General features: G+C 61.8%; 89 protein-coding genes, 2 tRNA genes and 2 pseudogenes. 29 read left to right on the forward strand and 64 right to left on the reverse strand.

Annotated features, from left to right (window positions below; genetic code table 11):
* Positions 1–76: 76 nt before the first annotated feature.
* The 4 genes from OPU96_RS22255 to OPU96_RS22270 all read right to left on the reverse strand — a co-directional run bounded on the left by OPU96_RS22255 (position 77) and on the right by OPU96_RS22270 (position 3,858).
* The gene (locus tag OPU96_RS22255; RefSeq protein WP_498559725.1) at positions 77–508 is read right to left on the reverse strand and encodes an REP-associated tyrosine transposase; all 432 of its coding nucleotides are present in this window, start codon (positions 506–508) and stop codon (positions 77–79) included.
* A 269-nt stretch (positions 509–777) separates the two neighbouring features.
* Positions 778–1,716 (reverse strand): transcriptional regulator FeaR, encoded by a 939-nt coding sequence (gene feaR / locus OPU96_RS22260; RefSeq protein ID WP_226455175.1) that lies wholly within the window; start codon positions 1,714–1,716, stop codon positions 778–780.
* 113 nt (positions 1,717–1,829) lie between these two features.
* Positions 1,830–2,393: a DUF3156 family protein gene (locus tag OPU96_RS22265; RefSeq protein ID WP_226455174.1), complete on the reverse strand. Its 564-nt coding sequence runs from the start codon at positions 2,391–2,393 to the stop codon at positions 1,830–1,832.
* Positions 2,359–3,858, reverse strand: a complete 1,500-nt coding sequence (locus OPU96_RS22270; protein ID WP_498559689.1) for an APC family permease — start codon at positions 3,856–3,858, stop codon at positions 2,359–2,361. The genes OPU96_RS22265 and OPU96_RS22270 overlap by 35 nt, the downstream gene beginning before the upstream one ends.
* Before the next feature lie 217 nt (positions 3,859–4,075).
* On the opposite strand from OPU96_RS22270, the gene OPU96_RS22275 reads away from it, so the two are divergent.
* Both OPU96_RS22275 and OPU96_RS22280 read left to right on the forward strand, forming a co-directional pair.
* Positions 4,076–5,386, forward strand: coding sequence for an alginate export family protein (locus OPU96_RS22275; RefSeq protein WP_498559690.1), 1,311 nt, complete (start codon positions 4,076–4,078; stop codon positions 5,384–5,386).
* A 107-nt stretch (positions 5,387–5,493) separates the two neighbouring features.
* Complete coding sequence (locus OPU96_RS22280) at positions 5,494–6,981, forward strand: aldehyde dehydrogenase family protein (protein ID WP_498559691.1); 1,488 nt, start codon at positions 5,494–5,496, stop codon at positions 6,979–6,981.
* Positions 6,982–7,165: 184 nt separating this feature from the next.
* Here OPU96_RS22280 and OPU96_RS22285 read toward each other — a convergent pair whose 3' ends face one another.
* From OPU96_RS22285 to OPU96_RS22305, 5 genes are all read right to left on the reverse strand, one after another.
* Positions 7,166–8,098 (reverse strand): flavin-nucleotide-binding protein, encoded by a 933-nt coding sequence (locus OPU96_RS22285; protein WP_498559692.1) that lies wholly within the window; start codon positions 8,096–8,098, stop codon positions 7,166–7,168.
* 79 nt (positions 8,099–8,177) lie between these two features.
* Positions 8,178–9,062 (reverse strand): LysR family transcriptional regulator, encoded by an 885-nt coding sequence (locus tag OPU96_RS22290; protein ID WP_498559693.1) that lies wholly within the window; start codon positions 9,060–9,062, stop codon positions 8,178–8,180.
* Positions 9,062–9,970, reverse strand: coding sequence for a LysR family transcriptional regulator (locus OPU96_RS22295; RefSeq protein WP_226455169.1), 909 nt, complete (start codon positions 9,968–9,970; stop codon positions 9,062–9,064). Before OPU96_RS22295 ends, OPU96_RS22290 begins: the two co-directional genes overlap by 1 nt.
* 52 nt (positions 9,971–10,022) lie before the next feature.
* Positions 10,023–10,655, reverse strand: coding sequence for a glutathione S-transferase family protein (locus OPU96_RS22300; RefSeq protein WP_192296757.1), 633 nt, complete (start codon positions 10,653–10,655; stop codon positions 10,023–10,025).
* A 104-nt stretch (positions 10,656–10,759) separates the two neighbouring features.
* Complete coding sequence (locus OPU96_RS22305) at positions 10,760–11,632, reverse strand: LysR family transcriptional regulator (protein WP_305391192.1); 873 nt, start codon at positions 11,630–11,632, stop codon at positions 10,760–10,762.
* A 142-nt stretch (positions 11,633–11,774) separates the two neighbouring features.
* Here OPU96_RS22305 and OPU96_RS22310 point away from each other — a divergent pair, with 142 nt between their 5' ends.
* From OPU96_RS22310 to OPU96_RS22320, 3 genes are read left to right on the forward strand one after another with little or no spacing between them, the layout of a single operon-like run.
* Positions 11,775–13,127: a GntP family permease gene (locus OPU96_RS22310; protein ID WP_192296759.1), complete on the forward strand. Its 1,353-nt coding sequence runs from the start codon at positions 11,775–11,777 to the stop codon at positions 13,125–13,127.
* Positions 13,128–13,147: 20 nt separating this feature from the next.
* Entirely contained in the window at positions 13,148–13,921 is a 774-nt protein-coding gene (locus OPU96_RS22315; protein ID WP_305391193.1) for a glucose 1-dehydrogenase, read from the forward strand.
* Positions 13,922–13,935: 14 nt separating this feature from the next.
* Positions 13,936–14,994 (forward strand): L-idonate 5-dehydrogenase, encoded by a 1,059-nt coding sequence (locus tag OPU96_RS22320; protein ID WP_498559694.1) that lies wholly within the window; start codon positions 13,936–13,938, stop codon positions 14,992–14,994.
* Between the two features lie 24 nt (positions 14,995–15,018).
* Here the strand turns inward: OPU96_RS22320 and OPU96_RS22325 are convergent, their stop codons facing one another.
* Together OPU96_RS22325 and OPU96_RS22330 are read right to left on the reverse strand one after the other, a co-directional pair.
* Positions 15,019–15,810 carry an ABC transporter permease gene (locus tag OPU96_RS22325; RefSeq protein WP_192296764.1) on the reverse strand — a complete coding sequence of 264 codons (792 nt, stop codon included), beginning with the start codon at positions 15,808–15,810 and terminating at the stop codon, positions 15,019–15,021.
* The gene (locus tag OPU96_RS22330; protein ID WP_226455163.1) at positions 15,807–16,484 is read right to left on the reverse strand and encodes an ABC transporter ATP-binding protein; all 678 of its coding nucleotides are present in this window, start codon (positions 16,482–16,484) and stop codon (positions 15,807–15,809) included. The genes OPU96_RS22325 and OPU96_RS22330 overlap by 4 nt, the downstream gene beginning before the upstream one ends.
* A 328-nt stretch (positions 16,485–16,812) precedes the next feature.
* Here OPU96_RS22330 and OPU96_RS22335 point away from each other — a divergent pair, with 328 nt between their 5' ends.
* The 3 genes from OPU96_RS22335 to OPU96_RS22345 all read left to right on the forward strand — a co-directional run bounded on the left by OPU96_RS22335 (position 16,813) and on the right by OPU96_RS22345 (position 19,133).
* On the forward strand, positions 16,813–17,991 hold the full coding sequence (locus OPU96_RS22335; protein ID WP_498559695.1) for a DUF1835 domain-containing protein: 1,179 nt from the start codon (positions 16,813–16,815) through the stop codon (positions 17,989–17,991).
* 4 nt (positions 17,992–17,995) lie between these two features.
* The gene (locus tag OPU96_RS22340; protein WP_226455161.1) at positions 17,996–18,097 is read left to right on the forward strand and encodes an OprD family outer membrane porin; all 102 of its coding nucleotides are present in this window, start codon (positions 17,996–17,998) and stop codon (positions 18,095–18,097) included.
* A 199-nt stretch (positions 18,098–18,296) separates the two neighbouring features.
* The gene (locus OPU96_RS22345; protein WP_305391198.1) at positions 18,297–19,133 is read left to right on the forward strand and encodes an HAD family acid phosphatase; all 837 of its coding nucleotides are present in this window, start codon (positions 18,297–18,299) and stop codon (positions 19,131–19,133) included.
* Positions 19,134–19,204: 71 nt separating this feature from the next.
* Here OPU96_RS22345 and OPU96_RS22350 read toward each other — a convergent pair whose 3' ends face one another.
* On the reverse strand, positions 19,205–19,693 hold the full coding sequence (locus OPU96_RS22350) for an Hcp family type VI secretion system effector (RefSeq protein WP_192296768.1): 489 nt from the start codon (positions 19,691–19,693) through the stop codon (positions 19,205–19,207).
* Between the two features lie 188 nt (positions 19,694–19,881).
* On the opposite strand from OPU96_RS22350, the gene ssp4 reads away from it, so the two are divergent.
* Together ssp4 and OPU96_RS22360 are read left to right on the forward strand one after the other, a co-directional pair.
* Positions 19,882–20,796: an Ssp4 family T6SS effector gene (gene ssp4 / locus OPU96_RS22355; protein ID WP_498559696.1), complete on the forward strand. Its 915-nt coding sequence runs from the start codon at positions 19,882–19,884 to the stop codon at positions 20,794–20,796.
* A complete protein-coding gene (locus OPU96_RS22360; protein WP_498559697.1) occupies positions 20,793–21,362 on the forward strand; it encodes a hypothetical protein in 570 nt (189 codons plus the stop codon). The genes ssp4 and OPU96_RS22360 overlap by 4 nt, the downstream gene beginning before the upstream one ends.
* 27 nt (positions 21,363–21,389) lie before the next feature.
* Here OPU96_RS22360 and OPU96_RS22365 read toward each other — a convergent pair whose 3' ends face one another.
* From OPU96_RS22365 to OPU96_RS22455, 19 genes are all read right to left on the reverse strand, one after another.
* Entirely contained in the window at positions 21,390–22,742 is a 1,353-nt protein-coding gene (locus OPU96_RS22365) for an LLM class flavin-dependent oxidoreductase (protein ID WP_498559698.1), read from the reverse strand.
* Between the two features lie 156 nt (positions 22,743–22,898).
* A complete protein-coding gene (locus tag OPU96_RS22370) occupies positions 22,899–23,333 on the reverse strand; it encodes a RidA family protein (RefSeq protein ID WP_498559699.1) in 435 nt (144 codons plus the stop codon).
* Between the two features lie 11 nt (positions 23,334–23,344).
* Positions 23,345–24,928, reverse strand: a complete 1,584-nt coding sequence (locus OPU96_RS22375; RefSeq protein WP_498559700.1) for a flavin monoamine oxidase family protein — start codon at positions 24,926–24,928, stop codon at positions 23,345–23,347.
* A 12-nt stretch (positions 24,929–24,940) separates the two neighbouring features.
* A complete protein-coding gene (locus tag OPU96_RS22380) occupies positions 24,941–25,864 on the reverse strand; it encodes an ABC transporter substrate-binding protein (protein WP_226455154.1) in 924 nt (307 codons plus the stop codon).
* An 18-nt stretch (positions 25,865–25,882) separates the two neighbouring features.
* Positions 25,883–26,656 (reverse strand): amino acid ABC transporter ATP-binding protein, encoded by a 774-nt coding sequence (locus OPU96_RS22385; RefSeq protein ID WP_192296775.1) that lies wholly within the window; start codon positions 26,654–26,656, stop codon positions 25,883–25,885.
* On the reverse strand, positions 26,649–27,614 hold the full coding sequence (locus OPU96_RS22390) for an amino acid ABC transporter permease (RefSeq protein WP_305391203.1): 966 nt from the start codon (positions 27,612–27,614) through the stop codon (positions 26,649–26,651). Before OPU96_RS22390 ends, OPU96_RS22385 begins: the two co-directional genes overlap by 8 nt.
* A gap of 25 nt (positions 27,615–27,639) precedes the next feature.
* Positions 27,640–30,033: a TonB-dependent receptor plug domain-containing protein gene (locus OPU96_RS22395; protein ID WP_498559701.1), complete on the reverse strand. Its 2,394-nt coding sequence runs from the start codon at positions 30,031–30,033 to the stop codon at positions 27,640–27,642.
* Positions 30,034–30,796: 763 nt separating this feature from the next.
* Complete coding sequence (gene gspD / locus OPU96_RS22400; protein ID WP_498559702.1) at positions 30,797–32,995, reverse strand: type II secretion system secretin GspD; 2,199 nt, start codon at positions 32,993–32,995, stop codon at positions 30,797–30,799.
* Positions 32,992–33,516, reverse strand: coding sequence for a type II secretion system protein, XpsN-like (locus tag OPU96_RS22405; RefSeq protein ID WP_498559703.1), 525 nt, complete (start codon positions 33,514–33,516; stop codon positions 32,992–32,994). Before OPU96_RS22405 ends, gspD begins: the two co-directional genes overlap by 4 nt.
* On the reverse strand, positions 33,513–34,124 hold the full coding sequence (gene gspM / locus OPU96_RS22410) for a type II secretion system protein GspM (protein WP_226455150.1): 612 nt from the start codon (positions 34,122–34,124) through the stop codon (positions 33,513–33,515). The genes OPU96_RS22405 and gspM overlap by 4 nt, the downstream gene beginning before the upstream one ends.
* Positions 34,099–35,136: a type II secretion system protein GspL gene (locus OPU96_RS22415; protein WP_498559704.1), complete on the reverse strand. Its 1,038-nt coding sequence runs from the start codon at positions 35,134–35,136 to the stop codon at positions 34,099–34,101. Before OPU96_RS22415 ends, gspM begins: the two co-directional genes overlap by 26 nt.
* Positions 35,133–35,855 carry a general secretion pathway protein GspK gene (locus OPU96_RS22420; protein ID WP_226455148.1) on the reverse strand — a complete coding sequence of 241 codons (723 nt, stop codon included), beginning with the start codon at positions 35,853–35,855 and terminating at the stop codon, positions 35,133–35,135. The genes OPU96_RS22415 and OPU96_RS22420 overlap by 4 nt, the downstream gene beginning before the upstream one ends.
* Positions 35,852–36,472: a prepilin-type N-terminal cleavage/methylation domain-containing protein gene (locus OPU96_RS22425; protein ID WP_305391209.1), complete on the reverse strand. Its 621-nt coding sequence runs from the start codon at positions 36,470–36,472 to the stop codon at positions 35,852–35,854. The genes OPU96_RS22420 and OPU96_RS22425 overlap by 4 nt, the downstream gene beginning before the upstream one ends.
* Positions 36,469–36,837 (reverse strand): prepilin-type N-terminal cleavage/methylation domain-containing protein, encoded by a 369-nt coding sequence (locus OPU96_RS22430; protein WP_305391210.1) that lies wholly within the window; start codon positions 36,835–36,837, stop codon positions 36,469–36,471. The genes OPU96_RS22425 and OPU96_RS22430 overlap by 4 nt, the downstream gene beginning before the upstream one ends.
* Positions 36,834–37,265 carry a type II secretion system protein gene (locus tag OPU96_RS22435; protein ID WP_192296787.1) on the reverse strand — a complete coding sequence of 144 codons (432 nt, stop codon included), beginning with the start codon at positions 37,263–37,265 and terminating at the stop codon, positions 36,834–36,836. Before OPU96_RS22435 ends, OPU96_RS22430 begins: the two co-directional genes overlap by 4 nt.
* Positions 37,266–37,274: 9 nt before the next feature.
* Positions 37,275–37,691, reverse strand: a complete 417-nt coding sequence (gene gspG / locus OPU96_RS22440) for a type II secretion system major pseudopilin GspG (RefSeq protein WP_192296788.1) — start codon at positions 37,689–37,691, stop codon at positions 37,275–37,277.
* Positions 37,692–37,711: 20 nt separating this feature from the next.
* Positions 37,712–38,914 (reverse strand): type II secretion system inner membrane protein GspF, encoded by a 1,203-nt coding sequence (gspF, locus tag OPU96_RS22445; protein WP_498559705.1) that lies wholly within the window; start codon positions 38,912–38,914, stop codon positions 37,712–37,714.
* The gene (gene gspE, locus OPU96_RS22450; protein ID WP_305391212.1) at positions 38,911–40,641 is read right to left on the reverse strand and encodes a type II secretion system ATPase GspE; all 1,731 of its coding nucleotides are present in this window, start codon (positions 40,639–40,641) and stop codon (positions 38,911–38,913) included. Before gspE ends, gspF begins: the two co-directional genes overlap by 4 nt.
* An 84-nt stretch (positions 40,642–40,725) precedes the next feature.
* Positions 40,726–40,950 carry a hypothetical protein gene (locus tag OPU96_RS22455; RefSeq protein ID WP_498559706.1) on the reverse strand — a complete coding sequence of 75 codons (225 nt, stop codon included), beginning with the start codon at positions 40,948–40,950 and terminating at the stop codon, positions 40,726–40,728.
* Between the two features lie 512 nt (positions 40,951–41,462).
* Here OPU96_RS22455 and OPU96_RS22460 point away from each other — a divergent pair.
* Positions 41,463–44,219: a beta-glucosidase gene (locus OPU96_RS22460; RefSeq protein WP_498559707.1), complete on the forward strand. Its 2,757-nt coding sequence runs from the start codon at positions 41,463–41,465 to the stop codon at positions 44,217–44,219.
* A 138-nt stretch (positions 44,220–44,357) separates the two neighbouring features.
* Here the strand turns inward: OPU96_RS22460 and OPU96_RS22465 are convergent, their stop codons facing one another.
* Together OPU96_RS22465 and OPU96_RS22470 are read right to left on the reverse strand one after the other, a co-directional pair.
* Positions 44,358–44,972, reverse strand: coding sequence for a TetR/AcrR family transcriptional regulator (locus OPU96_RS22465; protein WP_498559708.1), 615 nt, complete (start codon positions 44,970–44,972; stop codon positions 44,358–44,360).
* Entirely contained in the window at positions 44,969–46,021 is a 1,053-nt protein-coding gene (locus OPU96_RS22470; RefSeq protein WP_498559709.1) for a LacI family DNA-binding transcriptional regulator, read from the reverse strand. Before OPU96_RS22470 ends, OPU96_RS22465 begins: the two co-directional genes overlap by 4 nt.
* Before the next feature lie 208 nt (positions 46,022–46,229).
* Here OPU96_RS22470 and OPU96_RS22475 point away from each other — a divergent pair, with 208 nt between their 5' ends.
* From OPU96_RS22475 to OPU96_RS22485, 3 genes are read left to right on the forward strand one after another with little or no spacing between them, the layout of a single operon-like run.
* Entirely contained in the window at positions 46,230–48,422 is a 2,193-nt protein-coding gene (locus OPU96_RS22475; protein WP_498559710.1) for a TonB-dependent receptor, read from the forward strand.
* A gap of 1 nt (position 48,423) precedes the next feature.
* Positions 48,424–49,755 (forward strand): LLM class flavin-dependent oxidoreductase, encoded by a 1,332-nt coding sequence (locus OPU96_RS22480; RefSeq protein WP_498559711.1) that lies wholly within the window; start codon positions 48,424–48,426, stop codon positions 49,753–49,755.
* The gene (locus OPU96_RS22485) at positions 49,752–50,675 is read left to right on the forward strand and encodes a sulfonate ABC transporter substrate-binding protein (protein WP_498559712.1); all 924 of its coding nucleotides are present in this window, start codon (positions 49,752–49,754) and stop codon (positions 50,673–50,675) included. The genes OPU96_RS22480 and OPU96_RS22485 overlap by 4 nt, the downstream gene beginning before the upstream one ends.
* Positions 50,676–50,793: 118 nt before the next feature.
* Here OPU96_RS22485 and OPU96_RS22490 read toward each other — a convergent pair whose 3' ends face one another.
* The 6 genes from OPU96_RS22490 to OPU96_RS22515 form a co-directional block, all read right to left on the reverse strand.
* A complete protein-coding gene (locus tag OPU96_RS22490; protein WP_498559713.1) occupies positions 50,794–53,178 on the reverse strand; it encodes a TonB-dependent siderophore receptor in 2,385 nt (794 codons plus the stop codon).
* A 343-nt stretch (positions 53,179–53,521) separates the two neighbouring features.
* Positions 53,522–55,132 carry a gamma-glutamyltransferase family protein gene (locus OPU96_RS22495; RefSeq protein WP_498559714.1) on the reverse strand — a complete coding sequence of 537 codons (1,611 nt, stop codon included), beginning with the start codon at positions 55,130–55,132 and terminating at the stop codon, positions 53,522–53,524.
* Between the two features lie 30 nt (positions 55,133–55,162).
* Positions 55,163–55,942: an amino acid ABC transporter ATP-binding protein gene (locus OPU96_RS22500; protein WP_192296800.1), complete on the reverse strand. Its 780-nt coding sequence runs from the start codon at positions 55,940–55,942 to the stop codon at positions 55,163–55,165.
* A gap of 2 nt (positions 55,943–55,944) precedes the next feature.
* On the reverse strand, positions 55,945–56,721 hold the full coding sequence (locus OPU96_RS22505; protein WP_192296801.1) for an amino acid ABC transporter permease: 777 nt from the start codon (positions 56,719–56,721) through the stop codon (positions 55,945–55,947).
* Positions 56,722–56,732: 11 nt separating this feature from the next.
* Complete coding sequence (locus OPU96_RS22510) at positions 56,733–57,539, reverse strand: ABC transporter substrate-binding protein (RefSeq protein WP_226455133.1); 807 nt, start codon at positions 57,537–57,539, stop codon at positions 56,733–56,735.
* A gap of 77 nt (positions 57,540–57,616) precedes the next feature.
* The gene (locus OPU96_RS22515; protein ID WP_226455132.1) at positions 57,617–58,285 is read right to left on the reverse strand and encodes a GntR family transcriptional regulator; all 669 of its coding nucleotides are present in this window, start codon (positions 58,283–58,285) and stop codon (positions 57,617–57,619) included.
* A 376-nt stretch (positions 58,286–58,661) separates the two neighbouring features.
* On the opposite strand from OPU96_RS22515, the gene OPU96_RS22520 reads away from it, so the two are divergent.
* From OPU96_RS22520 to OPU96_RS22535, 4 genes and pseudogenes are all read left to right on the forward strand, one after another.
* Complete coding sequence (locus tag OPU96_RS22520) at positions 58,662–59,504, forward strand: WaaZ-like lipopolysaccharide core biosynthesis protein (protein WP_498559715.1); 843 nt, start codon at positions 58,662–58,664, stop codon at positions 59,502–59,504.
* A 151-nt stretch (positions 59,505–59,655) separates the two neighbouring features.
* A complete protein-coding gene (locus tag OPU96_RS22525; RefSeq protein ID WP_498559716.1) occupies positions 59,656–59,898 on the forward strand; it encodes a hypothetical protein in 243 nt (80 codons plus the stop codon).
* 118 nt (positions 59,899–60,016) lie between these two features.
* Positions 60,017–60,343 (forward strand): DUF2388 domain-containing protein, encoded by a 327-nt coding sequence (locus tag OPU96_RS22530; RefSeq protein WP_226455129.1) that lies wholly within the window; start codon positions 60,017–60,019, stop codon positions 60,341–60,343.
* Between the two features lie 191 nt (positions 60,344–60,534).
* Positions 60,535–60,819 (forward strand): annotated as a pseudogene (locus OPU96_RS22535) (site-specific integrase); the annotation flags it as partial.
* A gap of 78 nt (positions 60,820–60,897) precedes the next feature.
* On the opposite strand, the gene OPU96_RS22540 reads toward OPU96_RS22535, so the two are convergent.
* From OPU96_RS22540 to thrS, 9 genes are all read right to left on the reverse strand, one after another.
* Positions 60,898–60,974, reverse strand: a tRNA-Pro gene (locus OPU96_RS22540).
* Positions 60,975–61,064: 90 nt separating this feature from the next.
* Positions 61,065–61,421, reverse strand: a complete 357-nt coding sequence (locus OPU96_RS22545) for a MerR family transcriptional regulator (RefSeq protein WP_010209127.1) — start codon at positions 61,419–61,421, stop codon at positions 61,065–61,067.
* A complete protein-coding gene (gene ihfA, locus OPU96_RS22550) occupies positions 61,402–61,704 on the reverse strand; it encodes an integration host factor subunit alpha (RefSeq protein ID WP_002553164.1) in 303 nt (100 codons plus the stop codon). Before ihfA ends, OPU96_RS22545 begins: the two co-directional genes overlap by 20 nt.
* A 3-nt stretch (positions 61,705–61,707) precedes the next feature.
* The gene (gene pheT, locus OPU96_RS22555; protein ID WP_498559717.1) at positions 61,708–64,086 is read right to left on the reverse strand and encodes a phenylalanine--tRNA ligase subunit beta; all 2,379 of its coding nucleotides are present in this window, start codon (positions 64,084–64,086) and stop codon (positions 61,708–61,710) included.
* Between the two features lie 26 nt (positions 64,087–64,112).
* Complete coding sequence (gene pheS, locus OPU96_RS22560) at positions 64,113–65,129, reverse strand: phenylalanine--tRNA ligase subunit alpha (protein ID WP_017737822.1); 1,017 nt, start codon at positions 65,127–65,129, stop codon at positions 64,113–64,115.
* Positions 65,130–65,238: 109 nt separating this feature from the next.
* Positions 65,239–65,595: a 50S ribosomal protein L20 gene (gene rplT / locus OPU96_RS22565; RefSeq protein ID WP_003174975.1), complete on the reverse strand. Its 357-nt coding sequence runs from the start codon at positions 65,593–65,595 to the stop codon at positions 65,239–65,241.
* 30 nt (positions 65,596–65,625) lie between these two features.
* Complete coding sequence (gene rpmI / locus OPU96_RS22570) at positions 65,626–65,820, reverse strand: 50S ribosomal protein L35 (protein WP_002553160.1); 195 nt, start codon at positions 65,818–65,820, stop codon at positions 65,626–65,628.
* Positions 65,821–65,880: 60 nt separating this feature from the next.
* Positions 65,881–66,432: a translation initiation factor IF-3 gene (gene infC, locus OPU96_RS22575; protein ID WP_169850653.1), complete on the reverse strand. Its 552-nt coding sequence runs from the start codon at positions 66,430–66,432 to the stop codon at positions 65,881–65,883.
* Positions 66,432–68,354 (reverse strand): threonine--tRNA ligase, encoded by a 1,923-nt coding sequence (gene thrS / locus OPU96_RS22580; protein WP_192296810.1) that lies wholly within the window; start codon positions 68,352–68,354, stop codon positions 66,432–66,434. Before thrS ends, infC begins: the two co-directional genes overlap by 1 nt.
* A gap of 366 nt (positions 68,355–68,720) precedes the next feature.
* On the opposite strand from thrS, the gene OPU96_RS22585 reads away from it, so the two are divergent.
* On the forward strand, positions 68,721–69,035 hold the full coding sequence (locus tag OPU96_RS22585) for a hypothetical protein (RefSeq protein ID WP_192296811.1): 315 nt from the start codon (positions 68,721–68,723) through the stop codon (positions 69,033–69,035).
* Positions 69,036–69,324: 289 nt separating this feature from the next.
* On the forward strand, positions 69,325–69,537 hold the full coding sequence (locus OPU96_RS22590; RefSeq protein ID WP_003234260.1) for a cold-shock protein: 213 nt from the start codon (positions 69,325–69,327) through the stop codon (positions 69,535–69,537).
* A gap of 73 nt (positions 69,538–69,610) precedes the next feature.
* Here the strand turns inward: OPU96_RS22590 and OPU96_RS22595 are convergent, their stop codons facing one another.
* Together OPU96_RS22595 and OPU96_RS22600 are read right to left on the reverse strand one after the other, a co-directional pair.
* Positions 69,611–69,931 (reverse strand): I78 family peptidase inhibitor, encoded by a 321-nt coding sequence (locus OPU96_RS22595; protein WP_192296812.1) that lies wholly within the window; start codon positions 69,929–69,931, stop codon positions 69,611–69,613.
* Between the two features lie 144 nt (positions 69,932–70,075).
* Entirely contained in the window at positions 70,076–70,384 is a 309-nt protein-coding gene (locus OPU96_RS22600; RefSeq protein WP_192296813.1) for a hypothetical protein, read from the reverse strand.
* A gap of 155 nt (positions 70,385–70,539) precedes the next feature.
* On the opposite strand from OPU96_RS22600, the gene OPU96_RS22605 reads away from it, so the two are divergent.
* The gene (locus tag OPU96_RS22605; RefSeq protein WP_192296814.1) at positions 70,540–70,752 is read left to right on the forward strand and encodes a hypothetical protein; all 213 of its coding nucleotides are present in this window, start codon (positions 70,540–70,542) and stop codon (positions 70,750–70,752) included.
* A gap of 18 nt (positions 70,753–70,770) precedes the next feature.
* Here OPU96_RS22605 and OPU96_RS22610 read toward each other — a convergent pair whose 3' ends face one another.
* From OPU96_RS22610 to OPU96_RS22640, 7 genes are read right to left on the reverse strand one after another with little or no spacing between them, the layout of a single operon-like run.
* Complete coding sequence (locus tag OPU96_RS22610) at positions 70,771–71,799, reverse strand: nucleoside hydrolase (protein ID WP_498559718.1); 1,029 nt, start codon at positions 71,797–71,799, stop codon at positions 70,771–70,773.
* Positions 71,800–71,825: 26 nt separating this feature from the next.
* The gene (rbsD, locus tag OPU96_RS22615; protein WP_192296816.1) at positions 71,826–72,230 is read right to left on the reverse strand and encodes a D-ribose pyranase; all 405 of its coding nucleotides are present in this window, start codon (positions 72,228–72,230) and stop codon (positions 71,826–71,828) included.
* Positions 72,227–73,144 carry a ribokinase gene (gene rbsK, locus OPU96_RS22620; RefSeq protein WP_498559719.1) on the reverse strand — a complete coding sequence of 306 codons (918 nt, stop codon included), beginning with the start codon at positions 73,142–73,144 and terminating at the stop codon, positions 72,227–72,229. Before rbsK ends, rbsD begins: the two co-directional genes overlap by 4 nt.
* Before the next feature lie 23 nt (positions 73,145–73,167).
* Positions 73,168–74,190, reverse strand: coding sequence for a LacI family DNA-binding transcriptional regulator (locus OPU96_RS22625; protein ID WP_498559720.1), 1,023 nt, complete (start codon positions 74,188–74,190; stop codon positions 73,168–73,170).
* A 3-nt stretch (positions 74,191–74,193) separates the two neighbouring features.
* The gene (locus OPU96_RS22630; RefSeq protein WP_226455123.1) at positions 74,194–75,171 is read right to left on the reverse strand and encodes an ABC transporter permease; all 978 of its coding nucleotides are present in this window, start codon (positions 75,169–75,171) and stop codon (positions 74,194–74,196) included.
* Entirely contained in the window at positions 75,168–76,721 is a 1,554-nt protein-coding gene (locus OPU96_RS22635) for a sugar ABC transporter ATP-binding protein (RefSeq protein ID WP_226455122.1), read from the reverse strand. The genes OPU96_RS22630 and OPU96_RS22635 overlap by 4 nt, the downstream gene beginning before the upstream one ends.
* Positions 76,722–76,778: 57 nt before the next feature.
* Positions 76,779–77,738, reverse strand: coding sequence for a sugar ABC transporter substrate-binding protein (locus OPU96_RS22640; RefSeq protein ID WP_226455121.1), 960 nt, complete (start codon positions 77,736–77,738; stop codon positions 76,779–76,781).
* A 484-nt stretch (positions 77,739–78,222) separates the two neighbouring features.
* On the opposite strand from OPU96_RS22640, the gene OPU96_RS22645 reads away from it, so the two are divergent.
* The 3 genes from OPU96_RS22645 (at position 78,223) to OPU96_RS22655 (ending at position 80,428) form a co-directional block, all read left to right on the forward strand.
* Positions 78,223–79,311 carry an asparaginase gene (locus tag OPU96_RS22645; RefSeq protein ID WP_498559721.1) on the forward strand — a complete coding sequence of 363 codons (1,089 nt, stop codon included), beginning with the start codon at positions 78,223–78,225 and terminating at the stop codon, positions 79,309–79,311.
* Between the two features lie 171 nt (positions 79,312–79,482).
* On the forward strand, positions 79,483–79,734 hold the full coding sequence (locus OPU96_RS22650; RefSeq protein WP_498559722.1) for a DUF1654 domain-containing protein: 252 nt from the start codon (positions 79,483–79,485) through the stop codon (positions 79,732–79,734).
* Positions 79,735–79,738: 4 nt separating this feature from the next.
* The gene (locus OPU96_RS22655; protein WP_192296824.1) at positions 79,739–80,428 is read left to right on the forward strand and encodes an endonuclease; all 690 of its coding nucleotides are present in this window, start codon (positions 79,739–79,741) and stop codon (positions 80,426–80,428) included.
* A gap of 31 nt (positions 80,429–80,459) precedes the next feature.
* Here the strand turns inward: OPU96_RS22655 and OPU96_RS22660 are convergent, their stop codons facing one another.
* Positions 80,460–80,825, reverse strand: a complete 366-nt coding sequence (locus tag OPU96_RS22660) for an SPOR domain-containing protein (RefSeq protein ID WP_226455223.1) — start codon at positions 80,823–80,825, stop codon at positions 80,460–80,462.
* 262 nt (positions 80,826–81,087) lie between these two features.
* On the opposite strand from OPU96_RS22660, the gene csrA reads away from it, so the two are divergent.
* Together csrA and OPU96_RS22670 are read left to right on the forward strand one after the other, a co-directional pair.
* Entirely contained in the window at positions 81,088–81,282 is a 195-nt protein-coding gene (gene csrA, locus OPU96_RS22665; protein ID WP_003192511.1) for a carbon storage regulator CsrA, read from the forward strand.
* Positions 81,283–81,491: 209 nt separating this feature from the next.
* A complete protein-coding gene (locus OPU96_RS22670) occupies positions 81,492–81,755 on the forward strand; it encodes a hypothetical protein (protein ID WP_192296825.1) in 264 nt (87 codons plus the stop codon).
* 28 nt (positions 81,756–81,783) lie between these two features.
* Here OPU96_RS22670 and OPU96_RS22675 read toward each other — a convergent pair whose 3' ends face one another.
* The 5 genes from OPU96_RS22675 to OPU96_RS22695 form a co-directional block, all read right to left on the reverse strand.
* A complete protein-coding gene (locus tag OPU96_RS22675; protein WP_226455119.1) occupies positions 81,784–82,449 on the reverse strand; it encodes an HAD-IA family hydrolase in 666 nt (221 codons plus the stop codon).
* A gap of 108 nt (positions 82,450–82,557) precedes the next feature.
* Positions 82,558–83,010 (reverse strand): anti-virulence regulator CigR family protein, encoded by a 453-nt coding sequence (locus OPU96_RS22680; RefSeq protein ID WP_498559723.1) that lies wholly within the window; start codon positions 83,008–83,010, stop codon positions 82,558–82,560.
* 78 nt (positions 83,011–83,088) lie between these two features.
* Positions 83,089–83,718, reverse strand: a complete 630-nt coding sequence (pcp, locus tag OPU96_RS22685; protein WP_498559724.1) for a pyroglutamyl-peptidase I — start codon at positions 83,716–83,718, stop codon at positions 83,089–83,091.
* A 7-nt stretch (positions 83,719–83,725) separates the two neighbouring features.
* Positions 83,726–84,676 carry a DUF979 domain-containing protein gene (locus OPU96_RS22690; protein ID WP_192296829.1) on the reverse strand — a complete coding sequence of 317 codons (951 nt, stop codon included), beginning with the start codon at positions 84,674–84,676 and terminating at the stop codon, positions 83,726–83,728.
* A complete protein-coding gene (locus OPU96_RS22695; protein WP_192296830.1) occupies positions 84,673–85,389 on the reverse strand; it encodes a DUF969 domain-containing protein in 717 nt (238 codons plus the stop codon). The genes OPU96_RS22690 and OPU96_RS22695 overlap by 4 nt, the downstream gene beginning before the upstream one ends.
* Between OPU96_RS22695 and OPU96_RS22700 the strand changes: the two genes are divergently transcribed.
* Positions 85,388–85,765, forward strand: a complete 378-nt coding sequence (locus OPU96_RS22700; protein ID WP_192297247.1) for a hypothetical protein — start codon at positions 85,388–85,390, stop codon at positions 85,763–85,765. The genes OPU96_RS22695 and OPU96_RS22700 overlap by 2 nt on opposite strands.
* 112 nt (positions 85,766–85,877) lie before the next feature.
* Positions 85,878–86,117 (forward strand): annotated as a pseudogene (locus tag OPU96_RS22705) (helix-hairpin-helix domain-containing protein).
* An 83-nt stretch (positions 86,118–86,200) separates the two neighbouring features.
* Here OPU96_RS22705 and OPU96_RS22710 read toward each other — a convergent pair.
* Positions 86,201–86,277 (reverse strand) — tRNA-Val (locus OPU96_RS22710).
* A gap of 184 nt (positions 86,278–86,461) precedes the next feature.
* On the opposite strand from OPU96_RS22710, the gene OPU96_RS22715 reads away from it, so the two are divergent.
* A complete protein-coding gene (locus tag OPU96_RS22715) occupies positions 86,462–87,745 on the forward strand; it encodes an NAD(P)/FAD-dependent oxidoreductase (protein ID WP_192296831.1) in 1,284 nt (427 codons plus the stop codon).
* The last annotated feature ends 311 nt before the right edge of the window (positions 87,746–88,056 follow it).

An 88,056-nucleotide genomic window follows, 5' to 3' on the forward strand; every position in this document is an offset into this window, starting at 1 on the left:
ACCTGTAAACCATGTCCCCGGTTAGATATGTAAACGATGTCCCCGGTTTGTACCGGGGCAAGCCCGCTCACTACAATCAGAGCCAGGTGGCGTCCCAGAGTGAATAGTCGCCTAGGTGTTCAACCAAATCAGCCCGCAACGGGTTGGCCACGATATAACGCGCCATAGTGCGAATATCATCCTCCACACGCACAGCCCTATCGTAATAACCGGGTTGCCATACACGCGCTTGGCTTTGTCGACACCTGTTGATCGTCAGCGTACTGCGCGACTTGATACGACGTACCACGTCGCCCAGCGTCTGCTGCTTTAACTCAAACAGCCAATGAAGATGATCAGGCATGATGACCCACGCCAGCGAGTCGACCAGACCAAGCTCGCGCACCTGGCGGAACTCGGCCACCAGTAGGCGACCGAGGAACAGGTCGGTGAACAAGCGCTGGCGGTGGTGAGTGACAATAGTGATGAGGTAGCTGCGTCCGTGCTCCGAGCAGCGGCCGTGACGCAGACGATGGGTTTGAGGTGTTCAGCGCAATCCGTTGCTCCTGGGCAAAGTCCCTAAGAGCATTAACACTAGCCAGCGATTTACAGCCAACCAGCCCCACATAGTGACCAAATAAGTCTGTAGTGAGCGGGCTTGCCCCGCGCTGGGGGGCGCAGCCGCCCCAAACCCAGGCGCCGCGGTCCTCCTGAAACCCCGCAGCGGTCTTGTTGGGGCGGCTGCGCCACCCAGCGCGGGCAAGCCCGCTCACTACGGCGCCTTACAAATGCCCCGGTCTAGCCCGCCGCCTGCATCCGGCTCGAACGGAAATCCTTCGGCGACACTTCAAACTGCTTCTTGAACGAACGACTGAAATGCGCCGAGTCGGTAAAGCCCCATTTGTAGGCGATCGAGGTGATCGACTCGCTGCGCAAGAACGGGTTGGTCAAATCATCCGCGCTGCGTTTGAGCCGTGCGCGCTGGATGTAGCGGCAGACGCTGTCGTCCTGCTCCTCAAACAACCGGTACAAGTGGCGCACCGAGATGTTCAAGCGGTTGGCCAGGCCGATCGGGCTCAGGCCCGGTTGGCTGAGTGACTCGTCAATGACCTTCTGTACATAACTGCGCAGGTTGTTGCCCTGCAACGACGCCACGCCCTCGCGGCCGTCATCGCCCTGCTCCAACGCCGAGCCCAGCAGCGAGACAAAAGCCGATTGCAGCGCCTCGACTTCACCGCCGCCATCCTCTGAGTTGTCCTTGCACAGTTGATCCATCAACACATGCAACATGCGCCCGCAGGCTTTGGTCGAGGAGATCTTGCCGAACGCACGCCCATCGCCACCCAGGTGTTTGCACACATCGGCACGCGACAGGGACAGCGAGGCGTGTTCGATCAGGCCGAAGGGGATGATCTCAATGGAGCCCACCGAGTCCATCAGCAGCATCTCGCCAGGCGCCAGTTGCAGGGTCTGGCCGTTCTGTACGATCTGCGAGTAACCGCTGCGCTGGCTGACCAGGAAACAGTCCTGGTCGTTGTCGTGGTCGGCGTGGTGCGCCGGGCGCTTGATCAGCCCGGCATTGGTGCGCAGCATGGCAAGGCCGCGCGGCAAGTTGCTGATCTCGCCGATGAACAGCGAGCGGTTGAACGCCAGTTCCGTATCGAAATAGCCGCACGCGGCGCGCAGCTCCCGATTCCAAGTGTCCAGCCCGTCGTGCGCACGCTGAGGGATGCTCATGGGGTGTCTCCGCAATGGCTTCTTTTTGTTGTTCTCGGGCAATAGTTAACATGTTAGCTATATGCGCGCAACAACAACCTGTCTGCCCATTACGGTTGCACTAATGATGCCAATCAGCGGCTCGACAACAGCCGTTGCAGGCCCGCCAGGCTGGCGAGCAGATGCTCGCGCTGCACAGCGCTCAACGCGATGTACCGCCGGAACGCCGGCAGGCGATTGACCACCTCACTGCCGCCCATATGCTCCAGGCGCACGCACCATTGCCCGCCTTGCAGGCCGATGCGCAGGCGCTTGAAGTCCAGGGGCATCAGCGCCGCGAACAACGCCGCATCCGCCTCGATGCACGCCTGCAGTTCACGCCCCAGCGTCGGGTCACCGCCACGCTGACGCACGCGCATCCCGCTGCGCCGAATCGCGCCGCCATGGTGCACCTCCAGGCATGCCATGCCCTGTGTCGCAGCAGGCACGCGCAGTACAAATTCGGTCAGCACCAGGTGCATCAACAACTGTGATTCGGTGCGCTCGACAATCTCGAACGCCACGCCATCCACCTCAAGCTGCGCCAGCCCGAGGTTGCGCCGCAAACGCTCAAGGGTCAGCCCCGGGCGATAGCCCGACGGCGCTCGATCAGCGCGAAACAGCTCAAACAGCTTTTGCCGCAAAGTCGCTATAACCATGGCCAGCCTGCTCCGCGTGATAACTGAATTCCTTGGCCAACACCTCTTCTACCGAGGCGGGCTTGAACGGGTTGACCCTCTGCACCACCAGGGTCCAGAACAACGCATACAGCGCCGTACCGCCGAGCATCACGCCGAACGGCACGTAGATGTCGGCCGGGTTCATCCCCGGTGGCGTGATGAACCACATGCCCAGCAGGATGCCCGCGCTCGACACGATCTGCGGCAGCGGGAACCACGGCGAGCGGTACGCCCGTGGCAGATCCGGGCGACGAATGCGCAGGATCACCACCGACAGCGTCACCAGCAGGTAGGCAAAGCTCCAGGCACACACCGCCGCCAGCACCAAGTGCATGATGGTGTCGGTGTTGCCGCCCAGATACAGCGCGTGCAGGCACGGGATCAGCATCGCTGCCAGGATGCACAGCAGCGGCGTCTTGAAGCGCGGGTGCAAATAGGTAAAGACCTTGGGCAGCGCGCCGTCCACCGCCATGCCGTAGAGAATCCGCGGCACGCCCGCCATCAGGGTGTTGATGGTCGCCGCACCGGCAAACAGAAACCCGATGCCCAGCCACAGCGGGCCGACCTGCCCCATCACCTGCTCGGCGAACCTGGGGATGGCCATCGGGGTGTCCAGCAGGTGCACGCCCGAGGCGGCGTCGAGCACTACGTTTTCCACCTGGCGCTTCATCGCCGCGCCATAGATGAACATGCACGACGCCACGCCCATCAGCCCGAGCATCATCGCGCGCGGCATCACCTTGGCCGACTGGCGCAAGTCCGGCGCCAACGGCGTGACAAATTCGCAGCCGACAAACATGAACATCGCCATGCCCACCAGCGACAGCACGGTGATCACGTCGGTGCCCACCAGCGACACACCGAACCAGCCGTCCAACTGCACCGCCGGCGCGGCAATCAGGCCAAGGACGCCGAAGACCATCAGGGTGGTCCACATGCCAAAGGTGAGGATGATTTCCGCACGGCCAAACGCGCTGACACCAAACGCGTTCAGCACGCCGAACACCAGCACGAACCCCACCCCCAGCAGCCACGAGCCACCGGCCGACTCGGCCAGGGTATTGAGGTGTTCGAAGTTCACCAGCGCCATCACCCCGGCGAGGATGGTCTCGGCCGTGCCGGCAAACACATGCACGATCAGGTAGGCGGACAAGGTGCCGGTGATCGCGAAAAAACGCCCCATGCCGCAGTTGATGTAGTCGTACACCGAGCCGGTGGTGGGCAGGATGGCGGCGGCTTCGGCAAAGGTCGTGGCCTGGGCCAGCATCATTATCACGGCGATCAGCATCGCCAGGGCAAACGCGCTGCCGCCGATGCCGAAGCCCATGGTGGCGGTGAGAATCACCGGGCTGGCCATGATCAGGCCGATGGTACTGGCCAGCGCGGTGGGGAAACCTACCGTGCCCCGGTTGAGGTGCGCGGTGAGTCGGTCATTGCTCGACATGGTGGGGTCCTCGAAAGCGGTTTTCTGGAATGTGTCGGCACTCTGCGCCCCACCCGTGTCGAGCGTCTTGCCCCTGTCTGCCGCCGCTTTTGTTGCTGCCTGCCACCGCGGGCGGCGTGGCGGCCAGGGTCAATTGCCTGGCACGCAGAGGAAAGACTTACGCCTGCGCGCTGGCCCTAATGCGCCCTCACTCTTAACCAAGATGGGGACAATAACAATGGTGCACACCCTGAAAAATCGCGGCCTTGGCCTGGCGTTCGCGCTGCTGGCGAGCCATGCGCAGGCGGTCGAGCTGTATGCCGATGCCGACAGCAAAGTCACCGGCAACTTCCTCGCCGTGTACGGCCTGTTCAACAGCCCGAAAAACTATGATGGCCGCAGCGGTGGTTCCACCTGGCGTGAAGCGTTCATCAAGTACGGCCTGAGTGTCGAGCAGAACCTGGGCAGCTTTGGTGGCGCCTACGGCACGGCGAATCTGGTGAGTTCCGGCACCTGGGGCGATGGCGACGCGTCCGGCGTCACCACCGGCCGCGAGCGCACCACCAAGTTTGACGAAGCCTTCGCCGGCTGGCGCTCCGGTGAGCTGTTCCCGGTACTGGGCAAGGACGGCGTGGACCTGTCGTTCGGCCGCCAAGTGCTGATGCTGGGTGACGGTTTCATCCTCAACGACGACGGCCCCAACCTCGGCAAAGGCGTCGGCGATGGCCAGTTCAATCGCGGCGGCGCCTACTACATCGCCGCGCGGCACGCCTTCGACAAGACCGCCGTGCTCCGCCTCGGCGGCAAGGACGGCGTGCACGGCAGCCTGCTGTGGTTCAAGTCCGACAACCCGGCCCAGGCCATGACCGAAATGGCCGCCGGCACTCTGGAGTACAGCGCTGCACCCGGTACCCTGGGGCTCACCTATATGCATGGCATCGATGTGGACGAGCGCTACGCCACCGATGTACAGCGCCAGCGCAAGGGCATGAACCTCTACAGCCTGCGCGGCGCGGGCAATGCGGGCATCGACAACGCGCACCTGGCGTTTGAACTGGCGCGCCAGGACCGTCGCGACAGCCAGCAAAACGCCGGTTACGCCGAAGCGGGCTATACCTTCGCCGACCTGCCGTGGTCACCCGACCTGACCTACCGCTACGCACGCTATTCGAAGAACTGGGACGCGATGTTCAGCGGTTTCAATCGCGGCCTGGGCACCTGGGTCCAGGGCGAAGTGGCGGGCAACTATTCCGGGCCGTTCAACACCAATACGACGGTGCAGCACGTGGGGCTCAAGCTCAAGCCGCGGGAAAACCTCACCCTCGGTGCGCTGTTTTTCGACTACAGCACCGTCAGCACCCGTGGCCAGTTGAACCTGGATGGCCGCGAGCTGGACCTGTACGCCGAATGGGCGGTGAACGAGCACCTGGTCATCACGCCGTTGCTGGGCCTGTATAAGCCCAACAAGGATGCCGAGACCGGCGGCAACCAGGTCGGTGGCAACGGCACCAACGTCTACAGCCAGTTGGTGGTCGCCGTGCCGTTCTGAACGGCGCAGGCAGGCACAGGCAGGAAACCTGGCAGGCACAGTCAAGCCACCAAGGGGGGCCGTTGGTTAACCTCGGCCTTTCCTTTGTGAACTGCCAGGAACCTGCCATGAGCGATACTCCGCTGCTGTCTCAAGTCGAAGCATTTTTGCGTCGCGACCACGGGCTGTTCATCGACGGCGCCAGCGTGCGCAGCCATTCCAGCCAGACCCTGGCCGTGGTCAACCCGGCCAACGGCGAGGTCATTGCCCACGTGGCCGATGCCGACCTCAGCGACATCGACGCCGCCGTGGCTTCGGCCAATCGCGGCTTCGCGCAATGGTCCCAGGCCGCCCCGGCAACACGCGGCCAGGTACTGCTCAAGCTCGCCGACCTGCTGGAGCGCAACCGCGAAGAACTGGCGCAGATCGAGACCTGCCAGTCAGGCAAGATCATCCAGATCGCCCGTGCGTTCGAGGTCGACCAGGCCGCGCACTTCCTGCGCTATTACGCGGGTTGGGCCACCAAGATCAGCGGCCAGACCATCACCCCGTCACTGCCCTCGTTCAACGGCGAGCGCTACACCGCCTTCACCCTGCGCGAGCCGGTGGGCGTGGTGGTGGGCATCGTGCCGTGGAATTTCTCGACCATGATCGCCATCTGGAAACTCGCCTCGGCGCTGGTCACCGGTTGCAGCATCATCATCAAGCCCAGCGAATTCACCCCGCTGACCATCCTGCGCATCGCCGAGCTGGCGATTGACGCCGGGCTGCCGGCTGGCGTGCTCAACGTGCTGACCGGCGGCGGCCACGTCGGCAAGGGCCTGGTGGAACACCCAGACACCCACAAAGTTTCCTTCACCGGCTCGGTGCCCACCGGCATCGCCGTGGGCCGCAGTGCCATGGGTGCCGGCCTGACCCGTGCCACCCTGGAACTGGGCGGCAAGAATGCCGCCGGGTTCCTGCGCGATGTGGACGTGGACAAGGCCGTGGACGGCATCTTCGAAGCCGGTTTCCTGCACGCCGGGCAAATCTGCGCAGCGGCCGAGCGTTTCTACGTGCATCGCTCGCAGCTCGATGCCGTATTGGAAAAACTCAAGCAGCGTCTCAGCCGCCTGACCATCGGCTCGCCCCTGGACGAACGCACCGAATTCGGCCCGGTCACGCACCATCAACACCAACTCAAACTACTCGGCTACATCGCCCAGGCCCGCGCCGAACACAACACCATCATCCATGGCGGCACCCTGCTCGACCGTCCCGGCTGCTACATCGAACCTACCGTGATCCTCGCCAACCATGCCCACGACACCCTGCTCAACGAAGAAACCTTCGGCCCCATCGCGACCTTTTTGCCTTATGACGACGAAGACGAACTGCTCGCACTGATGAACAGAGGCCCCTACGGCCTCAGCGCCAGCCTGTGGACCAACGACCTGGGCAAGGCCCTGCGCATGGTCCCGGCGATCAACGCAGGGACGTTGTGGGTGAACATGCACACCCTGCTCGACCCGGCGGTGCCGTTTGGCGGCAACCGGTCCTCGGGGGTTGGGCGGGAGTTTGGCGCAGCATTCATTGAGGATTACACCGAGCTCAAATCGGTGATGATCCGCTACTGACCCCCATCTTTGGTAGTGAGCGGGCTTGCCACGCGCTGGGGGGCGAAGCCGCCCCAAACGGTACGCCGCGATCTATCTGGGAAGACCGAGGTGCCTGGATTTGGGGCGGCTTCGCCACCCAGCGCGGGCAAGCCCGCTCACTACATGGCATTGGGGTGGGGGCTGGGTTGTGGCGACGTCCAGGCTACCAACGCCCCGTTCCCAGACTGAACGGCGAAAACTCTGCAAACTGCCAGCGCAACGCCAACGCCGCCGGGCGCTTGACCACATGTTCCACGGTCAGCGTCCACAAGCGTTGCGCGCCCTCGAACTCTGCCACCTGCGGCCCGTCGAGAATCAGCGCGGTGCGCCCGGCCACCTGCAGCACGTCCCCGGATTCAAAGTCGATAAACAACAACCCCGCCACCGGGTTCAGCTGCAAGTTGCCCAGCGTGTTGAAGAACAGGTTGCCGGCAAAGTCGGGGATGGTCAGCACGTCTCCCTCGACCCGCACGAAGCCGGTGTTGCCGCCACGGTGAGAGACGTCCACCGAGCGTTCGCCATCGGTGTCCACGTAGCTGGCGACGAAGAAGGTGTCGGCGTTGCGGATCAGCGTTTGTGCGCGCTCATCCAGGCTGTCGGAGCGCTCGCTCTGTACGCCGGGTTTGCGCGCAACCCCATCGACCGGGCGCACCTGGATGTACTTGGGACAGTTACCGAACGAGTGCGCCACCGCCACCGAGAAACCCTCGTGATCAAGGCTGCCAATCCGTCCGTTCATGCGGTTGCGGCGCCGGGTGTTGAGATCGATCCCCAGCACCCCCACCGCCGCCCCTGGATAAAACCCCGCGCGGGCCGGGTCGTTCAGGGGCGGCAGGCTGTCGACCTGCAAGGTCTGCGGGTCCGGCGAGTGGGCGAACCCCGGCGCGCCTTCCACCATCGTCGCCCACGGGATGCCCTGCGCATCCACCACGCCCAGCAGCAGGTAGGGCAACAACGGATAAAAATCTCGGTGTTGCTCCGGCAAGTGGTCACGGATCACCTTGGGCCCGACCACCGCCATGCGGTCGGCCACGCCAACGGCGGCTTGCATCTGCCGTTCACCGGCATGCCAGGGGGAATGTTCGATCGGGTTCATGGCGAGCACCTCAGGTTGTATGTGCCGATGCTGCGCCCCTCTCGCCTGCGAGGGAATCACCACCCCAGGCAATCCACTATTACGCCAGCTGAAATGCCGGATGCTCGCGCAATGCCGCAACACAGTGATCGACAAAACTGCGCACGCGCATCGATGCGTTGCGGCCTTCGCGGTACACCACGTGCACTGGCAACGGTGCCTGCTCATACGCCTGCAACACCCGGCGCAATTGGCCGTTATGCAGGTGCTCGTGCAACGGATAGCTCAGGCAGCGCACCAGGCCTGCACCCTGCAGCGCCGCATTGATCGCGCCTTGCACGGTGGCGCAACTCAAGCGTGCGCGAGTCTTGAGCGGGTAGCCGGGAAACCCCCAATCCACCTGCTCGGCATTGGCGATCAGCCGATGCTGCTTGAGGTCTCGCGGATGCCGGGGTTCGCCGTGGGCGTTGAGGTAGTCGGGGCTGGCACAGAGGATCTGCCGCACCTGCCCCAGCGGCCGGGCGATCAGTGACGAGCTGGGCAGTTCACCAACAAGGATCGCCACGTCCAGCCCCTCTTCGTGCAGGTTGGGGTAATAGTCGTGGTAGCGGGCATTGAGGCGCACCTCGGGATAGCGCTGCAGATAGTCGGCCAACACCGGCGCCATCACATACCGGCTGAACAGCAACGGCAGGAACACCCGCAGATTGCCCTGGGCCTGCACATGCAAGCCCTTGGCCGATGCCTCGGCGGCGTCCACGGCGGCGAGCAGGCGCAAGCAGTCAGCCAGGTAGGCGCGGCCGGCGTCGGTGAGGCTCACTCCCTGGGTGCTGCGCTCAAGCAATGCCACGCGCAGGCGCGCTTCCAAACGTGCAACCGCGCGTACCAGGGTCGGGCCCGAGACCTGAGCCCTGCGCGCCGCCGACGCCAGGCTCGGCTGCCCGGCCAGCGCAGCGAACAGCTGCATGTCGCGATAGCGCTCCATCAATTGCGCCGGTTCAGGGCGGCGTCCTGGCCCAGGCGCTCGCCAAGAAAATCCACAAAGCTGAGGACCTTGGCCGGCACCCGGGCGCTCTTCTGGAACACCACCTGGATCGGCAGCGGCGCCGGTTCAAAGGCTTGCAGCACGATCTCCAGTTCCCCCGCTTCCACCAGCGCCGCGACTTGATACGACAACACCCGCGTCACGCCCCAGCCGAGCCGCGCCAGGTTGATCGCGGCGTTATTGGCCGAAACCACCAGGCGCGGCTCGATGGGCACGCTGAGCGGCTGGCCGGCGTCGACAAACGTCCACTCACTGACCAATTGGCTGGACGACGACGTGGCGATCTGAGCGTCACGCAACTGCGCCGGATGCGACGGCCGCCCATGCCTGTCCAGGTACCCCGGCGCCGCACACACCACGCGCCGCACTTCACCGACCTGGATCGCCTGCTGCCCCGGTTCGTGCAGATGACCGATGCGCACGGCCACGTCGACACCTTCGTCGGTCATGTTGACCACGCGGTCGACCAGCAGCGCGTTGATCGTGACCAAGGGAAAACGGTCCAGATACGCCCCCAGCACCGGCGCCACATAAAGTTCGCCAAACAGCACCGGCGCGGTCACCGTGAGGTGGCCACAGGGGATCGAATAACTGCCCGCCGCAGCCTCTTCGGCTTCATCCAGTTCGGCCAGGATGCGCCGACAGTCTTCCAGATAACGCTGGCCCGCCTCGGTCAGGTGAAGGCTGCGTGTGGTACGCGCCAGCAATTGCGTGCCAATGCGCGCCTCCATGGCGGCGATGGCCCGCGTCACGCTCGGTGGCGAGGTGTTCAAGCGGCGTGCGGCGGCGGCGAAGCCCTGCTCCTCGGCCACCGCGAGGAACACCTGCATTTCGTGGAATCGATCCATTGTTGATCCTTCTGTAGCTTACACACTTGCTGCCTCGCCAAAGGTGTCGACTTCAAGCCTGTTGTAGGCCGGCCGCCGTGCGCGGCATGCCGACAAAACCTGGCAACGCCTCGATGCTGGCCAGCCAGGCGCGCACCTGAGGGTAGTCGGCCAGCGACACATTGCCTTCCGGCGCATGGGCGATATAGGTGTAGAAGGCAATATCGGCGATGCTCGGCTGGTCGCTGGCGAGGAAGCGGCTTTGGCTCAGTTGCTGCTCCACCAGCTGCAGCAAGGCATGGGCGCGGCTGATAGCGTCAACCGTATCGATCTGGGCGCCAAACACCACCGCCAAACGCGCAGAAGCCGGACCGACATGCAGTTGACCGGCAGCCGCCGACAACCAACGCTGCACACGGGCCTGGCCCACCGGATCGCTGGGCAGCCATTGGCCTTTGCCATATCGACTGGCGAGGTACACCAGGATCGCATTGGAGTCGGCCAGTACCGTGCCGTTGTCATCGATGGCCGGTACCTGGCCAAAACTGTTGATCGTGGCGAGGAAGTCCGGCGCCTTGTGTGCGCCGTGCTTGAGGTCCACCAGGATGAATTCGGTGGGCAAGCCCAGCAGGGACAGCATCAGCTCGACTCGATGGGAGTGGCCGGACAACGGGAAACCATACAGTTTGATCGCAGGCTGGGACATGAAAGGCTCCAAAAAGGGGTAATCGACGCCACACATGTTCCACCGCGCCCCGGATCGTTGGAATCACCAGGATTCACAATCCAGCATTTCACCCGGCGAAACAATCATTCGCCAAACAATTCCACAATCAGGTTGAACAAGGTGGTCTTGACCGCGCTGTCCAACTCGGTCCAGGCCAGGCCGGTGGTGGCCTGGAACGTCCCCAACTGCAACTGGCGCGCCACGCAATTGGCCGGCAGCGCCCGCGCCGCCTGCTGCGGCAACACCCCCACGCCCAGCCCGGCGGAGACCAGTGCGAGCATGGTGGTGAACTCCCCCAGCTCGGAGGCGATCTGCAAGGGCATGCCCACGGCCTGGATAAACTCGTCGTAGAAGCCCGGCGCATAACGTCGCGCCAGGATGTACACCGGCACCTGGAGCAGGTCGCCGGGGTGGATCGACGCTTGTGCCGCCAAGGGATGATCCACCGGCAAGGCCACGCAGAAATGCTCGTGCAGCACCGCTCGGGTCTGCACCCCGGGGTGGGCGGCGGGCAGGCGCATCAGGCCGAAATCCAGCAGGCCCTGCTTCAGCGCCGCAGCCTGATCGGGGCCGGGCATGTCCTTGAGTTCCAGTTCGATGCGCGGGTAGCGCTGATGCACCGCGCGGATCAACTGGGGCAACAGGTGCGGCAGCACCGACGACACAAAACCCAGGCGCACCCGGCCGATTTCACCGCGATTGGACGCCCGCGCCGCATCCGCCGCCCGCGCCGCCTGGTGCAGGGTGGCCTGGGCTTCCGGCAGAAACGCGCGGCCGGCGTCGGTCAAGGTCACCGAGTGGCGATTGCGGTCCAGCAAGCGCACGCCCAGGCCACTTTCCAGCACTTTGATCTGCATGCTCAGCGCGGGCTGCACGATCGCCAACTGCGCCGCCGCACGGCCGAAATGCAGCTCCTGGGCAAGCACCACAAAGGCGCGCAAGTGCTTCAGCTCCATAAATTTTCCATGGTTATCACGAATATTGATCAGCCCATCACAAATGAAAATTGGACGCTGCCGCGCCCCTGCGTTGAAGTAACACCCGGTCATACACGATATGACAGGGCTTGGCCTATAACAATGAGAACAAGGAGGCACCATGCTCGGCATGGCTAACGACACTTATCTGCTACTCGATGCACTGGTCACGATTATCGGATTGATATTGTTGATCACCCACCTCAAGGTCCACCCCTTTGTTGCCCTGACCGTGGCCGCAGGCTTCTTGGGCCTCACCTCCGGCATGCCCGTGGACAAGGTGATGAAAGCCTTCCAGGACGGTTTTGGCGGCGTACTGGGGTTTGTCGGCATCATCCTTGGCCTGGGCACCATGCTCGGCAAGTTGATGGCCGATTCCGGCGGCGCCGACCAGATCGCTCGCACCCTGATCCGTGCCTTCGGCAAGCGGCGGGTGCACTGGGCGATGATGTTTTCGGCGTTCCTGGTGGGCATTCCACTGTTTTTTGAAATCGGCTTTGTGCTGCTGATCCCACTGGTGTTCATCGTGGCGCGGCGCACCGGGCTGTCGCTGATCAAGGTCGGCATGCCGCTGCTGGCCGGGTTGTCGGTGGTGCACGGGCTGGTGCCGCCCCATCCAGGCCCGTTGTTGGCCATCGGCATCTTCGGCGCAGACATCGGCAAGACGATTTTCTACGGGCTGATCGTCGGCCTGCCCACCGCGGTGATCGCCGGGCCGCTGTTTGGCAACCTGATCTCGCGCTATGTGCCCGGCACGCCGTCGCCGGAATTGATGGAACAGTTGGCCAAGGAATCCTCCGGTGAAAACCTGCCGGGCTTTGGTATCACCGTCACCACCATCCTGTTGCCTGTGGTGCTGATGCTGCTCAAAACCTTCGCCGACGTGGCCTTTGCCGCCGACAGCAGCTTGCGGGTGTGGATGGACTTTATCGGCCACCCCATCACCGCCCTGCTCGCGGCCTTGCTGCTGGCGTTCTACACCTTTGGCGCGGCGCGGGGTTTCTCGCGCGAACACCTGAGCAAACTGCTGGATGCCAGCCTCGCGCCCACTGCTGCGATTGTGCTGATCGTCGGCGCCGGTGGTGGTTTCAAACAGATGCTGGTAGCCAGCGGCGTAGGTGATGTGATCGGGCACATGGCGGTGCGTGCCGAGATTTCGCCGATTCTGCTGGCGTGGCTGGTGGCGGCGGTGATTCGCGTTGCGACCGGCTCTGCCACTGTCGCCACCATCACCGGCGCGGGCATCGTCGCCCCGGTGATCGGCTTGCTGCCTGGCGTCAACCGCGAGTTGCTGGTGCTCGCCACCGGCGCCGGTTCGCTGGTGCTGTCCCATGTCAACGACGCCGGTTTCTGGCTGGTGAAGCAGTACTTCAACATGACCGTCGTCGAAACCTTCAAGACCTGGACGCTGATGGAGACCGTGCTCTCCTTCGCCGCCCTGGGGTTCATCATGCTGCTGTCGTTGGTGGTGTGAAGCGTTAGGAGAGTGATCCCATGCAAAACGTTCTAGACAACTTCCGCCTCGATGGCCGCCTCGCGCTGGTCACCGGCTCCAGCGCCGGTATCGGCCTGGCGATTGCCCGTGGCCTGGCCCAGGCGGGTGCGCGGGTGGTGCTCAACGGGCGCAACCGCGGCACCCTGTGCGATGCGGCGGCCATGCTCACCTTGGAAGGCCTGGAGGTGCACACCCAGGCGTTTGATGTGACTGACAGCGCGGCGATCCAGGCCGCCGTGACCGATATTGAAGCGCGTCTCGGCCCGCTGGACATCCTGGTCAACAACGCCGGCATGCAACGGCGCGGGCCGCTGGAAGACTACAGCGAACAGCACTGGCGCGAACTGCTCAGCACCAACCTCGACAGTGCGTTTCTGGTCGGCCAGGCGGTGGCGCGGGTGATGATTGCGCGCAAGCAGGGGCGCATCATCAATATCTGCTCGGTGCAGAGTGAGCTGGGCCGCCCCGGGATCGCGCCGTATGCGGCGAGCAAGGGCGCACTGAAGATGCTGACCAAGGGCATGGCCATCGATTGGGGCCCCCATGGGCTGACGGTCAACGGCATCGGCCCCGGCTATTTCAAGACCGAGTTGAACGCCAACCTGGTGGCCAACCCCGAGTTCAGCGACTGGCTGGTGCAACGCACGCCGAGCCGACGCTGGGGTGACGTGGCCGAACTGGCCGGAGCGGCGGTGTTCCTGGCCAGCGATGCGGCCAGTTTCGTCAACGGTCATATCCTGTATGTCGACGGTGGCATCACCGCGCAGCTGTAATTTTGGAGAATCTCATGCACGCCATTGTCTGCCACGCTTCGAAAGACCTGCGGGTCGAGCCCCAGGACGAACCCCAGGCCCTCGCCCCCGACCAGTTGCGCGTGCGCATCGCCCGGGGCGGTATCTGCGGCTCGGACCTGCATTACTACCAGCACGGCGGCTTCGGCACCGTGCGCCTGCGCGAGCCGATGGTGCTCGGGCATGAAGTCTCGGCGGTGATCGATGCCGTGGGCAGCGACGCCGGCACGTTCAAGGTTGGCCAGCGGATCGCGGTATCACCCTCGCGCCCGTGCGGCGCTTGCCGCTATTGTCACCAGGGCCTGCCCAACCATTGCCTGGGCATGCGCTTCTACGGCAGCGCGATGCCCTTCCCGCATATCCAGGGCGCGTTTCGCCAGAGCCTGGTGATCGAGACCCATCAGGCCCACCTGCTCGCCGACGGCGTCAGCCTGGCCGAAGGCGCCTTGGCCGAGCCATTGTCCGTGGGGTTGCACGCGATCCAGCGCGCCGGTGCCGTGTTCGGCAAACGCGTGCTGGTGACCGGCTGCGGGCCCATCGGCAACTTGCTGATCGCCAGCCTGCGCGCCGCCGGTGCCGCTGAAATCGTCGCGGTGGACTTGTCCACCAGCGCCCTCGCCTGCGCCGAAAAAATGGGCGCCACGCGCACCCACAACATCGCCGACGGTGCCGATGCGCTCAAACGCTACACCGCGCAAAAGGGCTATTTCGACGTGATGTTCGAAGTCTCCGGCAGCGCCCAGGCCCTGCGCAACGGCCTGGAATGCATCGCGCCACGGGGTGTGCTGGTCACCGTCGGCCTGGGCGGCGACGTCACCCTGCCACTCAACCTGCTGGTCAGCCGCGAAATCGACCTGCGCGGCACCTTCCGCTTCCATCCTGAGTTCGCCCAGGCCGTGGACCTGCTCAACCGCCGGATCATCGACGTCACCCCGGTGATCTCCCACACCGTGCCATTTGGCCAGGCGGTGCAAGCGTTTGAGCTGGCGGCGGACAAGAGTCAGGCGATGAAAGTGGTGTTGGATTTTGGGGTGTCGGATGCTCGGCAATCCTGATCCGCTGTGGGAGCGGCCTTGCCCTCACCGCTCTTCGAGCCGCTCCCGCAAAAACCGATGCCCCACCGAAAACAACCGTCGATACGTCAACAGCACCGCCCCCACCGTGCCCAGCGCCGATGATGCGGCAATCAGGAACATGATCACGATCTGATACCGCACCGCATCCGCCGGGCTTTCTCCTGCCAGGACCTGGCCGGTCATCATGCCGGGCAGGCTGACGATGCCGACGACGGTCATCTGGTTCAGCGTCGGGATCATGCCCGCGCGCACGGCTTGGCGGATGGCGTCCTGGGCGGCTTCCCAGCGTGAGCCGCCGAGGGCCAGGATCATTTCGATGGTGTTGCGCCCCGAGGTCAGTTCCTGGGTCATGCGCTCGATGCCCAAGGACACGCCGGTCAGGGTGTTGCCAAGGATCATCCCGAGGATCGGGATCGCGTACTGCGGTTCGTACCACGGGTGGATACGGATCACCGCGAACAGCCCCACCGCCGTGACCAGCCACGAGCTGCCCCACACCGACAATATGCTGTCGACCCGCTGCCCCTTGTACGTGCGCCGCCCGCGCCCGGCGGCAGAGATGCCGGCGATCAAGGTCATGGCGCACATCAACGGCAGCACCACGTACCAGTAGGCGAACTCGAACACCCAGCCCAACAGATAACCGATGGCCAGCAGTTGCACCACGGTGCGCACTGCCGCCCATAGCAGTTGGCGGCCCAGGCCCAGGCGCAGCAGCAGCGACAGCGCGCCGTTGATCAGGATCAGCGAGGCCGCGATGCCCAGGTCGAGGGCCGTGAGGTTCTGGTAGTTCATGGCTGGGTGGCTCCGCTCAGAACGCCCGCGTTCATGTGCAGGTGGATGTTGCTCATGCGCTGCGCCTGCTCGAGATCATGGGAAACCCAGATGCAGGCACGGGACTTGTCGGCGCAGAACCAGGCGTCAATCAGCGCTTCCACTTCGCGGGACGAGGTGGGATCGAGGGCGGCGGTAGGCTCATCCAGCAGCAGCACCTCGGGATTGAGTTGCAGGGTGCGGATCAGCGAGACGACCTGGGATTCGCCACCCGATAGGTCAGCGGCGTTCTTCGACAGAAAATCCGCTGCCTTGCCAGCGTGGCCCAACAGGGTGGTAACCGCGCCCAGGTCGAAGCTGCGATTGCGCGAGGTCTTGAGGCTGAACGGGAAGCGCAGGTTGTCTTCCACCGTGCCTTCGAGCAACGCCGGGCGCTGGGACAGGTAGCTGACATGGCAACGGTAATGGGGAATCTCGGCGTTGCTGATCGGTTGGCCGTTCCACAGGATTTGCCCGGAACTGGGCGCGTCCAGCAGGGCCAAGGCGCGCAGGAAGACACTTTTGCCAGAGCCGGAGGAACCGGTGATGGAGACACGATCGGCTGCGTTCAAGATAAAATCGGTGGGCTGGAGCAACGGCACCTGGCGGCGCTCGTCCATGCGCGTGAGGGCGCGGGTTTCGATCAGTGCGCTCATGGACGCGGGGTTCCTTTCGATTCGGTTAAGCGCAATGGTGCCCCACGGGCTATACGGGGTCAAAATGTGGGAGCGGGCTTGCCCGCGAAAGCGCTGGCTCAGCCACTGAGCCTGTATCTGACACGCCGCACTCGCGAGCAAGCCCGCTCCCACCCCTGAATCTTGATCGATCAGCGTGTTGCACACCCCGACGATCCTGCCTATATTCCTCGCCTGGCGCCTTCTACGCCACCTTCCGCGGAAAGGGCTGCGCCCAGGACACTGCAACACCCTTATTTTTCTACGACTCCCGACCTTAAAGCGGACAAGGTTCAGACAAGGAGCTCGTATGTCCCAGCACTTCAACACCGACGGTCGTCTCAACCTTGAGCAACAGCGCAAGCGCGCCAAGGAACTGCTGGCGCGCCTCAAAGCCCAAGACTCCAGCGCCACCCTGTCCCAGGCGCAATGGGCGATCGCCAAGAGACTGGGCTTCAGCAGTTGGCCCAAGCTCAAGGCCCATATCGACGCCATCGACTTCGCCGCCCGCCACCCCGACTTTGCCGCCAGCGATGAAGCCCGCACCACCCACTGGCGCTGCGGCAATGACATCGCCCACAGCCTGCAGCTGGCCGGGTTCAAGGGCCGGTTCCAGATGCTCAGCGACCCATTGTGCATGGGCCCGGTGCGCGACCTGCCCACTGACGATTACCAGGCCCTGCGCGCGGCCTTTATCAGCCAGGCGTTTGCCCTGGACCAGAACGAGGCCACGCGCCGGCTGGCCGACGAATACCTGCAACTGGAAGCCTTGGCCCACGCCGAACACAGCGTGCTGTGGTGCGAAGCCGACGCTTACGACCAACTGTTCCTGATTCGTGCATTGGCAGGCCTGGAGCGGGTGCCAAAGAAACTGGAGCTGATCGAGGTTGACCGCATACCCGGTGTGCAGCGCTTTATCGGTATCGGCCAATTGGCGCCCGACCTGCTTGCATGGCTGTGGCCGCAACGGCGCTTGATCGATGAGCAGGCCGTGCAACTGGCCAAACAAACGTGGGCCGCGTATTGCGACAGCGCGCCGATCAAATGGGCGCAGCTGGCTCACGGCACTCACCCGGCCCTGCCGTTTTTGGCGCCCGCATTGCTGCGGCAGTTGCAGGAGTTGCCCGGCGCCCGCGATGGCTTGTCGCTGACCGAGCGCCTGACCCTGAGCTACCTTGCCGAAGCCGGGCCAAAACCTGCGGGCCGGGTGTTTGCCGAGTTGATGGCCAAGCGCGAACCGCTGCCGTTCCTGGGGGACATGATGTTTTATGCGCTGTTGCGGCCGTTGATCGATGGGGCCGAACCCTTGCTGACGGAAACTCCAGCAGGATTGGCGCTGACCGAATTGGGCCGGGCGGTGCTCGATGGGCAAGCGTATTGGCTGGAGCATGCCAGCCATGAGCGGTGGGTAGGTGGTACACGGGTCACACCCGGCCAACCGCATTGGGTGATTGACGCAAACCTGCACCCCCTCTGGCGGCACCCCTAAGTGCTTGCCCGCGCTGGGGGGGCGCGAGACCACCTGGCAGGTGAAATACGCTTACGACTTTGCCTCGGTCGGCGTACCGGGCCTGAGCTTCATGGGCATGTTTTAGCTACACGTGGTGATCGGCTGGCAAACGCCATCGTGCACGCGATCCGCCAGCAACTGCGCCAGTTCGATCAGTTGCGCGACACCACCTGGGTCGGCGATTACGCTACTGTACTGGCGCGACGAGGGTGAATCCGCAAACGACGGCCACCTGTTGCACGGCGCGGTTGTCCGCCACCTTAAAATTTCGAGGCTGATTGTTCATGCGTAATCTGATGTTTTCCGGCGTGTGCCTGCTTTCCACCGCCCTGATCGGCTGCCAGCAGCAACCACCCGCGAACGACCAGCTGGACGCAGTGCTGTGGACGCAAACGTCGATCGAGCACGAGCTGATTTACCGCCAGGTCTTCGCCAGCGCCACGCGCCAGCTGGATACTGCCCTGGCCGACCCGACCTGGGACGCCCTGGCCCTGCCGCCGCGAGACCTCGCCGGTTTGCCGCCGGCCGTGGTGGTCGACATCGACGAAACCGTGCTCGACAACGTGCCGCTCAATGCGCGGGACATCCTCACCAACCAGGTCTACTCCTACGACCGCTGGAACACCTGGGTCGACCAGGCCAAGGCCCAGGCCCTGCCGGGTGCCGTTGAGTTCTTGCAGGCGGCGGACAAGAAAGGCATCACCGTCTACTACATCACCAACCGCGAACACAGCCAGGTCCAGGCCACGGTCAACAACCTGCGCCTGCGCGGTTTTCCGGTGGCGCACAACGAACAGGTGCTGGCCGCCAGCACCCCGACCGGCGGCTGCGAACAGGCTGGCTACGGTAAGAACTGCCGACGCCAATGGGTCGCCAGCCATGCCCGCGTGCTGATGCTGGCCGGGGATTCCTTCGGCGACTTCGTGCAGGCCGAACACAACACCCTGGCCGACCAACGCAAGGCCGCCGCACCGTACGTGGCCTGGCTCGGCCAGCGCTGGTTCCTGCTGCCCAACCCGACCTACGGCAACTGGTACAGCGCGCCCTATGGCGACCAGGAAAAACTGCCCTTCGAACGCAAGCGCCAGCTCAAGCAACAGGCGTTGCACCTGGAAAATTAGTTGTCAATTCTGGCGCCCGGATGCGTTGTCGATAGTGATGCAGACGCGGTATCCGGGCACGCGGTGAGGTGTCAGGCCTTTACGTTCTGCCGGATATTCCACCCAAACTTCACCGGCCCACCGTCCTTGGCACCGTCGGCCTTCTGCGGCTGGTAGCTGACATCCACGGTGGCGAAATTCAAGGCGATGCGGTCGTAGAGCAGATCATCCTTGCTTTCTGCGCTGGTGCTGTAAGACACCACCATGACTTCCTTCAACGTAATCACCAAGTACTCCACCGGGCTGGAGCCGCCCGCCTTGCGCACCACCAACCGCGCCTCGGGGTAATGTTTGCCGCTGGCGCAGGCCATCATCAGGTTGGGGCTGGATTTATCCAGCGGTTTGCTCAGGTTCAGGTTGTTGATATCGACCTTGCCCGCACCGCCCCCCGTACCCGAATGCATCGAACCCGTCTGCGACAACCCCCACGCCCATTCAGTGATGTCGATCTCGTCGCGGTGCGCCTGGTCCCGTGACTCGCCCTTGATATCGCCCAGTTTCAAAAACATATCGACGGCCATGTTGGCTCCCTCTCCTTAGTCAGCGCCGGAAATGGCGCGGGGCGAACTTTTCCTGATCCGACACGAGGGCCACAAGCCGCCACAGCAGGATCGGGAAGCGCCTGTCGGCAAACACCGAAACTTCCGACATTCATTTGCGCCACCGCGTCTTTAACCTCTCAACTCCCGAAAAACCCAGGAGTTAAGGAATGACGACCGCCCTGTTCAAAGATGGATTTCCCTCGGCCCACCGCACCACGCGCCAGCGAATTGAAAGCAGCATTGACCTGCGTCGACTGTTCTGCGCCATCGACGCCGACCCTGCGCTGATTGGTGCGGGGGTGGTGTATATCGATGAAGATTTCAATGTGCTGACACTGCGCGAGTTTCAAGCGTTGTGCAGTGTGCAGGTGAAAAAGGTGGTGTTGCGTGAAGCGCCGAGGGCGGTGGGGCCGGTGGAGTTCAAGCGGATGTTGGAGCATGAGCCGCGGGAGTCGGAATGGGTGGCGGAAGGGCTTATCGCTGCGGTGACATGCGCAGGAGCGGTACTGAGCTGGTTCGTCGTTACGACTGGAATTACGCTCATGCCGTTTACGGCGGGGACCAGTGTGGTGCTTACGTTTGTCGGCAAAGCCGCCATGGCCGCGAGCGTCACCCAATGCTTGATCGGCGTTGGTAGAACAACCGCTGCATGGATTGACCCGCAAGCACTGGAGCGTCTCGACGATGAAGCCTGGTACCAGGCGGTAGTCGCAGTATTGGATGGCATCGCCCTGGCTGGAATAGGGACATCCACCGTGACGACAGTCAAAGCAATCAATGTCAGTACCCAAGTAACCGGCAAACCAATTCGCCAGGTACTGAAAGGGCTGACACGACAAGAACGAGCAAAACTCAATAATGAATTGCTCAGCATCAATGACCCACGATTGACCACAAAACTACTCAAACTGAAGCAAGCCGCCGGCACTGCGACCAAACGTATCAGTGCAACACAGATGAAACGTATCACCGCTACTCACATAAGCGATTCAGTGGCAGGAATATTTGGCGTCACCAGTAGCGCCGTGTCCGGGAACATCAAGCCACTCGCTATCGGTCTCTATGAGGAAATCCGCCAATGAAAAAACGGCGAGCACAAAAGATCCTGGAAAAAATGGGCTACGACGAGCCCCCGGCGCCAGACTGGAAAACCATGAGCGCAACAGATTTCTACTATTCAGCCTTCTACATCACAGACCCTCGACTGCTACGCAAACGCTACATGCATGTCATTGGTGGCTGGATACTTGCGGGCTGTTTTTCAATTGCGATGACCGGCGTTCTGGTTTTGGTCACCTACCTCTGCGGGGCACTCGAAGGAGAAACCTTGCGCAACTGGTTTTTTTCCGGACTGACGATCGGTGTGGTGTTCGCTATTGCTCAAATACAAGTGTTGTATGGTCACGCTCATTGGGTCTGGATAAATGTCGGGATCTACTGCCTGTGCTTTCTGAGCTCACTCCCCGCAATCACGTACACCCCCAACATTTACCTGTACTCCATGGCTCTTCTCAGCCCCCTGATCGGCCTACTCATCCTCAACAGCAACCGCTGCCGCGAACTGCGCCACAAGATGGTTGAACTCCGACACAAGCGCGAGCACATCATCGCCACCCTGAAAAAACAGGGCAAATGGAAAGGGTGGTAAATGCCGCGCTCACGCCGTTGGAAATAGTTATGCACCAACCGCCTGCAAAGGCTTCACCACCCGCGCCGCCGTATGCCGATTGACCGGCACCGGTAACCCCAAGTGCCCGCGCAAGGTGCTGTGACTGTACTCACTGCGGAACAAACCGCGCGCGCGCAATAGCGGCAGCACTTGATCGGTAAAGCGCGCAAAGTCATCCGGCGCACCGACGTGGATGTTAAAACCGTCCACCGCACCCTCCACAAACCAACGCTCGATCTCATCGGCCACGGTTTGCGGCGAGCCGACAAAACTGGAGAACGGCTTGGCAAAACGCAACGCCGCCTGGCGCAAGGTCAGGCCCTGGTCGCGGGCGACTTGTTTGATATTTTCCGCGTGGCCACGATAGCCGTTGCTGCCCAGGTCGCCCAGTTCCGGGAAAGGTTCGTCCAGCGGGTACTGGCTGAAATCGTGGTAGTTGAACGGCCGCCCCAGTTGCACCAGGGCCTTGTCCAGGTCCAGCGCGCCGTTGCGTTCCCGGTCGATAGCCCGGGCCTGCTCGTCGGTGTCGGCAATGATCGGCGAGATGCCCGGCAGGATGGTCACGTGATCCGGATTGCGCCCCGCAGCGGCGGTGCGTTGTTTGATGTCGCGGTAGTAGGCCTGGGCGTCCTCGAAATTGCCCACGCCAGCAAAGATCCCCTCGGCGTAATGGGCCGCCAGGCTGCGCCCGGATTCGGAAATGCCAGCCTGGAAGATCACCGGCTGGCCCTGGGCCGAACGCGCAATATTCAACGGCCCGGTCACTGAAAAAAACTCACCGTGGTGATCAAGGCGATGCTGGCGCTGCGGGTCGAGGAACACCTTGCTGCGCTTGTCACGCACAAACGCGTCGTCTTCATAGGAGTCCCACAGGCCCTGCACCACCTGCAGATGCTCGGCAGCCCGGCGATAACGCTCGGTGTGATCGATATGCTGCTCACGGCCGAAGTTGCCGGCGGCGCCTTCCAGGCCGGTGGTGACCACATTCCAACCGGCACGGCCGCCGCTGATATGGTCCAGGGACGCGAACTGGCGCGCCACGTTGAAGGGTTCGGTATAGGACGTGGTCAAGGTCGCCACCAGGCCGATGTTCGAGGTGGCGCCGGCGATGGCCGACAGCAGGGTCAACGGTTCCAGGCGATTGAGGAAATGTGGCGCCGAATCCGCGGTGATGTAGGGGCTGTCGACGATGAACACCAGGTCGAACTTGGCCGCTTCCGCCTGCTGCGCCTGGGCGCGATACCAGTCGATGTCGACGCTGGCATCGCCGGGAATTTGTGGGTGCAGCCATTCGTTCTGCGCAGTGCCGACACCGGTGAGAATGGCGCCGAACTTGAGTTGCCGGGGTGTTGTAGACATGAAAATGCTCCTGAAATAGATGGATATCACTGGAGAAACCGGATCAGAAATGTGGGAGCGGGCTTGCTCGCGAATGCGGTGGTTCAGCTGGAACAGCTTTGACTGATACACCGCTTTCGCGAGCAAGCCCGCTCCCACAGTTTTTTACCGAGTGAGTCAGTGGGTTCTCGCGGCGATGGCTTCGACTTCAACCAAGGCGCCGGGCAGTGGCAGTGCCACCACCTGCAAGGCCGTGCGCGCCGGTTTGTTCGGTTGCTCCGGTGTACCGAAGAACTGCGTGTAACCCGCCTGCAAACCGGCGAAGTCAAGCTTGCCGCCGGTCTCTTCGGCGCCGACCAGAAACACGCGCAACTGCACAATGTCACCGAGGTCGAGGTCTTGCTGGCGCAGGATCGAGCGAATCTTGTTGAACACTGAAACGGTCTGCACCTCAATGTTGCCGTAAGCCGCTGGGGTGCCCGCCGGGGCGTTGGCATCGTGCAGGTCGGGCAAGGTGCCGCTGACGAAGATCAAGCTGGCCGACGCCGGTACGGTGACGGTCTGCGAGATCGGGAAGTGGCCGACGCTGGTCCGTTGAATGCTGTCGCTCATGGTGATGTTCCTCAAGAAGCGGCAAGCGCCGCGCGGTGTTGTTGCTCAGTGATCCGTTCGGCCAGTTGCGCGACCACATGCCGCGCCGAATTCGCCGCCGATTCCTGCCAGATACCCACGCCGCTCTGCACCAGGCCGTCACCGGCGACGTACACGCGACCGAAACCCGCTTCGAGCAAGGCGCTGGCCTCGGCCGCAAAGTGTTCGCGTTGCAGCCACGGGCCTTCGCTGTAGGGGATCTGTTCCCAGGACACCGCCAGCGGGTGGCGCAGGTATCTGGAATAGCCCGGGTGCAGCAACTCCACGGCTTCTTGCGAGGTGGCGTACTGTTCTTCCAGGGCTGTGGCGCCAAACCGGTCGGCGCCCTCGCCGGTCACATAACCCGCCACCAATAAACCGTCGCGGGTGTTGAGGTCGTTGCTCGGGTACCACAGCAGCCGCGCCGGGTGCTCGATCCACGACAGGCCGCCATAGGTGCGGTAGTCGGTCTCCCAGAAACGCGGCGACTGCCACGCGACTTTGGTCGCCTGGTCGCTGCGGGTGCTGAGCAAGGCCGCCTTGATCGGGTCGCTGAAGTCGGTATCCAGCTTGGCCAACAGCGGCAATGGCAGGGTCGAGATCAAGTAGTCGGCGCGTACCACCTGCTCGCGGCCGCTGTGTTGGTCGTGATACGTCACTGCCACGCCGTCTTCCAACTGGCGGATCTGGCGCACCTGGGCGCCGAGTTGCACGTGGTCGCGAACCCGGGCGTAGAACGCATCGGTGATGCGGTCCATGCCGCCGACCGGCTGGAACATGGTCGCCGAAAATTCCGGGAATTCGGTGTGCAGCAACGCGCCCCACAACTCCGGGTGCAGCAGTTGATCCAGCGCCAACGGGCTGCGCGCAGCCGGCAACGCGCCGGGGTGCGCCGGGGAGTCCAGGTGCCCCGAACGAATCGTGCCTTCGAATGCCAGCGCTTGCGAAAGGTCGCCATACACCTGCAAAAACGCCAGCAGGCGCGTGCGTTCCTCGCGACTCAACACATCATCGAGGGCATCGCGCTGCACGGCCTTTGCCAGCAGGCCGGACAAGTGCCCGCGCGTATCGTTGAGCGCCTGGCCGACGCTGAACGCCGGTTTCTCCAGATCCGGCCGCACCTGGGCACCATGGCTGCTGTTGACCAGCACTTCCAGGGGCACCCCCAACTCACTGCAATAGTCGAGGATCGTGCGGTGCTGGCTGGGAATCCGCGCAGGCCCGGCGTTGAAGTAGTGGCCCTGATCAAACCCGGCGGTTTGCGTGCGGCCGTCCTTGTAGTCCACACGGTCGCCATGGCGAATGGTCCAGGTGCGGCCGCCGACCCGGTCGCGGGCCTCCAGCACTTGCACAGTGAACCCGGCGCGGCTCAGTTCCAGCGCTGTGACCAGCCCGGCGATCCCGGCGCCCAGCACCAGCACGCGGGTGCCCTGCCCCAGGCCGTCCTTGAGTTTCAGCGGTTGCGGGCGGCGGTGCGACGAAGGCCCCAGGCCCAGCGCCGCCAGCGCATCCTTGACCGCCTGCTCACCGCCCACCGCAGCAATACTCGACAGTGCTTCACGTCGTGTCAGTCCCATTCTCGCTGCTCCTTAATCCGGCAGGCCGGGTGGGTTGATCAGCGACTTGTCGACACGCTCCACGTCCAGGCCCCAGCGTTGCAGCACCTGTTCGTATTGGCCGCCGGCAATCGCGCTTTCCAGGGCGGTGTGGATCGGCTTGACCAGGCCGTTGTCCTTGCGCGTGGTCACGGCGATGTCGGCCTGCAACGGCCAGCCGCCGTTGACGGTGCCGACGCGCTTGATGCCACCAGTGATCGCGGCCGAATAGGCGTACACCGAGTTCGGCCCGAACAGCGCGTCACTGCGCCCGGACTGCACCGCCAGTTGCGCGGCGGCCTGGTCGTCGAAGTACTGCAACAGCGCGGGCTTGATCCCGGCCTTTTCATTCGCTTCGTTCCAGGCCAACAGGACTTTCTCCTGGTTGGTGCCCGAACCAACGATGATCTTCAACCCGGCGATGTCCGAGGCCTGCTTGATCGCGTTGATCTTGCTGGTGCTCTTCACATAAAAGCCGAGCACGTCCTGGCGATAGGTGGCGAAGTCGAAACGTTTCTTGCGCGCCTCGGTCACGGTGACGTTGCTGATCACTGCATCGTATTTGCCCGAGCTGACGCCCAGCGGCCAATCTTCCCAGCTGGTCTGCACCACGTTGAGTTGCAGGCCAAGGCTGTCAGCGACCAACTGCGCGGTGTCGGCTTCGCTGCCGATGGTGGTCTTGTCATCGCTGGCCAGCAAAGCCAGGGGCGGCCCGGCCACGCCGGACACGGCCACGGTGAACTTGCCGGGCTGGGCGAACTTGAAGCCCGGCGGGATTTGCGCGATGGCCGCCTCGTTACGCGGCGCATGGATACGCACGCGGTCGGGGCTGAGGTCGACCTGTTGCACGGCGAACGCGCTTTGCGCAGCACTGACGGCCAGCGCCAGCAGGGCCACACGGGCAGTAGAGATAAACATGGGCAGTCACTCCTTGAGCTAAAGCACCTTGCCGAGAAAGGCCGCGGTGCGAGGATGTCGGGGTTGGCGGAAAATCTGTTCGGGCGGGCCCTCTTCGATGAGTTGACCGTCGCAGAGGAACACCACGTGGTCGGCGACTTCGCGGGCAAAACCGATTTCGTGGGTGACGATCACCAGGGTCACGCCGAGTTGGGTCAGGCCCTTGATCACGTCGAGGACCTCGCCCACCAGCTCCGGGTCGAGGGCCGAAGTGGGTTCGTCGAACAGCAGCACTTTCGGGTCCAGGGCCAGGGCGCGGGCGATAGCCACACGTTGTTGCTGGCCGCCGGACAGCTGGCGCGGGTAGGCGTCGGCCTTGTCCGCCAGGCCGACCTTGGCCAGCAGCGCCGACGCCCTGGCCTGGGCCTCGGCCTTGCTCCAGCGCTGGTGGGCCAGGGGCGCTTCGGCGATGTTTTCCCAGGCGGTGAGGTGCGGGAACAGGTTGAAGTTCTGGAACACGAAGCCGACGTCGATGCGGCGTTTGAGAATTTCGCGTTCTTTCAACTCGTAGAGCAGGTCGCCCTTGCGCCGGTAGCCGACGTATTCACCGTCGATGGTGATGTGGCCGCTGTCGATCTTTTCCAGGTGATTGATGGTGCGCAGCAAGGTGGACTTGCCCGAGCCCGATGGCCCGAGAATCACCGTGACCTTGCCGGGGTCGATGGTCAGGTCGATGTCTTTCAACACCTGTTGATTGCCAAAGCGCTTGCCCACGCCCTGGATTTGAATACGACCGGCGCGGGCTTCACTCATGGGATTTCTCCTTGAGCCAGCGCGTGATGCGCTGCAACGGCGTGGGCGGCAGCACCCGCGCAGTGCCACGGGCGAAGTAGCGCTCGACGTAGTACTGCGCACTCGTCAGCACGGTGGTGATGATCAAGTACCAGACCGTCGCCACGATCAGCAGCGGGATCACCGCCTGGGTGCGGTTGTAAATGACCTGCACGGTGTAGAACAGCTCGGGCAAGGCCAGCACGTAGACGATGGAAGTGCCCTTGACCAGGCCGATGATCTCGTTGAAACCCGACGGCAGGATCGAGCGCAGCGCCTGGGGCAGGATGATCCGGAACACCCGCCGCGACGCCGGTAACCCGAGGGCGGCCGCCGCTTCGTGCTGGCCGGCGTCCACACCGATCAGGCCGCCACGAATGATCTCCGCCGCGTAGGCCGCCTGCATCAGGCTCAAGCCCAGCACCGCCACGGTGAATTGGCTGAGCACGTCCACGGTGGACCACTCGGCGATCACCAGGTCGGTGAACGGCACGCCCAGCACGATGTGGTCATACAGGTAGGCGAAGTTGTACAGGATGATCAGCACCAACAGCGCCGGCATCGAGCGAAAAAACCAGATGTAGCCCCAGGCCAACGCGGCCAGCAGCGGCGAGCCCGACAGCCGCGCCAGCGCCAGGCCGGTGCCGAGGAGCATGCTGAACAGCGTACTCAGCAGCGTCAGCAACAACGTCTGGCCGAGGCCACGCAGCACCGACGGCGAAAAGAACCACTGGCCGAACACGCCCCACTCCCAACGCGGATTGGTGGCCAGGGAGTGCACGATGCCGAGCAGTACCAACGCGGCAAAGATCGACCCGGCCCAGCGCCAGGGATGCCGCGCGGGAACGACTTGCAGGGTCTTGATCGGAGTGGCGACACGCGCCGTGCGGACCGGGCTGGCGTGCTCGATCAGATCATAGGGTTTGGCGACGATGGGCATGTTCTCTTCCTCGCGGGTTGTGGCCTTAGAAGGCGTAAGTCAGCCGGGTGTAGTAGTAACCGCCGGTAAAACCGAAGGGTGAATAGGTGCCGTAGCTGCTGACCATGGTGCTGCTCGGCACGCCTTGTTTTTTCGGGTAGACGTCAAACAGGTTCTTGGCGCCGATGGCGACGTTGAGGTCTTTGGTGAGGTTGTAGCCAAGGTCGAGGTCGGTGATCCACTTGGCGCTGTAGACCCGGTCGAGGCTGCGGTCGGCGGAGACGTTGACCTCCTTGTAGGAGCCGTAGCGGGTCAGGGCCAGGTTGAGGTTGAAGCGCTCGATGCTCCAATCGCCGCCAAGGATCAGCTTGGTGCTCGGCTGTACGCCGGTGATCAGGTTGCGCGCCTGGCGATCCATCAGGTCGTAGGAGGTGCCGAGGATCGTGGTGGACTCCTTGTAGTTGAGGATCCTGGTCTGGTTCCAGTTGAACGCGGCGGTCCACTTCAGCGAACCGTATGCACCGAGGTCCTGGTTGTAGTTGCTGACCAGGTCGAGGCCCTTGGTACGGGTGTCGGCACCGTTGATGAAGTACTGGCCGCCGGAGGTGGAAGTGATGCCATTGCCTTGCAGGACTTGGGTGATTTGCGGGCCGAGCAAGGTGCCGGTGAGGGTGATGCGGTCGCGCAGGTTGATCACGTAGGCGTCGGCGGTGAAGCTCAGGCGGTCGGTGGGTGTGAGGGTGAAACCGAGGCTGAAGTTGGTCGAGCGCTCGGGTTTCAACGCTTGTGCACCGAGGGCCTGGGCGGCGGCCGAACCGACCGGCAGCACACCGTAGTTGATCGACTGATACACCCCGTCCACCACGCCATAGGTGGTGGAACGCGCACTGAACAGGCTGTTGGCCAGGGACGGCGCGCGGAAGCCATTGCTCACCGTGGCGCGCACGGCGAATTGTGGGGTGAAGTCATAACGGGTGGTCAGCTTGCCGCTGCGCGTGGCGCCGACGCCCTGGTTGTAGTGTTCGTAACGCAACGCGGTGCCCACGTACCAGTCCGGCACCGGGTTGAAGCCCACGTCTACATAGCTGGCCAGGCTGTTGCGCGAGGCGGTGGCTTCTTCATCCGGCGAAATGCCGTTGGTGACCTGCGCCCCGGACGAGGCGCAATTGCCCGGTGCCACGCAGTAGCCGCCGTTGGCGTAGGACGCATAGTCACCGGCCTGCACCTCATAGGTGTCGCGCCGGTGTTCGAAGCCGTAGCTCAGGTCCAGCGGCTTTTGCAGGCCAATGTCGAAGCCGCGCTTGAAGTCGAGGTTGGTGGTCAGCTCGGTGGAAATCCACGTGCCCGAGGTGAAGTGATTCGGCGTGGCCTCGCCCAGGGATGGGTTCTGGTTGTGGGTGGTGCCCTGCTCCGCGTCGTTGCGCCCGTAGGTGGTGGACAAATCCCAGTCCCACTCGCCGACGGTGCCTTTGCCACCGAAGGCGGCCTGGAAGTCGTCTTCGTCGATAAACCAGGTCGGCGTGTAGCCGCCGGGGTAGCCGTTGGGGCCGGTGGTGATGGTGTTGGTGATGGTCGGCAGACGGAAGTTCTGGCCCTGCTCGGCCTTGCGCCGCGAGTAGGTGGTAAAGGAATACAGGCTGAAGCTGTCATCGAGCGGCAGCTCGGCGTTGTAGCCCAGGGTCAGCAGATTGGTCTTGGGTGTGCCGTAGCCGCCGTAGGTGGAACGCCCCGCCTGCTCATGGGCCTGGGCGTAGGTGTAGCCGTTGGCGCTGGCCTTGTTGTCATCGTTCTGGCTGCGCGCATCAAGGGCCAACTGCACAATGCCGCCGTTGCCGATTTCAAAACCCTTGTTGAGGCTCTGTTGCACGGTCTGTTTCTTGCCGTCGTAACCCAGGCCTGCGTTGGTCACCGAGGTGCCGCTGGTGTCGGCCTTGAGGATCACGTTGATCACCCCGGCGATGGCGTCCGAGCCATATTGGGCGGCGGCGCCGTCACGCAGGACTTCCACATGGTCGATGGCGCTGATGGGGATCAGGTCCAGGTCAGCCGGGGCCGCGCCAGTGTTGATGCCGTTGATGTTCAAGGTGGCGCTGGTGTGGCGGCGCTTGCCATTGACCAGCACCAGCACTTCAGCGGCGCTCAGGCCACGCAGGTTGGGGGCGCGGGCGATACCGCTGGCGTCCCAGCCGGTTTTTTCCGGCAGGGTCAGCGACGGGATCACCGCACTCAGGGCCTCCATCAAACCGGGCTTGCCGGTGTTCTGCAATTGCTTGGCGCTGACCACATCGATCGGCACCGCGCTGCTGGTGACAGTGCGCTGCTCGGCGCCACGGTTGCCGGTGACCACTACGGTCGAAAGGGTGCTGTCATCCTGGGCCTGGGCGGCGTTGGCCAGCATTGCCAGGGCCAGTACGGCGGTGGGTGTTAGCGCTTGCTTCATAGCCATTCCTGCTTATCCAAATCGCGAAGTCGGGCAGCCACGCGGTCGTGCGCGGTGCTCGTTTTTTGGGGGGTGTGGCGGCGATTGGGGGCTAAGGCGCGTGCGGGGTGTGAATCGGCAACATACGTTGAATTCCCTTCCAACGATTCTGCTACGGGCATGGTTACCCGGTTATGGCAGCAGAATCTGAATCACGATGAGTACCATCCGAGGTCAGGGGTAGGCTGTTGCGATCAAACATAACGGAATGGGTTTTGAAAATATAATGCTGTTTTGGTCTAAGCTAATATTCTTGTATTTCATTATTTATGGATTTGTTTATACATATAAATGATGTTTTTGAGTGCATATCCATTGCTGCGGTAACGGCGGCTCACTTTTGAAAAGCGCAAACCACAGTTCCATCTGAATACTTGGAAATCCAAATGTGGGAGCGGGCTTGCTCGCGAATGCGGTGTGTCAGTCAACTCATTCATTGGCTGATCCACCGCATTCGCGAGCAAGCCCGCTCCCACAGTTTTGACGCCGTTCAACCCGCACATACCGGTCGGTTCTAAGGTCGCCGCGCTCTGGTTTTTGATCTGGGGTCGCCCCGTAAAACACGCTGGCCGAACGCAGGCGAGGTGCCGAGTGTAAGGGCGTAGGCCTTTTGCTTACTTTTAGGTCTTTCCAAAAGTGAGCCGCTGTAAGAGCGCAACCCTAAGCCGCCCTTACCTAACCAACGGATATACCCACCGAACCAAAGCTACCGCCTGGTGCATCTTCAATTGGACGGCCGCAGCAACTGCATCTGCTGACGATAATCATCCGTCACCTGCCGCGCCTGGCTGCCGCTGGTTATCACCCTTGGTGTGATCAACACAATCAGCTCGGTACGGTCCTTGGACTTGCTGGTGTTGCCGAACAACCAGCGCAAGCCGGGGATTTTGCCGAGGTAGGGCACCGCACTCACGGATTCGGCGTTGTCCTGCTTGATCAAGCCGCCGAGCAGCACGGTCTGGCCACTCTGTACCGCCACCTGGGTGGAGACCGAGCGCGTGGAGATGCGCGGGTTGCTCTGCGTGTCGCCGGCCGCTTGGGTCTCGGCATCGCTGACCTGCTGCTGAATGTCCATGTACACCAGGCCACCCGGGTTGATCCGTGGCACCACGTCGAGGATCACCCCGGTCTGGACGTATTCAACGCTGCTCAGGGTGGTGTCCGAGGTGCCGGTGTTCACCGTGGTCTGGCTGATGGGAATGTTGTCGCCCACCTGGATCTGCGCCGGCTGGTTGTTCATCACCACCAGCGAGGGCGCTGACAGCACCTGGGTACGGCCGTTGGTTTCCAACGCATGCAAGGCCACTTGCAGGTTGGAGCTGACAAACGAGTAGAACAACGAATCCGTCGCCCCCAGCCCTGCCCCGCCGCCGCCCAGGGCGCCTTGGCTGCCGGCGGTGTTGGCCACGGTGGTGCTGGCGGAATTGCCCGCCAGGCGCCCCAGGTACCACTGCACCCCAAGGTCCAGTTCACCGCTGAGCTTGACCTCGAGAATGCGCGTCTCGATCTGCACTTGCAGCGGTGGGTTGTCGAGGCGCTTGATCGCCGATTCGATTTCTTTCCATTGCACCGGACGCGTGCGTACCAGCAATTGGTTGCTGCTCTTCTGCGCGGTGATGCGGGTGCCGGCGTCGAGGCTTTTGGCCGGGGCGTCCTCAGTGGCGCCCTGCTCGGGATTGTCCTGGTCGGACTCGGGTGCCTGCTCCTCATCATCGGCAACAGACGGGTTGTTGTTCAGATTGTTGCTCAGGCCGCCGGGCGTGCTGCCCGACGTGCTGTTGGTGCCTGGCGACGACAGGGTCGCCGTGCGCAAGCCCGGCGCGACCTTGGCCGGGGCGTCATCCTTGATCGCGCCGGTACCGTAGATCTGCCGCAGGTATTTGGCGAGGTCGGTGGCCTTCATGTTGCGCACGTCGTACACGTACATCTGCGGCTCGTTGCCGCCGCCTTCGTCGATGGTATGAATCCAGTCACCGACCTCACTGAGGTACTGCGGCTGCGACGAGATCGCCACCACCGAGTTGGTCCGTTCGATTGGCAGGAAGCGCACCATGCCGGCCAACGGCATGCCACTGTCGGGGCCGAACATCTTTTGCAGCTCGGGCATCAACTCGGCCACCGACGCGCGCTGCAAGCCGAACACGCCCACCGACATGCCTTTGAGCCAATCCACATCAAAGGTGTCGATGGTGTCCTGGTAGTTGGCCAACTCCTCCGGCGTACCCGCCAGGCTCAGCACGTTGCGCGCCGGGTCCACCAGCAGGAAGGCATTTTCCCGGGCGAAGGGCTTGAGCAGTTTCTGCATCTCGGTGGCGGAAATGTAGCGCAGCGGGAACAGCCGCGCCGACAAACCATTGGACGGCTGCGCAACACGCATCTGCGGCACCAGCTTGCCCGCCACGGCCTGGTTGGCGGGCAGGATCACATAGCGGTTGCCCTGTTTGATCATCGCGTTGTCGGTCCAGGACAACAGGGTCTCGAGGATCGACAGCGCTTGCTGCTTGTTCACTGGTTTGGAGGTGGAAAAACTGACGTTGCCTTTCACACCCTGGGCGATGCTGTAGTTCTCGTGCAGCAGGTCGCCCATCACGCTGTTGATCACCGCTTCGATGGGCTGGTCGGCGAAGTTGAACACGATGTCGCCGCCGCCCTGCTGCGCTGCTGCCGCGGCCGTGGGTGGGCGCACGAATTGCTGGTTGCCACGGATCAACTGGCGCTGCGGCGCAGCCTTGGCCTGTTGGGTGTCGGCCGCTACCGCCGGCTCACTGGCCGGGTCCAGCGGCGGACGTTGTGAGCCGGTGCCCTGCATCGCCTCGTGCATGAGCGCGTCATCGGCGTCGAGGCGGTCGGGCAGTGAGCCGCAGCCACCAAGGGAAACGGCAGTGGCCAGGCAAAACGCGGTGGTACGCAATGTATCGATCAAGGGGTGGGCTCGTGAGGAAGAGTAATCGGGGGGGTGGTCGATGGCGGTGGCAGACGCAGGGCCTTGAGGCTCAAGGTTTGCGTGCGGCCATCGAGGGCGAAGTGCGCTTCGCGGGGTGTCAGGTGTTCCAGGCGCCAGCCGTTGGGCAGGGCCTGGCCTTGGTGGATTTTCAGCGCGGGGCCGTCGACCGGCTTGAGCAGCGCCACGCGCAGCTCGCCGTCGAGAACAATGCCGGTCAACACCAGGCTCGACAGGCTCGACGCCTGCGCCTGGCCAACCGCGCGATCAGGGCTGCGATCGGAGCTGAACAACGGCGCCTGCCAGGTGCCGGCCAGGCTTTCCAGGCTCGCCTGCGGGGCGGCCAGCACCTTGGCCGCCGCGGTGCTGCGCGCGCTCGGCGCGGGTGCCGGCAGCCACTGCGGCGCGTCGCCGATGCTGCTCAAAATGCCGAGCATCAACAGGCCCAATGCCGCCGACAACCCCAGCAAGCCCCACTCGATGGGGCGCAATACCGGAATCATCGGGCCACCTGCCCGGCGCCAGCCGGTTGCAGATAACCGCGCACCAGCAGGTGCACCACCAGCTTCCCGGCGCCACCGCTGGCCGGCGCATCGGCGCGGCGGCGGATGCTCATTTCATCCACGAACAGGAACGGCCGCTGGTATTCCAGTGCATGCAAGATGGCGGTCAGCGGTTCGATGGCGCAGTCCAGGGTCAGGCTGACCTTGACCTGGCGGTACGGCTCGCTGTCGTCCTGCTCCGGGGTGATCGGCATGCGCTGGGTCAACTTGCAGCCGCCGCCGAGGCTGGCCTGGCTGCTGATCAGGTCGGCGACGCGTTGCATCAAGTCGGCGGCCACGGCACTGGGGTCGTCACCGGGCAACAGGCTGGTGCTGCTCGCCGGGTCCTGGCGCGCCTGCTCCAATTGCTCACGCAACGACGCGCCCTGCTGCAACAGCCCGGCGTAACGTTGCTGCTGTTCGCGCAGTTGCTCGGCGCGCTCGCCCATGTCGCGCAGCGGGCCGGCGAACCAGCTGTCGATCAACAGCCAATACGTCGCGCCCAGCACCAGGGCCAGCACCAACAGCGCGGCGCCGCGACGTTCACGGGGTGTCAGGGGTCGGCGCATCGTTGGCCTCCTGGTGCAAGTGGGCGCGCAGGGCAAACTGATCCTTGCCGGTTTGCGCATCGGGCTGGATCACCCCTTCGAACCTGGCGTTTTCCAGGCTGCGGCACGCCTTGATCCGGGTGATCAAGGCGCTGGCCTTGGCGCTTTGCCCAGAGAGCGACACCTCGGCGCCATCGGTGATTTCCAATTGCTCGATCCAGGTGTCGGCGGGCAGGCAGGTGGTCAACTCGTTAAGCAGTGCCGCCAAGGGTGGCTGGGCGGCTTTGCGGCGGGTCAGGTAGTTCGCTGCACCGCGGGTATTGAGCAGTTGCTGGCGCAGCTGCTGGACCTGGGCCACCTGGTGTTTTTGCTGCTGGACGCTGGCGTGCATCACATCCAGCACGCGCTGGCGGTCGTTGAGCCACAACAGCATCGCCGCAATCACCAACGCCGCGCACAGCCACGGCAGGCTGCGTTGCAGGCCTTTGCCGCGGGCGCGCTGGCGTGGCCGCAACGGCGCGGGCAGCAGGTCGATGCCCAGGCCCGGCACATCGACCTGATGGGGATGCAAACCCAGGGCTGCGCAGTCGAGCAGGATCTGGTCGAGGCGTGTGCGCTGGATCGCCACCAGCGTCACTTTGAGGTGCGTGCTAGTGCGCCGCTCCTGGCGTGCGACAAAGTACAGTTGCTCGGCGTCGAACGGGGTGAAACGGTCAAGTTCATAACCGACCACCGCCGTCAGGTTGCGGGCCGCCGCCAGCGGCAGTTGCAGGCTCTGCACCAGCACCATCGACGGCGCAAGCAGCAACACCTGGCGCACATGCTCGGGCACCGGCCCTACCGGCGCCGTCAACGGCCAGGGGTAGCTGCGCTCAGGTGGCTCGTGCGCCAGCAACCACGCCGGCAGGCAGCCGCGCAGCTCCTTGAGCCACAGGCGCCAGCCCTGCTGCAACAGGCTGCCGCGCCAGCGCTGGGCAATGGGTTGAGCCCACTGCTCAAGCTGCGCCAGGGGTTTGGATAACGATCGATTCATTCTTGCCAACGCAACACCCGATACGGTTGTGCGCTTCCCTCCGATGGGCTCAATAAAACGGTGACTTGCAACCGCGCGTGGTAACCGCCAGGGCGTTCTGCCCGGCTGCTGATCACCAGCACTTCGCCGGGATCAGCCCCCACCGCGCTTTGTTGCGGCAGGTTCAGGGCCTTGCGCAGCAGTGTGCTGGCGAAGGCGGGATCGGGCCGGTCCAGGCCGCTCCATAAAGTGATCTGCGGCACCAACCGGCTGTACAGCGCCTGGGTCATGCCCGGCAACTGACGCAACTCTTCAACCACCCGGAACGGCGCCACACCTTGATTGCGGCGGGTTTCCAGGTCCTTGGCCAGGCGCGCCGCCTGGGCCGCGGAAGCGCCGCAGGCCAAGGCCACGCGGGCGAAATCAGCCGGCTCGGCACTGTTCAGATACAACTTGCCGCGCTCACTGCGCAGGCTTACGCGCAACTGCGCGTCGTCAAATACCAACGGCATTTGCCGCCCATCGGCGACCCACTGTTTGCGCTGCAGCGGGTCAGCCAGCGCCTGCATCACCAGCGCGACGCCCGCCTCCGCCGCCAGCACGGCCTGGGTGTGCTGGCGATGCCACGTCGCCTGGCGCGTCTGCAGTTGCACCCACCCGGCCAGGCCACCGAGCAACAGGCTGAGCAACGCCAGCACCCACAGCACCAGCAACAAGGCCACGCCGCGTTGCTGCTTCATTGATCCGACGCTCCGCCGGACAGGTTCAGACGCAACGCCACCACCTGGCTGACCCACGGCACCGGCCCGCCGACGGTGGCGTCGATACGCACCGCGTAAGGCAGGCGCTTGGTCCACGGCCATGCGCTGATCCAACCAGTGGCTTGGCCTTTGGGGGACACGCCGCGATAACTGAATTGCAAGGCCTCGACATCGCGCAACAGCACCTGCGGCTCACTGCGCGCGGCCGGCACGCTGACCTGGGCGGTGGATTCGAAGCGCGCGAACGCCACCTGCAAGTCATCGCCGTGCAGTTGCAGGGTGAAACGCTGAATTCCACCGCCAAGCACCCCAGGCAAGGTCGCGACAAACTGCAGGCGCTGCGCCGCACCGACAAAAAACCCGGGGGTCTGGCTGTCGTCTTCGGTCACGTCCAGCGGCAGCGCTTCGCTGATCGCCGTGCGCAAAAACTGCTGCGCGGCGCGCATTTCATCCAGGCTCACCGCGTAGCGCTGGGCCTTGAGCACCGCACGGTTGGCCCCCAGCAACGCGCCGCCGACCAGGGTCAGCAGCACGCCGAGCAAGCTGAGCACGATCATGATTTCGAGCAAGGTAAACCCCTGCTGGCGCCGGTTCATAACGGCGCCTTGTCGCTGGCGGCGCGCAATTTCAGCGTGCTGAACTGCGCCTGGCGCGGCCCTTCGCGCACCGTCAGATCGAGGCGAAACAAACGCGGCTGGCCCAGACGCGTGGGTTGCTGGGCGATGTGCAAGTGCCAGGCGATGCCCGCCAGGTTGCCCTGGCGGATGCCACTGGTCAGCGGCCCCGCCGCTTCCTGATCGAACACGCTGAGTGCCGCGTGGGTCAGGCGATCACTGTGCTGGACCTGCAACAACGACCGCGCGCTCTGGCCAAACGCGACCAGCAGCACCGTGCTGCAGATCGCCATGAGCATCAGGGCGGCGAGCATCTCCAGCAGGGTGAACCCCGCCTGGCGCTTCATGGCAACGCCTTGGATTGCACGCTGCCGGTCAGCCAGCCGATGTCGATGCGCCAACGCCGACTGCCACTGGCCAGCAACAGGTTGCCGCCGGTGGAGCTGCCATCCGGGTAGAACGCCACCGCAGCGCCCACTTGCTCGGCGGTGTGCAGGGTCACTTGCAGGTCGGCCGGCCAGTGCCTGGGTGGCCGATCGGGGGCCTGCACGCTCAACCCACGCAGATCAAACACAGTCGTGGCGGTGTGCCCGCTGACAATCGCCCGCGCCCGCGTGCTGCGCAGGGCATCGACAATCTGCCCGACCGCCTGGCGCTCGCGGGCGGTCTTGAGCCCTTGTTGCAGGCCAAACCCGAGCAACCCGGCGGCGATGCTGATCAACACGATCACCACCAGCATCTCCAGCAAGGTAAAGCCGCGTTGAGGGTTGGGCATGGTCGCGGGTTATTCCCAGTTGCCCAGGTCGGCGCTGTAGCCTTCGCCGCCGGGCTGGCCGTCCTGGCCGAAGAAGATCAGGTCGAACGCACCGTGCTCACCGGGAAAGCGATAGCCGAAGGCATGCCCGAACGGGTCCTTGAGGTCCGACGGCTTGGCGTACGGGCCGGCCCAGCCTGCGGCGTTGGCGGGCTTGTCGACCAGCTGTTGCAGGGTCTTGGGCGGTGAGCCGACGTCCAGCCCATAGCTTTCGATCTTCATGCCCAGGCTCGCCAATTGCGCCTTGCCCGCGCCGTATTTGCCCTTGTCGACATTGCCGCCAACCTGGCGGACCACAATGGTCGCGACGATGCCCAGCAGCACGATTACGGCGAGCATTTCCAACAGGGTAAAGCCGCTTTGGCGGCGTGCAGGTTTCAAGCGCATGGGGGTGGGTCCTCGGGGGTTCATATATTGCTGGTCAGGCTCATCAGCGGCAGCATGATCGCGAGCATGATCACCGCGACCAGCACCGCCATGACCACGGTCAGGGACGGCACCAGTGCGGCGAGCAGACGGTCGATGCCGCGTTTGGCTTCAACGTCGAACACATCGGCGACCTTGAGCAGCATGCTGTCCAGTTCACCGGCCTGTTCGCCGACTTCAATCATTTGCAGGGCCAGGTCCGGCAGTAGCGGCTCGGCGCCGAACGCGCTGGCCAGGGTGCCGCCGCCTTTGACCGACTCGGCCGCCTGGGCGACCTGGGCTTGCAGCGCGCGGTTGGTGCAGACCTGGCGCGCGATCACCAGCGCTTGCAGCAAGGCCACGCCATTGCTCAACAAGGTGCCGAGGGTGCGGGCCAAGCGTGCGGCTTCTACGCGCTGCAACAGCGGGCCGATGACGCGGATGCCAAGTACGCGGCGGTCGTAGCGTTCACGCCGTTGCGGGTTGCGCAGGCGCGCGGCCAGGGTCCAGATGGTCACGATAGCCCCGGCCAGGACCGCCAGGCCCCAGGCGCCGAGGAACTGGCCGAGGCCAAGGATCACTTCGGTAATCAACGGGATGGGTACACCGAGGTCTTTGAAGATCGGTACGAACTGCGGCACCACATAGGCCAGCAGCAGCGCCAGCGAACCGAGCACGCCCACCACCAGGAACGCCGGATAGATCAACGCGTTGATCACCTCGCCCCTCAGGAGCTGGCTGCGCTCCAGGTAGTCGCTGAGCTGACGCAGGGTGTTTTCCAATGCACCACCGGCCTCACCGGCGCGGACCATGCTCAGGTACAGCGGCGAGAACTGGCTGCCCTCTTCTTCCAGGGCCTTGGATAACGGTTTGCCGGCCTTGACGTGTTCGCGGATACGCTCGATCAAGGCGCGCATCTGGGGCTGGCCGGGTTGCTTGAGCAGGATGCCCAGCGAGCGTTCCAACGGTTGCCCGGCGCCCAGCAGCGTGGCCAGTTGCTGGGTGAAACTGACCAACGCCGCCGCCTTCAACTGGCCGCGCCCCAAGGCCTGCCGCAGGCCCTGGCTGCCCGCCGGCGCAATCTGCAACAACAGCAGGCCGCGCTTGTGCAGGGCGGCGACGGCAGCGGCCTGGTCCTTGGCGTCGAGGGTGCCGTTTTGCGCAGCGCCCTGGCTGTCGAGGGCGCGGTATTTGAACAGGCTCATGTGCCGTCGCCCCGCGTGACGCGCAGCACTTCTTCCAGCGAGGTCACGCCCGCCACGGCTTGGCGCAGACCCTCTTCATGCAGGGTGCGCAGGCCGCTGCGGCGCGCGGCGTGTTCAAGGGTGGCGGCGTCGGCCTGGCGCATCAGCAGGCTGCGCAGTTCGTCGTTCATCACCAGCAATTCGGTGATTGCACTGCGCCCGTGGTAACCGCCGCCGGGCGCATCGGCACGCGGGCGGTAAAGCCGGATCGGACGCGCATCGGTAAAGCGATCCAGGCCGTGTTCGGCGATCAATTCGGGCGGTGCGTCAAAGGCTTCGCGGGTGGCCGGGTCGAGACGGCGGACCAGGCGCTGGGCGAGGATGCCGTTGACCGTCGAGGCTATCAGGTAGCTTTCCACGCCCATGTCGAGCAGCCGCGTGATACTCGCCGCCGCGCTGTTGGTGTGCAGCGTCGACAGCACCAGGTGGCCGGTCAGCGACGACTGGATCGCGATGCGGCAGGTCTCCAGGTCACGGATCTCGCCGATCATGATCACGTCCGGGTCCTGGCGCACGATGGAGCGCAGGGCTGCGGCGAAATCCAGGCCGATGGCGGGCTTGACCTGGATCTGGTTGATGCCTTCGAGCTGGTATTCCACCGGGTCTTCGACGGTGATGATCTTGCGTTCGGCGGTGTTGAGCCGCGACAACGCGGTGTACAGCGTGGTGGTCTTGCCCGAGCCGGTCGGCCCGGTGACCAGCAGGATGCCGTGGGGTCGTTCCAGCACCTGCAAAAACGCGTCGAGACGCTGGCCGTCGAAACCCAGGCTCTGGAAATCGAACTGCACGGTCTGGCGGTCGAGCAGGCGCATCACCACCGATTCGCCAAAACTGGTGGGCACCGTGGACACCCGCAAATCCAGCTCCTTGCCCTGGATGCGCAGCATGATGCGCCCGTCCTGGGGCAGGCGGCGCTCGGCAATGTCCAGGCGCGCCATGATCTTCACCCGTGAAATCACCGCCGCCGAGGAGCTGGACGGCGGCGCTTCGGCCTCGTGCAACACGCCGTCGATGCGGTAGCGCACCTGCAACTGGTTTTCGAAGGGTTCGATATGAATGTCCGACGCCCGATGTTCCACGGCGCGTTGCAGGATCAGGTTGACCAGGCGGATTACCGGCGCTTCGGAGGCCATGTCCTTGAGGTGTTCGATGTCTTCCAGCGCGCCACCCTGCTCGTCGAGGTTCTCGATCAGGGTGCCCATGGCCGAACGGCCCTGGCCGTAGTAGCGCTCGATCAGGGTGTCGACTTCATTGCGCGGGCCGATGGCCAGCCAGATCGGCACCCCACAGGCATAGGCCAGCGCCTGGAACGGGTACGCCTGCGCCGGGTTGGCGGCCAGCACGCGCAAGCCGTCATCGCGCCACCCCACCGGCACCACCTGGTAGTGGCGCATGAAGCGTTCGGTCACGCTGGGCAACGGGTCCAGCAACGGTGGCGCGGCATCGGCGAGCAACAGCGGCGCGCCGATCAAGTCGGCCCAGGCCTTGGCCAACTCGACTTCGGAGACCAGCCCCAGGCGGGTCAACAGGCTGAGCAACCCGGCCTCGTCAGACTCCTGGGACAAACGCCGGGCACGCTCCAGGTCGACGGTTTTCAAACCGGCGTGCTGCATCAGCCAGGCGCACACCTGTTCGGTGGTCGGGATGGGCATCTGGCAGGCATCGATGGGCGTTGCGGGACTTGGCATGAGCAGCTATCTGAGGGACTAGGTAAAAACCCTTGTGGGGGGGGGGGAGCGGGCCCGCTCCCACAAAGAGAGGGGCGCAAGCCGTTAGTTAGAGGCCTTCGGCGCGACCTGCTGGCCATTCAGCGGGCGACCGCCGCGAGTGGTTTCGGCCTTCTGCTTTTTGACCGCCTTGGCGTCATGGGCCTGGGTGATCACCGTGGAATCGGTGGCGCCGGACTTGGCATCGGCATCGGTGGATTCAGCCGCCATGGCCGCGCCACTCAGTACAACACCCAGGACTACACCGGCACTCAACAGGGATACTTTCATCGATTTTCTCCAGATCAAAAAACAGCGATTTGCTCGAATGGCGTCTTGAATCGGCTCAAGACCCTACACCAAAGCGTTGTATATGACAGCACGTATAAAACATGGCCTTTTAGAACTACCGCGCAAAGCCACTAGTTCGCCATTGCCGCATCTATTTTCTTAAACCAATCGACTGGTAGGTTTAGCCTTAGTTCAAAATCGTAATGAAATATTTCTTATTTCACGCAAAAAATAGCTTTTGTTTGACATATAACCGCAAGAATTGCCTTAATTATGGCGTTTCTGCGATTCAAAATGCCATCCCGCAATATCACCAAGACATCACCCACAACAATAATTAATACAATTATTAAACTTATAAAACTGCGAAATCCGCCAAGTAATTGCAATTAGCCATCGGTTAAACATTGCGATCAAGGCGAACTATTGCCCGTAAAAAAGTGACGAGCGTGCTGTATGCGACGCACGTCTCCACGCCCTATTTTCAACACACCGCTGTTCGGAGAAACCCCATGAATAAACGCAAGATGATCGGTGCGCAGTCGGCGTTCGCCCTGCTGGCGCTGGCCGTGTCCCACGCGCACGCGGCGACCAGCCCGGCGCTGAATGAAGGCATGGTCAGCCGTGCCGAAAAGGCGGCAGACAAGACCCTGGCGAAGATGACCACGGAAGAAAAACTCGCCTACATCGGCGGCATCGGTGGCTGGGATGTGAAGCCGCTGAGCCAGTACGGCGTGCCGCAGATTCACGGTGCCGATGGCGGCGTCGGCGTGCGTTACACCAGCGAAGGCAATGCCCAAGGCGTGGTGTACCCGTCCGGGCCGAACCTGGCGGCCAGCTGGAACCCGCGTCGCGCCATCGACCTGGGCCGCGCCCTGGGCTACGACACGGCCAGCGGCGGTTACCAGTTCGTCACCGGGCCTGGCGTGAACCTGTACCGCATGCCCTACAGCGGGCGGGCGTTCGAGTACCTGTCCGGTGAAGATCCGTTCCTTGGTGCCAGCCTCGGTCCGGCGTTGATCAACGGCATTCAATCGCGCGGGGTGTGGGCCAACGCCAAGCACTACGCGGCCAACGACCAGGAAAGCAACCGCTTCCACCTCGATGAAATCATCAGCGAGCGCGTGTTGCGCGAGATGACCTTGCCACCGTTCGAGTCCGCCTCGAAGAACAGCAAGGTGGCGATGATGATGTGCGCGTTCCAGAAGGTGAACGGCGAGTTCGCCTGCGAGAACTCACACCTGATCCACGACATCCTCAAGACCGAATGGGGCTACCCGGGCTTTGTGCAGAGTGACTACAACGCCGTGGTCAACGGCCTGCCCGCCGCCCAGGCCGGCACCGACCTGGACATGATGGGCTACCAGATGAACAGCACCGTGCTCAAGCCGTTCCTGGACAGCGGCGAGCTGAGCGGCGCGACCCTGGATGACAAGGTGCGGCGCATCCTCAAGCAGGTCTACCTGTACAAGTTCGACAGCAAGGCACCGCTGACCAACCACAACATGAACAGCGCCACCAGCAACCGCGTGGCCCTGAATGCCGCACGCGAAGGCATCGTGCTGCTGAAAAACCAGGCCAATCTGCTGCCACTGGATGCCAAGAAAGCCAAGCGCATCGCCGTGGTCGGCAACCTCGCCAAGTATGCGCCGCCGACCGGTTTCGGCAGTGCCAACGTGATGGCGGCCAACTACATCAGCGAGCTGAGCGGCTTGCAGCAATTGGCTCAGGGCGCCAAGGTCGAGTTTATCGACGGCCTGTCCCTGGACCCGAGCGCCTCGGTCTGGACCCACACCGACAGCGCCGGCAACCGCGTCAAGGGCTTGCAGACCGAGTTCTTCAGCAACACCAACTGGTCCGGCGACGCGGCTGCCAGCCGCACCGACACCCACGTCGATCTGGACTGGTCCACCGACAGCCTACCGGTCAACGGCGACACCGCCGCCACCTCGATCCGCTACAGCGGCCAGGTCACGCCAACGGTCAGTGGCGAACAGGTGTTCAAGATCCGCGCCGACGGGGCCGTGCGCCTGTATGTGGACGGCAAGAAGATCCTCGACAACGGTGACGGCAAACCCCTGCCGAACAACAGCATCCCGCCGACCATTCCGGTGTTCGCCAAGGTCAACCTGCAAGCGGGCAAAGCGGTGGACATCAAGCTCGAATACTCGCGCCGCAACGGCTACCTCTCGACCATGGGCGGCCTGGTGGGCGTGCAGATGAGTTGGGCCTCGCTGGTGGCACCAAAGGATCTGGCGCAGTACGACGCGGTCCTGGTGGCGGCCGGCAACAGCAATGAATACGAGGGTGAAGGTTTCGACCACAGCTTCGATTTGCCGGAGTTCCAGAGCCAGTTGATCCAGAGCATCGCCAAGGTCAACCCGCACACCGTGGTGACCCTGCACGGCGGCACTGGCTTGAAGATGAGCGACTGGATCGACCAGGTGCCGGCGGCGCTGCATGCGTTCTACCCTGGGCAGAACGGCGGCCAGGCGTTGGCGGAGATCCTGCTGGGCAAGGTCAACCCGTCGGCCAAGCTGCCGATCAGCATCGAGCGCAACATCGAAGACAACCCGATCTACGCGACCTTCCCGAGATTCGACAACCAGGAAACCCTGGCCGAGATGAGCTACAAGGACGACCTGTTCCTCGGCTACCGCGGTTATGAGAAGAAAGGCATCAAGCCGCTGTACCCATTCGGCTATGGCTTGTCGTACACCACCTTCGGCTACAGCAACATCAGCGTGACCCCTGGCGTCGCGGTGGCGGGTGCGCCGATCAAGGTGTCGTTCGACCTGTCCAACACCGGCAAGGTCGCGGGGGCGGAAGTCGCCGAGCTGTATGTGGGCCAGAACCATCCGAAAGTCGAGCGCGCGCTCAAGGAGCTCAAGGGCTACAAGAAGGTGTTCTTGAAGCCGGGCGAGAGCAAGCGCGTGACCATCGAACTCAACGACCGCTCGCTGGCCTACTACGACGTCAAGAGCAAGCAATGGGTAGTGGATGCCGACAGCTTCAACCTGTCGGTGGGCGCGTCCTCCCAGGACATCCGCCTGAACGCCAAGCTGGTCAACCCGTTCCGCCAGGAACTGTCGACCACCACCAGTAACCCGCTGCCGCGCTCGGCGCTGAACTCGACACTGCGTGAATTGCCCCAGGTGAAGACCGGCGGGGTGCTGCATCAGAATGAAAATGATGACAGCGACACCAGTGCAGGCGACGGCTATGACATGAGCGACGACAGCGCACAAGGCAGCGCTGCCGGTAACTGATCCCTAAGCACGGTTGCTTTTTTGTGGGAGCGGGCTTGCTCGCGAATACGGAGTGTCCTTCACCGCATAAGGGGACTGACCCACCGCTTTCGCGAGCAAGCCCACTCCCACATTTTGATCTCCATACATCAGCTGATATCAGGGTCTGATCGCGGCCTCGACACGGGCGATGTAGCTGTCAAAGCGCGCCACCAGGTCCACCTGCTCGGGAAACCGCAGCCACTGGATCTGCAAGCCATCCATCATGGCCAGGATCTCTTCCACCAGCCCGGCCAGATCCACGTCCCCGCGCACCTCCCCCATCGCCACCAGTTCGGCGAACTGCCCCTGCATGCGTTGGTGAATCGCCGTGTAGCGCGCCTGGAACCAGCCCCACGCCGGGTGGGAATCCAACAGGCTCTCGGCATTCAAGATGGTAAACGCACGCACCACCCCCGGTGCCGTGGCATTCGAACGGTTGATCGCCCGCAAGCTGCCGAGCAAGCCGGACAACGATTTCTCCGCACGCACTTGATCGGCAATCCGCTGATTGACCTCGTCGCGCCGTTGCAGCACGCCCATCAACAACGAGATCTTGCTGGGAAAGTGATGCAGCAAGCCGGCCACGGAGATACCGACGATCGCCGCCACCTGGGCCATCGAGGCACCGCTGTAGCCTTCCAGGGAAAACACCTGCAAGGCCGCGTCCAGCAGTTCTTCGCGACGTTTTTCGCCCTTGGGCGCGCGACGGGTCTTGGGCGTGGGTTCGGTCATGGCAGCGTCCTTGAGCTTTCCCGTTCGATCAGGCGGCAGTCCAACAGGTTCAACCGTTGTACCTCATCCTCCAGCGGCAGCACACCCAGGCTTTCCAGCACGCGGGTGGCGGCGAGTACACCGATCTCCAGCGCGGGTGGCTTGATGGTGCTGAGGCTCGGCAGCAGCATTTCGGCGAAAGGGTAGTCGCCAAACCCCAGCACGGCGCAGTCCTCGGGGATTCTCAGCCCGGCGCGTTGCCCCGCCAGCAAGCCTCCGGCGGCGAGGTTGTCATTGGCGAAGAAAATCCCATCGGGCGGCGTGGCGTGACTCATCAGCACTTGCATCGCCTGCTTGCCCGCTTCGAACGGTGCAAGGCCGGCGTCGGGGGCGAAGGTCCAGGGCTGCACGCCCAGTTCGCTCAGCGTCGCGGCAAACCCCTCGCCCCGTTCCATCGCGCTGAAATCCCCCGCCACACTGTTGTGCACGAAGGCGATGCGCCGGTAGCCCTGGGCATGCAGGTAGCGCGCGGCCGTGACGCCCACCGCGTAGTGGGAAAAGCCGATCTGCAACGGCTCACGCTTGGGCACGTAGTCCCAGGTTTCCACCACCGGGATGTCGGCGTCGGCGATCATCTTTTCGGTGGCCGCGCTGTGGAAACGGCTGGTCAACACCAGCGCTGCCGGCGACCAGCCGAGAAACGCGCGCACCGCGCTTTCTTCCTGTTCGGCGCTGAAGTAACTCGACGCCAGCAACAGCTGATACCCGTGGCGACTGAGGGTGTCGCTGAAGCCCTGGATCGTATTGGCAAAAATCGGCCCGGAGATGTTCGGGATCACCATCGCCACGATCCGCCCCCGCGCCGACGCCAGCCCGCCAGCGACCAGGTTGGGCACGTAACCCAACTCGGCCACCACCGCGGCAATGCGCTCGCGGCGCTCTGGCGAAACCTGCTCCGGCTGGTTGAAGTAACGCGACACGGTAATCGCCGACACCCCGGCCTGGCGCGCCACGGTGTTGAGGGTGACGCGTCCGGCGCCACGGCGTTTGCGCGGTTTGTCTTCGCTCACGGGGAAATCCTGCTAGAAACCAAAAGGCATATAGGACTAATTTTTCAGTATTTGACGTTCTAAATCAGCCCCACCAATAATGCCGATGTTAGCGCTAACAAAGCGCGTTGTCTGCTACTCGCTCGAGCGAATGCCAAAGACGAATTCACAGGCGCTGCAGGTTGCGCAACAGCAGCGGTTCAGGGCATTTTTTTCGAGCGGGCACAGCATGTATCACTTCCCACGGCATACCCATCTACTGTTTCTCGCTGGTCTTACGGCACTCCCGGTGCCCGGCGCCTTTGCGGCCGATGAGCAGGAACCGACGCTCAAATCCGTGACCGTCACCGCCACCCGCCGCGAAGAATCGCTGCAAAAAGTCCCGGTGGCGGTCTCGGTGCTGGACGGCGAGCAACTGGAGCGCGACAACCGCAACGGCGTGGCGAGCATCGCGCAACAGGTGCCGTCGCTGAACTTCCGCACCGGCGCGTCGAACAAGGACACTTCGCTGTTCGTGCGCGGCGTGGGCACCATCTCCACCTCCCCCGGCGTCGAGCCGACGGTGGCCACGGTGATCGACGGCGTGGTCTACGCCCGTCCCGGCCAGGCCACCCTCGACCTGCTCGACCTGGAACGCATCGAAGTACTGCGCGGGCCCCAAGGCACGCTGTTCGGCAAGAATGCCTCGGCCGGGGTACTCAACATCACCAGCAAGGCGCCGACCGCCGAGACCCACGGCTATATCGACCAGTCCTACTACAGCGGCAACGAAAGCCGCAGCCGTTTCGGCATCGGCGGCAGCCTTGTCCCAGATGTGCTCAAGGGCTCGGTCAGCACCTTGTTCGGCAGCTATGACGGCAACGTCGACAACCAGCACAACGGCCAGGAAGTCAACGGCTACAACCACAAGGGCATTCGCGGCAAGTTGGAGTTCACCCCCAACGACGCCGTGAAACTGACCCTGATCGCCGACTACATGCAGTCCCACGACGATGCACCGAACGGCGTGGTCAGCAAGTCCCTGACCCCGGCGTTCGCCAACGCCCTGGGCCCGGTGCGCGCCTCCAGCGACAACCGCGACATCAACACCGACACCCGCAGCCATGTCGAAGACACCAACAAAGGCCTGTCGGCCCAACTGGACTGGAACCTCGGCGACTACACCCTGACCTCGATCACCGCCTGGCGCGGCTGGGACAACACCCAGTACCAGGATGGCGACCGTCTCGGCACGGTGACCGCCGCGTTCCCCGGCACCGCCGACAAGGGCCAACTGGAGTTCAACCAGTACTCCCAGGAGCTGCGCCTGGCCTCGCCCAAAGGTGAATGGCTGGAGTACGTCGGCGGCCTGTTCTACATGCACGGCAAGGATGAAGAAACCTACCAGCGCACGTTGACCACCACCACGCGCACCGACCGTGGCATTGCCGACTACAGCACCACCAACGACAGCTACGCGGTGTTCGGCGAGACCACGCTGAACTTCACCTCACGCTTTCGCGGCATCGCCGGCCTGCGCTACACCCACGACGAGCTGAAATACGATCACCGCCGCGTCTCCACCTCGGCCACCACGGTCAGCGGGATTCAACCGGCCACCTCCAGCTCCGGCTCGGTGGATGAAGACGGTTGGTCAGGGCGCCTGGGCGTGCAGTACGACATCAGCGATACCGTCACCAGCTACCTGACCTACTCGCGCGGCTACAAAGGCCCGGCCTACAACGTGTTCTTCAACATGCAACCGCGTGACACCGACGCGCTCAAGCCCGAGACCTCCAACACCTGGGAAGCCGGGATCAAGGCCAGCGCCTGGAACAACCGCCTGACCACCAACCTCGCGGTGTTCCACAGCGACTACGACAACTACCAGGCGAACTTCTTCGACACCGTCGCCGGCCAAGTGGTGACCCGTTTGATCAACGCCGGCAGCGTCAGCACCGAAGGCGTCGAGCTGGATTACGCCTTGCAGGCCACCCAGCAACTCAAGCTCTCCGGCGCCCTGGCCTATACCCGCGCGCGCATCGACGAGTTCGCCTGCCCGGCGGGTGCAGCGGCAACCTGCAACGTGAATGGCAAGCCACTGCCGTACAGCCCGGACTGGAGAAGCTACGTGCGCGCCGACTACAGCATCCCGCTGGATAACGGCCTCGACATCGAGCTGGGCACCGACTACAGCTGGCAGAGCGAAGTGCAGTACGACATCAGCCAGAACGTCGACACCAAACAAGGCGCCTACGGCATCTGGAACGCCAGCGTCGCCCTGGCCGACTACAGCAACGGCTGGCGCGTCGCCCTGCTGGCCAAGAACCTCGCCGACAAGTCCTATTCGCCGATGCTCGCCAGCGGCGGCAACTACATTTACCGCGCCGTGCCCCGTGACGATGAACGTTACTTCGGCGTGCAACTGCGCAAGGATTTCTAGCATGAGCCGTCAACTCAAACTCGGCGCTTTCCTCATGGCCACCGGGCACCACGTCACCGCCTGGCGTCACCCGGATGTTCCGGCGAATGCCGGGCTGGATTTCGCCCAGTACAAACACCTGGCGCGGGTCGCCGAAGCGGCGAAGTTCGATGCGCTGTTCGTCGCCGACAGCGTGGCGGCGGCCACCGGCGCGATTGCCAGCCACATGGCGCGCTCGGATCATTTCGAACCACTGACCTTGCTCTCGGCGCTGAGCGCGGTGACCGAGCATATCGGCCTGATCGCCACGGCGACCACCACCTACAACGAGCCGTACCATGTGGCGCGCAAATTCGCCTCACTGGATCACCTGTCCGGCGGGCGTGCGGGCTGGAACCTGGTGACCTCGGACGCCGCCGCCGAGGCGCAGAATTTCGGCCGCGACGAACACCTCGGCCACGCCGAGCGCTACAGCCGCGCCCGCGAGTTTCATCAGGTGGTGACCGGATTGTGGGACAGCTGGGAAGACGACGCCTTCGGGCGCGACAAGGCCAGCGGCAACTACTACGACCCGGCCAAACTGCATGTGCTGGAGCATGTGGGCGAACACTTCAGCGTCAAGGGCCCGCTGAACGTGGCCCGCTCGCCTCAAGGCCAGCCGGTGATCGTACAGGCCGGCTCTTCCGAGGCCGGTCGTGACCTGGCGGCGCAAACCGCCGAGGTGGTATTTACCGCACAGACCTCGCTGGAAAATGCCCAGGGGTTTTATGCCGATCTCAAGGGGCGCCTGGCGCAATACGCACGTGAGGCCGACTCGCTGAAGATCATGCCCGGCGTGTTTGTGGTGGTTGGGCAGACCGAGGCGGAGGCGCAGGCCAAGTTCGAGACGTTCCAGGATTTGGTCGAGCCCGAAGTCGGCGTCGCGTTGCTTGGGCGCATGCTCGGTAACTTCGACCTGTCCGGCTACCCGCTGGATGGCCCGCTGCCGGAGCTGCCACTGACCGACAGCGGGCAGCGCAGCCGCCAGCAGTTGCTCAGTGACCTGGCGTTGCGCGAAAACCTCACGCTGGCCCAGTTGGGCCGACGGATCGCCGGTGGTCGCGGGCACTACAGCCTGATCGGCACCCCCACGCAGATCGCTGATGAGCTGCAACGCTGGTTCGAAAACGGCGCCGCCGATGGCTTCAATATCCTGGTGCCACACCTGCCCGGCGGGCTGGAGGATTTCGCCCAATGGGTGGTGCCCGAGCTGCAACGACGCGGCCTGTTCCGCAGCGAATACAGCGGCACGACCTTGCGGGAAAACCTCGGTTTGGCACGCCCTGAAAACCGTTTCAAAAAGGACCACGCATGAAAATTCCCGCCCTGCTGCTGGCCTTGCTGGCCGTGACCCAGACCGCCCTGGCCGCCGACCCTGCCACCCTGCGCATCGGCTATCAGAAAGGCTCCATCGCCCTGGTGCTGGCCAAGGAACACGGCCTGCTGGAAAAACGCTTCCCACAGACCGCCGTGAAGTGGATCGAATTCCCCGCTGGCCCGCAGATGCTCGAAGCGCTCAACGTTGGCGCGCTGGATGTGGGCTCCACCGGCGACATCCCGCCGTTGTTCGCCCAGGCGGCGGGCGCCGATCTGGTCTATATCGGCGCCGAACCGCCCAAGCCCAGTGCGGAAACCATCCTGGTGCGAGACGACAGCCCGCTGCATTCGGTGGCGGACCTCAAGGGCAAGAAAGTCGCGTTCCAGAAAGGCTCCAGCTCCCACAACCTGATCCTGCGTGCACTGAACAAGGCCGGGCTGAGCTACAAGGACATCCAGCCGGTGTACCTGCCGCCGGCCGACGCGCGTGCCGCGTTCGAACAAGGCAGCGTGGATGCCTGGGCGATCTGGGAACCCTACTCGTCCCTGGCGCTGAGCCAGAGCCCGAGCCATGTGCTGGCCAACGGCGAGGGGTTGGGGTTGTCGGGGCCGGTGTATACCGCACGGCGCGAGTATGCCAAGGCGAATGGCGCGTTCGTGCATGATTTATTGAATGAGCTCAGCGCCGCCGAAGCGCTGACACGCAGCCATCGCAAAGACAGTCTGAAAGTGCTGACCGGCTTTATGGGCCTGCCTGAGAACGTGATCGCGCGGTACATGGACAATCGCCCGCCTTCGCCGATCCTGCCGATTGACGAGAAGATCCTCCAGGCGCAGCAGGCGACGGCGGATCTGTTCTACCAGAACCACCTGTTGCCCAAATCCATCGACGTGAAAAAAGCCATAGAGAACAACTGAAATCAACCTGTGGGAGCGGGCTTGCTCGCGAATGCGGTGGATCAGCCAATACATGTTGTGACTGACACTCCGCTTTCGCGAGCAAGCCCGCTCCCACATGTCGATGGGTGTGCACCCGTTAGAAATCGACAGTGGCCGAGAACAGGTAGGTGCGCGGTGTCGCCAATGTCAGGCCTGGCTCGCTGTCGTCCGATGCACCGGCCGAGCTCCAGTAGCGTTTATCCGCGACGTTTTCCACGTTTGCGCGCAGGGTCACGTGTTTGTCGTCCACTTTGAAGGCATACCGCGCGCCCACGTCGATGCGGTTCCAGGCGTCGATTTCCTTGACGTTGGATTGGTCCAGGTACTGCGAGCTGGAGTGGATGCCGCGGCTGGTCAGGGTCAAGCCTTCCAGGCCCGGCACATCCCACTCGGCGCCAAGGTTGACGTTGTATTTGGGGGTGGCCGGGGCGCGGTTGCCGTCCCAGGCGCCGTTGGTGGTGTCTTTGAGTTTGCTGTCGATGTACATCACGCCGCCAAGCAAACGCACACCCTTGAGCGGTTCGCCGAACACACTCAGTTCTGCACCGGTGTTCTCGCGCTTGCCGTTGGGCCCGAACAGCCGCGTGGTGGCGTTGGTTTCATAGGCCGGTTGCTTGATGCGGAACACCGCTGCCGTCACGGCGACGGCACCGGCGTCGTATTTGGCCCCGACTTCGACCTGGCGGCTGATGAACGGCGGGAAGATCTCGTCGCTGTTGCGCGATGTGGTCGGCGCGATCTTGCCCTGGCTCAGGCCTTCCATGTAGTTGGCGTACAGCGACAACCGGTCGGTGGCCTTGAACAGCAGGCCGCCGGAGGGCGAGACCTTTTCTTCGTCGTAGCCGGTCTTGCCTTTGACGCCGTTGCTCCAGTCAGTCACCTTGACCCGCTGCCAGCGTGCGCCGAGGGTCAGCAGCAGGCGGTCGTCAAAGAAGCCCAGGGTGTCGGACAAGGCCACGCCGCTGAATTTGTTCTCGGTATAGACCTTGGCGTCCTGGCGCGTGGCCGTGGACGGTGTCGGGGTCTGCACCGGGTTGTAGAGGTTGCTGGAGGCCGTCGCGTACCGCGCGCCGCCGTTGGTGAAATCCATGTCGAAGTAGCTGGCGGCCAGGTTGACCTCATGGCTCACCGGCCCGGTATGGAACCAGTTGCGCACGCCCGCCGTGTAGGTGCGCACATTTTCATCGCGGGTGAAGTCACGGGGCAGCACACTGAAATCACCGGCGGCGTTAGTGACGGAGACCGCGTGACGCAGGAAGTCATGGTTGCTTTTACGCGCACCGAAGCCGCCGTAGAGCATCACGTTGTCGCTGAGGTCGTACTCGCCGTTGACCGTGCCAAAGGTGTCGTTGGTGCGCGCCTTGCTCCAGGATTGCGCATAGTTGCGGCGCACATCGTTGGCGCTGGGCACCGGCGCGGCGGCAGCGACTTGCACGCGTTCCTGGGGGGCGTCGGTGTCGCGCTCGGTGTGGCCGATGTCGGTGGAAAGGCGCAGGCGCTCGCCACGGAAATCCAGGCCGAGCACGGCCATTTCACGGTCGACGCTCTGGTGATCCCATTCGGTGTCGCCGGACTGCTTCACGCCGTTGAAGCGGATGCCGAATTTGTTGTCCTCGCCAAACCGCCGGCCCACATCCACTGCACCGCCCGCCTGGCTTTCGGAAGCCCAGGTGCCGGTGAACGAGGTGATGTCCTTGTCGGTGGCGCGCTTGGGCACTACGTTGATCCCACCGCCCACGCTGCCACGGGGCGAGATGCCGTTGATCAACTGGGTCGGGCCTTTGAAGATGTCGACGCGGTCGGCCATTTCCATATCAATGCTGTAGGTCGGCAGCACGCCGTACAGGCCGTTATAGGACACATCACTGTTGAACAGGCTGAAGCCGCGGATGGTGAATTGCTCGTAGCGCCCACCGGCCGGGTTGGTGGCGCGTACCGATGGGTCGCTGGCGATCAGTTCGCCCAGGGTGCGTGCTTGCTGGTTCTTCACCGCGTCGGCGGTGTAGGTGGTGATGCTGAACGGGGTTTCCATGAAGTCCCGCGTACCGAGAATGCCCTGGGCGCCACGCCGCGCCACTTGGCCACCGGCGTAGGTGTCGCCGTCGTACAGGCCGGTGGTGCCGAGGATCGAGGTCGGGGCCAGTTCCAGGCTGCTGCCATCCGGTGCCGGGATGAGCATGTAGGCTGAATCGCCGACGGGTTGCAGTTGCAGGCCGGAACCTTGCAGCAGGCGTGCGAAGCCCTCCTCCACGGCAAACTCGCCGGACAAGCCACTGCTGCTGCGCCCGCTGACAAGTGCCGGGTCCACCGACAGGTTGACCCCCGCCAGCCCGGCAAACCGGGTAAGCGCCGCGCTCAGGCTACCGGCGGGCACCTGGTAACTGCGGCGGGCGTCGTCGGCGTAGCTGACAGTGGCGAATAGCGGGCCGGCGCTGAGGCTCAGCAGCAGGCTCAGGTTGAGCAAGGGGCGGACTACGGGCATTGAAGGAAGCTCTCGATGATGTGCACTTACCTCAAATGACCGGTGACGCGAAAAAAAGGGACAGACTATTTGAATTATTTTTCAGCCCGCGCCAAATACCTCGCTGTGTTAGCGCGCGCCCTATGTAGTGAGCGGGCTTGCCCCGCGCTGGGGGGCGAAGCCGCCCCAAATCCACGCGCCTCGGTCTTTCTGATACACCGCGGCGCCTGGGTTTAGGGCGGCTTCGCCCCCCAGCGCGGGGCAAGCCCGCTCACTACAAGGTCGTCGGGGGGCACCAGAGACCGATTTGGGGCGGCTTCGCCACCCAGCGCGGGCAAGCCCGCTCACTACAGGTCGTCGGGGGTCACCAGAGGGCGATATGGGAGTCGGCCCTCGGCTCGGTGCCACCGCATAGCACGCCGCTGACCGGATCACGCAGGATGATCTGCCCGCGCCCGTAATCGGTGAGGTCGCTGGCGATTTGCACCTGATGCCCCCGCCGCGCCAGGGCATTGGCCAGGTCGCGGGAAGCGCCTTGTTCGATACCGACCTTCATCTCGCCCAGCCATTGCCAGCGCGGCGCGTCCAGGGCGGCTTGCGGGTTGAGGCCGAAATCCACGAGGTTCATCACCATCTGCACATGCCCCTGGGGCTGCATGTAGCCGCCCATCACGCCAAACGGCCCGAGAGCCTCGCCGTCTTTGGTGAGGAAGCCGGGGATGATGGTGTGGAAGGTTTTTTTGCCCGGTGCCAGGCAGTTGGCGTGGGCCGGGTCGAGGCTGAATTCCTGCCCACGGTTCTGCAATGCGATGCCGCTGTCGGGCAGCACCACGCCGGAGCCGAAGCCGTGGTAGTTGCTTTGGATGAACGAGACCATGTTGCCTTCGGCATCCGCCGTGGCCAGGTACACCGTGCCACTGGCATGAGGATCGCCCGGTTTGGGCGGCTGGGCGTGTTCACTGATCTGGGCGCGGCGGCGGCGGCTGTAGTCGTCGCTGAGCAGATCCGCAACGGCCACGCGCATGTGCAGCGGGTCGGTGATGTAGTGCAGGCCGTCGCTGTAGGCGAGTTTCATCGCCTCCAACTGGCGGTGCCAGGTCTGTTGGCTGTCGCGGTGATCGAAGCTGAAGCCTTCGAGGATTTTCAGCGCCATCAAGGCCACCAGGCCCTGGCCGCTGGGGGGGATTTCCCAGACGTCGACGCCGCGGTAGTTGATGTGGATCGGTTCGACCCACTGGGCGCGGTAGTCTTGCAGATCGGTGGCGCGCAGGTAGCCGCCCGTGGCCCTGGAATGTGCATCGAGACGCGCAGCCAAGGCGCCGCGATACAGGCTTTCGCAACGGCTGGCAGCAAGTTCCTCGAGGGTGCGCGCCTGGGCCGGGTTGCGGAAAATCTCCCCCGCCCGGGGTGCGCGGCCATCGATCAGGAAGGTGTCGAACCAGGCGTCCAGCACGGCGTCGCGATGGGGGCTGAATTCGTCCAGCGCGCTCTGCCATTGCTGGGCGACCACCGGCGACAGCGGGAAACCGTCACGCGCCAGGCGAATGGCCGGTTGCAGCAACGCGGCAAACGCCAGCTTGCCGAAGCGTTGTGACAGCTCGGCCCAGGCCGACGGGCAACCGGGTACGGTGACCGGGGTCCAGCCGTACAACGGCATCTGCTCATGCCCTGCCGCCTTGACCGCCTCGACGCTCAAGGCCGCCGGCGCATGGCCGTTGCCGTTCAGGCCGTGCAACTGGCCCTTGCACCACACCAATGCAAACGCATCGCCGCCCAGGCCGCAGCCGGTGGGCTCAACCACGGTCAACGCCGCCGCCGTGGCAATCGCCGCGTCGATGGCATTGCCGCCCTGTTGCATGATTTCGATACCGGCCTGGGCCGCCAGCGGCTGGGAGGCAGCGACCATGCCGCGCCTGGCGAACACACTCTGGCGTTGCGACGGATAGGGGTACTCGTGAGCAGAAAAATTCAACATGGCAAAGGCTCTTCCACACAAGGTTTGAAGTCATAACACGCGGCTGAGAAACGCTTGGGTCCGCGGGTGGCTGGGGTGGCTGAAAATCTGTTCCGGCGGCCCCTGTTCGATCAGTTCGCCCTGGTCGAGCACCACCACGCGGTCGGCCACTTCACGGGCAAATCCCATTTCGTGGGTGACCACCACCATGGTCATGCCCTCCTCGGCCAACTCCTTCATCACTTGCAGCACTTCGCCGACGGTTTCCGGGTCGAGGGCGCTGGTGGGCTCGTCGAACAGCATGGCCTGGGGTTTCATCGCCAGCGCACGGGCAATCGCCACGCGTTGTTGCTGGCCGCCGGAAAGCATCGACGGGTAGTGACTGGCCTTGTCCGCCAGGCCGACCCGCGCCAGCAAGCCACGGGCCTGCTCGAGGGCTTCGGCACGCGGGGTGCCGAGCACGTGGATCGGCGCTTCGATGATGTTTTCCAGCGCGGTCATGTGCGGGAACAGATTGAAGCGCTGGAACACCATGCCGATGTCGCGGCGCTGGCGGGCGATGTTGCGTTCTGAGTCGCGCACCAGGCTGCCGTCGCTGCGTTCGCGATAGCCCATGGCGCGGCCGTTGACGCGGATGCGTCCGCCCTGGATGTCTTCGAGCAGGTTGATGCAGCGGATAAAGGTGGTCTTGCCCGAGCCCGAGGCGCCGATCAACACCACCACTTCACCGCGCCGCACGTTCAAGGAGATGCCCTTGAGGATCTGCAGGTCGCCGAACGACTTGTGCAGGTCCTGGGCTTCGATGATCAGTTCTTCACTTTTATGCGCCATGGTCAGCGTCCCCTCAGCAGTTTCAAGGTGCTGCGCCCGAACATGCGGCTGGACGCGGGCGGTGGCCCGGATGGCCGGTCGGACTGGCCGAAGCGCGCCTCCAGCCAGCGCTGGAAGAAGCCCCACAGGGTGGTGAGCATCAGGAAGTAGATAGCAACCACCAGGTACAACTCGAACACACGGAACGTCGCCGAGGTGACCATCTGCGTGCTGAGCAGCAACTCTTGCACGCCGATCACGCTGACCAGGGTGGTGTTCTTGAGCATCACATTGAACTCGTTGCCCAGCGGCGGCACGATCACGCGGAACGCCTGGGGCAGCACGATGCGCCGCATCAGCTTGGCAAAACCCATGCCCAGAGAACGCCCGGCTTCGTACTGGCCCTTGTCCACCGCACCGATGCCGGCACGGATGATCTCGGCCATGTACGCACCTTCGTTGAGGCCCAGGGCGATGATGGCCGCCTGGATATTGCCGGGCACGATCAGGCCGAACAGCTCGATGTCTTCGAAGCGGAACAGCCCGCCCGCCGCCAGCGCCGTGTACAGAAACACGATCTGCACCAGCAGCGGCGTGCCGCGCATCAGCCACACATAAAAGCGTACCGGCAGGTGCAACAGCGGGTTCCTCGACAGCCGCAACAGTGCCGCCGCCAACCCCAGCACGCAGCCCAGCAGCATAGCCAACACGCTGATCAGGCAGGTCAGCCAGAGCCCGGTGAGGTAAACCCCGCTGGGCTGCAACAGGTACTGCCAGAACACATCCCAATTGAAGTTCATTGCGGGAAACCTCAGTCGAGTGTGTCGCTGCTGACATGCCATTTGTTCAGCAATTGCGTGTAGCTGCCGTCGCTGCGCATGTCGCTGATCACCTGCTGCACGGCGGCGGTGAGCTGTGGATCGTCCTTGCGCATGCCCAGGCCGGTGAGGATACGACTGAACGCCGGCACGCCTTCCTGGAACAGGTCGGGGGCCATCGCCGCGTAGTAGCCGGCGGTTTCCACAGTGGTGCCGTAGGCGTCGACCTGGTTGATGCGCAAGGCCTGGAACGCATCGGTGTCGGTGTTGTACACCACCAGTTTCATCGGCGGCTTGCCGGCTTTGGTCAGGCTGTCGTTCTGTGTGTCGAGCAGGGTCTTGATGGTGGAACCGTTGAGCACCGCGACCTTGTGCGCGGACAAGTCATCCAGGGTCTTGATGCCCTTGGGGTTGCCCTTGGGCACCACCACCGACTGGCTGGAATACATGTAGTTGACGATGTCGATCACTTGGCGCCGCTCGGGCTTGTCGAACAGTTGGTCGACGATCATGTCGCACTGCTGGGCGAGCAACGCCGGCACCAGGCCGGAGAACGGGATCACGCGCCACTGCACCTGTTTGTCGCCCAGGCGCCTGGCGATTTCCAGGCCCAGGTCGACGGTCAACCCGCGCGGTTTCTGCGTTTCATCGAAGGACACCAGGGGTGGTGAATCCATCCCCGAGCAGTAGGTGAGTTTGTCGACTTTCTGCAAGCGCTCCGGCACCTGGGGCGCGGCAACGGCCCATGGTGTGCAGAGCCCGAGGGAGAGAGCCACCAGCAAGGCGCGGCGTTTATGCATGACCAGACACTCCAGTTCGTTGAATAACGGGGCAGGACTCAAAGTCAAAACACGGGCGGGCTTGGGCCCGCCTCTGATTATTGTTCCGTTTGCAAAAACTGGATCAGCGCCGGCACGGTGCCTTCGATGTGCTCGCGCACCACGGCTTCGGCGCGGGCGGCGTCACCGGCGCGGATGGCCGCGAGGATCACCGCGTGTTCCTGGCGGGCGCTGAGGGGTTTGTCGCCGTGTTGCAACCACAGGCGCATGGGGGCTTCCACCAGCGAATAGAGCGCCGAAATCTGCTTCATCAAGCGCGGGCGACCGCTGAGGCTGCACAGGTATTCGTGGAAGGCACGGTGGCGACTGACCCAGGCGGCGCTTTCGTCGCGGTAGTCGTCCATCTCGTCGAGCATGCGCTCCAGGGCGGCCAGTTGGCGTTCGCCGATACGGCCGACCGCGACACGCACTGCCAGGCCTTCGAGGGCGCTGCGCATTTCGAAGACTTCGTGCAATTCATCGATGTCCAGGCCGCTGACGATCGCGCCACGGTTGGGGCGCAGGGTCACCAGGCCCTGGGCATCCAGGCGGCGGAACGCTTCACGCACCGGCATGCGGCTCATGCCGATTTCACTGGCGATGTCCTCGGCGATCAGCCGGTCGCCCTTGCGGTAGCGGCCACCGCAAATGGCATCGAGCAGAAAGTTGTAGGCCTCCTCCTCGGCGGTGAGGGGCTGGCGGTCTACGTAAGCGGGGGCAAATTGCATCGGCAGCACCTTTTGAATTTTTGTATCCAATTATCCACGGATGCAAAAAAGCAGGATGTGTGCCAACTGCTGTGTAGCCGGATTAAGTCACTGATTTAAAGAAAGTAACCGGCACGCTCTGCTTACGGACATGCAGGCAAGGAAGGCGGGTTGTGCTACCGAATAGCCCAGCGGCTGCCCCAATACTGTGCCGAACGGTAGCGTTGTCGGGGCGGGTACACACCCAATGTGGGAGCGGACAAGCAGATTTTCCAGTTCTCTATGGGGCAGTAGTTTTGAGCGGGGGTTTATGTAGTTTTCTTCATTAATTGAATTATCCGGGCCCCCTAAGATCCGACCCTATACACATTTTTACTTTATTGCATGGTTGGGTCCGATGAAACCGATGTCCCTCGTCGACACCACGCCTGCCCGCGACAGTCAGCAGGCTTTGTATGCAGCAGCGTCGGGATCACGGCGATCCCAGCTGACTCTGCACGATTTTGACGCCTGTCGAAACACCCGCACCGGGCCTGTGTTCATCATCGCGTCCGGCATGTCGGCCAAGTCGTTTCCACTCGAACAGTTTGCCCACGTGCCGATGATCACGATGAATGGCGCTATTTCGATGTTTATGGATACCGGCGTTAAACCGTGTTTTTACGCTTGCACCGACAAGAGCTTTTCCGAGCAACAGTCGGAGTTGTTCAAGTACGCGATGGCTGTCAGCCAGAACGTGGCACTTTGGGAAGATCACGCACGTTCGTCGGGCATTCGTCCTACCGGACGGGTGTATCCGCTATCCAAGGCAAAACGCCCGTCCTGGCTCGACGCTGTTCTGGGCAAACATGAGGCGCTGGTCGCCAATCATGCGTTGCCGGGATTTCGCCAGCGGCCTGTTGGGTTCAGCAAGGACATGAGCGAGGGCTTCTTTGACGCACGCACCGTGGCTTACCTGGCCTTGCAGCTGGCCTATCATCTGGGGTTTTCCAAGGTGTTTTTGGTGGGGGTGGATCTGAACGAGAAATCGGGAAGGTTTTACGAAAAGCGGGAGGGCATCAACTCCCCTTGCGGGCTGGACCAGCACTATCACACGCGGATATTGCCGTCGTTTGAGTTGATGTCCGAGAAGGTCATCGGGGATGGGTTCAGGGTTTATAACCTTTCGGATTGTTCGAGGATTCCGGAGGCAGTGGTGCCGCGAGTGACGTTGGCGCAAGCACAGGCGTTGCTTGGATAACTGATGCCGGTTGGGCAGGCCGGCGATGCCTGGCAGCATTCGACCAACAACTGCGCCTTTACGTATCGCCCGAGCAAGGTCGGCGCCACTCATCACGGACATGTGGCAGTCGGTAATTCGCAAAGTAGCGATGTGACTTTAAGTAAGCCTAATGGCGCTCACCAAGCCAAACCAGCAACTGCGCCGCGACCTGAAGGCCATCGCCTTCAAGCTTGAGCAGTCCTGTGTCGACCTGGGTAGGTTGGCCAGCCTACTCAGCGATGCCAATGCCATAGCCCTGATGGGTTGGGTGGGCACGTTCTATGAGGAAGCCGACAGGCTGGTGGGTTATGCGGATGAGGTGAAGGCGGGAAGGATTGTGAGGATCAAAGATGCGCCATCTGCCAAAGCATGAGATTCGCGACCGCTACAAGCCTGGGTGTACAGCCCGGCCCTGCCCCGGGCTTCTTGTATCTGGCGATCCCCTACCCTGCTAAGGTGGTGCCCTCAGATCGCAATGGAAGCATCGAAGAATGGATTCATGGAAGACTCTGGCAATTGCCCTCTTGGTGTCTATCAGCACACCGGCCGTATCAGGTGATGGCGCCAACCCTATCGCTGCCGCGGTATTTCTCACAATCTCCGCGCCGACCATTTTAATTGGCGCGACCACATCTCTCACAACCGAGCCGCCGAAGATCTTCAAGTCAGCCAAGACCGACGCCCTGGCATTCATTGGTTCAGACGGCGAGATTCGTGGCGCAGAGTTTGAGCAGGCATCCAGATACTACCATTCGACCTATCCTTCTCCGCTCATGTCAGACATGCAGCTGGCCCAATCAATAGCTACATCATTCTGAAAACGGCCTTCAAGCAGGCCGCGATGCGAGACCTTTCGTTTCGGCGACATCCTTTTCACCTGGCATTTACAGGACAGGACGTACTTGGCAGCCCTGGAACTGCAGGCAGACGGAAGCTGGATTGCCTACTTCGGTGTTGAGATTGAGCTATCACCAGATGCTCGCAAAAAGCTTAAAACGGCGAAGACGCGACAAAGGACCACTGGACGAAGGTTGAGGAGAGGTATTTGACGCGAGCATTCAAGGAGGCTAGGGAGGCTGCGAACTGCTACGCGGGATGGAAGGAAGAAGAGATGCCGGGCTTCCATGAAGTGCGCGCGCTGTCGCTGCACCTGTACAAAAAAGCCGGTAAGGATGGGCAGAAGATCGCAGGCCATGCCAGCGAGGGCATGACCAAGAACTACCAGCGTGACCACGATGAAATCATCTGGTCCGAGGCAATTGCGGACCTGAATATCAGCGAAATCACAGGGTAGTTTTGCGCGGGTTTTGCGCAGGCACAAAAAAGCCGATCTATCTGATCGGCTTAAGTGTCTGATTTTATTCAGTAAATATGGTCGGGACGGAGTGATTCGAACACTCGACCCCTAGCACCCCATGCTAGTGCGCTACCGGACTGCGCTACGCCCCGACTAGGCGTGTTACTGGGTTCGCTTCTTGACGAAGCGATCCGGAATATACCGCAAGCTTTTGAAATGTGGAAGTATTTTAAAAGCCGGTATCACTTCTTCAAAACCACCAGCACATCTTCGAGCTCGGCGATCATCTGGCGGATCATTTGCTTGTATTGGGTGGTGTCGTCTTTGGCTTCATCACCGGACATACGCTGGCGCGCACCGCTGATGGTGAACCCCTGGTCATACAGCAACGCGCGGATCTGTCGGATCATCAGCACATCCTGGCGCTGATAATACCGACGGTTCCCGGTGCGTTTGACGGGGTTGAGTTGAGGAAACTCCTGCTCCCAATAGCGCAGCACGTGCGGTTTTACCGCACAGAGCTCGCTGACTTCACCAATGGTGAAGTAGCGTTTGCCTGGGATGACGGGTAGCTCGTCGTTATGACTTGGTTCCAGCATAAGCCTCAACTCGGGCCTTCAACTTCTGCCCTGGACGAAAGGTGACCACACGGCGAGCCGTGATCGGGATTTCTTCTCCCGTTTTTGGATTGCGGCCAGGCCGCTGGCGTTTGTCCCGCAGGTCGAAATTGCCGAAACCGGACAACTTGACCTGCTCGTTGTCTTCCAGAGCGTGTCTGATTTCCTCAAAAAACAGCTCGACCAATTCCTTGGCCTCGCGTTTGTTCAGACCCAGCTCTTCGTACAGACGTTCCGCCATCTCAGCTTTCGTCAAAGCCCCCATACGTCACTTCCTTAACGTGGCGTTCAACCTTTGTTCGAGCGAGGTGAGGATATTTTGTGTCGTGGTATTCACCTCATCGTCATTAAGAGTGCGCGATGGATGCTGCCAGGTCAAGCCAACTGCAAGGCTTTTTCTATGCGGATCAATACCTTTACCCTGATAGACGTCAAATAGCCTGAGGTCTGTCAGCCATTCCCCTGCATTTTCACGGATTACATCCAGGACAGCAGTGGCGGCCACTTCACGGTCGGCGATCAGCGCCAGGTCGCGGCGCACTTCAGGGAAGCGCGACAGCTCGCTGAACTTCGGCATCTTGCCCGCGGCAACTTCCGCCAGGACCAGTTCGAAGACGAAGACCGGGCGATCAAGACCGAGGGTTTTCGATAATTCAGGGTGAATGGCACCGATGAAACCAACCAAACGACCTTCACGCTCGATGCGCGCAGTCTGGCCCGGGTGCAACGCCGGGTGGCTGCCGGGTACAAAGCTGAATGCATCCAGCGCACCAGCAAAGCCCAGTACCGCTTCGACATCAGCCTTGACGTCGAAGAAGTCCACGGCATCGCGGCCCTGCGCCCAGCCTTCCGGCAGGCGGCTACCGCACACCACGCCAGCCAGCATCGGCTCTTGCTTCAAACCATCCAGTTGGCCGACGAAACGCAGGCCGCTTTCGAACATGCGCACGCGATCTTGCTGACGGTTCAGGTTGTGGGAAAGCGCTTTCACCAGGCCTGGCCACAGGGACGAACGCATGGCAGCCATGTCGTTGGAAATCGGGTTGGCCAGCAACAGCGGCTCGACGCCTGGGTTGAACAGTTCGAACTGCTTCGGATCGATGAAGCTGTAGGTCACCGCTTCCTGATAACCTCGGGCAACCAGCAGACGACGCAACTCAGGCAGGTGCGCGCGCGCCTCGGCCTTGGGTTGTGGTGCCAGGCGCGCTTGTGGGTAACGAACCGGCAGGCGGTTGTAGCCGTACAGGCGGGCCAACTCTTCGATCAGGTCGACCTCGAGGCTGATGTCGAAACGATGACTTGGCACTTCAACGTGCCACTGCCCTTCCCCACTCACGGAGATCGCCAGGCCCAGGGCCGACAGCAGTTGCTCGATTTCAGCCGGCTCGATCACCAGGCCAAGCATTTGCTCAACGCTTTTGGCCCGCAGGGTGATCGGCGCAACGGACGGCAGGTACTGTTCGTTGACGGTTTCGGTGATCGGGCCGGCTTCGCCGCCAGTGATTTCCAGTAGCAGGCCAGTGGCGCGCTCCATGGCTTCACGGGCCAGCTTCCAGTCCACACCACGCTCGTAACGGTGCGAGGCATCGGTGTGAAGGCCGTAGGAACGCGCCTTGCCCGCGATGGCGATCTGGTCGAAGAACGCACTTTCAAGAAAGACGTCACGTGTGGTCGCGGACACACCGCTGTGCTCGCCACCCATCACGCCGGCAATCGCCAGAGCGCGGGAGTGGTCGGCGATGACCAGGGTGTCGGCACGCAGGCTGACTTCCTGGCCGTCAAGCAGTACCAGCTTCTCGCCTTCTTCCGCCATACGTACGCGGATGCCACCGTTGATCTCGGCGAGATCGAAGGCGTGCAGCGGCTGGCCCAGCTCGAGCATCACGTAGTTGGTGATGTCGACGGCAGCGTCGATGCTGCGCACATCGGCGCGACGCAAACGCTCAACCATCCACAGTGGGGTCGGCTTGGACAGGTCGACGTTACGGATCACACGACCCAGGTAACGCGGGCAGGCGTTTGGCGCCAGCACTTCAATCGCGCGCACTTCATCGTGTACCGCTGGCACAGCGGCGACGGTTGGACGCGTGACTGGGACGTTGTACAACGCGCCCACTTCACGGGCCAGACCGGCCAGGGACAGGCAGTCGCCACGGTTCGGGGTCAGGTCGACCTCGATGCTTGCGTCTTCCAGTTCCAGGTAAACGCGAATGTCCTGACCCACTGGCGCGTCGGCCGGCAGTTCCATCAGGCCATCGTTGCCCTCGCCTACTTGCAGTTCGGCCTGGGAGCACAGCATGCCGTTGGACTCGACGCCACGCAGCTTGGCCTTCTTGATCTTGAAATCGCCCGGCAGTTCGGCACCGATCATGGCGAACGGGATCTTCAGGCCCGGGCGCACGTTGGGCGCTCCGCACACGACCTGGAAGGTTTCCGCGCCATTGCTGACCTGGCACACACGCAATTTGTCGGCATCCGGATGCTGCTCGGTGCTCAGCACCTCGCCCACCACCACACCACTGAAAACACCGGCGGCCGGGGTAACGCTATCGACCTCAAGACCGGCCATCGACAGACGGGCAACCAGCTCGTCGCGACCTACCTGCGGGTTTACCCAGCCACGCAGCCATTGTTCACTGAATTTCATCCTGCTCTCCTAAAGATTCGTTACGACTAGCGAAATTGCGCGAGGAACCGCAAGTCGTTGTCGAAGAACAGACGCAAGTCGTTCACGCCGTAACGCAGCATGGCCAGACGCTCAACGCCCATGCCGAAGGCAAAGCCCGAGAACTCTTCCGGGTCGATCCCGGACATGCGCAGCACGTTGGGGTGAACCATGCCGCAGCCCATCACTTCCAGCCAGCCGGTCTGTTTGCAGACGCGGCAGCCTTTACCGCTGCACATCACGCACTCCATGTCGACTTCGGCGGATGGCTCGGTGAAGGGGAAGAACGATGGACGGAAACGTACCGCCAGCTCCTTCTCGAAGAACACACGAAGGAACTCTTCGATGGTGCCTTTGAGGTCGGCGAAATTGATGTCGCGATCAACCAGCAGGCCTTCGACCTGGTGGAACATCGGCGAGTGGGTAATATCGGAGTCGCTACGGTACACACGGCCTGGGCAGACGATGCGGATCGGCGGCTTGTTCGCTTCCATGGTGCGGACCTGTACCGGCGAGGTATGGGTGCGCAACAGCATGTTCGCGTTGAAATAGAAGGTGTCGTGCATCGACCGGGCCGGGTGATGGCCTGGGATGTTGAGCGCCTCGAAGTTGTGATAGTCGTCTTCGACCTCAGGGCCTTCGGCAATGCCGTAGCCAATGTGGGTGAAGAACTGCTCGATACGTTCCAGAGTCCGGGTGATCGGATGCAGGCCGCCCGAGGCCTGGCCACGGCCAGGCAAGGTTACGTCAATGGACTCGGCGGCGAGTTTGGCCGCAAGATCAGCCTCCTCCATCGTCGCTTTGCGCGCATTGAGCACCTCTGTGACACGCTCCTTGGCGACGTTGATCAGCGCACCGACTTGCGGACGCTCTTCAGCCGGCAAATTCCCCAGGGTCTTCATCACCTGAGTCAATTCACCCTTTTTGCCAAGGTAGTGAACCCGGATTTGCTCCAGGGCATTGATATCTTCAGCGCTTTGCACAGCCTCAAGAGCTTGAGCGACGAGCGCGTCCAGGTTTTCCATGTACAGACTCCAGATACAAAATAGGGGAAGAGCTTGAAGGCTCTTCCCCTATTTAAGACGTTTACCACCTTGGGCTACAGGAGCAGCCCAGGGTGATTGTCGGGGGTACTTAAGCCAGAGTGGCTTTAGCTTTCTCGACAATCGCAGCAAACACCGCTTTTTCGTTCACTGCCAGTTCGGCCAGAACCTTACGGTCGATCTCGATGGAAGCTTTTTTCAGGCCAGCGATGAAACGGCTGTAGGACAGACCGTTAACACGTGCACCAGCGTTGATACGAGCGATCCACAGAGCGCGGAACTGACGTTTTTTCTGACGACGGTCACGGTAAGCGTATTGGCCTGCCTTGATTACCGCTTGCTTGGCAACACGGAATACGCGTGAACGCGCGCCGTAGTAGCCTTTAGCAAGTTTCAGAATTTTTTTGTGACGTTTACGGGCAATGACGCCACGCTTTACACGAGCCATGAGTTACTTCCTCTATTCTTGATCCAAAAATTAACGAAGGCGCAGCATGCGCTCGACTTTTGCCACGTCAGACGGATGCAGCAAGCTGCTACCGCGCAGTTGACGCTTACGCTTGGTCGACATTTTGGTCAGGATGTGGCTCTTGAAAGCGTGCTTGTGCTTGATACCGTTAGCAGTTTTCAGAAACCGCTTAGCAGCACCACTTTTAGTCTTCATCTTTGGCATGTTCGGATACTCCGCATTCAGTTGATAAACATAATCAGAAGGCCTGCCGTGCCCTGTTGATTACTTCTTCTTTTTCGGGGCGATGACCATGATCAGCTGGCGTCCTTCCATCTTAGGATGCTGTTCGACGGAACCGTACTCGAGCAGGTCAGCTTCAACCCGCTTGAGGAGTTCCATACCCAGCTCCTGGTGGGCCATCTCACGGCCGCGGAATCGCAAGGATACCTTGGCCCTGTCCCCATCACTCAGGAAACGTACCAGGTTGCGCAGTTTTACCTGGTAATCCCCTTCCTCCGTCCCTGGACGAAACTTGATTTCTTTTACTTGAATCTGCTTCTGGTTCTTCTTCGCCGCAGCAATCTGCTTCTTCTTTTCGAAGATCGATTTGCCGTAGTCCATCACCCGGCAAACAGGCGGGACTGCGTCGGCGGAGATTTCCACCAGGTCCAATTTGGACTCTTCAGCGATACGAAGCGCTTCATCAATCGAGACGATGCCAATCTGCTCGCCGTCAGCGCCAATTAACCGAACCTCGCGTGCCGAGATATTCTCGTTGATCGGGGCTTTCGGTGCAGCTCGTTTATCTTGTCTCATTTCACGCTTAATAATAATTACTCCGAATCTGGGCGACCACGCCGGGAAACCGCTTGCGCGAGGAACTCAGCGAACTGGGCGACGGGCATCGAGCCCAGGTCAGCACCTTCACGAGTACGCACAGCGACAGTCTGCATCTCGACTTCCCGATCTCCGATAACCAAAAGATAGGGAACCTTGAGCAAAGTATGCTCGCGGATTTTAAAGCCGATCTTTTCATTTCTCAAGTCGGACTTGGCACGAAATCCGCTTTCGTTGAGAGTTTTTTCAACTTCAGCGGCAAAATCTGCCTGTTTATCAGTGATATTCATGATCACTGCCTGGGTCGGCGCCAGCCACGCAGGGAATGCACCCTCGTAGTGCTCGATCAGGATCCCGACGAACCGCTCGAACGAGCCGAGGATCGCCCGGTGCAACATAACCGGGTGTTTACGGCTGTTGTCTTCGGAGACGTATTCGGCTCCCAGACGGATCGGCAGGTTAAAATCGAGCTGCAAAGTACCACATTGCCAGACACGACCAAGACAATCTTTCAGCGAGAACTCGATCTTAGGACCGTAGAAGGCCCCCTCGCCAGGCTGCAGATCGTACGCAAGGCCCGCACTGTCTAGCGCTGCGGCCAGTGCGGATTCGGCGCGATCCCACAACTCGTCTGAACCGACGCGTTTTTCCGGACGAGTGGACAGCTTCATCTCGACTTCGGTAAAGCCGAAATCGCGGTAAACGTCCATGGTCAGCTTGATGAACGCAGCGGATTCAGCCTGCATCTGCTCTTCGGTGCAGAAAATGTGGGCGTCGTCCTGAGTAAAACCACGCACGCGCATGATGCCGTGCAGCGCACCCGATGGCTCATTACGGTGGCAGGCACCGAACTCGGCCAGGCGCATCGGCAACTCGCGGTAGCTCTTCAGGCCCTGGTTGAACACCTGCACGTGGCAAGGGCAGTTCATTGGCTTGATGGCGTAATCGCGGTTTTCCGACTGAGTGGTGAACATATTGTCGGCGTAGTTGGCCCAGTGCCCGGATTTCTCCCAGAGGCTGCGGTCAACGACCTGGGGAGTCTTGATCTCCAGGTAGCCATTGTCGCGCTGCACCTTGCGCATGTACTGCTCGAGCACCTGATACAGGGTCCAGCCGTTCGGGTGCCAGAACACCATGCCCGGCGCCTCTTCCTGGAGGTGGAACAGGTTCAGGCGCTTGCCGATCTTGCGATGGTCACGCTTTTCGGCTTCTTCGATGCGCTGGATGTAAGCGGCCAGCTGCTTCTTGTCAGCCCAGGCGGTGCCGTAGATCCGCTGCAGCTGCTCGTTCTTCGCGTCGCCACGCCAGTAGGCGCCGGACAGCTTGGTCAGCTTGAACGACTTGAGGAAACGCGTGTTCGGCACGTGCGGGCCACGGCACATGTCGACGTATTCTTCGTGGTAGTACAGGCCCATGGCCTGCTCGTCCGGCATGTCTTCCACCAGACGCAGCTTGTAGTCTTCGCCACGGGCGGTGAACACGTCGATCACTTCGGCGCGCGGCGTGACTTTCTTGATCACGTCGTAATCTTTTTCGATCAGCTGATGCATGCGCTGTTCGATAGCGGCCAGGTCGTCCGGAGTGAAAGGACGCTCATAGGCGATGTCGTAATAGAAGCCTTCGTCGATGACCGGGCCGATTACCATTTTCGCCGTCGGGTACAGCTGCTTGACCGCGTGGCCAATCAGGTGCGCGCAAGAGTGGCGAATGATCTCCAGCCCCTCTTGGTCCTTGGGCGTGATGATTTGCAGGCTGGCGTCGCTGGTGATCAGGTCGCTGGCATCAACCAGCTTGCCGTCGACTTTGCCGGCGACGGTGGCCTTGGCCAGGCCGGCACCGATGGATGCGGCGACCTCGGCTACGGAAACCGCATGATCGAATGAACGTTGACTGCCGTCGGGAAGAGTAATAGTTGGCATGGCGCCTCCTCTCCTAGTGGTGACCCCTACCAAAGGTCACGTGGGTTGGGATGAGCCAGTACAAGATCCAATACCAGGCCGTTCAGTGATGAACGCCTGCCTTACAGCGGCAGGAGCCTTTCGGCCAACCGATAATCGAACCAGAGTGACTGGAGTGAGCTAAAAAGAACATGGCAAGGCGGCAAATGGCACACCTGGAAATAGCCAGGGCACCGATGCTAGCACAGATGAACGGTCATCGCGCCGACGCCATGCCTGGTAAAGACAAATTCCAGGCTTTATAGCTGCAAAACGGAACTTGAGCTGTACGCACCACCTCCAATCCCCTGAGAATTGCCGTTTGTCCCCGACCCAAAGGAGCATCCCATGATGCGTTTTACCTCGACCCTCGCTCTCGCCGCCTCCCTGAGTCTCCTGTCACTTGGCGCACAGGCAGCCGCCCCGTCGAACTGGCCGGCCGGCGCCCGCGACAGCTTCGTCAAAGACTGCAGCGCTGCAGCCAGCCAGAACGTAGACGCTAAAACTGCCAAAGACCATTGCGAATGCGGCGCCGACAAGATCAATGCCGAATTGACCACGGCAGAAATCAAAGAGTTGATGAGCAACCCGGATGCCAAGCCCGAGCTCAAAAACAAAGCGGTCTCGGCGATTTCGTCCTGCAAAGTCGTGAAGAAAAAGTAAGAACGACCACTGATCAGACGGTCGTCTTGCCGAAAAAACAGCCCAAAAACAGCCATTTCATACAAATTACGCAGCTTTTACGGCTTTTTTTACCAGCTGACATTTCGGCTGAAAGCCCCGTAGATCGGGGCTTTCAGTCGAAAAAAGCACTAAACGCAACGCTATTGATTAGCAAACAATGCCTTGGGGGGGCTCCCAAGCCGAACATTTCGACTATGATAGCCCAGTGTGCCCAGTTGGCCTGAGCAGCACAGTACTACTGAAAATATATGTTTCTTGGAGATACACCATGTCTAATCGCCAAACCGGCACCGTTAAATGGTTCAACGATGAAAAAGGCTTCGGCTTCATCACTCCTCAAGGTGGCGGTGACGACCTGTTCGTACACTTCAAAGCTATCGAAAGCGACGGTTTCAAAAGCCTGAAAGAAGGCCAAACCGTTTCCTTCGTGGCTGAGAAAGGCCAAAAGGGTATGCAAGCTGCACAGGTTCGCGGCGAGTAATTCTCCGCTGAGCTAAAAAAACCCCGTCCATGTGACGGGGTTTTTTATGAGCGCTGCAAAAAGCTGGAAGCAATCAGCCACAATTGACGCGCGTGATCACCAGGTTGTCATCGGTGTTCAGGTTCAGGCGGTCGGAGCGGTATTCCAGGGTGATCATGTCATTGGGCTTGAGAATCCGGGCGTTCTGCGCACCAGCGCGGGCACGGGCCTGCTCCAGCAACTGGGGAGACGCTTTCTGGCCGATCGCGAACTCGGCGGCCTTCGACTCACAGCGGCTATGACCTGCATCGGTCACGGCGGCGTCTTTGGCTGGCTCAGAGGCACCCGGGGTGCTGCAACCCGCCAATGCGAGTGCTGCCAACAAAGTACCGAATGATGCGAGCTTCCAAGGCATGAAGCCTCCTATGTAAAAAAATGGACAGAGATCGTGCGACAGCTGTGAGGCGGATTGGTTTCAAGACGTAAACCGCCGGTGGGCAAGTCTGCCTGACTCTCAAGCGGTATTCGCCAGGTCAATCGTCACCAAATATGAACGCAGTCAGTATATGTCGATGTAGTCAAACGGCGGCTTCGGCCAATTCTGCTTGAGGGCGTTGAAAATCTGCGTGACCCAGACCTCGTCGCTGGCCGCCACGTTGCCGACATATCCGGACCCCTTGGCCCAGGTCTCCAGGCGAAACAACAGACCATCAATCTCCACACCACCTACGGCTCTGCCGGAGGAGATGTAGGCAATACCGGCCTTGGTCACCCGCAACTGCGTGTGCTCGTCGTCACTGGCACTCGCAATCAACTGGCGCACAGCGGCCAGTGTCAGGTTCTCGGGGTTGTTCAAATCGATCTGCACGCGGTGTTCCCCGGCAATTAAACAGGAGAGCAGTGTCGCACAGCGCTTGCCTCATGCCTAAGTAGCAGTGCCAAACGCGGCGCAAAATGCTTAACTGCCCGCGTAAAAGCCGCGTTCCAGCGCGCCGCCCCGCACTTCAGCCCCGTGAGATTTCCATGACCACCGTAACGCTCCAAGCCGACATCAAAGCCAAGTGGCCCCTGGGACAGAGCTCCTATAGCCCCGGAAGCCCGGAAGAATTGGCAATCATCGGCATCGACCTTTTGGTCAAGGAGCTGGGCACCCAGGCGGCGCAGGCGTTCATCGGCCAGGTATTCGAAAAATACCCAGCCGATCACAAGGGGGCACACGACCCCGAGCGCGAGTAAGCAACACCGCCGAAAGCGTTATTTCAGGCGCGCCAGGCGCTCGGTCAGCAGATCAAAGAAGCCCTGGGCATCACCGTTTTCAACCCAGAACACATTCTTTTCCTGCTTCAGGCCATCGTACCAATCGACGATGGTCTGGCCGAAAGTCGGACCTTCGCGGCTGTCCACCACCATGTTGGCCTGACGACCACTGAACAACGAAGGCTTGAGCAGATAGGCAATGACCGTGGCGTCATGCACTGGGCCACCCGGGATGCCGTAATGCTCCATGTCACCTTTGACGTACTCGTTGAGAATATTGCTGACGATCTTGCTCGCATTGCTGTTCAGGTCGGCAATCTTCTTCAGGCGCGCTTCACTGGTAAGCACCTTGTGGGTCACGTCCAGCGGCAGGTAGGTCAACTTCACGCCACTTTTGAGCACAATCTCCGCTGCTGCCGGGTCGGCAAACAGGTTGAATTCGGCCACCGGCGTGATATTGCCGCCGTTGAAGTGCGCGCCGCCCATCACCACCACTTCCTTGATGCCCTGGGTGATTTCCGGGGCCTGGGTCAGTGCCAGTGCCAGGTTGGTCTGCGGGCCGAGCATGGCGATGGTGATGCTGTGGGGCTTGGCGGTGCTCAGGGTCTTGATCAGGTAATCAACGGCGTTGCCTTCAGCCAGGCCTTTTTTCGGCTCGTGCACGGTGACCCCGGAGATACCTTCCTTGCCATGGATGTTCTCGGCATAGATCGGCGTGCGCAGCAGCGGCTTCGGCGCACCGGCATAGACCGGAACGTCCTCGCGCCCTGCCCACTCGCGGGCCAGGCGCGCATTGCGTGAGGTCTTGTCCAGGCGCACGTTGCCGGCGACGGTGGTCAGCGCACGGATCTGCAATTCCTCCGGGGAAGCCAATGCGAACAGCAAGGCCACCACATCGTCGGCGCCGGGATCGGTATCAATGATCAGGTCGATCTTTTCCGCCGCTTGGGCGCTTGCTGCAGTGAGTGCGGACAAGAGCAGAACACTCCGAAACAGATTTCTCAGGGTTGGAAGACCACGTTGCATAAAACACTCCTTGTTGTTGGGACACGCTAGAACGTTACGCCGGACACCAGCGCGATATTGCAATACGGCTGGCACTCGCCGGTACGCACCACGGCACGCGCCTGACGGCTGAGCTGCTTGAACGCTTCATGGCTGAGCAGACGCCGCTCACCGAGCGCCGCCTGCCCATTGAGCGTATTGAGATCCGCCAGCGCCGGCGGTTGCTTGAGCAGGATTTCTTGCGCCAACACATGACTTTCCACCTGCATTTCACTGAGCACCACACGCAACGTGCTGATGAAATCAGGAATGCCCTGGGTCAACGCGAGGTCGATCAACTCGACACCCGGCGGCACGGGCAACCCCGCATCACCGATGACCAGAATGTCGCCATGGCCCAGGGAGGCGATCACGCGCGACAAGGCGATATTAAGCAGTGGCGTCTTTTTCATAAGGGTACAAAACCTTGTACGTCGCGCAGCGTGGGAATGGAGGGTTGCGCACCGGCACGGGTCACCGACAGCGCGGCGGCAACCTGGCCGAAACGGATGGCTTGGGCTTCGCTTTTGCCGTTGGCCAGCGCGGCGGCAAAACCACCGACAAAGGTATCGCCGGCCGCCGTGGTATCCACCGCCCTGACCTTAGGCGCGAGCAAATGCTCAAACCCCTGGCCGTCGGCGAACAACGCACCTTGGGCACCCAGAGTGATGATGACTTTACCGGCACCCGCCTTGATCAAATGCGTAGCGGCCAGCTTGGCACTGTCGAGGGAGTCGACCGTCACGCCGCTCAACGCCGTGGCTTCGCTTTCATTCGGGATCAGGTAATCGATCGAGGCGTACCATTCGGCAGGCAGCGGGCCGCTGGCCGGCGCCGGGTTGAGGATCACGGTCTTGCCCAGCTCACGGCCACGCTGCAGGGCACGCCCGACCGTGTCCATCGGCACCTCCAGCTGGCAGACGATCACGTCGGCCGCCTGCAGCACAGCGTCAAACGCCTGCAATGAGTCGGGTGTCAGCGCGCCGTTGCTGCCGGCGACGATCACGATGGCGTTCTGGCTGCTGTCATCCACCACGATCAACGCCACGCCGCTGGAGCCGTCCACGGTACTGACGGCCTGGCAATCGATGCCTTCGACCAGCAACGCATCACGCAACTCGCTGCCGTAGGCATCGCTGCCGACACAACCAACCATCGCCACCTGCGCGCCCAGCCGCGCCGACGCCACCGCCTGGTTGGCGCCCTTGCCGCCGGGCACTGTGGAGAATGTCTGGCCGATCAAGGTTTCACCGGCACGGGGCAGCCGGCTGGCCCGGGTGACCAAGTCCATGTTCAAGCTGCCTATTACCACTACGTTTGCGGACATACATCAGTACTCATCAATTCGGTTCAGCGGTATTGGGCAAACACACCGGCGACGGACGCCGTGGACTCGCGCAACACAATGCTCGGCGTCACGATGCGTTGATCGATCGGCAGTTGGGGTGTTGCAATTCGTCGCAATAAAAGCTCGGCCGCCGTCTCGCCCAGTTGCACGATCGACTGCCCGACCGTGGTCAGCGCCGGGTACACGTAGCGGCCCATTTGAATGTCATCGAAACCGATCACCGACAGCTCGCCCGGCACACGGATATTACGCTCGGCAGCTGCACGCAACACGCCGAAACCGATCATATCGTTGCTGGCGAAAATCGCGCTGGGCGGGTTTTGCGCCAGCAATTGCACGGCAGCGGCATAACCACCGGTGCTGGTGAAATCACTTTCCTGGGTACGGTCGGGCGCCACGTCCACGCCTGCCTCACGCAACGCGCGGTGGTAGCCTGCCAGGCGCATCTGCGCGACGCGGGTGTGCGCAGGGCCGCCGATGCAGGCGATGTCCCGATGACCCAACTCAAGCAGGTGCCGAGTCGCCAGGTAAGCGCCCTGTTCGTGATCGATGCGCACCAGATCGACATCAATGCCGTCCAGCGCCCGGTCGACAATCACCATAGGCGTGCGTACTGCGCTCAAGCCAGCGGCCAGGCCGCTGTCGTCGCCGCCCACCGACGTCACGATCAGGCCGTCGATGCGCTTTTCCAGCAACACCCGTAAATAGTTACGCTGTTTTTCCGCGTTGTCGTCGGAATTGCACAGGATCACGCAATAGCCGTTACGCTCGCAGTAATCCTCGATGCCCCTGGCCAACTCCGCGAAATACGGGTTGAGACTGTTGGGCACCAGCAGGCCGATGGTGGCAGTGGTCTTGGCCTTGAGCGAACGCGCAACGGCGCTAGGCACGTAGTCGAGTTGCTTGATCGCCGCTTCCACCTTGATGCGCACCGGCTCACTGACCGGGCGCGTCTTGTTCACCACATGGGACACCGTGGTGTAGGAAATACCTGCAAGCGCGGCCACATCCTTGATCGTTGCCATGGGTCAGCCCCGCCGACTGGCGCGCTGGCTGCGGTAGGTATCCAGGACCACCGCAATCACGATCACGGCACCGGTGATGATGCGCTTGGTCGGCTCCGTAGCACCGATCTGCGCCAAACCGGCGGCCAGTACCGAAATAATCAACACACCAAAAAAGGTACTGATTACCGAACCGCGACCGCCCATCAGGCTGGTGCCACCGATAACCACCGCCGCAATCACTTGCAGTTCAAGGCCAGAACCAGCATTCGGGTCCGCCGCTTCCAGACGCGATATCTGGAACAGCGCCGCCACACCGGCCAACAGGCCCATGAGGCTGAACACCAGGATTTTGTAGGGCTTGGGATTGATCCCGGCCAGGCGCACCGCTTCTTCGTTGGTGCCGATACCGATCAGGTAACGACCAAACACCGTACGGGTCAACACCAGTTGGGCGACGATAATTACCAGCAGCGCAATGATGAACGACGGTGAAATGCCAAAGGCCACTGGGTTGGACAGCCAGGCAAACGAGTCGCCGATGTAGGCGGTACGCGAACCGGTCATTTGGTACGCCACGCCACGGGCCATTTCCAGCACGCCAAGGGACACGATAAACGACGGAATACGCCAGGCCACGGTGATCGAACCGGTGATGGTGCCCGCCAGTGCGGCGCAGCCCATACCGAGTATGGCGGCGGGGAAGACGCTCCAGCCCCAGCCAAGGATCGCCACGCTGACCGCCGACGCCGCCAATGCCAACACCGAGCCCACCGACAAATCGATGCCGCCGATGATCAGGATGAAAGTCATGCCGACTGCCAGCACCATGAGGTCCGGGATCTGGTTGGCCAGGGTACTGAAGGTGTCGTAGGACAGGAAGTGATCGCTGAGTACCGAGAACAGCGCAATCATTGCCAGCAACGCGCCAGCCAGCCCCAGGTAAGTACCCAGGCCGTAGAAGTTGCCGCCGGTTTTGCCCGGGGAAATTGTGGTTTTCATGGGGTATCCCTAAGCGCTGCGTCGTTCAGCAGCGCGTCACGTTTCTGATAGCCGGCAAAGGCGGCGGCAAGCAATTCGTCCTGGGTCCAGCTGTCGCGCTCGAAGGTCTCGATCAAGCGCCCGGCGGACAACACCCCGATGCGATCGCAGATCAGCATGAGTTCGCGCAGGTCGCTGGACACCACCACCAGCGCTTTGCCTTGGCGCGTCAGTTCACCAAGCAAGGCATAAATGTCGAATTTGGCACCTACGTCGATGCCACGGGTCGGCTCATCGAACAGCATCACCGAGCAGTCGCGCTCCAGCCAGCGGCCAATCACCACCTTCTGCTGGTTTCCGCCGGACAGTTCAGAGACCAACTGCGCCGGACTGGAACTGCGGATGCGCATGGCATCGATCTGGCGCTTGGCCAAGGCCGTTTCGTTGCGGCTGTTGACTACCCCACCGCCGGAAATTTCCGGCATGTTGCCCAAGGCTATGTTGGCGCTGATGGACTGGGTCAGCAGCAGGCCTTCACCCTTACGGTCCTCGGTGATCAGCGCAATGCCATGGTCCACTGCGTCCACCGGCGAACGAATGCTCACTACCCGGGCTGGCGAGCCGAGCGCCACGGTGCCGCTGTCGGCCAGGTCGGCACCGAAGATCAGGCGCAACAGCTCGGTACGACCGGCGCCGATCAGGCCGGAGATGCCGTAGATCTCGCCTGCGCGCACTTCAAAGGACACGTCGCGAACCTTGTCCGAGCGAGTCAGGCCTTTTACCGTCAGGGCCGGATCGCCGATGGTGCGCGGGCCCAGGTCGATGTGCTCGCCCAGCTCGCGACCGACCATCAAGGTCACCAATTGCTCGCTGTTGTAGTTGGCCATTGGCTCGACGCACACCAGCTTGCCGTCACGCAGCACCGCAATGCGCTGGGCGACACGGGCGAGCTCTTCCAGCCGATGCGAAATATAAATGATCGCCACGCCCCGAGCCTGCAGGCGGGTGATTTGCTCGAACAGCATCTCGACTTCACGGGCGGTCAGCATGGCCGTCGGTTCATCGAGGATCAGCACGTGGCAGTCGCCGATGAGGTTGCGCGCGATCTCGACCATTTGTTGATGGCCGATACCCAGGCTGCCGACCAGGGTGTCCGGGTCGATCGCGTCCAGGCCGACCTGGGCCATGGCCTCAATCGCGGCCTTGCGCAGTTGCTTGCGGCTGATCCAGCCACAGTGGCTGGGCAGGTTATCCAGAAACAGGTTTTCGGCGACGGTCAGCGTCGGCAGCAGATTGAGTTCCTGCATGACCATGCGCACCCCCAGCCCTTCAGCCTGGGTACGACTGCCCGGACGGTAGTCCTGACCATTGAATTGCATATGCCCGGTGGTCGGCGTGACCAACCCGCCGATAATCTTCGACAAGGTGCTTTTGCCTGCGCCGTTTTCTCCGGTCAGCGCCAGTACTTCTCCGCGATTGAGCGTCAGGGTGATGTCGGACAGAACCGGCTGGGCATAGGTCTTACCGATACCGCTGACCGAGAGGACAGCGTTCGGGGCGGAAGATGACATAGGAAAATCTCCAGGCGCCCGTCCAGGACGAACGGGCGCTGTTGGGTGCTGCCAGGATTACTGCTTGATGACGAGTTCGACCGGGGTTTCGATCACGCCGTCTTTGGCATCGACCTTTTCACCCTTGACCAGCTTGAGTGCGTTCTGGATGCCGAACACGGCTTGCTGGGCAGCAGCCTGGTCGGCGGTCGCCAGGACGCGGCCGTCTTGCAGCATCGGCTTGATGGCTTCGATGTTGTCGTAGCCTACGACCAGTACTTTGCCAGCCTTGCCGGCTGCGCGAACAGCGGAGACCGCGCCCAGGGCCATGTTGTCGTTACCGGCCAACAAGGCCTTGAGGTCTGGCGTTTCGCTGAGCATCGCGGCGGCGATCTTGTTGCCCTGATCGATTTCCCAGTTACCGGATTGGGTAGAAACGATCTTCATGCCGGCCGCGTCCATAGCATCCTTGAAGCCCGCGGTGCGCTGCTGGGCGTTGGTGGTGGTCGGCACACCTTCAATGATGCCGACCTTGTCACCCGCTGCCAGATGCTTGGCCAGGTAGTCCCCCACCAGCTTGGAGCCTTTGCGGTTGTCGGGGCCTACAAACGGGATGTCGAGGTGCTTGCTTTTGAGCACGTCCGGATCAAGGCGGTTATCGATATTGACGACCTTGATACCGGCATCCGAGGCTTTCTTCAGCACAGTGACCAGTGCCTTGGAGTCGGCAGGGGCGATCACGATCGCATTCACCTTGGCGAGGATCATCTGGTTGACGATATCGATCTGCGCGCTGGTATCGGTTTCGTTCTTGATCCCGTTGGTGATCATGTCGAAATCGGCGGCGTGTTCTTTCTGATATGTCTTGGCACCGTCTTGCATGGTGACAAAGAATTCGTTGGCGAGTGATTTCATGACCAGGCCGACCTTGGGTTTGGCGGCGGCGTCATCGGCAAATGCAGAGGAAAGAGGTAAGGCGGCGGATGCGGCAGCCAGCACAGCGACAGCAAGAAGACGTCCAGCGAATGGCAGCTTCATGGGTTCACTCCGATCTTATGATTATTGTGAGCAACGCCTGCATGGAAACATCTCGCAAACGTTTGCGTTATTGAAACTATGAGAACCTTGTCGAGATTTGTCAACGGTATCCCGCAGCCTTTCATCCTGGCCCTCTGACCCCCCCACCTTCACGCCACGTCCTTAAACATCGCCAGCGCTCGGTCGTTCTCTAAAACGACAGGCCTTTGGGCTTAAGTCATACACGCCCAGGGAAGATCCGATCATTTTTTCGGACAACCGAACGCGATAACGTCCAGCTGTTCGGAAAGCCGGACAGCAGATCGTCCGAGTCGCTTAAAAATTCAAACCAAACCCTTAAAAATCAACGCTTTATTTTATGAACACAAACTTGTCCAGGCTGGTACAGATCCTGCTGTTCCCCTGAACCTCGCGGCGTTCAGAACCGCCCGAGCGCTCTAGATGAACCTGCACCAGCACTCATCACAAACCAGAGAGAAAAATAATGAAATCTGCATTGAAGAACATTGTTCCGGGCGCGTTGGCCCTACTGCTGCTGTTCCCCGTTGCCGCCCAGGCAAAGGAAGCTGAAACCAAGACCAAACTGTCCAACGTGGTGATCCTCGCCACCGGCGGCACCATCGCCGGCGCTGGCGCCAGCGCGGCCAACAGTGCCACGTACCAGGCAGCCAAGGTCGGTATCGAACAACTGATCGCCGGTGTTCCTGAGCTTAGCCAAGTCGCCAATGTGCGTGGCGAACAAGTGATGCAGATTGCGTCCGAGAGCATCAACAACGACAACCTGCTGCAACTGGGCCGCCGTGTTGCCGAATTGGCCGATAGCAAGGATGTGGACGGTATCGTGATCACCCACGGTACCGACACCCTCGAAGAGACCGCCTACTTTCTGAACCTTGTGGAAAAAACCGACAAGCCGATCATTGTGGTCGGCTCGATGCGCCCAGGCACCGCCATGTCGGCGGACGGCATGCTCAACCTGTACAACGCCGTGGCCGTTGCCGGCAGCAAAGAAGCACGCGGCAAAGGCGTGCTGGTGACCATGAACGACGAGATCCAGTCGGGTCGCGACGTGAGCAAGATGATCAATATCAAGACCGAAGCCTTCAAGAGCCCATGGGGCCCGCTGGGCATGGTGGTTGAAGGCAAATCCTACTGGTTCCGCCTGCCAGCCAAGCGCCACACCATGGATTCGGAATTTGACATCAAGAACATCAAGAGCCTGCCCGACGTTGAAATCGCCTATGGCTACGGCAACGTGAGCGACACCGCCTACAAGGCGCTGGCCCAGGCTGGCGCCAAAGCCATCATCCACGCCGGCACCGGCAATGGCTCGGTGTCATCCAAGGTTGTCCCTGCCCTGCAGGAACTGCGCAAACAAGGCGTACAGATCATTCGTTCTTCCCACGTGAATGCCGGCGGTTTCGTTCTGCGCAATGCCGAACAACCTGACGACAAATACGACTGGGTAGTCGCCCATGACCTGAACCCGCAAAAAGCCCGCATCCTCGCGATGATCGCCCTGACCAAGACCCAGGACAGCAAAGAGCTGCAACGGATGTTCTGGGAATATTGATTCCTGGTGATTGACCGGCAGGGGTGGTTTACCGCCCCTGCCTCCCCCCGCAATGACCCCTGCGCCAAACCACCTTTATCGACGTCAATCAGGCTTCCTGAGTTTTAAGCAGTTGCGAAATTGCGCACAGTTAAATACTGTACGCACGTACAGCTTATCAAGGAATCTTCCGTGGCAAAGTCTTCTTCCGCAGCGTCAACTCCACCTAATGCCTACACACGCCTGGCGACGCGTGTGCAAAAGATCATCAATTCGACCAATGCCCAGAAAGCGAAGGCAGCCTTGATCTTCCGCCTACCGGATGAGCCGGAAGACGAGTGGCAGCGCCTGCTCGAGGAAATCGCAGAGAACGATAACGTCACCCTCGCCTACCGGGATGATGGTGGTGTGCAGATTTTCTGGGTTGTGCCGAAGGAAGATTGATTCAATGAGTGCCCGTTTTATTGCTGTGTGTTGCCTGTTTTTTGCCATTAGCGCCCAGGCGCAAGCACCGCGAACGTTCAGCGAAGCCAAGAAAGTCGCCTGGAAACTCTACGCCCCGCAATCCACCGAGTTCTATTGCGGCTGCAAATACACCGGCAACCGTGTGGACCTGAAAGCCTGCGGTTACATCCCCCGCAAGAGCGCCAGCCGTGCCGCACGTATCGAATGGGAGCACATCGTTCCGGCCTGGCAGATCGGGCATCAGCGTCAGTGCTGGCAGAACGGCGGGCGCAAGAACTGTACGCGTCATGATGACGTGTTCAAGCGCGCCGAAGCCGACCTGCACAACCTGGTGCCAAGCATTGGCGAGGTGAATGGCGACCGCAACAACTTCAGTTTTGGCTGGCTGCCAGTACAACGCGGGCAGTACGGCTCATGCCTGACCCAAGTGGACTTCAAGGCCAAGAAGGTCATGCCACGTCCGTCGGTTCGCGGGATGATTGCGCGGACTTACTTCTATATGAGCAAACAATACGGTTTGCGCCTGTCGAAACAGGATCGCCAACTGTATGAAGCCTGGAACAAGACCTACCCAGTGCAACCCTGGGAGCGTCAACGCAACCAGACCGTAGCGTGCGTGATGGGACGCGGCAATGAATTCGTCGGCCCGGTAAACCTGAAAGCCTGCGGTTGAACGTGGGCGGGATTGCCGCCCAAGCCGTCTGTTACTGCGCCGCCTTGTGCTCGATGACCTGCGACTCGGTGTCGGTTTTCTTGGCGCGGGCCATCTTCTCGTTGAGCAGCGCTTGCTTGGCCTCGGCTTCGGCCTTGGTTGCAAATGGCCCCAGCAGTACTTCGTCCTTGCCGTCGACCTTCACGATATAAAAATTGAAACCATGTTCCAGCAACCACGCGGTCAGGTCTGTAATGGCCTGCAACTTGTGGTCGGGCGGGCCTACGCGCACATCCCATTCCTGGGCGGCAATCGTACCGGTCTGTGGCTGGCTTTCAGTCACGGCAGGCTTGGCCTTGGGGGCATCGACGCTTTTGCCTTCACCGCAACCGGCCAACGCCAACACCGCAATTGCCATCGCTACTTTACGCACTGCCCTGCTCCTTTAAGGATAAAGAGGCAACTTTATCATTCACTGTCTATTCTGGCCGTCATAAACGTTGGCTTAAACAATGCGAATCATGTATCGCAGACCTGTATGATGCCGCCATGGGAATTAATGTCGCCTCTATGCGTCCTAAAAGAGGCAGTCACAGGGAAGCGCTTAGCAGTAAGCTACACACATCCGACACCTGCCCTGTCTGAAACATGTGTCCTTAAAAGTAATCAAGGAGAAGTCCATGCTTATACTCACCCGCAAAGTCGGTGAAAGCATAAACATCGGTGATGACATCACGATCACCATCCTGGGCGTTAGCGGCCAGCAAGTACGAATCGGCATCAACGCTCCGAAGGATGTTGCCGTGCATCGCGAAGAGATTTACCAGCGCATCCAGGCCGGCCTGACTGCTCCGGACAAAAACCAGACGCCTTGACGCGCCCTCAGTAGCCAGCCCTTTCGTTTACTGTAACGGCTGGCGAAAACCCCTTGGGCCTGCTCGCACTTTTCGCGAGTCGCGAATGCCCTGCCGGTTTATTGCCTGCGAAAGATGAAACTGTATCGAAGTTTGGAACTTGTCCGCCGATTCATAGCCGAACCTCCTGAGTTTCCCCCGGCCATCAGAGTGCACTCAGGAGCACGTCGATGAGGCTTACCTCTACGCAACACATTTCCACCCGCGCCTGGACAATAACCTTGCTGATTGCGCTTGCCTTCCTCGGGATGGAATATGCCCTCAAATTGGAAGCGGAACGCACTTTCGGTAACGAAGTGAGCTCATGGCTCGACCTCGGGCTATTCCTGTGCACCTACCTGTTCGTGTTTTGCCTCAAGCCGATCCAGGTGATCGTCCAGCGAAAGCTGTGCAGGCGCGCAGCTCATCGCGCGCACCGGAAAACGGCGAGCTGATGAACCACGCCTACCTGAGCGTCGGCGGCTACAAAACCCTGCCGTGCACGTAGAGCAAACCTTCAGCGTTGCGCCTAGCCTGCAATTGTTCATATCCATCTATCGAAGGGTGCTTGGTCACCATCGGCTCGAGATGCGTCGACGTCACGACCATCACATCCGCACCCGCCGCTTCCCCGGCTCGAATACCTACGGCCGCATCCTCGAATACCAGGCAGTCCTCAACCGACACCCCAAGCCGCTGCGCACCGAGCACATAACAGGCTGGGTCCGGCTTGCCGCTGGCCACATCTTCGGCCGTCACCAACACGGCGGGCGGCGTAATACCCGCAGCCTGCAGGCGACGCAACGCCAGTGCCCGCGGGGCAGACGTCACCAGCGCCCATTGATCGCCCGGTAAATCACTCAGGAATGCAACGGCCCCAGGAATCGCGACAACGCCTTCGACATCGTTGATTTCGGCTTCGGTAATCCACTGCGCCTCAACCTCAGGATCGACCCCGGGCAGCGCCTGACGCGTGATGGTGTCAATGGCGCGGGCGCCATGAATGGTGGCCAGGAACGCCGCCACGTCCAGGCCATGACGCTGCGCCCAAGTGCTCCACACCCGCTCGGCGGCAGCGATGGAGTTGAGCAGGGTGCCATCCATATCGAACAGAAAGGCGCGGTAATGCTGGGCAACGGGGATGGACACTGCGTAATTTCCTCATGGGCGGTAATAAACAATCAGCCCGCTGCAATCTACGGATCACCTGGGTGCTTGTAAACGCTGTCGGTGCCTGGACGCCCAATCGGCTAGCCATCAGCGTCCGTCAAACGCGCCATTGAGGATTTCATAGATGACGCCCGTAGCAATTGCTACCAATATCAGATCGGTGCCCGCTTGCCGCCACTCATACCCATCGTAATGGGGGAGCTGGCCGGCTAAACGACCATCGAGTTTTTTTGCGATCCCTGGTGGCAAGGGCTTGCCGCGCGCCAGGTTTTTCTGGATGCCGGGGGGCAATGCAGGGCCTGGACTCCAGTAGTCCCGATGCCCCACCAGCACATTGAGTACTCCGCCGCGGTCGATGCTGGGGCCGCGAGCATCCGGAGCACCTTTGCCCTTGGATTTATCATGCCCCTGCCCGCCCTGGTCATGCCCCTTGTTATTACCGCCGCCCTTGCCATTGCCCGGATCAGCCAAGGCAATAGCGCTACCCGCAGACAAGGCCAGTGACAACACCACAGACATGAACTTGGGATACTTGATCATGGCGAATCGTCCAGAACAGGAATGTTCCTGAACTGTAGTCGAGCCTAGGGTTTCTCACGCAGAATCAGCAAGACCTCATCAACTCACCCGACCGCCGACCTCAACGACATCCACCGAGGTTTTCCAAGCAGCCAGCACGGCGACCCGCAACCCCTCGACCAGGGTCGACAGCGCCATCGTCGGCTCGCCCGAACCAGGCAGGTTGGGCACATGAACAAACCCGCTACGTATCCCTGTCCCCACCAGTGCATGCTGCAACAGATAAAACACCTGGTTGCACACAAACGTCCCCGCCGTCTGCGAAACCGACGCCGCAATCCCCGCCTCGCGCACAGCCTTGACCATCGCTTTGATCGGCAACGTACTGAAGTACGCCGCCGGACCGCCCACCACGACAGCAGTGTCGATAGGCTGCGCGCCCAGGTTATCGGGGATGCGCGCATCGTTGACGTTGATCGCCACCCGCTCGATGGAAATATCACTGCGCCCAGGCCCCAGCCCAGTCGCAATGACCATCACAGGTTGCAGCTCGGCAATCAATTGGGCCAGGCAGTCACCCGCCGTGGCAAATGCGCAAGGCAAGCGGCGCGCAACAATCTGCACACCGTCGTCCAGCAGCACCCCGTCCAGCTGGCGCGCAGCCTCCCAGGACGGGTTCACCGGGGCTTGATCAAAGGGCTCAAACCCCGTCAGCAGTAGCGTTCGCATCTTCGCCTCACATCAACAGATAAAGCAGGACGATATTGACCACCAGCATCATCAACGCAGTCGGCAACTGCGCCTTGATCACCGCGTTCTTGTCCGGCAGCTCCAACAGCGCGGCGGGCACAATATTGAAGTTGGCCGCCATGGGCGTCATCAGCGTGCCGCAGTAACCGGAGAACATGCCGATGGCCGCCATCACCGCAGGGTTGCCGCCGTAGATGCCAACCAGTACCGGCACGCCGACACCACCGGTCATCACCGGAAACGCGGCGAAGCCGTTCCCCATGATCACCGTGAACAACGCCATGCCAAGCACATAGACCATCACCGCCACCAACTTGAAATCCAGGTTGATGTAGGTGGTGGTGACGTGAGCCACAGCAGTGCCGACCCCCGCTTCATTGAACAACAGCCCAAGCATCGCCAGCATCTGCGGCAGCACCATGGCCCAGCCCAGGGCTTCGGTCAGGCGCCGGGATTCACGCAAGGCTTGCACCGGGGTATCACGGGTCAGCCAGCACGCCAGGCCAAGGGCGATCAGGCAGCCGATGCCGAGAGACACGAAGGTGGTGTTTTTCGGGTCCAGCAACGGCACACCACCGATCTCGGTATGCTTGAGCAATACCGAGCCAATTACCGTGGTCAACGGAATGGCCAGTGCCGGGATAAACAGCTTGTGCCCCAGGCGACCGGCGCTGGCACGGGAAGCCTTGTCATGCAGTTCGGCATGGGCTCCTCGCCCGACACCGCCCAAGCCTGCGATCAACGCCATCACCACCACACCGACGCCGATAACCACCGACGGCAAGCGCTCGCCGACCAGGAACGGAATGGCGAACAGCAGCCAGAACAACGCGCTGGACCAACGCTTGGGATGGGTGCGATCCAACACGATCATGCCCGCCGTGATCAGCAACAGCACACCGGCCAGCCAGTACAGGTATTGAATGGAGATAATCATTGCGCGGCCTCCACGGCGGTAGCGACCGGCGTCAGCTCACGGGTGAGCCGGCGGTCGAATCGGTGCAGGCGGATCGCGTGAATGATGAAGGCACAGATCGCCGTAGGGATGCCCCACACGGCAATATGCAGCGGCTCCACATCGATTCCGGAGCCGAGCAGGAAGGTGTGCATCAGCGCGATGGCACCAAAAGCGACAAAGATGTCTTCACCGAAAAACAGCCCAACGTTGTCGGTCGCCGCGCACATGGCCAACACCTTGTGGCGCACCTTGTCTGGCAGTTTGCCGTAGCGTTTTTCCGCCGCACCTTCCGCCATCGGCGCCAGCAGCGGCCGCACCATCTGTGGATGCCCGCCCAGACTGGTCAGCCCCATGGCTGCAGTGGATTCGCGCACAAACAAATAGATGATCAACAGGCGCCCGACGGTCGCACGTTCGAACCGTGCGATCCAGTTCTGCGCATGCAGGCGCAAACCGTGGCGTTCCAGCAGCCCAATCACGGCCAGGGGTAATAAAAGAATCAGTTGCAGGGCGCGGGTCTGAAGGAAACCTTCACCCATGCTGGCGAGGATTTTCTCCAAGGGAAAATGGGCAGCAAGCCCGGTCGCGATGGCGGCAGCGGTGACCACCAACAGCGGATTGAAGCGCAAGACAAAGCCAACCACGATGACAAGTACGCCGATCAACGGCCATAGGTTCACAACAGTTTGCATGACGATGAAGTCCTTATGTGCGCGCTGCGGCGCCATTACAGCAGGATGCGAACAAAGGGTTCGCAGCAAGAATGTGGCGGGCAGTCGGCTCGGTTTTTTATTGTTGACCCGGAAGGTCGAGCGTCAGTGGCGGCAACTTTGCTGTCTGGGATGGGGAGGTGTCCAACAAGAAAAATTGTTGCTGCACACCAATAAATTTTGTCGGCAATTCAAGACCGATCCAGGGCCGCCCCCCGTGATCGCGACAACAGTGACGAATCCGGCGCAGGACCTATACTCATTGGAGCGACAGCGTATTTCGCTGCTTCGCTTTGCTGACGAAGAGGTAATTCACTATGTACGCCGGACAAATGGGTATGGCGACAACGAATGGTGAGATCCGCTGCCAGATGGTTGTACAGATCATCTGCCTGCTATCGGTGGCTCAGCTTTTTTGCTGACTGATCAGTAAGCCCAAATACCCGACACCCGAAAAAAGGATTTTGCGGATGCCGTTTTCACCGGAAGAAAGATGCCTATTGCTTGCGCTCAAGGGCGTAGGTCCCACTGTGGCTGCCCGATTGGAGCAAATGGGCATCCAATCCCTGGCCGAACCAGGGGCGTCAGATGTCGGTGACATCCTCGCGCAAGCCTAAGCAGCGTTAGGTTCGACGTGCCGGAAAAACAGCCCGCAAGCTCGGGCGGCTATCACTGCGGCGGTGGATCTTGCGAGACGTGCCAAGGCGTAACGCCGCGCAAAAAATCAAGACAACAAAAAAGGGCCCACCTTTCGGTGAGCCCTTCTAGACCGCCCAGCAGAGCGGATTTTGTTTGGTAGGCGCGATTGGACTCGAACCAACGACCCCCACCATGTCAAGGTGGTGCTCTAACCAACTGAGCTACGTGCCTGCTGTGAGGCGGCATTCTACGGAATTCCGGAGGGGTGTCAACATCTTTTTTGCAGCTAACCCTATGAATATGCGAATTTTTTATTTGCGCCGGGTAGACCCGTGGTTTTCGGGTGGCTGGCAGGCAATTTTCAACTCAGGTAGGATCGGCGCACTCGTAAAAAATATAAAACAGAGGTTCCAGGATGGCGAACACCCCCTACCCCCAGTCGTATTACGCCGCGTCCGCAAACGCGGTTCCGCCGCGCCCGGTGCTGCAAGGTGACGTCGAAACCGATGTATGCGTGATTGGCGCCGGTTACACCGGCCTGTCCAGCGCGTTGTTTCTCCTGGAGAACGGCTTTCGCGTGACGGTGCTGGAAGCCGCCAAGGTCGGGTTTGGCGCGTCTGGGCGCAACGGCGGGCAGATCGTCAACAGCTATAGCCGCGACATCGACGTGATCGAACGCAGTGTCGGCCCCAAGCAGGCGCAGTTGCTCGGGCAGATGGCGTTTGAGGGCGGCAAGATCATTCGCGAGCGGGTCGCCAAATACCAGATCCAGTGCGACCTGAAAGACGGCGGCGTGTTCGCCGCGCTCAACAGCAAGCACATGGGCCACCTGGAGTCGCAGAAGCGCCTGTGGGAGCGCTATGGCCACACCCAGCTGGAACTGCTGGACGAGCGCCGCATCCGCGAGGTGGTGGCCTGTGACAACTATGTTGGCGGCCTGCTCGACATGAGCGGCGGGCACATCCACCCGCTCAACCTGGCATTGGGTGAAGCCGCGGCCGTGGAGTCACTGGGCGGTACGATCTATGAGCAATCCGCTGCACTGCGCATTGAGCGCGGCGCCAATCCGGTGGTACACACCGCCGAGGGCAAGGTCAGGGCCAAGTTCATCATTGTCGCGGGCAACGCCTACCTGGGCAATCTGGTGCCCGAGCTGGCGGCCAAGTCGATGCCGTGCGGCACCCAAGTCATCACCACAGCCCCACTGGGGGACGAACTGGCAAAAACGTTGCTGCCACAGGATTACTGCGTCGAAGACTGCAACTACCTGCTCGACTACTACCGCCTCACCAGCGACAAGCGCCTGATATTCGGCGGCGGCGTGGTGTATGGCGCGCGCGACCCGGCAAATATCGAAGCGATCATCCGTCCGAAGATGCTCAAGGCGTTCCCGCAGCTCAAGGATGTAAAGATCGACTACGCCTGGACCGGCAATTTCCTACTAACCCTGTCGCGCTTACCGCAAGTAGGTCGCCTGGGCGACAACATCTATTACTCCCAGGGCTGTAGTGGTCATGGTGTGACGTACACGCACCTGGCGGGCAAGGTATTGGCGGAGGCACTGAGAGGCCAGGCAGAGCGCTTTGACGCGTTTGCCGACCTGCCGCACTACCCATTCCCGGGTGGACAGCTGTTACGCACACCATTCGCAGCACTGGGAGCCTGGTATTACGGGCTGCGGGATAAGCTGGGATTCTGACCGAATCCAACTGTGGGAACGGGCTTGTGTGGGAGCGGGCTTGCTCGCGAATGCAGTGTGTCAGTCACCAGATTTATTGACTGATCCACCGCTTTCGCGAGCAAGCCCGCTCCCACATAAAATAAAATCGCAGACACAAAAAACCCCGGTCTTTCGACCAGGGTCTTTGCTATCGGATCAAAGTAGCCAGAGGCTTTCTTTGTGCTTCAAGGCGTTCAGTGGGCCTTGATGCAGATATGGCGCAGCGGACGGGACTCGAACCCGCGACCCCCGGCGTGACAGGCCGGTATTCTAACCGACTGAACTACCGC

The organism is Pseudomonas sp. RP-B7 (assembly GCF_059803535.1).

Excerpts from the sequence above, each read along its gene's own strand:
- OPU96_RS22610 (WP_498559718.1), bottom strand. The coding sequence starts at position 71,799 with ATGCAACGTGGTCTTCCAACCCTGAGAAATCTGTTTCGGAGTGTTCTG.
- OPU96_RS22405 (WP_498559703.1), bottom strand. The coding sequence starts at position 33,516 with ATGATTCCGGTATTGCGCCCCATCGAGTGGGGCTTGCTGGGGTTGTCG.
- OPU96_RS22375 (WP_498559700.1), bottom strand. The coding sequence starts at position 24,928 with ATGGGACTGACACGACGTGAAGCACTGTCGAGTATTGCTGCGGTGGGC.
- OPU96_RS22530 (WP_226455129.1), top strand. The coding sequence starts at position 60,017 with ATGGATTCATGGAAGACTCTGGCAATTGCCCTCTTGGTGTCTATCAGC.
- OPU96_RS22465 (WP_498559708.1), bottom strand. The coding sequence starts at position 44,972 with ATGACCGAACCCACGCCCAAGACCCGTCGCGCGCCCAAGGGCGAAAAA.
- OPU96_RS22370 (WP_498559699.1), bottom strand. The coding sequence starts at position 23,333 with ATGAGCGACAGCATTCAACGGACCAGCGTCGGCCACTTCCCGATCTCG.
- OPU96_RS22415 (WP_498559704.1), bottom strand. The coding sequence starts at position 35,136 with ATGAATCGATCGTTATCCAAACCCCTGGCGCAGCTTGAGCAGTGGGCT.
- OPU96_RS22330 (WP_226455163.1), bottom strand. The coding sequence starts at position 16,484 with ATGAGCGCACTGATCGAAACCCGCGCCCTCACGCGCATGGACGAGCGC.
- OPU96_RS22430 (WP_305391210.1), bottom strand. The coding sequence starts at position 36,837 with ATGAAGCGCCAGGCGGGGTTCACCCTGCTGGAGATGCTCGCCGCCCTG.
- ssp4 (WP_498559696.1), top strand. The coding sequence starts at position 19,882 with ATGACGACCGCCCTGTTCAAAGATGGATTTCCCTCGGCCCACCGCACC.
- rplT (WP_003174975.1), bottom strand. The coding sequence starts at position 65,595 with ATGGCTCGTGTAAAGCGTGGCGTCATTGCCCGTAAACGTCACAAAAAA.
- OPU96_RS22275 (WP_498559690.1), top strand. The coding sequence starts at position 4,076 with ATGGTGCACACCCTGAAAAATCGCGGCCTTGGCCTGGCGTTCGCGCTG.
- gspG (WP_192296788.1), bottom strand. The coding sequence starts at position 37,691 with ATGCGCTTGAAACCTGCACGCCGCCAAAGCGGCTTTACCCTGTTGGAA.
- OPU96_RS22670 (WP_192296825.1), top strand. The coding sequence starts at position 81,492 with ATGAGGCTTACCTCTACGCAACACATTTCCACCCGCGCCTGGACAATA.
- rpmI (WP_002553160.1), bottom strand. The coding sequence starts at position 65,820 with ATGCCAAAGATGAAGACTAAAAGTGGTGCTGCTAAGCGGTTTCTGAAA.
- OPU96_RS22595 (WP_192296812.1), bottom strand. The coding sequence starts at position 69,931 with ATGCCTTGGAAGCTCGCATCATTCGGTACTTTGTTGGCAGCACTCGCA.
- OPU96_RS22655 (WP_192296824.1), top strand. The coding sequence starts at position 79,739 with ATGAGTGCCCGTTTTATTGCTGTGTGTTGCCTGTTTTTTGCCATTAGC.
- OPU96_RS22640 (WP_226455121.1), bottom strand. The coding sequence starts at position 77,738 with ATGAAGCTGCCATTCGCTGGACGTCTTCTTGCTGTCGCTGTGCTGGCT.
- gspE (WP_305391212.1), bottom strand. The coding sequence starts at position 40,641 with ATGCCAAGTCCCGCAACGCCCATCGATGCCTGCCAGATGCCCATCCCG.
- OPU96_RS22510 (WP_226455133.1), bottom strand. The coding sequence starts at position 57,539 with ATGCATAAACGCCGCGCCTTGCTGGTGGCTCTCTCCCTCGGGCTCTGC.
- OPU96_RS22495 (WP_498559714.1), bottom strand. The coding sequence starts at position 55,132 with ATGTTGAATTTTTCTGCTCACGAGTACCCCTATCCGTCGCAACGCCAG.
- OPU96_RS22715 (WP_192296831.1), top strand. The coding sequence starts at position 86,462 with ATGGCGAACACCCCCTACCCCCAGTCGTATTACGCCGCGTCCGCAAAC.
- OPU96_RS22475 (WP_498559710.1), top strand. The coding sequence starts at position 46,230 with ATGTATCACTTCCCACGGCATACCCATCTACTGTTTCTCGCTGGTCTT.
- OPU96_RS22290 (WP_498559693.1), bottom strand. The coding sequence starts at position 9,062 with ATGGAGCGCTATCGCGACATGCAGCTGTTCGCTGCGCTGGCCGGGCAG.
- OPU96_RS22500 (WP_192296800.1), bottom strand. The coding sequence starts at position 55,942 with ATGGCGCATAAAAGTGAAGAACTGATCATCGAAGCCCAGGACCTGCAC.
- OPU96_RS22635 (WP_226455122.1), bottom strand. The coding sequence starts at position 76,721 with ATGTCATCTTCCGCCCCGAACGCTGTCCTCTCGGTCAGCGGTATCGGT.
- OPU96_RS22700 (WP_192297247.1), top strand. The coding sequence starts at position 85,388 with ATGACGATGAAGTCCTTATGTGCGCGCTGCGGCGCCATTACAGCAGGA.
- OPU96_RS22680 (WP_498559723.1), bottom strand. The coding sequence starts at position 83,010 with ATGATCAAGTATCCCAAGTTCATGTCTGTGGTGTTGTCACTGGCCTTG.
- OPU96_RS22295 (WP_226455169.1), bottom strand. The coding sequence starts at position 9,970 with ATGGATCGATTCCACGAAATGCAGGTGTTCCTCGCGGTGGCCGAGGAG.
- OPU96_RS22605 (WP_192296814.1), top strand. The coding sequence starts at position 70,540 with ATGACCACCGTAACGCTCCAAGCCGACATCAAAGCCAAGTGGCCCCTG.
- OPU96_RS22335 (WP_498559695.1), top strand. The coding sequence starts at position 16,813 with ATGTCCCAGCACTTCAACACCGACGGTCGTCTCAACCTTGAGCAACAG.
- OPU96_RS22695 (WP_192296830.1), bottom strand. The coding sequence starts at position 85,389 with ATGCAAACTGTTGTGAACCTATGGCCGTTGATCGGCGTACTTGTCATC.
- OPU96_RS22690 (WP_192296829.1), bottom strand. The coding sequence starts at position 84,676 with ATGATTATCTCCATTCAATACCTGTACTGGCTGGCCGGTGTGCTGTTG.
- OPU96_RS22520 (WP_498559715.1), top strand. The coding sequence starts at position 58,662 with ATGAAACCGATGTCCCTCGTCGACACCACGCCTGCCCGCGACAGTCAG.
- OPU96_RS22305 (WP_305391192.1), bottom strand. The coding sequence starts at position 11,632 with ATGGAGCTGAAGCACTTGCGCGCCTTTGTGGTGCTTGCCCAGGAGCTG.
- OPU96_RS22660 (WP_226455223.1), bottom strand. The coding sequence starts at position 80,825 with ATGGCAATTGCGGTGTTGGCGTTGGCCGGTTGCGGTGAAGGCAAAAGC.
- feaR (WP_226455175.1), bottom strand. The coding sequence starts at position 1,716 with ATGAGCATCCCTCAGCGTGCGCACGACGGGCTGGACACTTGGAATCGG.
- OPU96_RS22525 (WP_498559716.1), top strand. The coding sequence starts at position 59,656 with ATGGCGCTCACCAAGCCAAACCAGCAACTGCGCCGCGACCTGAAGGCC.
- OPU96_RS22265 (WP_226455174.1), bottom strand. The coding sequence starts at position 2,393 with ATGGTTATAGCGACTTTGCGGCAAAAGCTGTTTGAGCTGTTTCGCGCT.
- OPU96_RS22300 (WP_192296757.1), bottom strand. The coding sequence starts at position 10,655 with ATGTCCCAGCCTGCGATCAAACTGTATGGTTTCCCGTTGTCCGGCCAC.
- OPU96_RS22365 (WP_498559698.1), bottom strand. The coding sequence starts at position 22,742 with ATGTCTACAACACCCCGGCAACTCAAGTTCGGCGCCATTCTCACCGGT.
- pcp (WP_498559724.1), bottom strand. The coding sequence starts at position 83,718 with ATGCGAACGCTACTGCTGACGGGGTTTGAGCCCTTTGATCAAGCCCCG.
- OPU96_RS22645 (WP_498559721.1), top strand. The coding sequence starts at position 78,223 with ATGAAATCTGCATTGAAGAACATTGTTCCGGGCGCGTTGGCCCTACTG.
- OPU96_RS22380 (WP_226455154.1), bottom strand. The coding sequence starts at position 25,864 with ATGTTTATCTCTACTGCCCGTGTGGCCCTGCTGGCGCTGGCCGTCAGT.
- OPU96_RS22310 (WP_192296759.1), top strand. The coding sequence starts at position 11,775 with ATGCTCGGCATGGCTAACGACACTTATCTGCTACTCGATGCACTGGTC.
- OPU96_RS22270 (WP_498559689.1), bottom strand. The coding sequence starts at position 3,858 with ATGTCGAGCAATGACCGACTCACCGCGCACCTCAACCGGGGCACGGTA.
- pheS (WP_017737822.1), bottom strand. The coding sequence starts at position 65,129 with ATGGAAAACCTGGACGCGCTCGTCGCTCAAGCTCTTGAGGCTGTGCAA.
- pheT (WP_498559717.1), bottom strand. The coding sequence starts at position 64,086 with ATGAAATTCAGTGAACAATGGCTGCGTGGCTGGGTAAACCCGCAGGTA.
- OPU96_RS22350 (WP_192296768.1), bottom strand. The coding sequence starts at position 19,693 with ATGGCCGTCGATATGTTTTTGAAACTGGGCGATATCAAGGGCGAGTCA.
- OPU96_RS22435 (WP_192296787.1), bottom strand. The coding sequence starts at position 37,265 with ATGCCCAACCCTCAACGCGGCTTTACCTTGCTGGAGATGCTGGTGGTG.
- OPU96_RS22320 (WP_498559694.1), top strand. The coding sequence starts at position 13,936 with ATGCACGCCATTGTCTGCCACGCTTCGAAAGACCTGCGGGTCGAGCCC.
- OPU96_RS22590 (WP_003234260.1), top strand. The coding sequence starts at position 69,325 with ATGTCTAATCGCCAAACCGGCACCGTTAAATGGTTCAACGATGAAAAA.
- OPU96_RS22280 (WP_498559691.1), top strand. The coding sequence starts at position 5,494 with ATGAGCGATACTCCGCTGCTGTCTCAAGTCGAAGCATTTTTGCGTCGC.
- rbsD (WP_192296816.1), bottom strand. The coding sequence starts at position 72,230 with ATGAAAAAGACGCCACTGCTTAATATCGCCTTGTCGCGCGTGATCGCC.
- OPU96_RS22345 (WP_305391198.1), top strand. The coding sequence starts at position 18,297 with ATGCGTAATCTGATGTTTTCCGGCGTGTGCCTGCTTTCCACCGCCCTG.
- OPU96_RS22425 (WP_305391209.1), bottom strand. The coding sequence starts at position 36,472 with ATGAACCGGCGCCAGCAGGGGTTTACCTTGCTCGAAATCATGATCGTG.
- OPU96_RS22485 (WP_498559712.1), top strand. The coding sequence starts at position 49,752 with ATGAAAATTCCCGCCCTGCTGCTGGCCTTGCTGGCCGTGACCCAGACC.
- OPU96_RS22625 (WP_498559720.1), bottom strand. The coding sequence starts at position 74,190 with ATGGCAACGATCAAGGATGTGGCCGCGCTTGCAGGTATTTCCTACACC.
- OPU96_RS22585 (WP_192296811.1), top strand. The coding sequence starts at position 68,721 with ATGATGCGTTTTACCTCGACCCTCGCTCTCGCCGCCTCCCTGAGTCTC.
- OPU96_RS22315 (WP_305391193.1), top strand. The coding sequence starts at position 13,148 with ATGCAAAACGTTCTAGACAACTTCCGCCTCGATGGCCGCCTCGCGCTG.
- OPU96_RS22545 (WP_010209127.1), bottom strand. The coding sequence starts at position 61,421 with ATGCTGGAACCAAGTCATAACGACGAGCTACCCGTCATCCCAGGCAAA.
- OPU96_RS22360 (WP_498559697.1), top strand. The coding sequence starts at position 20,793 with ATGAAAAAACGGCGAGCACAAAAGATCCTGGAAAAAATGGGCTACGAC.
- OPU96_RS22505 (WP_192296801.1), bottom strand. The coding sequence starts at position 56,721 with ATGAACTTCAATTGGGATGTGTTCTGGCAGTACCTGTTGCAGCCCAGC.
- rbsK (WP_498559719.1), bottom strand. The coding sequence starts at position 73,144 with ATGTCCGCAAACGTAGTGGTAATAGGCAGCTTGAACATGGACTTGGTC.
- OPU96_RS22325 (WP_192296764.1), bottom strand. The coding sequence starts at position 15,810 with ATGAACTACCAGAACCTCACGGCCCTCGACCTGGGCATCGCGGCCTCG.
- OPU96_RS22480 (WP_498559711.1), top strand. The coding sequence starts at position 48,424 with ATGAGCCGTCAACTCAAACTCGGCGCTTTCCTCATGGCCACCGGGCAC.
- csrA (WP_003192511.1), top strand. The coding sequence starts at position 81,088 with ATGCTTATACTCACCCGCAAAGTCGGTGAAAGCATAAACATCGGTGAT.
- OPU96_RS22385 (WP_192296775.1), bottom strand. The coding sequence starts at position 26,656 with ATGAGTGAAGCCCGCGCCGGTCGTATTCAAATCCAGGGCGTGGGCAAG.
- OPU96_RS22390 (WP_305391203.1), bottom strand. The coding sequence starts at position 27,614 with ATGCCCATCGTCGCCAAACCCTATGATCTGATCGAGCACGCCAGCCCG.
- gspF (WP_498559705.1), bottom strand. The coding sequence starts at position 38,914 with ATGAGCCTGTTCAAATACCGCGCCCTCGACAGCCAGGGCGCTGCGCAA.
- OPU96_RS22515 (WP_226455132.1), bottom strand. The coding sequence starts at position 58,285 with ATGCAATTTGCCCCCGCTTACGTAGACCGCCAGCCCCTCACCGCCGAG.
- OPU96_RS22395 (WP_498559701.1), bottom strand. The coding sequence starts at position 30,033 with ATGAAGCAAGCGCTAACACCCACCGCCGTACTGGCCCTGGCAATGCTG.
- OPU96_RS22490 (WP_498559713.1), bottom strand. The coding sequence starts at position 53,178 with ATGCCCGTAGTCCGCCCCTTGCTCAACCTGAGCCTGCTGCTGAGCCTC.
- gspM (WP_226455150.1), bottom strand. The coding sequence starts at position 34,124 with ATGCGCCGACCCCTGACACCCCGTGAACGTCGCGGCGCCGCGCTGTTG.
- OPU96_RS22420 (WP_226455148.1), bottom strand. The coding sequence starts at position 35,855 with ATGAAGCAGCAACGCGGCGTGGCCTTGTTGCTGGTGCTGTGGGTGCTG.
- OPU96_RS22630 (WP_226455123.1), bottom strand. The coding sequence starts at position 75,171 with ATGAAAACCACAATTTCCCCGGGCAAAACCGGCGGCAACTTCTACGGC.
- thrS (WP_192296810.1), bottom strand. The coding sequence starts at position 68,354 with ATGCCAACTATTACTCTTCCCGACGGCAGTCAACGTTCATTCGATCAT.
- OPU96_RS22460 (WP_498559707.1), top strand. The coding sequence starts at position 41,463 with ATGAATAAACGCAAGATGATCGGTGCGCAGTCGGCGTTCGCCCTGCTG.
- OPU96_RS22455 (WP_498559706.1), bottom strand. The coding sequence starts at position 40,950 with ATGAAAGTATCCCTGTTGAGTGCCGGTGTAGTCCTGGGTGTTGTACTG.
- ihfA (WP_002553164.1), bottom strand. The coding sequence starts at position 61,704 with ATGGGGGCTTTGACGAAAGCTGAGATGGCGGAACGTCTGTACGAAGAG.
- OPU96_RS22285 (WP_498559692.1), bottom strand. The coding sequence starts at position 8,098 with ATGAACCCGATCGAACATTCCCCCTGGCATGCCGGTGAACGGCAGATG.